This is a genomic window from Rhodoferax sp. GW822-FHT02A01 (genome assembly GCF_038784515.1).
Lineage (GTDB): Bacteria > Pseudomonadota > Gammaproteobacteria > Burkholderiales > Burkholderiaceae_C > Allorhodoferax.
Genome location: NZ_CP152376.1, coordinates 115343 through 230685, shown reverse-complemented (window position 1 = coordinate 230685; position 115343 = coordinate 115343). Strand labels below are relative to the sequence as shown.

The 115343-nt window shown below is 58.9% G+C and carries 94 protein-coding genes, 1 tRNA gene and 1 pseudogene (1 of these 96 cut by a window edge); 61 read left to right on the top strand and 35 right to left on the bottom strand.

Going from position 1 to position 115343, the window contains the following annotated elements:
- Nucleotides 1-102 precede the first annotated feature (102 nt).
- The 3 genes from prsT (AAGF34_RS00980) to AAGF34_RS00970 form a co-directional block, all read right to left on the bottom strand.
- Entirely contained in the window at nucleotides 103-2934 is a 2832-nt protein-coding gene (gene prsT, locus AAGF34_RS00980) for an XrtA/PEP-CTERM system TPR-repeat protein PrsT (RefSeq protein WP_342618773.1), read from the bottom strand.
- A gap of 113 nt (nucleotides 2935-3047) precedes the next feature.
- Nucleotides 3048-4610 (bottom strand): FAD-binding protein, encoded by a 1563-nt coding sequence (locus AAGF34_RS00975; RefSeq protein ID WP_342618772.1) that lies wholly within the window; start codon nucleotides 4608-4610, stop codon nucleotides 3048-3050.
- A gap of 123 nt (nucleotides 4611-4733) precedes the next feature.
- Nucleotides 4734-5468: a PEP-CTERM sorting domain-containing protein gene (locus AAGF34_RS00970; protein WP_342618771.1), complete on the bottom strand. Its 735-nt coding sequence runs from the start codon at nucleotides 5466-5468 to the stop codon at nucleotides 4734-4736.
- Between the two features lie 203 nt (nucleotides 5469-5671).
- Here AAGF34_RS00970 and AAGF34_RS00965 point away from each other — a divergent pair, with 203 nt between their 5' ends.
- Entirely contained in the window at nucleotides 5672-6646 is a 975-nt protein-coding gene (locus tag AAGF34_RS00965) for an NAD-dependent epimerase (RefSeq protein WP_342618770.1), read from the top strand.
- Here AAGF34_RS00965 and AAGF34_RS00960 read toward each other — a convergent pair.
- On the bottom strand, nucleotides 6634-7098 hold the full coding sequence (locus AAGF34_RS00960; RefSeq protein ID WP_342618769.1) for a low molecular weight protein-tyrosine-phosphatase: 465 nt from the start codon (nucleotides 7096-7098) through the stop codon (nucleotides 6634-6636). The genes AAGF34_RS00965 and AAGF34_RS00960 overlap by 13 nt on opposite strands.
- A 179-nt stretch (nucleotides 7099-7277) precedes the next feature.
- Between AAGF34_RS00960 and AAGF34_RS00955 the strand changes: the two genes are divergently transcribed.
- The 22 genes from AAGF34_RS00955 (at nucleotide 7278) to AAGF34_RS00850 (ending at nucleotide 34792) form a co-directional block, all read left to right on the top strand.
- A complete protein-coding gene (locus AAGF34_RS00955) occupies nucleotides 7278-7847 on the top strand; it encodes an XrtA/PEP-CTERM system exopolysaccharide export protein (protein ID WP_342621196.1) in 570 nt (189 codons plus the stop codon).
- A 124-nt stretch (nucleotides 7848-7971) separates the two neighbouring features.
- Complete coding sequence (locus tag AAGF34_RS00950; protein ID WP_342618768.1) at nucleotides 7972-9492, top strand: XrtA system polysaccharide chain length determinant; 1521 nt, start codon at nucleotides 7972-7974, stop codon at nucleotides 9490-9492.
- A gap of 6 nt (nucleotides 9493-9498) precedes the next feature.
- Nucleotides 9499-10434, top strand: a complete 936-nt coding sequence (locus tag AAGF34_RS00945; protein WP_342618767.1) for an XrtA-associated tyrosine autokinase — start codon at nucleotides 9499-9501, stop codon at nucleotides 10432-10434.
- Nucleotides 10382-11956: a TIGR03016 family PEP-CTERM system-associated outer membrane protein gene (locus AAGF34_RS00940; protein WP_342618766.1), complete on the top strand. Its 1575-nt coding sequence runs from the start codon at nucleotides 10382-10384 to the stop codon at nucleotides 11954-11956. The genes AAGF34_RS00945 and AAGF34_RS00940 overlap by 53 nt, the downstream gene beginning before the upstream one ends.
- Before the next feature lie 3 nt (nucleotides 11957-11959).
- The gene (locus tag AAGF34_RS00935; RefSeq protein WP_342618765.1) at nucleotides 11960-13063 is read left to right on the top strand and encodes an XrtA/PEP-CTERM system-associated ATPase; all 1104 of its coding nucleotides are present in this window, start codon (nucleotides 11960-11962) and stop codon (nucleotides 13061-13063) included.
- Complete coding sequence (locus AAGF34_RS00930) at nucleotides 13060-13911, top strand: XrtA system polysaccharide deacetylase (RefSeq protein ID WP_342618764.1); 852 nt, start codon at nucleotides 13060-13062, stop codon at nucleotides 13909-13911. Before AAGF34_RS00935 ends, AAGF34_RS00930 begins: the two co-directional genes overlap by 4 nt.
- A complete protein-coding gene (locus tag AAGF34_RS00925; protein WP_342618763.1) occupies nucleotides 13895-14956 on the top strand; it encodes a FemAB family XrtA/PEP-CTERM system-associated protein in 1062 nt (353 codons plus the stop codon). The genes AAGF34_RS00930 and AAGF34_RS00925 overlap by 17 nt, the downstream gene beginning before the upstream one ends.
- A gap of 7 nt (nucleotides 14957-14963) precedes the next feature.
- Nucleotides 14964-16190: a TIGR03087 family PEP-CTERM/XrtA system glycosyltransferase gene (locus AAGF34_RS00920; RefSeq protein ID WP_342618762.1), complete on the top strand. Its 1227-nt coding sequence runs from the start codon at nucleotides 14964-14966 to the stop codon at nucleotides 16188-16190.
- A 7-nt stretch (nucleotides 16191-16197) separates the two neighbouring features.
- Nucleotides 16198-17772, top strand: a complete 1575-nt coding sequence (xrtA, locus tag AAGF34_RS00915) for an exosortase A (protein ID WP_342618761.1) — start codon at nucleotides 16198-16200, stop codon at nucleotides 17770-17772.
- 6 nt (nucleotides 17773-17778) lie between these two features.
- Nucleotides 17779-19686, top strand: coding sequence for an XrtA/PEP-CTERM system amidotransferase (locus AAGF34_RS00910; RefSeq protein WP_342618760.1), 1908 nt, complete (start codon nucleotides 17779-17781; stop codon nucleotides 19684-19686).
- Nucleotides 19687-19796: 110 nt separating this feature from the next.
- A complete protein-coding gene (locus tag AAGF34_RS00905) occupies nucleotides 19797-21902 on the top strand; it encodes an NAD-dependent epimerase/dehydratase family protein (RefSeq protein ID WP_342618759.1) in 2106 nt (701 codons plus the stop codon).
- A 24-nt stretch (nucleotides 21903-21926) separates the two neighbouring features.
- Nucleotides 21927-23066, top strand: coding sequence for a glycosyltransferase family 4 protein (locus AAGF34_RS00900; RefSeq protein WP_342618758.1), 1140 nt, complete (start codon nucleotides 21927-21929; stop codon nucleotides 23064-23066).
- 79 nt (nucleotides 23067-23145) lie between these two features.
- Nucleotides 23146-25110 carry a hypothetical protein gene (locus AAGF34_RS00895; protein ID WP_342618757.1) on the top strand — a complete coding sequence of 655 codons (1965 nt, stop codon included), beginning with the start codon at nucleotides 23146-23148 and terminating at the stop codon, nucleotides 25108-25110.
- Nucleotides 25111-25303: 193 nt separating this feature from the next.
- A complete protein-coding gene (locus AAGF34_RS00890) occupies nucleotides 25304-26395 on the top strand; it encodes an acyltransferase (protein WP_342618756.1) in 1092 nt (363 codons plus the stop codon).
- A 79-nt stretch (nucleotides 26396-26474) separates the two neighbouring features.
- Nucleotides 26475-28028 (top strand): glycosyltransferase family 39 protein, encoded by a 1554-nt coding sequence (locus AAGF34_RS00885; protein ID WP_342618755.1) that lies wholly within the window; start codon nucleotides 26475-26477, stop codon nucleotides 28026-28028.
- A gap of 57 nt (nucleotides 28029-28085) precedes the next feature.
- Nucleotides 28086-29036: a glycosyltransferase family 2 protein gene (locus AAGF34_RS00880; RefSeq protein ID WP_342618754.1), complete on the top strand. Its 951-nt coding sequence runs from the start codon at nucleotides 28086-28088 to the stop codon at nucleotides 29034-29036.
- A 36-nt stretch (nucleotides 29037-29072) separates the two neighbouring features.
- Nucleotides 29073-29462: a GtrA family protein gene (locus AAGF34_RS00875; RefSeq protein ID WP_342618753.1), complete on the top strand. Its 390-nt coding sequence runs from the start codon at nucleotides 29073-29075 to the stop codon at nucleotides 29460-29462.
- 60 nt (nucleotides 29463-29522) lie between these two features.
- Nucleotides 29523-30839, top strand: a complete 1317-nt coding sequence (locus tag AAGF34_RS00870; protein WP_342618752.1) for a nucleotide sugar dehydrogenase — start codon at nucleotides 29523-29525, stop codon at nucleotides 30837-30839.
- Nucleotides 30836-32077, top strand: a complete 1242-nt coding sequence (locus tag AAGF34_RS00865) for a glycosyltransferase (RefSeq protein ID WP_342618751.1) — start codon at nucleotides 30836-30838, stop codon at nucleotides 32075-32077. The genes AAGF34_RS00870 and AAGF34_RS00865 overlap by 4 nt, the downstream gene beginning before the upstream one ends.
- 6 nt (nucleotides 32078-32083) lie before the next feature.
- The gene (locus AAGF34_RS00860; protein WP_342618750.1) at nucleotides 32084-33301 is read left to right on the top strand and encodes a glycosyltransferase family 4 protein; all 1218 of its coding nucleotides are present in this window, start codon (nucleotides 32084-32086) and stop codon (nucleotides 33299-33301) included.
- The gene (locus AAGF34_RS00855) at nucleotides 33298-33483 is read left to right on the top strand and encodes a hypothetical protein (protein ID WP_342618749.1); all 186 of its coding nucleotides are present in this window, start codon (nucleotides 33298-33300) and stop codon (nucleotides 33481-33483) included. Before AAGF34_RS00860 ends, AAGF34_RS00855 begins: the two co-directional genes overlap by 4 nt.
- A complete protein-coding gene (locus AAGF34_RS00850; protein ID WP_342618748.1) occupies nucleotides 33476-34792 on the top strand; it encodes a putative O-glycosylation ligase, exosortase A system-associated in 1317 nt (438 codons plus the stop codon). The genes AAGF34_RS00855 and AAGF34_RS00850 overlap by 8 nt, the downstream gene beginning before the upstream one ends.
- A 12-nt stretch (nucleotides 34793-34804) precedes the next feature.
- Here the strand turns inward: AAGF34_RS00850 and AAGF34_RS00845 are convergent, their stop codons facing one another.
- Nucleotides 34805-36190: a hypothetical protein gene (locus AAGF34_RS00845; RefSeq protein ID WP_342618747.1), complete on the bottom strand. Its 1386-nt coding sequence runs from the start codon at nucleotides 36188-36190 to the stop codon at nucleotides 34805-34807.
- Between the two features lie 299 nt (nucleotides 36191-36489).
- Between AAGF34_RS00845 and AAGF34_RS00840 the strand changes: the two genes are divergently transcribed.
- A complete protein-coding gene (locus AAGF34_RS00840; RefSeq protein ID WP_342618746.1) occupies nucleotides 36490-37452 on the top strand; it encodes a polysaccharide deacetylase family protein in 963 nt (320 codons plus the stop codon).
- Nucleotides 37453-37505: 53 nt separating this feature from the next.
- Here the strand turns inward: AAGF34_RS00840 and AAGF34_RS00835 are convergent, their stop codons facing one another.
- From AAGF34_RS00835 to AAGF34_RS00820, 4 genes are all read right to left on the bottom strand, one after another.
- Nucleotides 37506-38648 carry a glycoside hydrolase family 88 protein gene (locus AAGF34_RS00835; RefSeq protein WP_342618745.1) on the bottom strand — a complete coding sequence of 381 codons (1143 nt, stop codon included), beginning with the start codon at nucleotides 38646-38648 and terminating at the stop codon, nucleotides 37506-37508.
- Nucleotides 38645-42334: an oligosaccharide flippase family protein gene (locus AAGF34_RS00830; protein WP_342618744.1), complete on the bottom strand. Its 3690-nt coding sequence runs from the start codon at nucleotides 42332-42334 to the stop codon at nucleotides 38645-38647. Before AAGF34_RS00830 ends, AAGF34_RS00835 begins: the two co-directional genes overlap by 4 nt.
- Before the next feature lie 108 nt (nucleotides 42335-42442).
- Nucleotides 42443-43963 carry a hypothetical protein gene (locus AAGF34_RS00825; protein ID WP_342618743.1) on the bottom strand — a complete coding sequence of 507 codons (1521 nt, stop codon included), beginning with the start codon at nucleotides 43961-43963 and terminating at the stop codon, nucleotides 42443-42445.
- Nucleotides 43960-45081, bottom strand: coding sequence for a GNAT family N-acetyltransferase (locus AAGF34_RS00820; protein ID WP_342618742.1), 1122 nt, complete (start codon nucleotides 45079-45081; stop codon nucleotides 43960-43962). Before AAGF34_RS00820 ends, AAGF34_RS00825 begins: the two co-directional genes overlap by 4 nt.
- 189 nt (nucleotides 45082-45270) lie before the next feature.
- On the opposite strand from AAGF34_RS00820, the gene AAGF34_RS00815 reads away from it, so the two are divergent.
- From AAGF34_RS00815 to AAGF34_RS00730, 18 genes are all read left to right on the top strand, one after another.
- Nucleotides 45271-45528 (top strand): phosphopantetheine-binding protein, encoded by a 258-nt coding sequence (locus AAGF34_RS00815; protein ID WP_342618741.1) that lies wholly within the window; start codon nucleotides 45271-45273, stop codon nucleotides 45526-45528.
- Nucleotides 45461-46357: a hydrolase 2, exosortase A system-associated gene (locus tag AAGF34_RS00810; RefSeq protein ID WP_342618740.1), complete on the top strand. Its 897-nt coding sequence runs from the start codon at nucleotides 45461-45463 to the stop codon at nucleotides 46355-46357. Before AAGF34_RS00815 ends, AAGF34_RS00810 begins: the two co-directional genes overlap by 68 nt.
- A gap of 4 nt (nucleotides 46358-46361) precedes the next feature.
- Complete coding sequence (locus AAGF34_RS00805; protein WP_342618739.1) at nucleotides 46362-47213, top strand: hydrolase 1, exosortase A system-associated; 852 nt, start codon at nucleotides 46362-46364, stop codon at nucleotides 47211-47213.
- Nucleotides 47210-48868 (top strand): acyl-CoA ligase (AMP-forming), exosortase A system-associated, encoded by a 1659-nt coding sequence (locus AAGF34_RS00800; RefSeq protein WP_342618738.1) that lies wholly within the window; start codon nucleotides 47210-47212, stop codon nucleotides 48866-48868. The genes AAGF34_RS00805 and AAGF34_RS00800 overlap by 4 nt, the downstream gene beginning before the upstream one ends.
- A gap of 59 nt (nucleotides 48869-48927) precedes the next feature.
- On the top strand, nucleotides 48928-50133 hold the full coding sequence (locus tag AAGF34_RS00795; RefSeq protein ID WP_342621195.1) for a pyridoxal-dependent decarboxylase, exosortase A system-associated: 1206 nt from the start codon (nucleotides 48928-48930) through the stop codon (nucleotides 50131-50133).
- A gap of 66 nt (nucleotides 50134-50199) precedes the next feature.
- Nucleotides 50200-52035: a hypothetical protein gene (locus AAGF34_RS00790; protein ID WP_342618737.1), complete on the top strand. Its 1836-nt coding sequence runs from the start codon at nucleotides 50200-50202 to the stop codon at nucleotides 52033-52035.
- 98 nt (nucleotides 52036-52133) lie between these two features.
- Nucleotides 52134-53504: a TIGR03013 family XrtA/PEP-CTERM system glycosyltransferase gene (locus AAGF34_RS00785; protein WP_342618736.1), complete on the top strand. Its 1371-nt coding sequence runs from the start codon at nucleotides 52134-52136 to the stop codon at nucleotides 53502-53504.
- The gene (gene prsK, locus AAGF34_RS00780) at nucleotides 53505-55586 is read left to right on the top strand and encodes an XrtA/PEP-CTERM system histidine kinase PrsK (protein WP_342618735.1); all 2082 of its coding nucleotides are present in this window, start codon (nucleotides 53505-53507) and stop codon (nucleotides 55584-55586) included.
- 11 nt (nucleotides 55587-55597) lie between these two features.
- The gene (gene prsR, locus AAGF34_RS00775; RefSeq protein WP_342618734.1) at nucleotides 55598-56962 is read left to right on the top strand and encodes a PEP-CTERM-box response regulator transcription factor; all 1365 of its coding nucleotides are present in this window, start codon (nucleotides 55598-55600) and stop codon (nucleotides 56960-56962) included.
- 35 nt (nucleotides 56963-56997) lie between these two features.
- Nucleotides 56998-59769 carry an XrtA/PEP-CTERM system TPR-repeat protein PrsT gene (prsT, locus tag AAGF34_RS00770; RefSeq protein ID WP_342618733.1) on the top strand — a complete coding sequence of 924 codons (2772 nt, stop codon included), beginning with the start codon at nucleotides 56998-57000 and terminating at the stop codon, nucleotides 59767-59769.
- Between the two features lie 189 nt (nucleotides 59770-59958).
- Nucleotides 59959-60570, top strand: coding sequence for a hypothetical protein (locus tag AAGF34_RS00765; protein ID WP_342618732.1), 612 nt, complete (start codon nucleotides 59959-59961; stop codon nucleotides 60568-60570).
- 63 nt (nucleotides 60571-60633) lie between these two features.
- Complete coding sequence (locus AAGF34_RS00760; protein WP_342618731.1) at nucleotides 60634-60882, top strand: HPr-rel-A system PqqD family peptide chaperone; 249 nt, start codon at nucleotides 60634-60636, stop codon at nucleotides 60880-60882.
- Nucleotides 60879-61796: an HprK-related kinase A gene (locus AAGF34_RS00755; RefSeq protein WP_342618730.1), complete on the top strand. Its 918-nt coding sequence runs from the start codon at nucleotides 60879-60881 to the stop codon at nucleotides 61794-61796. The genes AAGF34_RS00760 and AAGF34_RS00755 overlap by 4 nt, the downstream gene beginning before the upstream one ends.
- Entirely contained in the window at nucleotides 61793-62872 is a 1080-nt protein-coding gene (locus tag AAGF34_RS00750) for a nucleotidyltransferase family protein (protein WP_342618729.1), read from the top strand. The genes AAGF34_RS00755 and AAGF34_RS00750 overlap by 4 nt, the downstream gene beginning before the upstream one ends.
- The gene (locus AAGF34_RS00745; protein ID WP_342618728.1) at nucleotides 62869-63678 is read left to right on the top strand and encodes a serine protease; all 810 of its coding nucleotides are present in this window, start codon (nucleotides 62869-62871) and stop codon (nucleotides 63676-63678) included. The genes AAGF34_RS00750 and AAGF34_RS00745 overlap by 4 nt, the downstream gene beginning before the upstream one ends.
- 117 nt (nucleotides 63679-63795) lie before the next feature.
- Entirely contained in the window at nucleotides 63796-65598 is a 1803-nt protein-coding gene (locus AAGF34_RS00740) for a cyclic nucleotide-binding and patatin-like phospholipase domain-containing protein (RefSeq protein WP_342618727.1), read from the top strand.
- Nucleotides 65586-69410: an amino acid adenylation domain-containing protein gene (locus tag AAGF34_RS00735; RefSeq protein WP_342618726.1), complete on the top strand. Its 3825-nt coding sequence runs from the start codon at nucleotides 65586-65588 to the stop codon at nucleotides 69408-69410. The genes AAGF34_RS00740 and AAGF34_RS00735 overlap by 13 nt, the downstream gene beginning before the upstream one ends.
- A 4-nt stretch (nucleotides 69411-69414) precedes the next feature.
- On the top strand, nucleotides 69415-70095 hold the full coding sequence (locus tag AAGF34_RS00730) for a VTT domain-containing protein (protein WP_342618725.1): 681 nt from the start codon (nucleotides 69415-69417) through the stop codon (nucleotides 70093-70095).
- 4 nt (nucleotides 70096-70099) lie between these two features.
- Here the strand turns inward: AAGF34_RS00730 and AAGF34_RS00725 are convergent, their stop codons facing one another.
- Together AAGF34_RS00725 and AAGF34_RS00720 are read right to left on the bottom strand one after the other, a co-directional pair.
- A complete protein-coding gene (locus tag AAGF34_RS00725; RefSeq protein ID WP_342618724.1) occupies nucleotides 70100-73159 on the bottom strand; it encodes an efflux RND transporter permease subunit in 3060 nt (1019 codons plus the stop codon).
- On the bottom strand, nucleotides 73156-74205 hold the full coding sequence (locus tag AAGF34_RS00720) for an efflux RND transporter periplasmic adaptor subunit (protein WP_342618723.1): 1050 nt from the start codon (nucleotides 74203-74205) through the stop codon (nucleotides 73156-73158). The genes AAGF34_RS00725 and AAGF34_RS00720 overlap by 4 nt, the downstream gene beginning before the upstream one ends.
- Before the next feature lie 201 nt (nucleotides 74206-74406).
- Between AAGF34_RS00720 and galE the strand changes: the two genes are divergently transcribed.
- The gene (gene galE, locus AAGF34_RS00715; RefSeq protein WP_342618722.1) at nucleotides 74407-75438 is read left to right on the top strand and encodes a UDP-glucose 4-epimerase GalE; all 1032 of its coding nucleotides are present in this window, start codon (nucleotides 74407-74409) and stop codon (nucleotides 75436-75438) included.
- Nucleotides 75439-75538: 100 nt separating this feature from the next.
- Nucleotides 75539-76630 (top strand): NDP-sugar synthase, encoded by a 1092-nt coding sequence (locus AAGF34_RS00710; protein WP_342621194.1) that lies wholly within the window; start codon nucleotides 75539-75541, stop codon nucleotides 76628-76630.
- 80 nt (nucleotides 76631-76710) lie between these two features.
- Here the strand turns inward: AAGF34_RS00710 and AAGF34_RS00705 are convergent, their stop codons facing one another.
- Nucleotides 76711-77022, bottom strand: a complete 312-nt coding sequence (locus AAGF34_RS00705; RefSeq protein WP_342618721.1) for a hypothetical protein — start codon at nucleotides 77020-77022, stop codon at nucleotides 76711-76713.
- 16 nt (nucleotides 77023-77038) lie between these two features.
- Nucleotides 77039-77353: a hypothetical protein gene (locus AAGF34_RS00700; RefSeq protein WP_342618720.1), complete on the bottom strand. Its 315-nt coding sequence runs from the start codon at nucleotides 77351-77353 to the stop codon at nucleotides 77039-77041.
- Nucleotides 77354-77384: 31 nt separating this feature from the next.
- Here AAGF34_RS00700 and AAGF34_RS00695 point away from each other — a divergent pair, with 31 nt between their 5' ends.
- From AAGF34_RS00695 to AAGF34_RS00675, 5 genes are all read left to right on the top strand, one after another.
- Complete coding sequence (locus AAGF34_RS00695) at nucleotides 77385-78311, top strand: M23 family metallopeptidase (protein WP_342618719.1); 927 nt, start codon at nucleotides 77385-77387, stop codon at nucleotides 78309-78311.
- Between the two features lie 142 nt (nucleotides 78312-78453).
- Nucleotides 78454-81240 carry a preprotein translocase subunit SecA gene (gene secA, locus AAGF34_RS00690; RefSeq protein ID WP_342618718.1) on the top strand — a complete coding sequence of 929 codons (2787 nt, stop codon included), beginning with the start codon at nucleotides 78454-78456 and terminating at the stop codon, nucleotides 81238-81240.
- 9 nt (nucleotides 81241-81249) lie between these two features.
- The gene (gene argJ, locus AAGF34_RS00685; protein ID WP_342618717.1) at nucleotides 81250-82479 is read left to right on the top strand and encodes a bifunctional glutamate N-acetyltransferase/amino-acid acetyltransferase ArgJ; all 1230 of its coding nucleotides are present in this window, start codon (nucleotides 81250-81252) and stop codon (nucleotides 82477-82479) included.
- A gap of 132 nt (nucleotides 82480-82611) precedes the next feature.
- Entirely contained in the window at nucleotides 82612-83490 is an 879-nt protein-coding gene (locus AAGF34_RS00680; RefSeq protein WP_342618716.1) for an ATP-binding protein, read from the top strand.
- Complete coding sequence (locus AAGF34_RS00675; protein ID WP_342618715.1) at nucleotides 83487-83972, top strand: NUDIX domain-containing protein; 486 nt, start codon at nucleotides 83487-83489, stop codon at nucleotides 83970-83972. Before AAGF34_RS00680 ends, AAGF34_RS00675 begins: the two co-directional genes overlap by 4 nt.
- On the opposite strand, the gene AAGF34_RS00670 is transcribed toward AAGF34_RS00675, so the two are convergent.
- The 12 genes from AAGF34_RS00670 to AAGF34_RS00615 form a co-directional block, all read right to left on the bottom strand.
- Nucleotides 83948-84151, bottom strand: coding sequence for a DNA gyrase inhibitor YacG (locus AAGF34_RS00670; protein WP_342618714.1), 204 nt, complete (start codon nucleotides 84149-84151; stop codon nucleotides 83948-83950). The genes AAGF34_RS00675 and AAGF34_RS00670 overlap by 25 nt on opposite strands.
- Nucleotides 84152-84167: 16 nt before the next feature.
- Nucleotides 84168-84923, bottom strand: a complete 756-nt coding sequence (gene zapD, locus AAGF34_RS00665; protein ID WP_342618713.1) for a cell division protein ZapD — start codon at nucleotides 84921-84923, stop codon at nucleotides 84168-84170.
- 22 nt (nucleotides 84924-84945) lie between these two features.
- A complete protein-coding gene (gene coaE / locus AAGF34_RS00660; protein ID WP_342618712.1) occupies nucleotides 84946-85554 on the bottom strand; it encodes a dephospho-CoA kinase in 609 nt (202 codons plus the stop codon).
- A gap of 2 nt (nucleotides 85555-85556) precedes the next feature.
- Nucleotides 85557-86402: an A24 family peptidase gene (locus tag AAGF34_RS00655; protein ID WP_342618711.1), complete on the bottom strand. Its 846-nt coding sequence runs from the start codon at nucleotides 86400-86402 to the stop codon at nucleotides 85557-85559.
- Nucleotides 86402-87625, bottom strand: a complete 1224-nt coding sequence (locus AAGF34_RS00650; RefSeq protein ID WP_342618710.1) for a type II secretion system F family protein — start codon at nucleotides 87623-87625, stop codon at nucleotides 86402-86404. The genes AAGF34_RS00655 and AAGF34_RS00650 overlap by 1 nt, the downstream gene beginning before the upstream one ends.
- 19 nt (nucleotides 87626-87644) lie before the next feature.
- Nucleotides 87645-89378, bottom strand: a complete 1734-nt coding sequence (gene pilB / locus AAGF34_RS00645) for a type IV-A pilus assembly ATPase PilB (RefSeq protein ID WP_342618709.1) — start codon at nucleotides 89376-89378, stop codon at nucleotides 87645-87647.
- Nucleotides 89379-89489: 111 nt separating this feature from the next.
- Nucleotides 89490-90032, bottom strand: a complete 543-nt coding sequence (gene rfbC / locus AAGF34_RS00640; protein WP_342618708.1) for a dTDP-4-dehydrorhamnose 3,5-epimerase — start codon at nucleotides 90030-90032, stop codon at nucleotides 89490-89492.
- Nucleotides 90032-90943 (bottom strand): glucose-1-phosphate thymidylyltransferase RfbA, encoded by a 912-nt coding sequence (gene rfbA / locus AAGF34_RS00635; RefSeq protein ID WP_342618707.1) that lies wholly within the window; start codon nucleotides 90941-90943, stop codon nucleotides 90032-90034. Before rfbA ends, rfbC begins: the two co-directional genes overlap by 1 nt.
- Before the next feature lie 10 nt (nucleotides 90944-90953).
- A complete protein-coding gene (rfbD, locus tag AAGF34_RS00630) occupies nucleotides 90954-91862 on the bottom strand; it encodes a dTDP-4-dehydrorhamnose reductase (RefSeq protein WP_342618706.1) in 909 nt (302 codons plus the stop codon).
- Entirely contained in the window at nucleotides 91859-92944 is a 1086-nt protein-coding gene (gene rfbB, locus AAGF34_RS00625; RefSeq protein ID WP_342618705.1) for a dTDP-glucose 4,6-dehydratase, read from the bottom strand. Before rfbB ends, rfbD begins: the two co-directional genes overlap by 4 nt.
- Nucleotides 92945-93019: 75 nt before the next feature.
- Nucleotides 93020-93096, bottom strand: a tRNA-Pro gene (locus AAGF34_RS00620).
- A 27-nt stretch (nucleotides 93097-93123) separates the two neighbouring features.
- Entirely contained in the window at nucleotides 93124-94152 is a 1029-nt protein-coding gene (locus tag AAGF34_RS00615; RefSeq protein WP_342618704.1) for a polyprenyl synthetase family protein, read from the bottom strand.
- A 105-nt stretch (nucleotides 94153-94257) separates the two neighbouring features.
- Here AAGF34_RS00615 and rplU point away from each other — a divergent pair, with 105 nt between their 5' ends.
- From rplU to proB, 4 genes are all read left to right on the top strand, one after another.
- Nucleotides 94258-94569: a 50S ribosomal protein L21 gene (rplU, locus tag AAGF34_RS00610; RefSeq protein WP_342618703.1), complete on the top strand. Its 312-nt coding sequence runs from the start codon at nucleotides 94258-94260 to the stop codon at nucleotides 94567-94569.
- A gap of 12 nt (nucleotides 94570-94581) precedes the next feature.
- Nucleotides 94582-94839 (top strand): 50S ribosomal protein L27, encoded by a 258-nt coding sequence (gene rpmA / locus AAGF34_RS00605; RefSeq protein WP_342618702.1) that lies wholly within the window; start codon nucleotides 94582-94584, stop codon nucleotides 94837-94839.
- Between the two features lie 141 nt (nucleotides 94840-94980).
- Nucleotides 94981-96063, top strand: a complete 1083-nt coding sequence (cgtA, locus tag AAGF34_RS00600) for an Obg family GTPase CgtA (RefSeq protein ID WP_342618701.1) — start codon at nucleotides 94981-94983, stop codon at nucleotides 96061-96063.
- Nucleotides 96064-96124: 61 nt separating this feature from the next.
- On the top strand, nucleotides 96125-97261 hold the full coding sequence (gene proB, locus AAGF34_RS00595) for a glutamate 5-kinase (protein WP_342618700.1): 1137 nt from the start codon (nucleotides 96125-96127) through the stop codon (nucleotides 97259-97261).
- An 11-nt stretch (nucleotides 97262-97272) separates the two neighbouring features.
- On the opposite strand, the gene AAGF34_RS00590 is transcribed toward proB, so the two are convergent.
- Together AAGF34_RS00590 and AAGF34_RS00585 are read right to left on the bottom strand one after the other, a co-directional pair.
- Nucleotides 97273-97800 (bottom strand): CNP1-like family protein, encoded by a 528-nt coding sequence (locus tag AAGF34_RS00590; RefSeq protein ID WP_342618699.1) that lies wholly within the window; start codon nucleotides 97798-97800, stop codon nucleotides 97273-97275.
- A 103-nt stretch (nucleotides 97801-97903) separates the two neighbouring features.
- A pseudogene (locus AAGF34_RS00585) lies at nucleotides 97904-98422 on the bottom strand (RNA pyrophosphohydrolase); the annotation flags it as partial.
- Between the two features lie 103 nt (nucleotides 98423-98525).
- Here AAGF34_RS00585 and AAGF34_RS00580 point away from each other — a divergent pair.
- On the top strand, nucleotides 98526-100268 hold the full coding sequence (locus tag AAGF34_RS00580) for a proline--tRNA ligase (protein WP_342618698.1): 1743 nt from the start codon (nucleotides 98526-98528) through the stop codon (nucleotides 100266-100268).
- The gene (locus AAGF34_RS00575) at nucleotides 100265-100912 is read left to right on the top strand and encodes a transglycosylase SLT domain-containing protein (protein WP_342618697.1); all 648 of its coding nucleotides are present in this window, start codon (nucleotides 100265-100267) and stop codon (nucleotides 100910-100912) included. Before AAGF34_RS00580 ends, AAGF34_RS00575 begins: the two co-directional genes overlap by 4 nt.
- A gap of 4 nt (nucleotides 100913-100916) precedes the next feature.
- Here the strand turns inward: AAGF34_RS00575 and grxD are convergent, their stop codons facing one another.
- Entirely contained in the window at nucleotides 100917-101243 is a 327-nt protein-coding gene (grxD, locus tag AAGF34_RS00570) for a Grx4 family monothiol glutaredoxin (protein ID WP_342618696.1), read from the bottom strand.
- A gap of 130 nt (nucleotides 101244-101373) precedes the next feature.
- Here grxD and AAGF34_RS00565 point away from each other — a divergent pair, with 130 nt between their 5' ends.
- From AAGF34_RS00565 to AAGF34_RS00545, 5 genes are all read left to right on the top strand, one after another.
- On the top strand, nucleotides 101374-101850 hold the full coding sequence (locus AAGF34_RS00565) for a peptidylprolyl isomerase (RefSeq protein ID WP_342618695.1): 477 nt from the start codon (nucleotides 101374-101376) through the stop codon (nucleotides 101848-101850).
- 119 nt (nucleotides 101851-101969) lie between these two features.
- A complete protein-coding gene (locus tag AAGF34_RS00560; protein WP_342618694.1) occupies nucleotides 101970-102425 on the top strand; it encodes a molybdopterin-dependent oxidoreductase in 456 nt (151 codons plus the stop codon).
- A gap of 67 nt (nucleotides 102426-102492) precedes the next feature.
- Nucleotides 102493-104319, top strand: a complete 1827-nt coding sequence (locus tag AAGF34_RS00555; RefSeq protein ID WP_342618693.1) for a response regulator — start codon at nucleotides 102493-102495, stop codon at nucleotides 104317-104319.
- A 139-nt stretch (nucleotides 104320-104458) separates the two neighbouring features.
- Nucleotides 104459-106183: a 2-isopropylmalate synthase gene (gene leuA / locus AAGF34_RS00550; protein ID WP_342618692.1), complete on the top strand. Its 1725-nt coding sequence runs from the start codon at nucleotides 104459-104461 to the stop codon at nucleotides 106181-106183.
- Nucleotides 106180-106581, top strand: coding sequence for a VOC family protein (locus tag AAGF34_RS00545; RefSeq protein ID WP_342618691.1), 402 nt, complete (start codon nucleotides 106180-106182; stop codon nucleotides 106579-106581). Before leuA ends, AAGF34_RS00545 begins: the two co-directional genes overlap by 4 nt.
- Before the next feature lie 28 nt (nucleotides 106582-106609).
- Here the strand turns inward: AAGF34_RS00545 and AAGF34_RS00540 are convergent, their stop codons facing one another.
- The 4 genes from AAGF34_RS00540 to hemA all read right to left on the bottom strand — a co-directional run bounded on the left by AAGF34_RS00540 (nucleotide 106610) and on the right by hemA (nucleotide 110364).
- A complete protein-coding gene (locus AAGF34_RS00540; RefSeq protein WP_342618690.1) occupies nucleotides 106610-107062 on the bottom strand; it encodes a GNAT family N-acetyltransferase in 453 nt (150 codons plus the stop codon).
- A 19-nt stretch (nucleotides 107063-107081) separates the two neighbouring features.
- Complete coding sequence (gene prmC / locus AAGF34_RS00535) at nucleotides 107082-107918, bottom strand: peptide chain release factor N(5)-glutamine methyltransferase (protein ID WP_342618689.1); 837 nt, start codon at nucleotides 107916-107918, stop codon at nucleotides 107082-107084.
- On the bottom strand, nucleotides 107915-109033 hold the full coding sequence (gene prfA / locus AAGF34_RS00530; protein WP_342618688.1) for a peptide chain release factor 1: 1119 nt from the start codon (nucleotides 109031-109033) through the stop codon (nucleotides 107915-107917). The genes prmC and prfA overlap by 4 nt, the downstream gene beginning before the upstream one ends.
- 71 nt (nucleotides 109034-109104) lie before the next feature.
- Complete coding sequence (hemA, locus tag AAGF34_RS00525) at nucleotides 109105-110364, bottom strand: glutamyl-tRNA reductase (protein ID WP_342618687.1); 1260 nt, start codon at nucleotides 110362-110364, stop codon at nucleotides 109105-109107.
- A gap of 77 nt (nucleotides 110365-110441) precedes the next feature.
- Between hemA and AAGF34_RS00520 the strand changes: the two genes are divergently transcribed.
- Nucleotides 110442-110720 (top strand): hypothetical protein, encoded by a 279-nt coding sequence (locus AAGF34_RS00520; RefSeq protein ID WP_342618686.1) that lies wholly within the window; start codon nucleotides 110442-110444, stop codon nucleotides 110718-110720.
- Between the two features lie 9 nt (nucleotides 110721-110729).
- Here the strand turns inward: AAGF34_RS00520 and AAGF34_RS00515 are convergent, their stop codons facing one another.
- The 3 genes in view from AAGF34_RS00515 to AAGF34_RS00505 are tightly spaced (at most 47 nt apart) and all read right to left on the bottom strand, a layout consistent with a single transcriptional unit that may run on beyond the window.
- A complete protein-coding gene (locus tag AAGF34_RS00515) occupies nucleotides 110730-112316 on the bottom strand; it encodes a SpoVR family protein (protein ID WP_342621193.1) in 1587 nt (528 codons plus the stop codon).
- 47 nt (nucleotides 112317-112363) lie between these two features.
- Nucleotides 112364-113635 (bottom strand): YeaH/YhbH family protein, encoded by a 1272-nt coding sequence (locus AAGF34_RS00510; protein WP_342618685.1) that lies wholly within the window; start codon nucleotides 113633-113635, stop codon nucleotides 112364-112366.
- Between the two features lie 24 nt (nucleotides 113636-113659).
- A protein-coding gene (locus AAGF34_RS00505; RefSeq protein ID WP_342618684.1) for a PrkA family serine protein kinase crosses the window boundary here: on the bottom strand, nucleotides 113660-115343 show its 3' portion. It continues 239 nt past the right edge of the window; 1684 of the gene's 1923 nt are visible here — the last part of the coding sequence; its start codon lies beyond the right edge, outside the window — the gene reads right to left on this strand; its stop codon occupies nucleotides 113660-113662.

Below are 115343 nucleotides of genomic sequence, written 5' to 3'. Positions count from 1 at the left end.
CGAGCCAACAATTAAAATCATTTAAAATCAATAAGTTACGATTTGTCAAAGTGGAATCTTTGATGAAATGTAAAAACCACCGACATCACTTTGTCGAAATTATCAATTCAATGATTTGAGCAGCGTCTTCGCCTGGTCCGCTCCGTCAAACGAACTACCCGACCTGAGTGCCGATTCCAGCTCCGCCTTTGCCTCCGCTTTGCGTCCAGCTTGCGCCAATGCTGCCGCCAAATGGTAAGCGATTTCCGGATTTCCGGGTTGCCTCAAGCGCGCATCGCGGAGGAGCTGCAAAGCCCTGTCCGGCTGGCCATTCTTGAACAAGATCCAACCCAGGGTATCTATCGTTCCAGCATTACCAGGATTTTTCGCCACAGCCTGTTCCGCGATCTTGATGGCTCCAGAGTCATTGAGCAACAAGAGAATATTGGCCAGATTGTTAAGTGCCTCTGCGTCGTCTGGATCCAATTTCAATACCCTTTCGTAGGCCAGACGGGCCTGCGGCAGGTTACCGGATCGGGCGTAACCATCGGCCAGTGCCTTCTGGGAAATGATGTCCTTGGGGTGTGTCTTGGTCCATTGCTCCGCCAGTTGGGCTGCTGCCTTGCCGCCATCCTGATCCCCCATGGCGCGCGACAGTCGCAGCAAGGTTTCTGTGGAGGGTTCAAGTTGGTGGGCCTTGCGGTAGTTGTCCAGTGCAGCCGCTTTTTGCCCGCGCGCCATCGATATGTCGCCCAGCAGGCTGTAGCCAACGGCTCGTTTGGGCTGGGATGCAATGATTTCGCGGGCGCGCTTCTCCGCCTTGGCCTGGTCTCCTTGGCGCAAATCGACTTCTGCCATAAGCGCTTGGGCGGGCAAAAAATCCGCCTGACCGGAAAGCGCCTTATCCAAACTGTAAGAGGCTCCTGGAAGGTTGTTGGCGGCGAGCTGAAGCATGGCTATTTGGACTTGCTTCGCCGGATCGTAATCCGCCAATTTGGTGGCTGTCATGAGCAGGTTCTTGGCTGCGGCGATATCACCGACTGCCAATTGGGCCTTTGCGTAAGCCATCAGAACGGAGAGTTCTTCGGGACCCTTTGCAGATGCACTCTTCGCAGCATCCAGGGCGGCTGAGGCATTGGCATTGCGTAAATGAAAGTCAGAAAGTGCCAGGTTCCAACGCTGTTCCTTGGGCCCCGATACATCGACCGCCTTCTCCAGCCAGCGTTGTGCTTCGGGAAGCTTTCCTGTGCGTTCCGAAATAATCGCCATCTCTGCCATGGCTTCGGCATTGCGCGGGTCCACTTTCAGAACGTCATTGAGCCGCTTTGTAGCCGCATCGTAGGCTTTGGTCGCAATGTCAAGACGTGCCAGATTCAGGCTTGGGGGAATATAGGTGCTGACAAGCTTCAGCGATTGCTCGAAGGCAGTACGGGCAGCCGGATAGTTTCTGGACTGCCCGCGGGCCATGCCCAGCAAATTGAAGAATTCCGCGTTGGTGGGCTGTTGCTTGACAAGATCTTCGGCAACGGCAATCGCTTTGGCGGTCTGGCCCGCCTTCAAGTACATGTTAAGCAATGCGGTAGCCGCTCCGGTTTGTTTGGGGTTCTTCTTGTAGGCTGATTCAAGTTCACTGATGCCACTGCCGGATTGGCCACTGCGGATCAGACTCATGCCCAGCACCGTGCGCAGTCCCGGTGCGTCTTGCGTCTGCAAAGCCTTTTTCATGAGCGTAGTGGCGCGCGCGTTTTGTCCCTTCACCATCAACGCAGAACCCAGCATGGTCATGGCTTGGCTGTCGGTGGGTTGCGCCTTCAAATAGGTTTCCAACACCTCAATGGCACGATCGATATTGGGCTCGGACAAATAGATCTGCGCCAAGATCTTGGTCGCTGCGCTGTTGCCCTGGACTTTTTGAAATGCTTCCAGATACTGTTTGGCCTTTTCTCTTTCGTTCAGACCATAGTGCGCCAGTCCGTTGAGCATCAGCAACTGCGGGCGGTAGCGCAGATAGTCAGGTGGAACCGGGTCAATCAGGTTGACCACTTCCTTCAACGCAGTTCGTGCGTCCACAGGCCGGTTGTCCTGCTCTGCCAGCAATGCCTGCAAGTAGGCAACACGGGGCTCGCCAGGCAGGAGCCCCACCAACTGCGTCACTTCGCTTGTGGCTTCTTTCTTCTGTCCCAGGTCCACGTAAATTCCGACCCTTGCAACCCGCACATCCACCCGATCAGCGTCGATGGACAGTGCCTTGCTGTAGGAAGCAACTGCACCAGTCAAGTCTCCTGTACTGTGCTGTACGGAGCCCTTCTGGTACCAGGCTTCAGCAGAGTCCGGAGCCAATGCCATTCCCCGGTCAGCGGCTGCAGCAGCCTCCTTGAATTGCAGCGCGCGAATGCGAATGGGCACTTCCGCCAACCAGGATGAGGCTGATTTTGGATCTATCGCTCGTGCTTCTTCAATGTTCTTAAGGGCGTTGCGCGTATCACCCAGATCCGAGTTGGCGGCGGCACGCAGCAACAATACCTGGATCTGCACAGCAGGTGGCAGGCCTGCAGGATTGAACTGCTGCTGTTGCAGCAATGGAACCAGCTTGCCCTGTGCCATATAGGCCTGTCCCAAGGGGATGACCACTTCGGCGCGGTTGACGCCCAGACGCAATGCCTCATTGAAGGCGACTTCTGCGGCCACTACGTCTCCACTCTGCAGCAGCGCCTTGCCCAATAGCATCTGGACCGGCAGCATGTTCTTGTCGATCTGCAGCGCATTCTTGAGCTGGATGATGGCACCTTCCAGATCTTTCTTCTCATATCGAACCAAGGCATCCTCATAGTACTTTGAGGCCTTTGCATCGGTTGCAAGCGCAGCATGTGGTGTCAACAGGTTCAATGAGCAAAGCAGGGCAAGCGCAATATGGCGAAGCATGCGTTCGCTGAGCTGTGCTGTTGTATGGGGCATGGTGTGTTTGGACAGACGTCGAGAAAATTGGGGGGGTGATGGGGAAGGTTCCGGGGCACAATTGCAGATCCGTGCAGGACGCTTGAGGGCGCCCTGAGTCTGCAGGCTAACGCTTAATCTGCCAAGTTGTACCGGCCTGGAGCAATGATGTTGTCCGGGTCCAGCTCGCTTTTCAGTCCTCTGACGATCTCCCAATAGGCGGGGTCACGGGAGACGATATCCGGCATGGCGTCCGATCGTGCGCGATACACCGAGAGCTTTTGTTCATGGATGTGCAGCAACAAGGCATCGGCGCACTCATGTGCTACCTTCACCGACTCAGGTTTGCTACGGTCAAATAGGATATTGATAACCGCCACAAGTGACATGGATGTTTCGATGTTCACGGTCATATACAGCACGTGACCGAATTTGGCAGCAACGGCATTCATACCGGTCAACAGTTTGGCAACTACCTTTCCATTGGAGGGGAGGGCCGGTGATATGAACATCAGGCCGCAATTGGTTTCGTCCAGCTTTTCGGTGCCCCAGTCGCTGTGGCCGTACTTCCACAAGAGGTTGTCAATCGCCACATTGGTTGGTACGCCCACCGAGAGGTTGTGCAACGGTCGCAGCGCGGAGATGGACGCTGCCAACGCACGCGCCTGTGGAATGAAGCGCAAGGTATTCATCACTGCATACCCCAGATCCAGTAAGCCGTTGCTGACTACGGTGACCCGGGCAAGTTTGCCCATGCGGGACTTGATTTCACGAAGTGCTGCAGTGACCTGGCCCTTGTTGCCTGTGACCGCGCCCAGGCTGGCCCATTCATTGGGAGCCACCAGACTGATGGCCTTCTCTGCCGCTGCGTAGGCCTCGGCCGGAGGAAGGTGGCATTCCTTCTCCAGATAAGTACACATGCCGTACATCATGGATGAGTGCGTGCGCGCGCGATTGGCTATATGGGTTACAGAAACCAACAGACCCTCGCGCTTGAGGTGTGCCAACTCATCAATGAATTCACCCAGTCGCGCACTGTCATAAAGTGCCAAGGAAACAGCGACCTCTTTGGGACGGCGGGGAGTCAGCCGGAAGCAGGCACTGGTGACAATGCCGTAATTGCCCTGAAAGAACAAACCGTCGAGCATGGGGCCCAGGCCGAAGGGGTGGCTGTGGGCCAGAGGTGAATCTTCACCGAGGCGCCGAAAACCGGTCTTCAACAACTTGCCGGAACCACAAACCACTTCCAGGCCAAATACGTCTTCCTTGCGTGGTCCGAAATAACCTACACCGCGGTCTAGCGCATTGCCCAGAATGCTTGTGTCGCGTGCGGAGCCGGAGACATTGAAGGTCAATTCCGGGCAATGCTTTTGCAGGAAATCATAAAGCTGCCCCTGTGTGACGCCCGGCTCCAGAACGGCAACAGGATTGGATAGGGAAATTTCATCGGCATTCAATATGCGGTTCATTCCACTCAGGTCGACCAGATCACAGTCCGCCTTTGCAGGAGCGCGAGATCCGTAACCCCAATTGAAGCCAGTCGACACCGGGTACAAGGCACGTTTCGCAACACGGGACTGATTGACCAGAGCAATGACTTCCTGGGTAGTAGTGGGTCTATGAATTGCACCTGCCGGAAAATCCCGTCCGGTTACATTGGTGGTTTGAATGGCGCCCGTGGAATGCGATGAATTCATATTCTGTCACCCTGGTATTGGAAGGAATCATTGTAGTGAGACCGCTGATATCTCACCTATTATTTCCAAATACAAAAAAGGGGCCCGAAGGCCCCTTTTTGATTCAAAGAATTGCTTCTTGAATTACTTGGCTGCTTTGCGGCGACGCGATGCAACCAGAGCCACCAGACCCAGACCCATCAGGGCCAGGCTTTCTGGCTCAGGGATTTCCAAGTAGAACTGACCTGCACTGTTGCCAGTTATGGTGGCGCCGATAACCTGACCATCAATAATGGGGGTCACAGTAGGACTTGAGAAGTCGGTATGGGAAAGTGCAAATACAGGCTTTCCAGTCTCGAAGGAGGAAAAGTCAGCACCTTTCACACCGCCAACATCCTGGAAAAAATAACCCGAGGTAATGGTTGACTGATTTGCGTCCACAACAATCGAGGTAAGCGCCTTAGGAGTCAAATCGGCAAGCAGACCACCGCCACCCGTGATGGCATAGGTAGCCAGCGTGGCTGTTTGTGCAACATTCAAAAATGTTACGGTTCCAGCGGTATAGGTGAAAGATCCGTTTTGTGTACCAACGCCCGATCCCACAACGTCAAGCCATCCAACCAAAGTGTGATTGTAAGAGACGCCTACGAGCCCAGTCTGGCTAAAGGTAAAGTTGCCGCCCCCAGAGAATATGTCTGTCACTGTTACTGGGTCGCTACCAAGCGTAAAGCCAGTGCTACCAACAACCTTAATAGCAGCTGCAGCACCCGCGCCATCCGGATCAAACCAGAAAGAAGAATATGCAGCTTGAGCGCCGGAGCTAATCAAGGCCAGGCCTAGCGCAGCGGCAGCGAAGAGTGAACGTTTTACCTTGATCATGTTGATCCCCTTTAAATGAGTTGCAAAAAAACTTGTTGCGCAATCAATAAAGCAAAGGGTGTGCCAAGTTTTTTAGTTCTTTTAAAATCAATGGCTTACGACGTTTAGCCGACTTCTTTGAGGATGGCGTGTAAACAATACCGACATCTTTCTGGGTTGCCGAACGGGTCAATGGCTCCCCAACCACATGCCAGAATAGCGCCATGAAAATACTTGTAACTGGCGTGGCTGGCTTTATTGGGGCGGCTACTGCCCTTCGTCTTCTTGCCCGGGGCGACACTGTCGTCGGGATAGACAACCTCAATGACTATTATGACCCAAGCCTGAAACTGAGTCGCCTGGCGCTGCTGGACCGACACCCGGGTTTTCGCTTCATGAAGATGGACCTCGCCGACAGGGAAGAAATCGCGGGGCTTTTCGCGAAGGAAAAGTTCGAACGCGTCGTGCATCTTGGCGGGCAGGCCGGAGTACGCTATTCGTTGCAAAACCCCCATGCCTACGTAGACAGCAACCTCGTGGGGTTTGTGAATGTGCTGGAGGCCTGTCGCAACAACGCCATCGAACACCTTGTGTACGCTTCCAGCTCCAGTGTGTATGGCGGCAATACCAAGATGCCGTTCTCGGAAGCGGACAATGTGGACCATCCGGTCAGTTTGTACGCCGCCACCAAGAAGGCCAACGAGTTGATGGCCCATACCTATAGCCATCTGTTTGGAGTGCCGACGACGGGGTTGCGGTTTTTCACCGTATATGGACCCTGGAGCAGGCCGGATATGGCATCCATCCTGTTTACCAAGGCCATTTTGGCCGGCGACCCTATCAAAGTCTTCAATTACGGAGACATGCGGCGCGATTTCACGTACATAGATGACATTGTTGAAGGGGTTGTCCGGGTATTGGACAAGGTGGCAACGTCTTCGGAAAGCACGGCTCCCTATCGCGTCTTCAATATTGGCAACCACCAACCAGTGCCGCTGCTGGACTTTATTGCATGCCTAGAGTCGGCTCTCGGCTTGCAGGCCAACAAGGAATTGCTGCCCATGCAGGATGGCGATGTTCCGGCTACATATGCCGATACCCAGGCGTTGAATGACTGGGTGGGCTTTGCTCCCGCGACCCCGATCGACAAAGGTGTGCGAAGCTTTGTGGATTGGTATCGCAGCTATTACAAAGTGTAGTGCCGCAGCAATGCGCCGATAGCTGCCTCGCAGAGGTCAAGCACCAGATCAAAGGCCTGTGCATTGCTGTGATAGGGGTCGGGTACTTCGGTTCGATCGCATTCGGAGGCAAAGCTCAAAAGCAACCGTAGCTTGTGCGCGTGCTCGGCCGGGCAGATTTTCTGGAGGGCTGCCATGTTCTGGTTGTCCATGGCCAGCACCAGATCGGCATCGGTGAAGTGACTGCTCGCAATGCGGCTGGAGCGCTGGCGTTTGGCGCTGTAGCCGCGGCGCTCCAGCGCCGCAATGGCGCGCGGGTCGGTGCGCTGCGCGGGCGAGGGTGCGTGGGTGCCGGCCGAATCGATTTGCAACTTTCTGCCAACGCCCAGATCACGTGCCATCTTCTGCGCAACGACGAGTGCCATTGGGGATCTGCATATGTTGGCCGTGCAAACGAACAATAGTTTTGTCATTGGCCGGGATTTTAGTTGCTCGCTCAAACTAACCCATCTTGCACTTCCGGTAAATGCGCTATATTCCACAACTGCACGTACATGCAGTCTTTTTGCCTTTAGGGGAGGTCGCCTTGAAATTTCTAAACGCCACACTGGTCACTTGTTTTCGCTGGGTAGCGCTGGTACTTTTCACAGGCTTGGTTACTGCGTGTGCCAGCAATAGCGTCAGCCTTAACGAGGCACCAGTTACAGCCTCTTCGCAGGACTACAACTACCTCGTAGGTCCGGGCGATACTCTTAATATTATTGTGTGGCGCAATCCGGAGCTCTCGCTTTCCGTGCCTGTGCGTCCTGATGGCAAAGTGTCCACCCCACTGGTTGACGAATTGGTTGCTCAAGGCAAGACCTCCATTGAAATTGCGCGTGAAGTCGAAACCGAATTGGGTAAATTCGTGCGGGACCCTGTTGTCACCGTCATCGTCACCAGTTTCGTCGGTCCGTACAGTGAACAGATTCGCGTCATTGGCGAGGCCGCCAAGCCACAGGCCCTTCCTTACAAGCAAAAGATGACAGTGCTGGATGTCATGATTGCTGTGGGTGGTTTGACCGATTTTGCAGACGGCAATGCGGCTTCCATCACCCGTGCCTCGGAAGGTGGCAAGCGCTATTCCGTGCGTCTGAAGGATCTGCTCAAGCGTGGTGACATTTCTGCAAATGTTGAAATGCGTCCGGGCGATATTCTGACCATTCCGCAAGGTTGGTTCTGATTCCAGTCGGGTCTCGGCAGCAAGGCGGTATTCGCCTTGGCCGCTGGATACTGATTCTTACGATCAAAGAGAAACACCCCCTATGGAAGAGGTAATCGGCCATGTTCTATCTGTTGCTCGCGGCATGTGGAGACACAGGTGGGCGGCGTTGGCGGTCGCCTGGATCGTGGCGATCCTTGGCGCAGGTGCAGTAGTTGCTGTTCCCGACAAATATGAGGCGACAGCGCGCATATTTGTAGATACCCAGTCCATTCTCAAACCACTGATGTCCGGCCTGGCGGTGCAGCCCAATGTGGAACAGCAAGTCACGATGCTGAGCCGCACATTGATCAGCCGCCCCAATGTGGAAAAGCTCATCCGCATGGCGGACCTGGATCTGGGAACCAAGTCCAAGGAGGCGCAGGAAGCGCTGATTGACGAACTCACCAAGGCGCTTGAAATCAAGTCGGTGGGGCGAGACAACCTCTACGCTCTGTCCTACAGAGACTCCAGTCCGGACAAGGCCAAACGGGTTGTCCAGTCACTGGTGTCCATCTTTGTGGAGTCGAGCCTTGGCGATAGTCGCAAGGATTCCGAGGTCGCCAAGAAGTTCATCGATGAGCAGATCAAGGCTTATGAGACCAAGCTGGAAGAGGCCGAGACCCGTCTGAAAGAGTTCAAGCTTCGCAACATCGATATGCAGACTGGCGATGGCAAGGGTGTGGTCGAGCAGATCGGCGCCATCGGAGATCAGCTGAGCCAGGCGCGTCTGGAGCTGCGCGAGGCTGAGAACGCCAGGGATTCGGCCAAACGCCAGTTGGAGCAGGAGCGTGCTTCGTATTCACGCAGCCTGTCGCAAGACACTTCGCCCACGGTTGCGACTCCCGAGATTGATGCCCGTATAGATGCCCAGAAACGCAATCTGGATGCCTTGCTGCAAAAGTACACCGACAAGCACCCCGACGTCACCGGCGCGCGCCGCATGATCCAGGAACTTGAAGAAATGAAGCGCAAGGAAGTTGCCGAATTGCGCAAGGCGGCTTTGGCCAACCCAGGTTCACCCGCCGCCGCCAGCCCGGCGCAGCAGGAAATGAGCCGCCTTTTGGCCAATGCCGAAGTGCAGGTCGCGTCGCTTCGCGCCCGCGTTGGCGAATATTCCGCAAGGTATGAGCGTGCCCGCCAATTGATGAAGAGTGCTCCGCAGATTGAGGCCGAGTTTGCACAGCTCAACCGCGACTACGACATCAACAAGAAGAACTACAACGACATGGTGGCACGCCGCGAGTCGGCGGCGCTTTCCGGCGACTTGGACAATGCGGCCGGGGTGGCTGATTTCCGCCTCATCGATCCGCCGCGCACTTCGCCCAAGCCGGTTGCTCCCAACCGCCTGATCCTGTTGCCCATGGCGCTGGCAGCCGCCATTGCGGCGGGCCTTGGAGTCGCCTTCTTGCTGAGTCAGATACGGGCGGTGTTCTTTGATCCGCGCTCTCTGACTGAAATGACCGGACTGCCGCTGCTGGGAACGGTATCGCTCAATCTGGATGAAGCCGGCCTGGCAAAGAGGAAGGCGGACCTCAAGAAGTTTGCAGGTGCGTTTGGTGTGCTGTTGCTCGTATATGCCATTGGCATGGCCTTAATAATCTTTTTGTCTGGGCGGGCGGGATGAAACAAAATGAGTAGCCTGATCGAAAAAGCCGCACAGCGCCTGGAACAACTCAAGCGTGCAGGCGCAGAGGTTCCAGCAGCATCTCCCGCAGCGGTTGCTGCTGCCGTCGCTGCCGGAGCGGTGCCGCCGCCTGTGGCAACAACACAGCCGGCTGCAGAAGCCGCGACAGCGCCTGTCAGTTATTCGCGCAGTGTGGAGATTGACCTGGACACGCTGGCAGCGGCGGGCATCGTCAGTCCGCATGCGCCCAGGTCGTTGATAGCGGACCAATTCCGGGTCATCAAGCGTCCTCTGCTTGCCAATGCGGTAGGCAAGGGGGCCACACCGATTGCCAATGGAAACCTGATCATGGTGACCAGCGCCCTGCCGGGCGAAGGTAAGAGTTTTACCGCCATCAATCTGGCGATGAGCATTGCCACCGAGCTGGATTACACAGTGATGCTGGTGGATGCAGACGTAGCCAGACCGTCGGTGTTGAACCGATTGGGGCTGGAGCCCAGTCCCGGCTTGCTGGACCTTGTCGTGAACGGTTCGTTTGATCTGTCCAGTGTGCTGCTCAAGACCAATATCGAGAAGCTCACCCTGCTGCCCAGCGGTACGCCTCATCCCAGGGCGACTGAACTGCTGGCCAGCGACTCCATGACGCGCCTGCTGGAAGATATTGGCAGCCGCTATTCAGACCGCATCATCATTTTTGACTCACCTCCTTTGCTGTTGACAACGGAGTCACGGGTGCTGGCCACCCACATGGGACAGATCGTGATGGTCGTCAAGGCCGATTCCACCTTGCGCTCGGATGTACGCAGCGCGCTGAGCACCATAGAAGATTGCCCGGTGAAGTTCGTGCTCCTGAACCAGGCGACAACCCCGTTCAAAGACGGCTATGGATATGGCTACGGGTATGGGTATGGGTATGGGTATGGTCAGCAAACCGGCACCTAAAGCACATGTGCTGCGCGTATTGCTGCCATGGGGGCTCGCCTGCCTGTCGCCTCTCGCTTCGGCACAGGTAACGGACGACGCGGCAACACCCGGCCCCAAACCCGCTGTGAGCATGGTGCCCCGTGTTTCGGTGACAGAAACCTGGACCGATAATGTAAGCCTGAGCAGCGCCAAGAAGGCGGATCAGGTCACCGAAATCAGTCCCGGACTACGTGTCGATGTGAACAAGGCCCGACTCAAGGGCTTTCTTGATTACACACTGACTGGAGCGACCTACGCGCAGTCCAGTTCCCCCAGTCGCACCACCAACGCTCTGGCGTCCAACATGACGCTGGAGGCCGTGGACAACACGTTCTTCATCGATGCCAGCGGCTCCATCAGCCAGCAGGCAATCTCGGCATTTGGCACGCAGTCGACCAGCACCAGCTCGGTCAACTCCAACAGCACCGAAGTTTCCACCTACCGTGTATCACCTTATGTGCAGGGCAGCTTCGCGGGCGCGGTCAATTATCTGGGCCGCTACAGCCGCACCGTCACCAGCGGCGGTTCCTCGGGCGATGTCGCCACCAATGATGCGTCATTTGGATTGAAGGGTGGGAATGGTCAGAGGTACCTGGGCTGGTCTGCCGATGTCACGCACCAAGATGTCAGCTACAGCGCGGGCAGGTCGACCGACAACGACACTGCCGTCCTGGGCCTCAACTATGCCATCACGCCGCAGGTCAATGTCTCGGTCGAGGCAGGTTCTGAATCCAACAACTTCACCAGCCTGGACAGACAAACCAATTCACTGACAGGATTCGGTTTCTCCTGGACACCGTCCGAGGTGACCAAGTTGTCCGCCAGTGCGCGTCATCACGCCTATGGCGATACCTACCAGGTGAGTTTTGACCGCCGCACCAGCCGCACCATCTGGCATTTTTCCGATACCAAGGACATTACCCAGACTCCCAATCAGAACGGTACCGTCTCCGTGGGCACGGCGTATGACCTGTATTACGCGCAGTTTGCCACCGTCGTGCCGGATCCTGTGGCTCGTGCGCAGTTTGTTACTGCCTTCTTGCAGTCCTACGGTATTCCTCTGGGGGCAACGGTTGGCATGGGCTTTACCGCTTCGTCGCTCACCATGCAGCATCGTCAGGAGGCCTCTTTTGCACTGCTGGGTGTGCGCGACACCATTACATTTGTCGCAACACAGTCAGAGAGCAACCGTTTTGATGCGCTCACGACGGCCGTTGATGATTTTTCCACCGCAACGCTGGTACGTCAGACTGGTCTGAGCGTAAATCTTGCCCATCGGCTTACACCGGATTACTCCCTGGCACTTCTGCTTTCGCAGGTGGCCACCACCGGATCGGTGAGCTCCCAGTCCAACACGTTGCGTTCAGTGAACCTGAGTCTGACCGGCAAGGTCGGCCTTCGGTCCAACGTGACACTGGGCTTTCGTCATTCGGAGTCAGACAGCAGTCTGATTCCATATTCAGAAACCGCTGTCACTGGCACCTTCAAACTGCAGTTCTAATTCATGTATGAAGAGTATTACGGGTTAAGCGGCAAGCCATTTCAGCTCAATCCTGATCCGGCCTTTTATTTCGCCAGCAAGCAGCACCGTCGCGCAAGCGCCTATCTCAAGTATGGCGTGCAGCGCAACGAGGGCTTCATCGTCATCACGGGAGACGTGGGTGCGGGCAAGACGACCATCGTGCGCGGCCTGTTGGCCACGCTGGAGGAGGGCAACGTGCTCGCCGCCAATCTGGTCACCACGCAGCTGGATGCCGACGATACCTTGCGCATGGTGGGTGCTGCATTTGGCGTACGCGTCAAGGACGTTTCCAAGGCGGACCTGCTCATGTCGCTGGAGGCGTTCTTCGTCAACCAGGTCACCGAAGGTAAGCGCTGCCTGTTGATCGTGGACGAGGCGCAGAACCTCACGCCCAAGGCGGTGGAGGAGTTGCGCATGCTCTCCAACTTCCAGTTCGGCCAGCAGGCTCTGCTGCAGACCTTCCTGGTGGGCCAGCCCGAGTTCCGCACCATCTTGCGCAGCCCTTCCATGCAGCAGCTGCGTCAACGCGTGACGGCTACCTGTCACCTCGGGCCCATGGACCTCGAAGAGACCCAGGGCTATATCGAGCATCGCCTGCATTGCGTGGGTGCCAAGGATCGCCCCAGCTTTGATGCAGAGGCCTACAAAGGCATCTTTGAAGCGTCCGGCGGCATTCCCCGGCGCATCAATCAGATCTGCGACCGTCTGCTGCTGTCGGGATATCTGGCCAGCAAGGATGCCTTTGGCATAGCCGAGGTCAACGAAGTGGTGGGCGAGCTGCAGGAAGAATATGCAGCCCCCTTCGTCGCCGGCGCAACCGACAGGAACGATGGTGATTCGATTCTGCCGGTGGAGAGCGGGCAGAGCGCGGTGGACATCGACATCGGCAAATTGCAACTCAAGCCGGCACTGGGCGAGGAGCTCTCGCGCCGGATCGGTGGCCTGGGCGGAGAGCAACTGGACGCGCGCATGCGCAGGCTGGAGCGCAGCGTGCTGCATCTGGAGCGTATCAATCTGGAAGTGCTGGTGCTATTGCAGAAACTCGTAACAGCGCTGGCCAAACCCAAGGAGCCTGGCGAGCCATGATCACCAACGCGCTGACCATCGATGTGGAAGACTATTTCCAGGTCTCGGCGTTTGCGCCGCACATTGACCGGGCAACGTGGGACAACTGCGAATGTCGTGTGGAGCGCAATGTGCACCGCATTCTTGCGCTGCTGGAGCAGCACAACACCAAGGCGACCTTTTTTACACTGGGTTGGGTGGCGCAGCGCTACCCCCAACTGGTCCGGCAGATCGTGGAAGGTGGTCACGAACTGGCCAGCCATGGCTATGGCCACGAACGCGCCAGTGATCTGACGCAAGCTGCCTTTCTGGAAGATATACGCTCGGCCAAGGCGATTTTGGAAGACATATCCGGAAGCGCCGTCGTGGGCTACCGCGCGCCCAGCTTCTCCATTGGCAAGAGCAATCTGTGGGCCTTTGATTGCCTGGCAGAAACCGGTCATCGCTACAGCTCCAGCATCTACCCGATAGCGCATGACCATTACGGCATGCCCGACTCCCCCCGCTTTGTGCACGAAGTGCGCCCGGGTTTGATCGAGGTCCCCATCACTACCCTGCGCGCTTTCGGTCGCAACTTTCCTTCCAGCGGTGGCGGCTATTTCCGCTTGCTGCCCTATGCGCTGACGCGCTGGATGCTGCAACGCGTGAACGCCGACGACGGGCAGGCCGGCATCTTCTACTTCCACCCGTGGGAAATCGATACGCAGCAACCGCGCATTGAAGGCATCAGTGCCAAGACGCGCTTCCGGCACTACGTCAATATTGACCGGGTAGAGGCGCGGCTGAACCAGTTGCTGACCGACTTCCGCTGGGGCCGCATGGATCACATATTTCTGGATAAACCATTGCCGCATGCCCACGCCCACTGAGTCCGCATCACTTACCGTCAAGCGCCTGGGTGCCGATGATTCCTCGAACGTTGCGCGTTGGGAAGCCTTCGTCATGGCCTGCCCGCAGGCCACGTTTTTTCATCGTGCCGGTTGGCAGAACATCATCGCCAAGGTATTCCGGCACGACACCTACTTCCTGTATGCCGAGCGCAACGGCGCCATAGAAGGCGTGCTGCCTCTGGGGCATGTGAACAGCTGGCTGTTTGGCAACTCCCTCACGGGTTTGCCGTTTACCGTGTATGGCGGTGTAGCCGCATCCTCGGAGCAGGCCGCGGATGCGCTGGAGCAGGAGGCGCAGCGCATTGCGGTGCAGTTGGGCGTGGACCATCTGGAGTTGCGCAACGTGGAGTCCCGTCACCCGGAGTGGCCCACACAGGACCTCTACGTCACCTTTCGCAAGGAAATATTGCCCACGGAAGACGAGAACATGCTCGCCATTCCCCGCAAGCAGCGCGCCATGGTGCGCAAGGGCATCAAGAATGAACTGGTGAGCCACATAGACCCGACTGTGGACCGCTTCTTCAAACTGTTTGCCGACAATGTGCATCGCCATGGCACGCCTGCCATGCCGAAGAAATATTTTCAAGCGCTGCAAAAGGAGTTTGGTGCGGACTGTGAGGTCCTCACGGTCACCACCAGCGACGGCAAACCCTTGAGCTCGGTACTCAGTTTTTACTTTCGCGACGAAGTACTCCCTTACTACGCGGGCGATGACGAGGCGGCCAGGGACCTGGCGGCCAACGACTTCAAATACTGGGAGCTCATGCGCCGCGCCTGCGCCAGAGGGCTCAAGGTGTTTGACTACGGACGCAGCAAGCAGGGCACCGGCCCTTATGCGTTCAAGAAGAACTGGGGCTTCGAGCCCAAGCCGCTGCACTATGCGTTCTGCCTGTACAAGCGCGACGCCATTCCACAGAACAACCCCAACAACGCCAAATACAAGCTGATGATCAGCGCCTGGCGGCGCATGCCCATCGCGATGGCCAACTGGCTGGGGCCGTTCATCGTCCGTAACCTGGGCTGACGGGGTTATGGGCAACCTTCTGTATCTGGCGCACCGGTTGCCCTACCCCCCGAACAAAGGGGACAAGGTACGCTCCTACCACCTGCTCAAGCATCTGAGCGCCAGCAACCAGGTGTACCTGGGCACCTTTGTGGACGACCCGGATGACTGGCAGCATGTGGACACGGTGCGGGCACTGTGTACGCAACTGCATGTGGCTGGCTTGAATCCGCGCTGGGCCAAGCTGCGTAGCCTTATCGGCCTGTTGCATCACCAGGCGCTGGGCTTGCGCTATTACCGCAATGCCGGTTTGCAGGTGTGGGTGAATCAGGTGTTGGCCGAGAACCAGATCGACGCCATCGTCATCTTCTCGTCGGTGATGGCGCAATACATTCCAGTGAATTCACAGAAGTCGGTTCCCATGCTGGTGGACTTTGTAGATGTGGACTCTGCCAAGTGGAGCCAATACGCGGCCAACCACAGCTGGCCGCTATCCTGGCTGTATCGACGCGAAGGCGAGCGCCTGCTGGCGTTTGAGCGAGAGGTTGCCGCACGCGCACGCCGCAGCTTCCTGGTCACAGAAAACGAAGTGGCGCTCTTTCAACGGCTGGCGCCCGAGTGTGCCCAGAAGGTGGACGCACTCTGCAACGGAGTCGATGCCGAGTACTTTGCACCGGACCCGCAACGCGCCTCTCCCTTTGCCGTTGGCTCAACAGGTGACGGGGCAGTGTCGCTGGTGTTTACCGGTGCGATGGACTATTGGCCCAACATTGATGCGGTAGCCTGGTTTGTCAGCGATGTCTTGCCCCAGCTGTTGACGCGTTGGCCGGGGCTGCGCTTTTACATTGTCGGCCGCAATCCACCGCCCACCGTGCAGAACTTGGCGTCGCCTTCCGTCGTGGTCACCGGTACGGTGGCTGACGTGCGACCCTATCTGCAGCACGCTACCTTGGTGGTGGCGCCACTGCGTGTGGCGCGTGGTATTCAGAACAAGATTCTGGAGGCCATGGCCATGGCGCGACCGGTGATTGCATCGCGCGAGTGTGCGGGTGCGGTCTCGGCAGTCGAGGGCAAGGAACTCCTGTCTGCTGGCACCGCATCGGAATTTGTGGACCAGATCCAGGCGCTGCTGAATGCACCGGAACGCGCGGTCGCGGTGGGGCACGCCGGTCGCGAATGCGTGGTGCAGCATTACAGCTGGACTGCCCATCTGGGCGGCATTGACCGTTACCTTTCTTCCACGCCCGTATCCTGAGCATGCCATGACCAAAACCTTGACCAGTAACTCAGCCGTGTGGAGACAGGCGCTGACGGCATTTGTCGTGGTGGCTCTCGCATTTGTTCTGCTGTATCTGGACACGGGTGCATCCATAGTCGGCATTTGGTCACGCTCAGACACCTTTGCGCACGGCTTCCTGGTGCTGCCCATCGTGTTGTGGCTGGTCTGGCGCAGGCGGCATGTGTTGGCGGGCATTGCACCCGTGCCCAGCCTGTGGGCGGGCGTGTTGCTGGCGTTGGCAGGGCTGGCATGGTTGCTGGGCGAGCTGGCTGCGGTCAATGCGCTGAGCCAGTTTGCCATGGTCTCCATGCTGGTGCTGCTGGTGCCCACGTTGCTGGGGTATGGTGTCGCCGCCTCTATTGCATTCCCCTTGGCATTCCTGTTTTTCGGCGTGCCCTTTGGTGAATTCGCCATGCCGCAGCTCATGCAGTGGACGGCGGATTTCACGGTGCTGGCCCTGCGCGCCAGTGGCGTGCCGGTATACCGCGAAGGATTGCAGTTCATCATCCCAAGCGGTGCCTGGTCGGTGATCGAAGCCTGCAGCGGCATTCGTTACATCATCGCATCGCTGGCCGTGGGCACCCTGTTTGCCTACCTCAATTACCAGACCTTGCGACGCCGGGTTCTGTTCATGGTGGTTTCATTGCTGGTGCCCGTACTGGCCAACTGGATTCGTGCCTACATGATCGTCATGCTGGGCCACCTGTCGGGCAACAAGCTGGCTACCGGTGTGGACCACATCATCTACGGGTGGGTGTTCTTCGGGGTGGTGATCATGCTGATGTTCTGGATCGGTGCACGCTGGTCCGAGCCGGAACCGGACTTGCAGCCCTCCGCAGCCAATCCAGCCAATGCGGTCAGCGGCAGCGCACCGCGCCCACAGCGCTGGGTGCTTGCCAGTGTGATTGTCTTGATGGTGGTGGCTCTGCCGCCTCTTGGCCGCTGGCAGATACACCGTGCTGTGGCCGGCCTGCCGCAACCCAATCTGGCGGCTCCTGCCGAGCTGTCACCCGGGTGGACCGCTACGCCTGAACCGGCCCCCAAGTGGCAGCCTGTTTTCAATAACCCGTCTTCGCAGCTGACCACCAGCTATGGCAGTGGCGAGCGTGCAGTGAAGTTGTACATGGCGTACTACCGCAACCAGAATGCGGATCGCAAGATGGTCAGCTCCGACAATGTGCTGGTCAAGAGCCAGGTCACCGATTGGGCTCAGGTGGCCAGCGGTGTTCGCACCCTGCAGCTTGCCAACGGTTCGCTCAAGGTCCGCACTGCGGAGCTGCGCGGCTCGCCCATACCTGGCGTCGTCGGCGCCGAACGACTCACGGTGTGGCAGTACTATTGGGTCAACGGCACGCTCACTTCCAGTGACATGCTGGCCAAGATATACACGGCGCTCTATAGCTTGATGGGTCAGGGTGATGACTCGGCGGTAGTGATCGTGTATGCCCCCAAAGGGGAATCCGGGCAGGGCGAACTTGCGCTGGAAGCATTCATGCAGGCCAACGCCTCGGCCATTGGCACCTGGCTGCAATCCATTCGGCACTCAACTTACCAGTAACGCATCATGTGTGGCATAGCCGGACTTTTTGACACCCGTGGCAAACAGAACTTTGCCACCGAGCTGATCGCTCGCATCAACAACGTCCAGGCCCATCGCGGGCCGGATGAGCTGGGCCTGCATCAGGAACCCGGCGTAGCGTTCGGCCACCGCCGCCTGTCGGTGATTGATCTGGCCACCGGTCAGCAGCCGCTGTTCAATGAAGACCAGTCCGTGGTCATTCTGTTCAACGGTGAGATCTACAACTACCAGGAACTGGTGCCCGAGCTCAAGGCGCTGGGCCATGTGTTCCATACCCGCAGTGATACGGAAGTCATCATCCACGCCTGGGAGGCCTGGGGTGAGGCCTGTGTGCAGCGCCTGCGCGGCATGTTTGCCTTCGCAATTTGGGACCGCAACCAGCAGACCCTGTTCATGGCACGCGACCGCCTGGGCGTCAAGCCCATGCACTACGCGCTGCTGGACGATGGCACCTTTATCTTCGGCTCCGAGCTCAAGGTCATTACCGCGCACCCCGGCTTCAACCGGGCCATAGACCCGCTGGCGGTGGAGGAGTACTTCGCCCTGGGCTATGTTGCGGACCCCCGCTGCATCTACCGCGGTGCGCACAAGCTCACGCCAGGGCATACGCTCACCTTGCGCCACGGGCAACCCGTGCCGCCGTCCAAGCCCTATTGGGATGTGCACTTCAGCCTGGACAACGCCATCAGCAGCCGTGACGCCCAAGCCGAGTTGATGCAACGGCTGCAGGAGTCCGTGCGGCTACGCATGATTGCCGACGTGCCCCTGGGCGCATTCTTGTCGGGCGGCGTGGACAGCAGTGCCGTGGTAGCCACCATGGCGGGACTTACCAGCACACCCATTCGCACCTGCGCCATCGGGTTTGATGACCCGAACTTCAACGAGTCGGCGTTTGCACAGATGGTGGCTGACCGCTACCACACCGACCACCGGCTGGAAGTGGTGAAGAGTGATGACTTCGATCTGATCGATACCCTGGCCTGGCATTACGACGAGCCGTATGCGGACAGCTCCGCCATACCAACCTACCGCGTATGCCAGATGGCCCGCAAGCACGTTACCGTGGCCCTGTCTGGCGATGGCGGGGACGAGAGCTTTGGCGGCTATCGCCGCTATCGGCTGCATATGGCCGAAGAGAAGGCGCGAGGCATGCTGCCCATGGGCTTGCGTCGGCCGCTGTTTGGTGTGCTGGGCCGGTTGTACCCCAAGGCCGACTGGGCACCGCGCATGTTCCGCGCCAAGACCACCTTTCAGGCACTGGCCATGGACGCCGCAGAGGCTTACCAGCACAGCATGTCGGTGATGCGCAGCGATGAACGCGCGGCGCTCTATTCCGACGGATTCAAGGCACAGCTGGGCGGCTACGGTGCGGTGCAGATCTTTCGCGAGCACGCAGCGCGCTCCGGCACCGACGATCCGCTGGCCATGATCCAGTACCTGGACTACAAGACCTGGCTGGTGGGGGACATCAACACCAAGGTAGACCGAGCTGCCATGGCGCACTCGCTGGAGGTGCGCGAACCACTCATGGACCACCAGCTCATCGAATGGCTGGCCACGCTGCCCAACAGCCACAAGATTCAGGGCCAGGAAGGCAAGTACCTGCTGAAGAAGGCCTTTGAGTCCAAGCTGCCCCACGAAGTGCTGTACCGGCCCAAGATGGGCTTCTCGGTGCCGTTGGCCAAGTGGCTGCGCGGCCCGCTGGCACAGCGCACGCGCGATTCCGTGCTGGGCCCGCGCATGCTCGACAGCGGCTACTTCAACCCGGCCACACTCAAGTCCATGGTGACGCAACACCAGAGCGGCCAGCGCGATTTCTCGGTGCCGCTGTGGTCGCTGCTGATGTTTGATGCCTTTCTGCGTCAGGCCGGCGACGGTCGGGCACCGCAGTAAGGTGGATTTCCGGGCTGCAGCAACGCACGCGAAACGCGGTCTTTCACCCTCGTCGCGTATGCTTATGATCGTGCCGTACAGGCTCTAAAACACATTTGTTGGGAGTTATTTTGAACAAGAGAAAAGTCGTTTTGGTTGGTGCGGGAAATATCGCCAAAACCCATGCTTCTGCATTGAGGGAAGTCGCCGGAACGGAATTGTTTGGCGTATTCGACATCAATCCCAAGGTTGCCGAGAGTTTCGCAAAGGAGTTTGGAGCCGCAAACGTATTCACCACGCTCGAGAGTGCGGCGGCCTCTGCCGCGGATGCGGTGCATGTCCTGACGCCGCCAGACCTGCATTTGTCCACCGCCATGCCTTTTGTTGAGGCCGGCAAAGCCGTGCTGGTGGAAAAACCTGTGGGTGTGAGTACAGCGGAGTGCGACGCACTTGCAGCAGCCGCGCAACGCTCTGGTGCGGTAATCGGTGTGAACCAGAATCTGGTCTTCAACCCAGCCTACGTGCAACTACGGGAAGCCATCACCTCGGGCCGATTGGGGCGTCCGCGTTACATCAATTACGTGTACGAGGCTCCATTGCGCCAGCTCACGGGCAAGCAGTTCGGTCACTGGATGTTTCGCCAACCGCTGAACATCCTGTTGGAGCAGGCTGTGCATCCCATGTCGCAGATCGTGGATCTGGCCGGCAAGGTCAAAGAGCTGGTCACGCTGGCCGAAACGCCTGTAGAAATTTCCCCCGGAGTGGGGCTTCACAATGCATGTCAAGTGTCCATGCTGTGCGAGCGCATGCCTGCGAACCTGCGGTTCCACGTCGGCTCCAATTTCACGGTGTGTCGCATGACGGTGGTCTGCGATGACGGCGTGGCTGTTGCCGACATTTTCTCCAACCAGTTCCATACATTGGAACGCAGTGCCTACATGGAGCCTATCGATAACTGGCTCTCGGCACGTGCAACGGGCAAGCAGATCGCGTCACAGGGTTTCGCCGGACTGCGTGACTATGCGTTGGCCATGGTCAAGCTCAGGCCACGTAGCGATGCTTTCTATCTGGGTATGAAGGGCAGTCTGCAATCTTTCTATGCCGACTTGCAGGCACGTCAGCGACCCCGTATTGATTTGTCCTTTGGTGCCCATCTGGTCAATGTGTGCGAGCAGGTGGTTACCGCGTTCAAACCCTTGCCTCCTACAGCAGTCGACCATCCGTCTTCTGCCAAAGCGGCGCCACAGGGCAGCATCGTGGCCGTGCTGGGAGGCACTGGGTTCATCGGGGCGCACACGGTGGCAGCCTTGCTGCGCAAGGGATACCGCGTGCGTGCCATGGGGCGTGGCGCCGCAAACCTGCAGCCGGTGTTCTATGAACCGGGGGTGGAGATCGTCCGTGGCGATGTCAAACGCAAGGCAGATCTGGAGCGCGTGATGGCAGGTGCGGATTTTGTCGTCAATTTGGCCCATGGCGGAGGCGGAGCCAATTTCGAGGCAATTCGCGCGGCAATGGTGGATACGGCCGTGGCAGTTGCCGATGTTTGCCGCTCCAGCAACATCAAGCGGCTAGTGCACGTAGGCTCCATCTCAGGCCTATATCTGGGCGATGGTGGTGATGTCATCACCAGCGAAACCCCACCCGATCCGCGGCCCTATACCCGCAATGACTACTCCCATGCCAAGGCGTTGGCCGATGCCGAGATGCTCAAGGCGCACCGCCAGGGCCTGCCTGTGGTTCTGCTGCGCCCCGGGCTGGTGGTTGGCGCTGGCACCTCGCCTTTCCACGGCGGTCTGGGCTTCTTCAACAATGACCAGTATTGTGTGGGCTGGAATGATGGCGGCAATGCCTTGCCCTGGGTACTGGTCGAAGACTGTGCGGATGCAATAGTTTCCGCGCTGACCTCTCCCAGCGCGCCTGGCAAGGCCTACAACCTCGTGGGGGATGTGCGCCCCAGTGCGCGCCAATACCTGCAGGATCTGTCCAAGGTGCTGCAGCGTCCCCTGCATTTTGTGCCGTCCTCTCCCACTGGACTGTGGTTGACGGAAATGGGCAAGTGGGCGGTGAAGAAAGTCGCCGGTCAGAAGGTCAAGCGCCCGTACCGACGCGACATCCTGTCGCGCGGTCTCAAGGCAGGATTTGATTGCTCCGACGCCAAGCGCGATCTGGGGTGGACGCCAGCATCCGACCCGCATGTATTCCACCAGCGCGCGCTGGCCGTGCACGCAGAAAGTTGAGACTGGACAGAAAGGTCTGAGCTGATGGCGCGCGTTATATTGCACGGTTTTTCGACATTCAAGTTGGGCGGTCCGCAAGCCCGGTTCGTGCAATTGGCCAATGCGCTGGGACCGGACTACCACCACGTGGTGGCGGCCATGGACAACTGCTTCGAAGCCGGTGAACGCCTGGGGCCGCACGTGAGTTGGGAGCGCCTGCCGTTGCCGAACCGTCGCGGTGGTGGATTGGCAAACCGCTCCACATTGCGAGATGTCTTGCTTGCCCGAAAGCCCGATGTTCTGTTCAGCTACAACTGGGGTGCCATGGAGTGGGCTGCAGCCAATTTGCCCAAGCTGGTTCCTCAGGTCCATGTGGAGGACGGGTTTGGGCCGGAAGAGGCGCAAAGCCAACTGCCCCGTCGCGTGCTGATGCGCCGTGCGTTGCTGGGGTGGCGACCCCTTCCCGTGGTGGTGGCGTCGCGCAACCTGCAACGCATTGCGTTGGATGTCTGGAAGCTGCGTGCCCGCTACGTGCGTTTCATTCCCAATGGTGTGGTACTGCACGATGTGCCGCCCAGTGCGACCGCCAGCCCAGATCCGAGTGCACCGCTGGTGGTTGGCACGGTGGCGGGTCTTCGCCCCGAAAAGAACATTGCACGTTTGCTGCGTGCATTTGCCGCGCTGCGTGCGCGCCAGGCCGCACGCTTGGTCATCGTTGGCGATGGCGCCCTGCGGGCCGAATTGCAGCAGTTGGCCACCCAGTTGGGCGTGGCCGCTGACGTCGAGTTCGCTGGTTACCTAGCCGCACCGGGGACACGCCTTGCCCAGTTTGACCTGTTTGCTCTTTCCTCGGACACCGAGCAGCTTCCCATCGCCATGCTGGAAGCCATGGCCGCAGGTGTGCCCGTTGTTGCTACCCGGGTGGGCGACGTGCCGCACATATTGCCGGAGTCGGCAAGGGCGGGCTTGTCAGAACCGGATGATGCATCCTTCTGCGCAGCATTGTTGGGCGCGGTGGATGCACGCGCCGAGTGGCCGCGGTGGGTTGAAGCGGGCCTGAGCCAAGTGCGGCAGCATTATTCGGAGCAGGTCATGGTTGCCCAATGGCGGAAGCTGTTCGATGGTCGTCTTGACCTGGTGTTCGATGCACCCCATCTTGGCGTGTCGTCAGTGCAGAGGCATTAGCGTATCATCTGAACGCGTTACCCGCGTGCCGCGCCTTCCAGGCATCCGAATGATCTACCGAAAAGAAATGATCTTGTCCATGCGGTCCTGTCTACGATTGCTGGTGTGCTTTGTACTGCTGGCTTGCAGCGTCAGTGGCTCCACTGCCAGTCTGTCTCCCGTTGAACCCCCGTCGCCTCGCAGCGTGGTGGTCGATCCTGCCCAGTGTGCGGAAGCTGTGCCACCAAACCCGGCTTCTCCGGCTATCGTGTTCCAGTTGGTGGACGGCGAGTGTGTGCGTACGATGACCCTGCTAGGGGCACATGGCCCGAACCTGCCCAGCCAGCCAGCGGTGCAAAACGCCACTGTGCCGCAGGCTCCCACCGCAGGGGAATTTCTGGATTGGGCTCAGCGCAGCTACGCGTCCCTGTTTCCTGGCAACCCGGCCAGCCAGAAGACGCAGGGCTACATCTTCCGTTACTACTCTGGCACCCAGATGTTGCTTGGTGTATCGGGCAGTTCCGTATACGCCATGGGGCCGCTGACCAAGGGGGTGCTGGTCCGATTGGGTAACCTGGGAGACTGGTCGTGCGCCGTGGCGCCTTCCCATTGCGAACATCCGGTTACGGCAACCGAAGCGGATGAGTCCGCCAGAAAGGTTGATGGGTATTCGGCCGAAACGTCCTACAGCAACAGCTATTGCAGCGACAACACCTATCCCAGCCAATGGGAGTGGAATCCGGCCACCGTGGACCCACAGGTGGTTGGCGCCACCTCGGGCACACCCCTTATCAAGCACATACGCAACAACGTGGTCATCGCCACCTACAGCCGGCTTTCGGGCGGACGCAGCAGGCCCAACAATGTGGACGGCAAGGACAATTCGGTGGGGCCGTTCCGGCGCCAGCTGTATACGCAGTGGAAGGACGGTGACGTGTTCGAGGTATATCCGGCTGTGTACGAAGGTGAAGATCAGCAGATCTTCATCGGCCCCAACGCCGAGAACGATGCTGCCTACTACGCCAAGCAGTTCGTGGTGCCCAGGAACATCACCGTGCGGGGTGTCACCGTCAACGGCGTGCGGCCCGTCATCAAGCTGCCGGCAAGCGGGGTCAGCAACAACACCCTGGGCCAGGGAATTATCTACATCGGCCAGTCGGAGAACATCACGCTTGAGAACCTCGACGTCGTCTCCAGCGACCGCAACGTACTGGTTGGCAAGGCGGGTATCTATGTCAATGGCGTACACAATCTGACGCTGAAGAATATCCGCGTCAGTGGCTTTCACAGGCAATCGGCCAACGGCATATTCGGCACGAACGCAAACAACGGGCTGCTGTTGCTGCAGAACGTGGAGCTTGCTGACAACGGCGGGGGCGGTGGGCCCGAGCACAACATCTATATCAATGCCAGCCTGCGTGATCCCAATTTCACGGTCAAGATGACGGGCTCCTGGTCACACAATTCCTACTACGGCCATCTATTCAAATCGCGTGCCCAGATCAATCTGCTGGAAGGCAACTACTTTCAGGGCTCACGGTCTGCGCAGGGAGAGATGCGTGAGTCGTGGTTGGTGGACATCCCTGAAGGGGGAGACCTGGTTTTGCGCAACAATATTTTTGCCAAGAACTATTCCGGTGACTCTACCAATGGTGCTGCCGTTACCTACGGGGTGGAAAAAGGCGCGGGAACCTTTGACATGTCCCGTCCCTGGGCGCTGACCATCGAGCACAACACTTTTGTCACATTCTCGCGTTATTACGACAGCCTGAAGCACGAGACGTATCCTTTCTTCCTCAATAGCAAGGCGCCTGTGGCGCCAGAAAACCTGCACATCCGCAACAACGTATTTGTTGGCTATTGCCAGACCCCTTCACCGAACTGGAAGGCTGGCACTTATTTCGGCACCGGTTATTCCATTGTCAATTTCAATGGCATAGACCAGTCGTTCCGCCTTCGCAATCCGATTCAGGTGAATTCCAGCACAGTGGTGGGTACGCCGGGATATCAGCATCAGCAGTTTGTTAGCCCTCGACGTACCAACACTGTTGGTGCCGTGGACTAGGGGGGAGCACGCAGCCGTCCGGCCAAGTGCCTGCGGCCATGGCTTCGAGGCGTGACTACGGTAGAATCAACATCTTTCGCACGAATAATTCGCCCATTCTTTTGCAGCAGGAAAGTGCCCAGACTTTCTGGCTGTCCGCCAACGGGAAGCTGGCTTGGCCCACCCAAACCGCAGAGCAAACGGGTAACTGTCTATGGTTGAATTGCGCGCGTTGACGTCCTTGCGTGGTCTGGCAGCGTTTTACGTGGTGCTGCTACATTTTTCGACTGCCTTCGAGCACCACGCCGTAGCCACCATCCCGTCACTGGCGCCGCGAGGGTACCTTGCCGTTGATTTTTTCTTTGTACTCAGCGGCTTCATCATGACGTACTCCTATGCGGCGGACTTCCGACAATACGGATTTGTGCGTGCCGCTCCATCCTTCATGATCAAGCGCGTTGCCCGTCTGATTCCGCTGCACTGGTTTATCACATTTGCACTATTGACCTATACATTGGCTGTATCGCCAGGGTTCACTGGTTCGGTCAAGCCAGCGTTTGAATCCGCGAACCCGGTGCGAGATGTGATTTTCAATCTTTTGCTACTGCAAGGTCTGGGACTTGCTCCCAACATGAATGGTCCGTCCTGGTCAATCAGTGTTGAATTTTTCGCCTATCTGGCGTTCCCCTTGTTCCTGAAACTCGTTTTTCACACAAGTTCTTGGATTCGAGGTCTGTTGGCAGTCGGGGCTGTACTTGCACTTGCAGCAACTGCCATGCATGGGCATCGGCTGAGTCTGGAAACGCAAACGGTATCGTGGACTTTGGTCCGCTGTTTTTCAGAATTTGTGCTGGGCATGGTGGTGTATCACAGCTATTCCATGGATCCCCGCGCAAAGCGCTTTGGCACAGATGTCGTCCTTTCCATCATGTTGTTGATTGCGGCCACCATGATGTTGCTGCGCCTGTGGGACCTTGTGGCGGTTTTGACGTTTCCGTTCATCATCCTGGGCGTTGCATACAACAGCAGTTGGGTGACCAGGGTGCTGGACCATCGCTTCATGTACTTCATGGGGGTGATTTCTTTTTCCCTATACATGATTCACTACCCTATTGCGTACCTGGAGCTCAGTCTGGTCAAGCAACTGCATTCCCAAGCGCTTGGTCAGACGGCGGCCCTGGCCGTTGCGTTTGCCGGCTCACTTACGACCATCCCGATCGCTTGGTGCACCTATCGCTGGATAGAATACCCGGGTCGCGACATCATCCGTTCATTGGCAAGGCGATTTGCTGTAGCCCGTGAATGAAGTCGCTTCAAACAACAAGGGCGTAGCGCTCTATCGAAGGGGGAGTGATCTGGCACATTCATCTGGCACGAAAAGCTCGATGCACACCGATGCAGGTGGAGGTATTTGGAGCTGGGTAGCGGCGCTGCTGACGCTCACGTATGTGCTGCTGTTGGTCCGTTATGCTTGGATTGGCTTTTCCGAGAGTGATGACGTTTTTTATGCCACGGCGGCTCAGCAGTGGGTAGGGCACTTTCACTTGGCAGCAAACCACTGGGGACTGCGTCACGCCATTGTCCTGCCTATGGCTCTGGGGTTTGCGGTGTTTGGCCGCAACGAGATGACACTCGTATTTCCCTCGCTGCTGTACTTCGTGCTGCTTCTCGGTTTGAGCTTTGTCTGTGTGCGCAGGATAGCGGGCTATTACGGCGGCCTTCTCGCCGTAGCGCTGGTGGCCTCCACGCCGGTGATCGTCTCCGGCGCTTCCTGGGTAACGACCGACCTGCCGGAGACCTTTTTCCTGTTAGCTTCCGTTTGGCTGTTTCTATATGCTCTGGAGACGGGAGGCCGCGTCTGGCAGTTCGTCTTGTGCGGCATCTTTGCTGGCTTGGGACTGATCACACGGGAGACCAGTGTGGTTCTTGCCGTGTTCTACGGCATTCTGATGATGCGGAACTATGGCGGGCGGCGTGACATCTACCTCTGGATAGGTGTTGGCGTGGCGCTCGTCCTGGCCATTGACACCGCGTACCTGGCGGGCAGTAGCGGCGACTTGTTGTACAGACTGCATATAAGCCAACAGGGTGTGAAAGGTGACAATCCTGACATGGTGGGCCAATTCCAGACCCAGCAAGGGCTTGACCGGTTTGGCTCGTTGACTGCACCCCGCTGGTTGCAGGCCTGGATTGTGTTGTTCTTCAACCAGAATTTTGGCATCTTGCCGTGGTTGGGTCTGGCGGCAACGGTCTATCTTTCCGTCAAGGCTGTGGCCCGCATCAGAACTATTAGCCGCATGGTTCTATTGCTGGCGGCGGTATGGTTTCTGGTGATGTCGTTCGTGTTCACGTTCTTATGGCTCGTGCCACGTTACCAGATTCTCACGGCCGCCGCCCTGGCCATGCCGCTTGCAATCTACCTTGCGGACACGATTCGCAAAGGGCGCATGGTGGTGGCAGTGGGTGTTGTCTGTGCGGCCGCGGGGTTTGCTTTGCTTGCCATTGGTGTATCGGACCGCAATCCTCTCTTTGGGGAAAAGGCGCTGGCACACATTGCAGCACAGGGCACCGCTTCCAGGATAAATACGGACCCTGGCACTTTGCGAGGTGCGGCATGGCTGCTGGATGCAAACGAAAGTGCACAACGTGTTGTCGCTGAGCCGCCGCGTCCGGGCGATCTGTATTTCTTCTACGACCGGCCAAGACGCGGTCTGCCGAAAGACTGGCCCGTTCAACGTCCGGGTTCCGACTGGATTGAGGTTGCGCAAATGCAGGAGCCGCCACGTCCCATGATCGCACTGATATTCGGCATGGGCCTGGAACATGTGTTGCCGGATGCCGTGGCACGCAAGCTCAATTTCCAGCCGCGCCACGCCGTTTTGTTCCGCTTGCCCGCGCCACCGTTGCCAGCAGGTGGGCAAGATTCCACCAGCCGCTGAATCGGTGCCCCGCCTGCTCCACGACCTGGTCCCACATTGAATAGATAGAATGAAACTATGGCAAACACGAGCTTCCGAAATCTGAAAGTCGCTGTCCTGGTGCCTTGCTACAACGAGGGTCAGACCGTTGCCAGCGTGGTGCGAGACTTTCGAAAAGCACTTCCTGAGGCCGTCATCTATGTGTACGACAACAATTCCAAGGATGACACGGTAGCCCGTGCAAAGGAAGCGGGCGCCGTCGTTCGTGGCGAGCGGTCCCAGGGCAAAGGCAATGTGATTCGTCGAATGTTTGCGGACATCGATGCCGACCTGTACGTCATGGTGGATGGAGACGACACCTATGACGCCTCCTGTGTGCCCTCTTTCTTAGAGTACATGCTGGCAAACAACCTGGACATGGTGAATGGTGAGCGCATCCATGAAAGTGAACAGGCTTACCGTTTCGGGCATCAGTTTGGCAATCGCCTGTTGACGGGGCTGGTGGGCACTTTTTTCCGCAAGGAATTCAATGACATGTTGTCGGGCCTGAAGATATTCTCGCGCCGCTTCGTCAAATCCTTTCCTGCGCTCACGCGTGGCTTCGATATTGAAACCGAGTTGACCGTGCATGCGCTGGAAATGCGTATGGCTGTGGGCGAAATGACGGTGGCGTACCGAGAGCGTCCGGAAGGGTCGATCAGCAAGCTGAGCACGTACCGTGACGGTTGGCGGATCCTCACAACCATTGCGCGCTTCCTGAAGGAAGAGCGTCCCATGCAGTTCTTCGGTGCCTGCGGAGCCGTGCTGGCCATTCTGAGTCTGGGTCTCTCCGTGCCGCTGATCATGACTTTCCTGGAAACTGGCCTGGTGCCCCGTCTGCCTACGGCAGTTCTGGTGGTTGGCTTGATGTTGACGGCTGTTCTCAGCGTGACGGCAGGCCTGATCCTCGATACCGTCACCCGTGGCCGCCAGGAGATGAAGCGACTGCTGTATCTCTCGGTTCCTGCCACCCAGGGGGAACGTGTGTGAGCCACGGCGTGCCGCGCGTTCCCGATGCCACAACCCATGCGTGATTTTGCGCGCTTCGTGGTGGTGGGGGGAGTCGGCTTTGGGGTCGATGCTGGCGTGATGATGGGCCTGCTGCGATTGGGTGCACCCCTGCTAGCGGCACGTCTGGCATCCTTCGGCTTGGCCGTCACCGTCACATGGACCCTGAACAGGGCCTGGACGTTTTCACACCCGCAGCCGCGCAGGGCGCGCCGCGCCTACATTGAGTACCTTGCTGGTCAGACTATGGGTGCCGGCATTAATTTTTCGGTTTTTTTTCTCGCCCTGGCATGCTGGACTGACCTGAAGCAGTACCCGCTGGTTCCCTTGGCCTTAGCCTCGGGTGTTGCCATGGTTTTCAATTTTCTGGTGGCCAGGCATCTCGTGTTCAAGCCGGGACGCGGCTAGCTGTGTAGTTCCAAGTAGCATTCGTTTTTGCCACTTCGGAGGCGTTTTGAAAGGGTAGGCATGAAGATTTCCGTTTTTGGTTTGGGGTATGTGGGTGCCGTGTCCTGTGGCTGCCTTCCCGAACTGGGTCACGACGTGATTGGTGTGGATACCAATCCGCTCAAGGTCAAAATGATCAACGATGGCCAGTCACCGGTGGTGGAAGAGGGCATCAATGAGCTGATTGCGTCTGCCGTCCAGGCAGGCAAGCTCCAAGCCACTCCTGACGTGGAGTATGCGGTGCTCAATACCGACGTTTCGCTGATTTCGGTGGCCACGCCCTCCAATCCCGATTATTCGCCCAATCTCACGGCGGTAGACGCCGTCATTCGATCCATTGGTCAGGTGTTGCGCAAGAAGAGCACGCCGCACGTCGTGGTATTGCGCAGCACTGTCCCGCCTGGCACCACCGAAGGCCGCATATTGCCCATTCTGGAAGAAAGTTCCGGGCGCAAGGTGGGACAGAACCTGTCGCTGGTGTTCAACCCCGAATTCCTGCGGGAAGGCTCTTCCGTCAAAGACTTTCACAACCCGCCGCAGACCGTCATCGGCAGCCTGGATGAAGCGGGGTACCTGGCTCTGGAGCAGATGTACGAAGGCCTGCCCGGTCAGTTCGTGCGCACCAGCAACGCCGTGGCCGAGTCGGTCAAGTACCTGTGCAATGTGTTCCACGCAATGAAGATCGTGTTTGCCAATGAAGCCGGGTCGGTGCTCAAGGCCACCGGCCTGGATGGTCGCGAGGTCATGAAGATATTCTGCAACGACGCGCAACTCAATATCTCTCCAGCGTATCTGCGCCCGGGATTCGCCTTCGGCGGCTCATGCCTGCCCAAGGAGGTCAAAGGCTTCCTGACACTGGCTCGTGGCCTCAACGTTCCCATTCCCGTGCTGGGGGGCCTCCTGGATAGCAACGAAGCGCACATCAAGCGCGCATACGATCTGATCGCCCGTGACGGACGGCGCAAGGTGGCGCTCTTCGGTCTGGCATTCAAGCCCGGCACGGACGACATGCGTGACTCGCCGCTGGTGGCGCTGGCAGAGCGGTTGCTGGGCAAGGGCTTTGACCTGTGCATTTATGACGGTTTTGTCAAACTCAGCCGGCTGCTGGGCAAGAACAAGGAATTCATTGAGCGAGAAATTCCGCACCTGGACAGGCTTTTGCGCGAATCGCCAGAAGCTGCGCTCCACGACGCCGAAGTGCTTGTCATCGGCCATGCCGAGCCGCAGGTGCGACAGCTGATTGTTTCCCGGGCAAAGGGACGGCGCATTGTTGATTTGTCGGGCTATGCGGAGCTGCGCAACCTGGACGGCGTTGAGTACGAGGGCATTTGCTGGTGACGCCACGCAAGCCTCGGCTGGTCTTCGTTTCGCCGGTCTTTCTTTTCCCCAACGATGCGGGCGGAAAGATACGCACCACCAATATTTTGCGTGGGCTGAAAGGTGGCGCCTTTGACATCACGCTGGTCAGTGTGGCTGATGAGGCCCAACAGCGGCGTTGGGCTGCAGAGATTGCCGGCGTGTGCGACCGCTTCGTTGCGTGGCAACCGGCACCAGAGCGGCCCAAATGGTTGCGTGCACTGGACTTGTTGCGCGAGCTGCCCGTCAACGTAGTGGCTGACCGCACAGAGGCTGGCGCCAACGCTGTGCGGCAACTGGCGCAGGCGCCGGGTGATCTCATCGTGTTTGATTTCGTGCACAGCGCGGTACTCATGCCTGAGCAACTGCGGCAAGCCAGCGTGTGTTTCACCCATAACGTGGAGGCCGAGATCTTTGCGCGTCACGCCAGCAAGGCGAAAGATGGGGCGCGACGATGGATGTGGTCCTCCCAGTACCGCAAGATGGCCCGCTTCGAACGCGACGCGTTGGAGCGCTTCACCACCGTCATTGCCGTCTCGGAGCGCGACGCGCAGTTCTTCCGGAATTCCTATGCCATAGCAGACTGCCACGCCATTCCCACTGGCGTGGATCTGGATTTCTTTTCCTGGCAGGTTCCGCCGCCCGTGGATGGGGTGCACCCCCCCACAGTGGTGTTTACCGGTTCCATGGATTGGACGGCCAACATCGATGGAGTGCAGTACTTCTTGAATGAAGTCTGGCCTCTCATTCTGCGGCGGCAACCCAATGCGCGCTTCGTGGTCGTGGGGCGGAACCCTCCGAATATGCTGAAGGCACTGGGACAATCCGCCCGTAACGTGGAGTTCACTGGATTTGTGGACGACGTCCGACCCTATGTGCATGCGGCCCATGCCTTTGTCATACCGCTGCTGGTGGGTGGAGGCACACGCATCAAGGCCTTCGAGGCCATGGCGATGGGTTGTCCCATCGTCTCCACGTCACTGGGCACGGAAGGTCTCGGCGCTGAGCCGGAGCGTCACTTTCTTGAGCGCGATGGTGCGCAGCCCATGGCCGATGCCGTGTTGGCACTCTTGGAGGATGCGGCGTTGCGGCAGCGCATATCAAGCGAGGCTCGCGCAGTTGTGGACCAACGCTTTGGCCACAAGGTTGCGGCTGAAGTGTTCGAGAAGATCTGCCTGGGTGCCTTGGAACGCCACCGCACCCATGCTGTCACCCGCTGAACCCGTATGACTGCCCGCCCCATCCGAATCCTGCTTTTTTCCACGCTGTATCCGAATTCGGTGCGCCCCATCCACGGCATATTTGTGGAAACCCGGTTGCGCGAACTGCTCAAGTCAGGCCAAGTGCAGGCGAAAGTCGTAGCGCCGGTCCCTTGGTTTCCCTTCACACATGCGCGATTTGGTGAGTACGCCCTGCACGCCCGTGCACCTCGCTTCGAAGTGCGCAACGGCATCGAGGTTTACCATCCACGCTACTTTCTGCCCCCCAAAGTCGGCATGAACCTCGCGCCTTCACTGCTGTGGCGCGGCGCATTGCCAACCATTCGCAAGCTGATTGCCGAAGGATTCGATTTCGACCTCATCGATGCGCACTACTACTACCCCGACGGTGTAGCCGCCAGTTACCTTGCCAAGGCATTGGGCAAGCCCTTCACAGTGACGGCACGCGGCACCGATCTCAACCAGATACCCGAATTTGCGCGCCCGCGCCGCCTGATACTGGAGACTGCCGCCCAGGCAGGTGGCTCGATCGGCGTTGCCAAGGCGCTGATGGTGCGACTGGCCGAATTGGGGGCCGACCCGGCCAAACTGCATGTGATGCGCAATGGTGTGGATCTGGAGCGGTTTTCTCCCCTGCCTCGGGAAGTCGCCCGCCAGCAACTGGGCCTGCAACTCCAGGTCCGTTACCTGCTGTCTGTCGGGCATCTGATCGAGCGCAAAGGGCATGACATCGCCATCTCTGCGCTCCCCCTGCTTCCTCCCGATGTGCAGCTGTTGATCGTTGGCGCGGGCGCAGAGCGTCACAATCTGGAGGCGCTTGCCCAGCGCCTAGGTGTCAAGGAACGTGTGCGCTTTGCCGGCGTGGTGCCCCAGACCGACTTGAAGTGGTGGTACAGCGCTGTCGACGCGCTGGTGCTGTGTTCCAGCCGGGAGGGGTGGGCCAATGTGCTTCTGGAATCCATGGCCTGCGGCACGCCGGTCATTGCCAGCAATATCTGGGGCACGCCGGAAGTGGTCGGTTCCCCCGACGCCGGCGTGCTGATGCCCGAGCGCACGCCAGCGGGATTGGTGCAAGGCTTCGAGGCCCTGTATGCGCACTATCCGGAGCGCGATGCGACGCGCCACCATGCGGAGTCCTTTTCCTGGGACGCTACCACCCAAGCGCAGCTGCAGTTGTTTTCCGACATTCTTGGCAGAATGAACAGGGGAGGTATCACAAGTTGATTGAAGCAGGACTCCTGGCGCTCGCCCTGTTCGGCATGATGCTGTTGATCTGGAATGTCTATCGCTCCAGCAAGCGGGGCGCGCGCAAGACGTTGGGCATTTTTTCGTACGCTGAGTTGCTGGAAAAGCCAGTTAAACCCGCAAAGCCCGGGGCTGCCAAGAAGGTAAATCCGCATGCGTGACCTGATGTTGTTTGGCGCCATGCTGGTGTTTTTTGCACTCGCAGTGGGCAATACCTTCATTGCCTATATGCTGTGGGGCTGGGCGGGTTTGGCTGCCGTCAATTACTACGTCTTCGGCTTCATGCAAACGCAGCCGATCGTGCAGGTATTTGCCATCATCACCCTGGTCCTGATAGTGATGGGCAAGGATGATGAGCGACAGCCTTTTGCCCTCAACCGTACATCCAGCATATATCTGGTCTACACCGCTCAAGCGCTTGTATGCGCAACGCTGGCTTACCCAGATCTGGCGCGAAATTGGGAATTGGCCGTCAACCTCATCAAGACTCTTTTGTACTGTGTGCTGATGCCCATGGTGCTGACCAGTCGTTACCGCATTCACGCCTTTGTCGTCATGCTCGCCATAGCCACTGGTCTGCACGGGCTGCTGGATGGGCTGAAGTTCATAGCCAATGCCGGCAGGCACGTCGCCATGGGCATAGGCAAGTTCGGGGACAACAACCATTTTGCGCTGGTGCTCGTGATGTCGCTTCCCTTGTTGATTTATATCTCGCGCTTCGTCAGCAGCAGGCTGATCAAACTCGGCTTTATGGGTGTCACCGTACTTACCGTGCTGGCAGTTGTGGCCACCCATTCGCGTGGAGGCCTGGCCTGCATGGTCGCAGTGGCCTTGTGGTTCATTGCCACTAGCAAGCGCAAAATGGCGGGATTGCTTCTGGTGTCCGTATCTGCCGTTCTGGTGGTCGCCATGGCGCCTGCAGATTGGACCGAACGCATGAACACCATGCGCGATGCGGGGGCTGACAACTCCTTCATGCAGCGTGTCTCTGCGTGGAAAGTCAGCAGCGCCATCGCCCTGGAAAATCCTGTATTCGGTGGTGGTTTCCACGCGGTGCAGGCTCGCCCGGTGTGGGAGCGATTCCAGAATGCCCCCAGCCTGTTGCCCACCATGCAAGGCATGGACTTCAACATCGCGAGAGCTGCGCACAGCATTTATTTTGAAGTCATGGGAGATGGTGGCTTTCTGGGGCTGATCATTTTCCTGACTGTCTTCCTTAACGCAATTTTCACGGCGCGTACGGTGATCCGAGAAGCGATAGCGCTAGGCCCGGAATTTGAGTGGGCCAGGAACCTTGCAGAAATGCTGCTGTTGACCATCATTGCCTACTTGGCCGGCGGCGCCTTGTTATCTGCGGCCTATTTTGAGATGCCCTACATCGTCTGTATGCTGCTGGAAGTGCTAAAGCTCCACCTTCGCCGCGAACGACGTCTCACAGACTCCAACGGCGCCCGCAAAGCGGTCGCATAGTGGGCGCTGCGTTCAAGCCCGCAGCAAGTTGCGGCCACTGAGGTCCGCTTCGTCCACTTGCAGCATGCCCAGAAGTGTGGGCGCAATATCAAGGATGGAAACCTTCTGCGGGTGTTGCGTATGCCGTCCGGACTTGACCCAGAAGCATCCATCCGGATGGTGGCGCCCACTCTTGATTTCCTCAATGCGATAAAAAACACCAAAGAACGGTGTCGCAGATTGCCCCACTCCCAGATTCAACTGGGCATCCGATGCAATTTTCTGGTTCAACTTGCAGCCGAAATACAGACTGGTCTCTGTATTGGTCGGTTCAATACGAAACACTTCCACGCCGTCCACGGTCACCGCTCGCAGGCGCTGCTCTGCGACGTTGCGCATGGCCGCATTGGCGAAATGCATCACGTACTGGTGGGTCATTACGGGGGCAAGCTCGGTCCATGCCAGGCCCAGTGATTTCAGCAGATCCTCAACCCGTCGTGGCCGGTAAAAATGCTGTCCTCCGGTGGCCTCATATTTCAGAAACGGCTGTTGACTGAGGGCTGTGGCGAAAACGAGGGTCGCACCACACTCTTCCTCCAGCTGGAAGAAATCACCCAGAAGCCGGTCCATTTCCTGGTAACCGAACAACACCGCGTCACCATGCTTTCGAATGTCTTCGCCACCGGGCTTTACAGTGAAGGCATCGGGATCCATGCAACGCCAATAGCTGTGTTGCAGATGCGCCGTGCTATTGGCAAAGAAGGTCGAAAAATCCGGCCGGCGCGTTAGCTGGTAATGACGGAATACATCAAAAAGCAATTTGTCCAGGATGGTGGCACGTCTCCACGCAGATTCACCACCATTGCGCCGCTCCGATAGGAGCTGGCGCAATATAGCCATGACAGTCTTGGCCCTGAGCCCGTGACCCACCATAAAGCCCAGAAAGCGCAGGACGTCGCCCAATTGGAGTCCCCTGTCGGCGTTGCTGTACTCTTGTACTTGGCTGGCTACGAATCGATGGAAGTCCTTCAGCTCGGCAGGGAAGGGTGTCTCACTGGTACACCATGGGTCAGGAAGGAACACGCTTCGTTCGTGGGCAAGTCCCTTGGTATTCATGCTCGAGCAGTTCCATACCACTTTGTTCTTGTCCAGCAGGCGCTGCCAGATATCGCGCTGGGTGGCACGGGGGCCGTCGGTCAGGTGGAAGACCTGATGGTCTCGGAAGGGAACTCCCGTGTGCAGCGAATACCACTGAATCCAGGGCTCCAGATTAGGAGCCTCCTTCTCATCGGCTTCCGTGACAAAGACATCCGAATTCTCGTGAAATTTCTTGAAGTTGGGGAGCTTCCCTTCGGCCATCCAACGGTCCAGAAGGGATGGGCACAATTCGTTGAATTCAATCAGGATGACAGGGTTCATCTTACGGTTCTCCAATTGTGAAAACGAGACGTGATGCCCTGGCGAGAATCCAGTGTGCATAGCGAATTCCCCCCTTGGGAACCGGGTGAACTCTACACGACTAGTAGAAAACCGAAAAGGCCCGCAGATGCGAGCCCTCTGACGACGTTTTCACCACTGACGGCCTGATCAGCCACATGAACTAGAATTTTGTACAAACTAAATAGAGGCTAGAGGCGCAAAGTGCAATTAACTTCCTGGCCATTCACGGGCAAGAGACACAGATATGCCGGCACATGGTTGAGGAGGACTCGCCCCTAATGCACCCTACAAAATTGCTTCCGCTGCGTTACCTTGCGAGCAAGAAACTGTCGGTCTTCCTATTCCACAAGGTGCCGGGCCAGGTTGACCCGTTGATGCCGTACGACCTGGACTTGTGCTCTTTTGAGCAATTGCTGGACTCCGTTGTGTCTGCTTTCAATGTCATTCCCTTGGACGAGGCGGTTGCGGGTTTGCTAGGCGGCAATTTGCCCTTGCGCGCAGCTTGCATCACCTTCGATGACGGTTACGACACCTGGTTGCCGGGCGTCATACCGGCGCTGGAGCGCCGCAATATGCACGCGACCTTCTATATCACCACCGGGCAATTCGAGGGACGGCCCTTGTGGCACGAGCGCATTGCCAATGTGGTGCGTTGTGCGCCTGGCCCGCTGCTGGACATCGTGCATCCGGCGTGCGCCCCGCTGCCCGTTGGGACACTGGAAGAGCGCTCTGCCGCCGTGGTGCAGCTAGAGCGGTTCTTGAAGTACTTCGCAGTGGAAGCGCGAGACGAATTGCTGCACCGTATGGAGTGCGCCGTGGGAACCGGGCCCGAGCACGTGACACGTATGTCCACGCAAGATCTGCGGACCATCCACAACCGTGGCTTTGGCATCGGTGCCCACACCGACAACCACCCCATATTGGTGTACTGCGACCAAGCCGCCGCCATGCGGGAAATCGGCGCGGTCAGGGAAACACTGGCGGGATACGTAGGGGGGCCGGTACGGTCATTCGCGTATCCGAACGGAAGGCCCTACGCGGACTTTTCGGCACAGCACGTGGATATGGTGAAGAAAGCCGGTTTCACGAGTGCAGTCACCACCCAGCGCGGGATTGGATTGGGCGGTGCCGACTGGGTGTACCAGATTCCACGCTTCACACCGTGGGGACGAAGCTCCCTGAGCATTGCCCTGCAGTTGGCCAGAAATCTGCTGACTCCCGCCAGGTTCGTCGATGACTAATGTCTCGGATTGCGCAAGTGCATGACAGCGATCGCCGACGATTGCGTTAGTTGTCAGAGCCGTGCGCTTAACGTTCCTGGTATCTCCATATGTGCTGAAGTGGTCAGCGATATGGCGTCCAACGCCACTGTAGGCGCCAAAGACCATAGATGGCATCCAAATTGGCGACTGTAACTGCCAACACCTGCGGCCTCGCCAGAGCTGTCATCAACCAGTCCCGTTTCAGTGGTGCTGCTGTCCAATGCGGTGCGGCCCCGTTTTAACAACGGCAGAAATTCGACGAAAGGACTTGAAGCATCGCCTTCTTGGCTAAGCAAGCGTCCCAGGCCATAGCACAGCAAAGCAGTGACAGAGCTGTCGCTTTGTTGCGTGGTGTCGGTCAACTGCCAAGGCCAGTGACCATTGGCGAGTTGTACGTTCGCCAGCTTGATCAAGAGTGCTTTGCAAGCGCGTTCAAGGGGCTCACGCATTGTTGGATCGTCGATCTCCATCAGCGTGTCGGTCAACCCCAGCAATTGCCAGCCTATGCCACGTCCCCAGCCGGGTGGGCCCAGTGGCGTCAGGGTCTTTGCGTCGAAACCGTGCGTCACCCAACCCGTCTCGGCATTTTCAGCAAACCGCATGAAACTGTTTAACTGGGCCAAAGCGGTTTCGAGGTAGCGCGAGTCATCGGTGAGGCGACTCAATCGTGCGAGAAATGGGCACAGCATGGCCAAAGTGTCCACCAGCACTTCACTGCGGTGTTCTGCATAGGTGATAAGACCGGCACCTGCGCCCGTGCGGGACAGGTAGCGTTCACCCATGCTTCGCGCTTGCTCCAGATAGCCGCGCTGGAAGCCGTAACCGGATTCCAGCGCCAACGCCGCGTAACCCAGACCGCCCATGTCAATGTGCAGCCGCGATTGCGCTTGGTCCGCGAGCGAAATTTGCGAAAGCCCGTGATCAACCCAGCGTGCTTGCGCGGTCAGTTTGGTTGGCTCGCCATTGAGCAATAGATAGGATAATCCCAGTGGCCAACTGAGCGTGGCCTTAGGTCTTCCCGCTAGCTGGTAAGCGACGCGAGACAATCGCCAGCCAGTGCTGTCAATGATGACACGCAATGGTGCGGAGCGTTTTCCAAGCCACCAAGAGTAGCGATTACCCAAGGCCTGTAAGGCGTTCCAGCGGGCAAATGCCCGGCGATGCATGTTGGTCATGCGCTCTCTCTTGGCGGCCTGATCCAGGGGAACACCTGTGCGACCATCGCCATACTCAAATATCCCAGTGACTGCAGACGACGACGGCCCATAAGAAAGGACCACAGGAATTCGTGTCTGGCTATTGCAATGTCACCTTTCCAGAAATGCATGTAGCCATGATCAAAATGGACTTGCCCCAGCCGCCTGCGAAAGTCCCGTTGCGAAAGATGCGTGTGGTCAGGATTGCTGGTCCCCCAACGTTGCTCCACCATGCACAGAAGCTGAAGCATATGATTGGTCGGTGTGACGCGCGCCATGGTGCTGGCACCATGCGCCCGATAGAGCGACACTACCGCATCCAGTGCGTGCATCTCGGTGACCCTGGATGCGCGGAACCAGAATTCATAGTCCTCGCCGATGCGCATGCCTTCGTTGAATGGGCCAATTTGTCTGCAAACGGATTTGCGCACGACGGCCGCGCTCATGCCTACCAGCATGCCCATCAGCATGCGGTTGTAGCCCCAACCGGAGCGATGGAGATCGGCGGACACCACGTCCCTGCAATCCGGTGCCATGCTGGCTGCAACGGGAAATCGCCTTTCCGGGCCAGCGGACCATCTCAGATAGCGGCCAAAGACGAATCCGACGTCAGGGTGCGCGTCGAAATACCGCACCTGCGCTTCCAACTTGCCGGGAAACCAGTAGTCGTCGGCGTCAAGGAAGGCAATGAATTCACCCCGTGCGTGAGCGATGCCATTGTTGCGGGCCCGAGAAACACCGCCAGCCTGCTGCCGAATGACGCGTATCCGCTTGTCCTTGGCTTCCAGCAAACGGTAGTCCATGTCATCGGAGGCATCGTCGATGATCAGTAGTTCAAAGCTGGAATAGCTCTGTGCCAGCGCACTGTCCACAGCCTCATCGATGAAATCCTTGCCGTTGCGCACTGGCATGATGATGGAGACGCGGGGCAGTCCATCGGCACCGGATTCGGTCTTGCGCAAGGCCGACACTGGAGGCGAAGGACGTAGACCCAGCATTGCTGCATTGACTTCGGAAACAAAGCGCTGAGATTCTTGCTCATATCGCTGTCGTGCAGCATGGATAGTGGCGCGGAGCTCTCTCTCCTGCGCCAATGCCTCCAGCACCGCGGCCACGAAACGATCCTTGCCAAAGGGGGAAGACGGGATGCAGTACTGCGGTAGACCGATCAGGCTAAAAAACCCCGCATGCTTCGTGTCGTAGGCGAGCGCCACACAGGGTGTGCCGGTGCTCGCTGCCAGGATGCAGGAATGCAACATTCCGCCCAAATGAAGGTTCATCCCGGAATAGCCTGCGCAAAGCACGTCCGGGTTGCCGCTGACGACTTCCAGCTCGATTCCGGATGCCATGATCATCTTCGCGATTACGTGTTCGGTGTCGAAATGCACCATGTAACGGAAGCTGCAATGCGTGGCCTGCTGAATTTGCCTGAGCATGGCCACGCACTCTGGCAGATCCTGCCTGATGCGCTGTGCAACTTCCTGGAAATGAAAGGGTAGGTTTATTCCAATGACAGGCCGCACATTACTTTGCATACCTGTCACTTGAGTGAGGTGTCGCCCTTCCTTCGCGTACAGAAATGCCGGATCTCCGACAAGCAGTACCGGTTTATCTGTGTACTGTGCCAGGACACGTTGTGAATCGGCGTCACGCACACTGATGTGGGCACAGCGCTGCAAAAGGCGTCGTACTACTGCCTCATCGGCCGCGGATGTGAAGGGTTGGTCCTTCATGCCCGGCTCAAGGTGGCGGTTTATGCCGATACCGTAGAGCACCACGGGTGCTGCAATCGTTTCCAGTACCTCTAAATCGGCTATCACGCGACGTGCCAACTGGCCATCGTGTTCGAAAGCAATATACCCGCTTCCACATATGCAAATCAGCCGGTTACCTGCTGGCGTGTCAATGAAATTCTCGCGATCTCCCCAGTTGCTGCGCAGGGCACGGCGACCCGGCTGATTTGCGAGAAGCGCTTCAAGCGACGCCAGCACGATGGCTTCGTCTCCGCGGTTGTAAGAAGCAGAGGTGACGTAGTCGCGATAATCCAGCCGAGCCAGCGATCCTCGCTTCCAGCGCAGCGTATCGCGCGCAGCCTTGATTGCGAACTTCGCTTCACTGCGCAAATGGGCGAAAAAGCCCATGGGTGGCGGCGGTGCTGCAACAGCGCCGTACAAGACCACCTCGTCGACTACTGGGGTCACAGGTTCGTTGTTTCCCCGTCCCTTCACCATCAGTCCCTTGACCATTTCGAGGGCCTTGTGGAACTCATGCCTCAACGGATGCCGGAACAGATGTAGTGCCAGTAGCCAGACTGTGAGAAACAGGAAGGCAACTGCACACAGACGCAAAAATGGCGAACCCAGTCCGTCCACAAGATGGTAGAACAGCAGAACAGTGCCGAGTACTGTTAGTGCCACGCCAGCGCTGTTAGCCAGCGATCGTCTCCATTCCAACGCGCCCATGGCCAGGTGCCATCGCCCCAGCAAAAGATAGGCCGGTATGCCGAGGCACTCAGCCAGCGCAACTGCACGGGCGAATGAAATCAGGGACCCGTCATACAGGCTGAGCGCCAACATTGCCTTGGCGCCCATGGTGCACCCAAGCGGTAGGGCGCTAAGGTACGGTCGACCCATGGCGGTCATGGCCGGTTGCACGATGGCAAAGCTTACCTGGACGCCAACTGCCAAGCACAACCACGGCACCACAGAGGCGCTTTCACTCCATGTTGCGCCGTAAAGGAAAGCAATGAGATCGTTGGCAATGACTGCGGTGGCGGCCAGTGCGGGCCAAACGATACCCGTCAGCAAGGCGATAGTAGGGACCAGCCTGGTGCTGAGTCTCTCACCTCCATGGTGAACCTTGGCCAGATAAGGTAGCGCAAAGTACTCGATGGTTGGCGCGGTCACCGTGTTCAAGATGTTGACTGTGGAATTTGCACGGCTGTAGATACCAACCACGTGCGGTCCGGTCAATTTGCCCAGAATGATGTCCGGCAACGCGGTGTCCAGCGCTTTGATGGACGATGTCAGTATTGCTCCTGCGCCAAACTGCACCACGTTCTTCCAGCCCGTAAATGAAGGTAGTAGCAACCGGTGTTTAGGCATGAGCATGGTGGCCAGCAGGCCGCTGACGACGATGCTGGCCAAGTTGGCCCACGCCATGCTCATGTAGCTGAACTTGAGGGATGCCAACGTAATACAGGTGGCGATATAGGTCACTGTTGCCGCGGCGGTGACCGCGGCTGTCTTCTGTACTTGCAGTTCACGCGAGAGAACAGCCAGTGGGATAGCACCGAACGGGATAAATACAAAGCCCAGCGCGAGCACGGGCATGATTTCACGAATGCCGGGCTGCTGGAAGAAATTTGCAAGCACGCCGGAGAGTAGGTACAGCAATACAGCAAAGGTCCAGGAAGAAGTCAACAAGACTCCCATGGCCGCACGCTGGGCCTGCGGCGTCAGCACCTTTTGGCGTTTGATGAATGCCACCACACCGAAGTCTCGAAAGACATGGGTAAACCCGACAAACACCGCGGCGATGGAGAAGATGCCGACTTCGCTGGGCGACAGCAGCCGCGCCAGCACCACCGTAAGGGCGAAGTGCGCGGCGAAAGAGCCATTGGAAACAATGAACTGAAGGCCTATCTTGCTACGGATGGAGTTCAATGTTCAGCTCCAGATTAGGTTGGTGGGTAGCATGGATCGTCTGTCGTTCAGTTCTGTCGCGGATGGTGGTTGATTTTATAGACCGGAGCGCGATAGGGGTTCCCTTATTCATGGAGTTCCTGTGGGGCAGGGCGTCGTGTCTGCCAACGCTCCCGGCAGGGTGCCGTCGGCACGCGTATGACCGCAGAAATCGTGTGGGACGGCCAGGATCGAGGGGATTCGATCAGGCGTCTTTTTCCAGTTCAAGGACAGCCTGTCTGCATCCTCGAAGGTCGCAGGCATGGTGACCAGCTCGTTCATTTCCAGCTTCCAGGGTCCGGCGTCGCGGTTGCGCAGGCCGCCCTCCAGCAGGTTGCCATAGACGCGTGCCGAAGCCGGGCCGCGGCGCATGGCCACACCGGCGGTATTGATCAGGGTGTTGTGTGCCACCAGGGCACCGACGGAGCGGTTGATGTCCACACCCTCGTCCATGCAGTCCAGCACGATGTTGTTGGCTATCAGGCCGTCCTTGTGCTCGAACACGCACTGCTTGTCACGGCACACGGCGGCCGGGAATGTGCCCCCGCCACCGAAAGACAGGCCGATGCGGGCACCCGGTTGTGCGACATCGCTAGGTGTACAGATCACCAGATTGCGCTCTATCCTGCCGCCGTGACCGGCCCCCTTCATGAAGGCGCCGTAGGAGATCTGGTTGCCGTCCGCCTTGACGAAATTGCTGATCAGGTTGTCGGCATAGACCCAGCGATCGGCGCCCACCAGGTCAATGGGCGTCATCGGTCTGCCTTCGGTTTCGCGTGCGGTGCTGTTGGTGAGGGTGTTGAACTGCACCAGTCCGCCGTCCGGCCATTTGTCATCCAGGCCGTTGACCTTGATATGGGCGTTGAACTCCTCCACAAGGTTGTTGCGTATCACGATGTTGCGGGCGTCACCGACCACGTGAAAGGCATGTTCGCAGTTTTTTTGCCTGGCGCAGACGCCGCGGATGGTGAGGTTCTCGAAAATCCAGAATGGGTGGTAGACGACAAAGCCTTCTTCGGTATCAAACTCCAAGGTCACCTGATCGGGAGCGGCAGCCCGGACCGTGATGGGCTGTTCGCGGCTACCGCCCGAGCGGGTGTTGAGCTTTTGCCGGATCGTGTAGTGCCCCGGCGCAAGCAACAGCGTTTGACCTGCCACGGCGCCGCTGATGGCGCGTGCAAGCTCCTCTGCACTCTGCACCAGCACCGCCCTGTTGGACGGCAGGGTGTCGGGTGCGGCGGCAGCGGTTTCCTCCAGGGGCTGGCCCACCTGGGAATAGCGTACCGGTGCCAACGGGTAGCGCCGTTGGCCTTTGCCCAGGTCGGGCAGGCCGGGGGCATTGGCCGACCGCACGATTCGGTCCTGCAAGCTGTTGAGCGGTCCGAGCGCCAAGGCTTCCAAGTTGGTATGTCCCTGCATGCGGTGCTTGGCATAGCGAATTAGTTCTGCAGGCGAGCGGTTGGCGGACTCGGCCAACCTGTTCACGATGGCTACGGCGTTCAGCAGAACCACGACCAGGCCGAGCGCACCTATGCCGACGCCGAGGGCTGGCCATGTCCACTTGCTGCGTCCGCGTTTCTGCCCTTTTTCTTGTCCGCTTGGATTCTTCACGTGTGTCTCCAGTGCCTGAATTGCCTAGCTAGCCAATGCCGGCCAGCCTGGGCCAAGCCCCGCAAACTGCGCGGCTCAAACGCCACGATGCCCCAGCGCTCGCGTCGTTGCGACATCCAGTCTTGCTTGTAACCATCGTCGCCGGTCAAGTAGTCCACTTCCAGCACGCGGTCGATATTGAACACGTGCTCCATCATGGCCTTTGTCAGCAAGGAGCCCGCCGAATAGCGCTCGAACCCCTGTTTATAGGCCAGTTTGTAGATGTTGGCCTTGCCGTCCTTGATAAGCCACAGCTGGGCCGCAATGGGGTCGCCGTTCAGCGACAGCACGCCCAGACGCAACCAGCCTTGCGCAGCGGCCATGCGAGCCATCTGCGGTATGAAGTCTGGCAAAGGCTCGGGCTGCTTCCAGCTGTGGTTGTAGACCTGCACGAAATCGGCAATCGCCTGCTCCAGCGACGCGGGCTGCGCACATTGGATGCGCAGGTTCCACGGGCCGGCCCGCGTGAGGCGGCGCTGTCCGCGGTCCATGCTGTGGCGCAGGGCAGAAGGCAGGGCGGCCAGATAGGCTGCGAATGTCTGCCCGCGCACAGGAAAGTACCAGTTGCCAAAACAGTAGAAGGTGTCCACCCAGTAGCCCGCGGCGCGCAGCGCATCCTGAAGCGCCTGAAACTGCCGGTCGTCCTTGTCCAGCGGTGACAAGGTGAGCATGGTCGGACGCTGGCGTGCCGCGCGCAACGAGGCACATAGCGCCCGCAGGCAATAACCACTGTCAGCAGATTCTGGGGCTTGTGCGCATTCGGAATCCCTGTCAGGCGAAGGCCAGCACAGGGGCGAAAAAAGACTGCTGTAATAGTTGCTCAGGCTGGTCCAATTGGATCCGTGTGCCAGCAGTGGCAAGCACACGGCCAGGTGCTTGTCAGAGCCCGTCAGCAGCAACCGGCAATCGGCGGCAGTGGTTGGAAACGGCAAGCCATGGGCAGCAAGGTTTTCCAGCCAAGGCAGGGTGCAGAACACATCTGCCGACTCCGGTGCCGCCTGCGGACACAGTCCGCGTGCGCGCAACGCCACCCGCAGCTCTTCGAACGAATGCAATACATCGACACCGGGTTCAACCATATGCAACGCCTACAGCGCTGGATCGGATCGGTGGGGCGGCCTGGGTACTGCACAGTTCAGCGGCGTCTTGGGCAGGCGCGACCAATCCCACGTATCCTTCGCCTACCACTGAGATTTTCATTAGCTGCTCCCGTGCTACATATTGCCGTGGGTATCATACCCAGAGAGGTTTCAATATAAGGAATGCCCGTGGCATTGGAAAAAGAAGTAATGGAGGTATTGGAGGCAGCGTTGAGCTTGCGCGGACGCTCTGCGTCCTTTGGACGATCGACGGTATTGCTGGGGGCGCTGCCTGAACTGGACTCCATGGGCGTGCTGAATGTGATCACGATGCTAGAGGAGCGCTTTGGCATCACCATCCACGACGACGCGATAGACGGTGCGGCCTTTTCCACCGTGGGCACGCTGGCCGACTGGCTTGCGGTCCAAGTCGGCCCAACGCTGTAGCCAGGCTGTGGTGGACGCGTTTTTCCTGCCAACACCCCAAGGAGAGCGGTTTTGTCTGCTGCATGTGCCGCCTGCCGGTCAACCGTGCAGGGGCGCCGTTTTGTATATCCACCCCCTGGCCGAAGAGCTGAACCGTTGCCGACGCATGGCCAGTTTGCAGGCCCGTGCACTGGCCCGCTGCGGCTTTGCCGTCCTGCAGATGGACCTGCTTGGATGTGGGGACAGTTTCGGTGACTTTTCCGATGCGACATGGGATGCTTGGCTCAGCGACGTAGGCGCGGGGCGTCAGTGGCTGGCCCAGCGTTATGACGCACCACTGTGGCTGTGGGGCGTGCGTGCCGGCTGTCTGTTGGCGGCCGCGAGTACCAGGCAACAGCCAGATGTGCCTGCGCGTTTGTTGATGTGGCAACCGGTCGTGGCCGGGCGTCAGCATCTGCAGCAATTCTTGCGGCTGCGGCAAATGGCGGAAGTGGTGCAGGGTGGCGGCAAGGTAGGTACCGACGCACTGCTCAAGCAACTGGAACAAGGGCAAGCCGTGGAGGTGGCCGGCTATGCACTGGCGCCGGGACTGGCCCAGGGATTGGCGGAGGCCACCCTGGATGCTTTGGTGAACGTCCGCCAAGTGGTATGCCTTGAGGTTGTGGCGCCAGGCCAGGCACAGGGCTATACAGCTTCGCCAGCCTTGGCGGCGCAAATCCAGCGCTGGACCAGCGCCGGCATTGCTGCCCAGACCACGGCGGTAGAAGGTGAGGCCTTCTGGCAATTGCCCGAGGCCCAACTCTGCACCGCGCTGGTGGACGCCACCGTGGCTGCCCTGGTGGATGCATGAGCCTATGCAGTTCACCGAACATGCCCTGTTGATACCCTGCCAAGGCGACGCAATGGTTGGCGTGCTCTCCCGTCCGGGCACGCCGTCCACTCTGGGCCTGGTGGTGGTGGTTGGTGGGCCGCAATACCGGGTGGGCAGTCACCGGCAGTTCGTCCTGTTGGCGCGTCGCCTGGCCAGTGCGGGTTATCCGGTCTTGCGTTTTGATTACCGGGGCATGGGCGACAGCGAGGGCGAGGCCAGAGGTTTCGAGTCCATCGACCAGGACATTGCAGCGGCCATCGATGCGCTGAAGCAGGCCTGCCCCTCGGTAGGCGGCGTGGTGCTCTGGGGCCTGTGTGATGGTGCGGCCGCGGCCCTGCTGTATTGCGGTGCCACGCGCGATGCGCGGGTGGCGGGCCTGTGTCTGCTCAATCCGTGGGTTCGTTCGGAGGCGACGCTGGCACGTACCCACCTCAAACACCACTACAGCGCGCGCCTGTTGCAGGTGGATTTCTGGAAGAAAGTGTTTTCAGGCAAATTCCGTGTGCTGCAGTCCCTCAGGGAGTTGTGGGGTAACTTCCAAGTTTCGCGCAGCGGCGCATTGCACCAAGGCGCCGAATCGCCCTTCCAAGTGCGCATGGCGCAGGCATTGCGCCAATATTCTGGACGGGTGCTGCTACTGCTGAGCGCAAACGACTACACCGCCAAGGAGTTTCTGGAAACCGCCAGCACCGACCCGCTCTGGAGCGGCCTGCTGCACAGGCCGGGTCTGGAGCGTGTGGACGTGGATGGTGCTGACCACACGTTTTCCAGACAGCAGTGGCGCGCGTCTGCCGAACAAGCCGTATTGCAATGGATGGGAACCTTCAAACCATGAGCAGTTTGCACAATACAGGAGGCCTCCTGCACGAACTGGTCGCCGCTTCGGCCCGGCGCACGCCGGAGGCCACCGCACTGGTTCACGGCGAGCAATCCTTGAGCTATCTGGAGCTGAACACCGCGGTCGGGCAGTTCGCCTCGGGCCTGCTGGCATTGGGGGTGCAGCGCAACGAACGCGTCGCCGTCTATCTGGAAAAACGCATGGAAACGGTGGTGAGCAGCTTTGGCGCCAGCGCTGCCGGTGCGGTGCATGTGCCGGTCAATCCGCTGCTGAAGGCCGAGCAAGTTGCCTATGTGCTGCGGGACTGCAACGTGCGGGTTCTGGTGACATCGGTCGAGCGCCTGGCATTGCTGCGTGAAGTGTTGGGCCATTGCCCCGACTTGCAACATGTGGTGCTGGTGACCTCGCCCCAAGGCGGGGAGGGCGCCTCCAAAGCCAGCACCGGAGCGCCCGTGATTGCCGGATGGGACGAACTTCTGTCGGCGCCTGCAAGCGCCGGCCACCGGGTGATTGATACCGACATGGCGGCCATTCTGTACACATCTGGCAGCACCGGCAGCCCCAAAGGCGTGGTGCTGTCGCACCGGAACATGGTGGTGGGTGCCCATAGCGTGAACGCCTACCTGGAGAACACCGCGCAGGACACCCTGCTTGCAGTGCTGCCGCTGTCGTTTGATGCGGGCTTCAGCCAGCTGACAACGGCCTTTGCGGTGGGGGCACGCGTCGCGTTGCTGAACTACCTGATGCCGCGCGACGTGCTCAAGGCCATGCAACAGCATCGTGTGACGGGGCTGACCGCGGTGCCGCCCCTGTACATGCAGCTGGCCCAGCTGAGCTGGCCTGACGGCGTGACGGGCACGCTGCGTTACTTTGCCAACACCGGCGGGCGCATGCCGCAGGAGACATTGCGGGTCTTGCGTGAGCGTGCCCCGCAGGTCAAGCCATTTCTCATGTACGGCCTGACCGAAGCGTTCCGCTCAACCTATCTGCATCCCGACCAGGTGGATCTGCGTCCGGACTCGATAGGAAAAGCCATTCCCAATGCCGAGGTGCTGGTGTTGCGCGCTGACGGTTCTGAATGCGCGGCCGATGAACCGGGCGAGCTGGTTCATCGCGGCCCCCTGGTGAGCCTGGGGTACTGGAACAACCCGGAGCAGACTGCTGAGCGATTCAAGCCGCTGACGGGCTCCACGCCATGGCATCCAGCTGGCCTGCAGTTGCCCGAATACGCGGTGTTTTCCGGCGACACCGTGCGCAGGGATGCGCAAGGGTATCTGTACTTCGTGGGCCGCAAGGACGAAATGATCAAGACTTCGGGATACCGCGTGAGCCCGACCGAAGTGGAAGAGGCCATCCACGCAACCGGGCGGGTTATCGAGTGCGTAGCCTTTGGCGTGGATCATCCGGTGCTGGGCCAGGTGATCCAGGTGCTGGTGTATTGCACCCCTGATACCATGCAAAGCGATGTCCAGAGTGAACTCCTGGACGCCTGCAGGGCCGGTTTGCCGGCCTACATGGTCCCCGCAGGCGTGCAGGTGGTGGGCCAGCCCTTGCCGCGCAACATGAACGGCAAAATCGATCGCAAGGGCTTGCGTGCGGCCTGGATAACAGACCATCAAGGCACTACGGAAGCAAAGCACACACTGCCATGAACGCACCCCACACCGCATCTGAAACCCCAGCCCGGACGGCTACGCCCGTCCACGTCGCCATGGACCAGTTTGCGCATGCGCAGGGGGAACTGCTCATTGGTGGCCAACGTCTGTCGCAACTGGTGGCACGCGTAGGCCAGACGCCGTTTTATGCCTATGACCGCGGACTGATTGCGCAGCGCATTGGCGAGTTGCGTGCCCTGTTACCAACGCAAGTCAGGTTGCACTACGCCATGAAGGCCAACCCCATGCCCGCCCTGGTGGGCTGGATGCGCAGTCTGGTGGATGGCGTGGACCTGGCCTCCGCCGGGGAACTCAAGGTGGCACTGGATGCCGGCGTCGATCCGCGTCACATCAGTTTCGCCGGCCCTGGCAAGCGCGATGTGGAGCTGCGACAAGCCGTGGCTGCAGGGGTTCTGGTGAATGTGGAGTCCGCTCGCGAGCTGGTGGTGTTGCAAGCGGCGTCGCAGGAGCTGGGACTGCCGGCCCGTGTGGCCGTGCGGGTGAATCCGGAGTTCGAGCTCAAGAGTTCGGGCATGAAGATGGGCGGTGGAGCCAAACCGTTTGGTGTCGATGAAGCGCAGGTTCCCGGGCTGCTTGCAGACATCGGTCGTGCCGGTCTGGCATTTGAAGGCTTCCATGTGTACGCAGGCTCCCAGAATCTGCAGGCAGCTTCCATCTGCGAAGCGCAGCAAAAGACGCTGGAACTGGTCGTGCGGCTGGCCGCGCATGCCCCCTCTGCGGTGAAGACGCTGAATCTGGGCGGCGGTTTCGGGGTTCCCTATTTCCCGGGTGAGCGTCGCCTGGAACTGGGCCCCGTCTGCAGCAGTCTGGCCGACTTGGTGGTGCAGGCGCAGTCCGCGCTGCCACAAGCCACCCTGGTGCTGGAACTGGGGCGCTATCTGGTGGCAGAGGCTGGCGTATACGTGGCCCAGGTGTTGGACCGCAAGGTGTCCCATGGGCAGGTATTCCTGGTCACCGATGGGGGCATGCACCACCATCTTGCGGCATCGGGCAACTTCGGTCAGGTTCTGCGCAAGAACTACCCGGTCGCCATTGGCAACCGGGTGGATGAATCCGCTACCGAAGTGGCGTCAGTTGTTGGCCCTTTGTGCACTCCGCTGGACCTGTTGGCAGACCGTATGCAACTGCCCGTTGCTCAGGCAGGGGATTGGGTGGTGGTGTACCAATCGGGAGCCTATGGCGCCAGTGCCAGTCCCCAGGCCTTCTTGGGTCATCCCCCTTGTACGGAAGTGTTGGTGTAAGGCTTGTCCGCGAGGTCGTTCCTTTGTGCGCTGATAGCGGCGGCCTCCGGTTTGGCAGGTTGCGCCATGGCGTTGAACCACCCACTCTGGCCCATGGGCATGCTCGTGCTGCAGTCCTGTGTGCTGGTGCTCGAGGTGGCCTACCCCGGAGCGTGGCTGTTCCTGGTGCCTGCCAGCCTGCCTTTCCTGAACTTTTCTCCGTGGACGGGTTGGGTCGCTTTTGAGGAACTGGATCTGATGCTGCTGGCAGTTCTGGCTGGTGGCTACATACGGTTGGTAGTGGGGTATGCCAGTGAACCAGTGGTCGCTGGTTCACGGCGCAATGGGTTGTTCGCTCTGCTGCTGTTTGCATTGGCCGTGACGGGTGCCGTGTCCTTTGTACGTGGCGTCACGGATGCGGGGGGCTGGGCGTTCGACTGGTTTGGAACGTATACGCATGCCGTCAATACCGTGCGTGTGTCCAAGAGTCTGGTGTATGCACTGTTGCTGTGGCCGCTGATGGACCGGCAGCTGCGTTGCAATCCACAGCGGTCTCAACGCCTGTTCGCTCTGGGGATGATGGTGGGACTGGCCTGGGTCAGTCTGGCGGTTCTTTGGGATCGCCACAATTTTGTCGGCATCTTCGACACGGATGCCAACTACCGTACCGTGGCAACCTTCTGGGAAATGCATGTGGGCGGAGCTGCCATCGATGCCTATCTGGCGATGGCCACGCCCTTTGCGTTTCTGGCGCTGGCCAGTGCCAGGCGGCCTGTTGCTTGGGGTATGGCATCGGTCCTGACCCTGCTTGCGGCCTATGCCAGTCTGACCACCTTTTCCAGAGGGGTCTATCTGGCGGTGGGGTTACAGCTTCTGTTTGCAATATATGAGTGGTGCAAGTACTCCACGCTGGTAAAGCAGCTGTGGGCACGCTGGCGCATTTGGGGTACCTTTGTCGTGGCGGTCCTGGTTGTGATGGAGATATATGCCGTGCTTGGCGGCGACTCCTACATGAACAAGCGTCTTGCCAGTTCCGGGCAGGACATGACCCGTAGACTGGCGCACTGGTGGTCCGGTGTGGGTCTGCTGAAGAGTCCCGCAGATTGGTTGGCTGGCAAGGGCCTGGGCCGACTGCCCGCAAACTACTCCGCCCAGGTCCCCGGAGAAAACTTCTCTGGAAGTGTTGCCCTACGCAGCGAAACCCTGTCGGACGGAAATACCCGACGCTACGCCGTTCTGAGCGTCCCGGACAATCTGGAGGACTTGACTGGAAACTTTGCTCTCACGCAGCGCGTGGACCTGTCGGGCAGCAATGTGAATATTGTTCAAATGCGCGTGCGGGTGGACAAGCCGGTCGCATTGACGGTGGTCCTGTGCCAGCGGTACCTTCTGTATGACCGCGATTGCCAGGGGGCTAGCACCCAGGTGGAGCCGGGCCTGGGCGAATGGCAGGCGGTGCAATTGCCCTTGTCGGGTCCACCTTTGGTCTGGGGCTCCATACCCATCACTTTTGCTGTGTCCTTGGACACGCCGGGCGCGTCAGCCGACATCACCCAGTTGCAGGTAACTGGTGATGCGGGCCAGGAGCTGCTGCTCAACGGGGACTTCAGCGAACGCATGGCGCATTGGTTGCCGTCGGCACAGAGTTATTACGTGCCCTGGCATATTGACAATCTGTATCTGGAGGTGCTGATCGAACGGGGCGTGTTGGGCGTGTTGGGCCTGGCGGGCCTCATCCTCTGGGCAATGGCCAGCTTCCTGCTCTCACCCCAGGTGCGCGGATCTGCGCTTACTGCCACGGCTGCCGGATTGTGTGGCGCATTGGTAGTTGGACTGGTCAGCAGCATCATGGATGTGCCCCGGGTGGCGCTGCTTTTCTATTTACTTCCCATGTTATTGATAGGAAAGAGTAACCAGAGGTAAAAAAGCGCGAAAAAAAGGCAAAATGACAGCGCGCTGGGGCCCCTTGATAGACTTATGCGGTTGGGCCGCCATTACGCCAGGGGTATAGGGGGAAACAATTGATAAAGATTTTCGGTCATTACTTCAATCGTCGAACGCTGTTGCAGGTCAGCTTTGACTTGTTTCTGGTAAGCGGCGTGATGCTGTACGTTTTGCTGGTTCACGACCTAGAGCCCTCCAACAGCCGCAATCTGGCTTTTGTACAAGCATTCACCATGGCATTTGGCGTGTTACTGATCAATGCCGGATTGGGTTTCTATCTGCGGGTGCACAACCGCACCGTCGGACAAACCTACGCTCGTGCCATACTGGCTTTGTGTGCTTCGGCTGTGCTGGCCGGATTCATCAAACTGCTGTCGCCCCCATCTGAATTGCTGGTAGTCGCATTGGTTTGTGTGCTGGTGCTGATGCTGATCACGCGCATCTACCTCACCTATATGACGCCGCGCGAATACATGCGTCAGCGTGTGCTTATTTATGGCACAGGCAAGCCCGCCAAAATGGTCGGAGGCAGTCTGAAGGCATCGGACCCTTCGGTGGACGTGGTTGGCTATTACGCCAGCCCCAATGAGGTCAAGCCGGAAGTGTCAGCTTGGGGCGTTTTGGAGGTAACCAAATCGATATCCCAAGTGGCGGACGAACTCAAGGTGGATGAAATCGTCGTTGCACTTACCGAGCGTCGTGGCGGCAGCATGCCGCTGCGCGAACTGCTGGACTGCAAGCTACGTGGCATCCGCGTGGTCGACATTTCCACCCACTTCGAGAAGACGCTGGGACAGATCCGGCTGGATTCGGTATCTGCAGGCTGGCTGATCTTCGGTGAAGGCTTTGTGCACGGATGGGTCAAGTCCTGGGTCAAGCGGATTTTTGACATTGTGTGCGCCAGCATCCTGATTGTCCTGACGCTGCCCATCATGGTCATCACCGGCATCCTGATTGTGCTGGAGAGTCCGGGCAGCATGCTGTACTCGCAGGAGCGCGTGGGGCTCAACGGGCGGGTGTTCAACGTGGTGAAATTTCGCAGCATGCGCAGCGACGCTGAGAAGGACGGCAAGCCCCGGTGGGCGACGGCTGGCGATTCCCGGGTGACACGCGTAGGCCGAATCATCCGCAAGCTGCGTATCGACGAGTTGCCTCAGTTGTTCGTGGTGCTGGGCGGGTCCATGAGTATGGTGGGGCCGCGTCCGGAACGTCCCTATTTTGTGGACCAGCTGACCCAGCAGATCCCCTTCTTCGCGGTACGCCAGAGCGTCAAGCCTGGCGTGACGGGTTGGGCCCAGGTGCGTTACCAGTACGGTGCCTCGGTGGAGGATGCGGCCGAGAAGTTGCAGTACGACTTGTTTTACGTGAAGAATCATTCGCTGTTTCTGGATATCGTGATTCTGTTTGAAACCGTAGGTGTGGTGCTGCTGGGCAAGGGAGCGCAGTAAATGAACCTTGCGGCCTGGGGACAGGCCCTGGTAGGCCTGGCCTACTCCCTGTTTGCCATCCGGCTGATTCAGGTCAAGAGCCAACGGGCGGATGCTGCCACGGCCAATGCGCTGGTCATTTTTGCCATTCTGGCCAGTGCCTTGTGGGGCTGGCTGGGTCTGGTGTCCAGCATTACCGGTGATGCCCGTTGGCTGTTGCTGAGCCGCTGGATGGACTCGCTGCGTTACGCGGGTTGGTATGCATTTCTGCTGGTTCTGATCGGCAGGGGCCACTCCAAGCTGGCGGCCATCAACATCACCACGCTTGCCGTCATTGCGGTGGTGGTGATCGTGTTGGGATTGCCATTTGACCTGCAAGCCTATGTACCCGATGGATTGAGGGCCAGCCTATTGCGCTGGACACGTCTGGTGTGGATGGTCACGCCGCTGTTTGCACTGGTGCTGTTGGAGCAGGTGTTTCGCAACGTCACGGCGGACTCACGCTGGAATATCAAGCCTTTGTGTATCGGCCTGTCGGGCGCATTCCTGTTTGACATGTACATTTTTTCCGAAGCTGTCATGTTCAACCGGGCGGACGCGGACGCCTTCAACATCCGCGACACGGTGCATGCACTGGTGACGCCTTTTCTGTTCCTGGCAATGACGCGCCGCAGTGACTGGGTGTCAAAGATCAGCATTTCACCCAAGGCGGCATTCCACTCCGCCACGCTGCTGATTGCGGGCGTGTATTTGATCTTCATTTCCGCCGTGGGTTACTACGTGCGCTACTTCGGTGGCGAGTGGGGGCGGGCACTGCAGGTGGGGCTGGTGTTTTTCGGCCTGATCCTGATGATCACACTGGCCATGTCCGGTTCGCTGCGGGCCAGTCTGAAGGTGTTTCTGGGAAAGCACTTCTTTCGCTACCGCTACGACTACCGCGAGGAGTGGCTGAAGTTCACTTACACCTTGTCCCAAAGAAACTCGCCACGGGAAATGGGGGAGCAAGTCATTCGCGGCTTGGCCGACATGCTGGAGAGTCCGGCGGGCGCCTTGTGGATGCGGGGGCAGGGAAAGGATGTGCTCACCCAAACGGCCTTCTGGAACATGAGCCCGTCGCAGGAGAGCGAGTCTGCCGATTCGGAGCTTTGCCGCTTTCTGGAGACCAGTGGCTGGGCAGTCAATCTGGAGGAATACCGCTCGTATCCGGGCCGCTACGGGCAGATGAAGCTGCCGCGGTGGCTGTCGGAAATGTCGCAGGCCTGGCTGGTCGTTCCCTTGCTGGTAGGGACGACACTGATCGGCTTTGTGGTCCTTGCCAGTGCGCGCACGCGCATGGACGTGAATTGGGAAGTGAACGACTTGCTCAAGACGGCGGGTCTGCAGGCTGCCAGCTTCCTGGCCCAGATGCAGGCCACGGAAGCATTGCTGGAGGCACGCAAGTTCGATGCATTCAATCGGATGTCGGCATTTGTGGTGCACGACCTCAAGAACATCGTGACCCAGCTGTCACTGATGATGAAGAATGCACGGCGCTTGAGCGGCAACCCCGAGTTTCAGGAAGACATGCTCAAGACCGTGGAAAACTCGCTGGACCGTATGCGTCAGATGATGCTGCAGCTGCGGGAGGGGGCAACTCCTTCCGGGTCGACCTTTGGTGTGGACCTGGCTGGAATTGTGGATAGCCTGGTGGCCATGGCAAAAGGGCGCGACCGTGTTCTGGAAGTGGAGCGCAAGGATCCGGTTGCCACACGGGGCCACGCGGATCGATTGGAGCGCGTCATTGGCCATATTGTGCAGAATGCGTTCGATGCGACCGACAAGTCGGGCCGGGTCTGGTTGCGCCTGGATCGTGCGGCAGGTCAGGCCCGGATCGTTGTCGGCGATACTGGGCAAGGCATGTCGCAGGAATTCATACGGGAAAAGCTGTTCAAGCCTTTTCAAACGACCAAGCAAGCCGGCATGGGGATTGGAGTCTATGAAAGCTTCCATTATCTGCAGGAGATCGGCGGAAAAATAGACGTCCAAAGTGAGGTGGGCGTGGGAACGGTGGTCACTGTGCTGCTGCCGCTGTTTGAGCCTCACAATCAATCTGACCTTCCTTAATTAGAGGACTCATGAGCACCGAAAAAACACGCGGATTGCTGATCGTCGAAGACGATCTGGCACTGCAAAAGCAAATCAAATGGTCGCTGGATCGTTTTGATTCAGTCACCGCACATGACCGCGAAAGTGCGCTCGTGCAGTTGCGCAAGCACGCACCGGCCGTTGTCACCATGGATCTGGGATTGCCACCGGACCCCGATTCGGTATCCGAGGGCTTCAAGCTGCTGGAACAGATCATGGCCACGGCCCCCCATACCCGGGTCATTGTCCTGACGGGACAGAATGACCAGTCCAACGCCTTGCGCGCCATTGCCATGGGAGCATGCGATTTCCTCGCCAAGCCGTTCGAGCCCGAGATTTTGGACGTGATCGTCGAGCGTACCTTCCGGATCTCCCAGCTGCAGGCGGAAAACGAACGTTTGCGCAGTTTCCACCATCCCGACGCCTTGAGCGGGCTGATTACGCGTGACCCGGAAATGCTGCGCATTTGCCGCACCATTGAAAAGGTAGCCAACACCAATGCGACCGTCATGCTGTTGGGGGAAAGCGGTACCGGCAAGGAAGTGCTGGCGCGGGGTTTGCACGATGCCTCGTCGCGCAAGAACGGAAAGTTCGTCGCCATCAACTGTGCGGCCATTCCGGAGAACCTGCTGGAAAGCGAGCTGTTCGGGTTTGAAAAAGGCGCGTTTACTGGCGCATCCAAACAGACGCTGGGCAAGATCGAGACGGCCAACGGCGGCACCCTGATGCTGGACGAAATTGGCGACTTGCCATTTTCCCTGCAGGCCAAGCTATTGCGCTTCTTGCAGGAACGCAAGATCGAGAGGTTGGGCGGGCGTCAGGAGATAGCCGTGGACGTGCGCATTGTTTGTGCGACCCACCAGGACCTGCATGCGCTGAGCAAGGAGAACCGGTTCCGGGAAGACTTGTATTACCGGCTTGCAGAGATTGTGGTGAACATCCCGCCCTTGCGCTCACGCGTGGGAGATGCCGCGCTCTTGGCCCATGCCTTTGTCCGGCGTTTTGCGCAGGAACAGAACCGGGCCTCCATGTCCTTGAACGAAGGGGCCCTCAAGGCGATCGAGGCCTACCCCTGGCCGGGCAATATCCGCGAGCTGGAAAACCGCATTAAGCGAGCGGTGATCATGGCGGATTCCAACCAGATCACCCTGGAAGATGTGGGGCTGGCCAGCCCGGCACAAGACAGTGCGGAAGATAATTCCTTGGACTTGCGCCTTATTCGCGACAATGCCGAACGCGGTGCCGTGATAGCGGCCTTGGGTCGTGTCAACGGGAATATGGTCAAGGCCTCCGAACTTCTGGGTGTCAGTCGTCCCACGCTTTACGACTTGATGCACCGGCTCGGCATCAAGTAGTTTTTTCTGCTTTTCAATATTCTGTGAGAACAACAATGCGCTCTACAAAAATGGTTCGTGGTGCTCGTCTATCTGCCTTGGTGTTGGCACTGGTTCTTGCTGGGTGCGGACAGAAGCCCGAGGCCATGCTGTCGTCTGCCAAGGATTTCCTGGCGAAAAATGACACCAAGTCAGCGGTCATTCAGATCAAGAACGCACTGCAGGCCAATCCGGATCTGCCAGAAGCGCGCCTCCTCTTGGGCAAGGCATTGCTTGAAGCAGGAGACGCAGTGGGTGCAGAAACCGAACTGCGCAAGGCATTGAATCTCAAGGCGCCAGAAGACCAGGTGGTGCCCCTGCTGGCAACCGCCCTGCTGGCCCAGGGAAAAGCCCAGAAAGTGGTAGATGAATTTGGCCAAACTGCGCTTACGCAAGCCACAGCCAACGCAGACTTGCAGACCACACTGTCCTTGGCCTATGGTTCTTTGAGCAAAGTCGACAAGTCTCAAGCTGCCTTGGGCGAGGCGTTGAAGGCAGACGCCAACTTTGAGCCTGCGCGCTTGTTGCAGGCGCGCCTACGCGCACGCAATGACATGGATGGCGCGCTGGGTGATGTTGACGCAATCCTTGCCAAATCTCCACAAAACTACCAGGGCTGGAAGCTCAAGGGTGACCTGCTGATGTTCGGCAAGAACAAGCCGGACGAGGCACTGGAAGCCTATCGCAAGAGTATCAGCGCTCGGCCCGATTTTGTTGTCGGGCACGTAGATGCGGTCCGCGTGCTGTTCCAGCAGAACAAGCTCGATGAAGTGGAGAAGCAACTGGCCGGTTTGAAGGCGGTAGCGCCCAACCATCCCATGACCAAGACGTTGGAAGCCCAATTGGCGTTTCAACGCAAGGATTTCAAATCGGCGCGCACTCTGTCGCAGCAGGCGCTCAAGGCAGCACCTGAATATCCAATGGCCCTTCAAGTGGCCGGTGCGACAGAACTGCAATTCAACTCGGTACTGCAGGCAGAGAGTTTTCTGAGCAAGGCAGTGCAGTTGGCGCCTGAGTTGACATCGGCAAGAAGGTTTTTGGCAGCTACCTATGCCCGGTCTGGCAATACTGCCAAGGCAATCGCCACGCTGGAGCCTGCCTTGGCAACCGAGCCGGTCGATCCGGACGTGCTGTCCCTGGCAGGGCAGATATATCTGCAGGGTGGAGACGCCAAGAAGGCCGAGGAGTATTTGGCCAGAGCCATCAAGCAGGATCCGCAGAGTGCGCGCAAGCGCACCGCATTGGCAGTGACGCGTTTGGCCGAGGGCAAGGTCGATTCCGGCATTGCCGAACTGGAACAAATTGCCGGATCCGACAGCAGTACGGTGGCTGACATGGCATTGATCAGTGCCCATTTGAATCGCCAACAATACGACAAGGCGCTGAAGGCCATTGATGCGCTGGAAAAGAAGGATCCTGGAAAGGCAGGCACTGCCATACTGCAAGGCCGCGTCTACTTGGCCAAGAAGGATCTGGCCAGCGCACGCAAGAGCTTCGAGAGAGCCATGGGCCTGGACCCCAGTTCTTTCACGCCAGTTGCCAGCCTCGCGGGTTTGGATTTTGCCGACAAGAAGCCGGAAGATGCCAAGAAGCGCTTTGAGGCTTTCCTGGACAAGAACCCCAAGAGTGGCCAGGCCCTGCTGGCCTTGGCTGAACTGGCCGCCAACACCGGCGCCAGCAAGGACGTGGTCGGGACCTTGATCACCAAAGCCGTCACGGCCAATCCCACGGATGTGGCTCCACGGCTGCTCCTGATCGAATTTCATCTTCGCAACAAGGACCTGAAGCAGGCGCTTTCCGTGGCGCAGGATGCCCAGACTGCGCTCCCCGACAGCCCGGAAGCGTTGGAGGCATTGGGACGCGCGCAGCAGGCCAATGGTGATTTGAATCAGGCCATCACGAGCTACAACAAGATGGCGGCCCTGCAGCCCATGTCGCCGCAGCCTTATTTGCGTCTGGCGGAGGCCTATATGGCAGCCAAGGACAAGACTGCCGCCGCGCAAAGTCTGCGCAAGGCGCTGGAGATCAAGCCGGATCTGAAGCAGGCGCAAACAGGCAGCATTGTTTTGGATATGGACGCCAAGAATTACCAGGGCGCTGTGGCAACGGCGCGTACCATGCAGTCGCAGGCACCGGCGGATTCTTCGGGGTACGTTCTGGAAGGCGACATCAATGCAATCCTGAAGAAGTGGGACGCGGCAACCACCGCCTACCGCAATGGCCTGAAGCAGGCGCCATCTACCGAACTGGCAATCAAACTGCTCACCGCCCTGCAGGCCTCAGGCAAGTCTGCTGACGCCGACAAGTTCTCTGCCACATGGCAAAAAGACCATCCGCAAGACCTTGCATTCCAGATGTATCTGGCCGATGGAGCGATCGCCCGCAAGGACTACCAGCAAGGTGAGCGTTCGTATCTTGCATTGCTCAAACAGCAGCCCAAGAATGCCATGATTTACAACAATCTGGCGTGGATAACGGCGAAGTTGCACAAGGATGGCGCGATTGCCTATGCCGAAAAGGCGGTATCCCTTGCGCCCAACCAGCCGGCATTTATGGACACCCTGTCGGGCCTGTTGGCAGAAAAGGGTGAGTACGACAAGGCCATTGAAATCCAGAAGAAAGTGGTGGAACTGAGCCGTTCCGCGCCTGGTTTCCAGTTGAACCTGGCGAAGATCCAGCTCAAGGCGGGGCACAAGGCAGAAGCCAAGGTTATTCTGTCCGAGCTGAGTAAATTGGGCGACAAGTTTCCTGGTCAGGCTGAAGTGGCCAGCTTGTTGAAGGACTTGTGACCAACCGCTGTCGGGAAAATTTACAACTCTCTTGCGAGCGTCGTATTTTTCCCGGTTGTCTGTGGCTTTGCAGAGATAAGTTGTTGAATTTAAATGACTAATTAGCGAAGCTTTGAGTTGGCCTGAAAATTGCATTCATGCCGCAAAAGGCTGATAATTGCCAAAGTCTGTACTTAACGGGAAGTTTCTATGTCCGAAGAACTCAATACATCACCGTCCAAGCCGTCGCTCGACACCGGGGCCATGGCAGTTGATGCGCTGGCCCGCAGGCGCGTGTTGTTGAGTGGTCTGGGCAAGGGTTCCGTGGTGCTGGCGGCGGCTTCGGTTCCCATGCATACCCTGGCAAGCACTTCCACCCGTTGCAAGACCGATGGTCACACCGGGCAGGTGGTGTGGGCCACCGTGTCGGGATGCCACTCTGCAGTGGGTTCGCGCATTCCTGCAGATACGCCTGTCAGCCAAGGCTATCACTGCTCGCATTACACCCAGAAGTCCTGCTGGCCAGGTTACAACCGCGATCCGCGCAAGGACACTTCTTGCGTGAACAAAAAGTTCAATGATATTTTCCCTGGAACCTCAGACAACAGAACCTGTTATGACATCGTGAAAAACGACAGCTCCAGCAGTAGTTGCCGCTGGGTGACTGCGTTTTTGAATGCGCAGACCTGTGTCTCGAAGAACTACCCTTACAATTCCAGTGAAATCGTGACCCACTACCGGCAGGCCGGCTCCAACGGCTATCCCAGCCGTCAGGATTGCGAGAGCTTCTTCGGTACCCACATGGAGTCTTGCTACTCCTGATCGTTGCCTCAGGTACCTGTGGCAAATTTGACTGGAGCGTTCAGGCTGAATCCGGTTGCCCAATTGCATTGGGTCAGCTGGGACGATGAGTACGTAGTTTTTGAAGAGAGTTCGGGGCAGACACATCAGCTGGATGCCTTCCGGGCCTTTGTCCTGAACTCGGCACTTGAAGGGGAAATCCAGGTCAGCGACCTGTTGGCGGACATGGTGAGTGCCATGACCGTTCAAAGCCCGGAAGCGGCGACCCAACTGCTCCACAGCGTCATCGAAGAATTTGAAACAGTCGGCTTGTTGGAAAGAACATCTGTGTGAACCTGGGTAGCCTGTCGTATGCAGAGATTCGCAAGAAACTCAAAGACCCTGGGCTTGCCATTCACGTAGGACCTTTCACCTTTCGTATCGTTTCCAATATAGAGTCGATCGCGGACGGCTTGATCACGCTGTATCCGGACTACCCGGAGGCTGCTGAAGATCAGTTCGTGGACTACACGGTGCACATCGCCGGCGGCGGTGGATTGCGGCGCTGGATGCATCCGCAGGCAATTTTCCGGTTTGACGGGATTGAGCCGTTTACCCCACTTCCAGAAAACCATGCCTTTCCTCTGCTGGAATGGGCCATGAACTGGTGCGTGTCCACACAGGCGCATCAGTATCTGATACTGCACTCGTCAGTGATTGAACGCGAAGGCTGCGCGGTGATCATGCCTGCACCTCCCGGTTCGGGGAAGAGCACGCTGTGCGCCGCCTTGATCAACAGGGGCTGGCGTCTGCTGTCCGATGAGCTTGCATTGATTTCACTGACCGACGCCAGCATCACCCCGGTGGGGCGACCAATCAGCCTCAAGAACCAGTCCATCGACTTGATTCGGCAGTATGTGCCCGGCGCTGTGTTCAACAGCATCACGCCCGACACCACCAAAGGCAGTGTCACCCATCTGAAAGTGCCGACGGAGCAACTGTTGCGCATCCACGAAAAGGCGCGACCACGGTGGGTGATATTCCCGAAGTACGTGGGCGGATCCGCTCCCGAGCTCCAGCGCCGATCCAAGGCCAGCAGCATGCTGGAGCTGGGGCGCAATTCATTCAATTACATGGTCCTGGGACGCACCGGATTTGAAACGCTCTCGGCGGTAGTGGATGCCAGTGATTGCTACGATTTCAGATACAGCCAGCTGGACGATGCGCTGGCGGTATTCAACCAACTGGTGGAGGGGAGAAACGCGTGACCCCTTCCATGCTGGAGTCGTTCTGGGCTCACCCGGACAAGCAACCACAGTGGACCGGCGCTGAATGGGAAACTGTGCTGGGGCAGGCGCGTCAATCCCGACTGCTGGGTCGATTGGCGGCCCATTTTGTCGACAGAGGCTGGATGCCGCAGGTGCGCGTGGGACCTTTTTTGCATCTGGAAAGCGGCCTGCGGCTCACGGAACGCCAGCAGCACGAAGTCCGCTGGGAAGTCAATCGCATTGCACATGCGCTGCGCGACAAGAACGTCGCCGTGGTGCTTTTGAAAGGCGCCGCTTACCTGATGGCGGAGTTGCCCGCAGCGCGAGGGCGCCTGTTCTCCGATATCGATCTGCTGGTGCCGCGCGACAAGGTGGACATGGTCGAGAGTTCCATGTTTGCCGCGGGTTGGATTTCGGATGAGCGCGATGCTTACAACCAGCGCTACTACCGGCAGTGGATGCACGAGATCCCACCACTGCGGCATGTGCAGCGCAACACATACATCGATATCCACCATACGATCACTCCGCCGGTTTCGCGATTCAACGTCGATGGGGCGCATTTGCTGCAGCGTATAGGGCCCATACCCGGCTACCAGAATATTTATGTGCTGGCCCCCGAGGACATGGTGCTGCACAGCGCAGTGCATCTGTTCACCGAAGGCGAGTTCTACGCCGGGTTGCGCGACTTGCTGGATCTGAATGATCTGGTGAAGCACTTTGCGCAGAGAGCCACCTTCTGGAATGTATTGCTGGATCGCGCCATTCAGCTGGGTCTGCAGATACCTCTTTTTCATGCCCTGCACCATCTGGAACGGCTATTTGGAACGGTGCCTCCTGCGGCATTGGTCCCCAGAGTTCAGAAGATGGGGCCCTCTGGTGGGGCGAAGGTGTTCATGGAATGGACTCTGGGTCTGGCACTGAGGCCTGCCCACCCCAGCAGTGACATGCGCCTGACCGGCCTGGCGCGGTGGCTGCTCTATGTACGTTCCCATGCGTTGCGCATGCCACTGCAGCTGGTAGTTCCCCATCTGGTTCGTAAGGCCTGGAAGCGGCGGTTCACGGAAGAAACATGAAACACCCGATACGTTGGAACCCCTTGCTCCTGGCAACCAGGTGTTTCCTTCTTGTCGCTTTGTTTCTGGGGATTGCCCATGCGGATACGGTTGAGACCATTTCCAAAGTCAAACCCTCTGTCGTCATCGTCGGAACGTATTCCCCTATCAAGACGCCACGATTCGTTCTGCGCGGCACGGGCTTTGTCGCGGGCAAGGGAAACTGGGCCATAACGAATGCGCACGTCATTCCGGAAGGCACCGATCTGGAGCCCGATTCCAAATTGGTGGTCCAGGTGAGAACCAATCCCAAAGGGCTGACCGGCCAGGACGATCTCAGCATGCGGCTGGCGACTGTCGTGGACGTGGACAAGTTGCATGACCTCGCGCTGCTGCAATTTGACGGCGCACCGGCTCCGGCCTTGGCATTGAGAAACTCGGATACGGTTCGAGAAGGGCAGTCGGTGGCATTCATGGGTTTCCCCATCGGAGGCGTTCTGGGCTTTTCTGCGGTGACGCACCGTGGCATCGTGTCGTCCATCACGCCAATCGCACTTCCTTCGGGCAATGCCCAGCAACTGAACGCGCGCACGATAGCCAGTCTGCGCAGCGGCACCTTCAATATCTTTCAGCTGGACGCAACGGCCTACCCGGGCAACAGCGGCGGCCCGCTCTTTGATTCCGAATCAGGCGAGGTGGTGGGCGTAATCAACATGGTATTTGTCAAGGCAACCAAGGAATCGCTGCTGAGTCAACCATCAGGCATCAGTTATGCCATTCCATCCAACTTTGTGACGCAAATACTGCAAAAGCAAGGTTCGAATTGATTAGACTTGAACACGGTCAGGGCGGAGGTAGGCGCATATAACGCATAAGAACCATTTGATGTCTGGGTGGACGGGAAGACAATCAGGCAAATTCAAAATAAACGTAGGGCAGTGGAAATGAAAATCGACGAAACGCTTCGTGCTCGGGTGGTCGACGTCCTGAGAGCCAGCAATGTCTTTGGATCACTCGATGATTTCGTCATAGCAGATCTTGCCAACGATCTGAAGATTCAAACAGCACGCGGCGGTGAAACCGTCTTGCGCGAAGGCGACCCTTCGAACAGCATGATGTTTGTCATTGCGGGAGGACTGAGAGTTTCCCGCAAGGACAGTACCGGCAAGTTGCTGCTGTTCAATGAAGTCCGACCGGGCGAGAGCGTAGGTGAGGCCGGCCTGATTCTTCAACAGCCACGCTCGGCCGACGTGGTGGCTGTGCGGGATTCGACCCTTGCGGTACTGCACAAGGACGAATACGAGGCACTGCTAGCCAAGCACCCGTTGGCGCTCAATCGCGTATTTGTTCAGGCTATCTACAACTACCTGCGTCACAACAACCTGACCAAGAAGCGGCACGCCGAATCCATTGTGGTCGTGCCTCTGCACAACGACGCGGACGCTCTGGAGGTCTCCACGGGGCTTGCGCAGGCCTTTGCAAAGATGGGGTCCACACACCGCTATACCTTGGCGGACAACAGCAAGTTTGCCCAGATTGCGGGCAATCAGGATGTAGAAGAAATCAGGCGCCAGGAATCACTGGAGTCTGATGTCGGGTTTCTGGTCTATGAAGCCGGTATGGACGCAACCGCCTGGACCCAGCGCGCCTTCAGACAGGCGGACCAGATTGTCTTTGTGGGAACGGCGGGCGCATCGCAGGACATCTCCGCACTGGAGAGCCAGCTCATGAAAGAGCCTGGCTACGCCATGAAGCGCAGGCACCTGGTGGTCCTGCATTCGCCCGGCTCCTTGTACCCGTCCGAACGGGGGCATTGGCATCGCGGCCGGGACGTTGAACGCTACTACCCTACACGTCGCGGCCACTCCGGCGATTACGACCGCCTGGCGCGCTTCGTCACCGGGAGCGCAGTGGGCATTGTCCTTGGCGGCGGTGGCGCACGGGGCTTTGCCCACTTGGGCGTGCTGAAGGCGTTGCATGAGTCGGGCGTGCCCATCGACCTGATTGGCGGCAACAGCATGGGCGCCTTGATCGGGGCGCAGTACGCCTGCGATATCCCTCTGGACGAGATCCGCGAACGTACGCAGAAGTTTGCTGCGGGCGGAGAGTTTCCCACCCTGCCGCTGATTTCACTGGTGTCCGGTAACCGGGTCCGACGGGATCTGATCCGCATGTTTGGCGACTTGCAGGTGGATGGCCTGTGGCGTCCGTATTTTTCTGCAGCCTGCAATCTCACCAAGGGCTGCACCACCGTTCAGGACAGCGGGCCACTGTGGCGGGCGGTTCTGGCGAGCAATTCGCCAGCCGGATTGTTCCCTCCGGTACTGGTCAATGGAGAGTTGTTGGTGGACGGGGCCATTCTGGAAAACGTACCCGTAGCCGCCATGCGTATGCGCCTGGGGACCGCACAGGAGCGGCGGCGCGGAAACGGGACCATCATTGCAGTGGATGTCGATGTGCAGGATGAATTGAGCGCGCCTCCCGACTTGCTCAAGTTGTCCGTATGGAAGACGGTAAAAAATTCGCTTCTTCCCAATTCATCCAAGACGCCGACCATCGCCCAAATCATGTACCGCGCCGGACATATCGGTGGTCTCAACCAGCGCGGTCAGACGATTGCACAGGCAGATATCTATCTGGAACCACCGGTCAGCAGCTATTCCATGATGGGATACCGCAGTGCTGCTGAAATAGCTGAAGTCGGCTATCGACACACAATGGAGCGCGTGAGCAAGTGGAAGAGGTAACCGCTAACAATTTGGGCAGCAACGTGTTGCCGCTCTCCCTGAGCCAGCGCGAAGTGTGGCTGGACCAAAGGGCTTGGCCTGGCAGCACGCACCTCATCATCGGTGGGGTGGCATATCTTGAAGGCCATCTTCAGGTGGAGACGCTTGCCGCAGCGCTGAAAATTCTCGTGGCAGAAAGTGACGCAATGCGCCTCGTACCCAATGAGGATGGTACGCAAGTGTTGCTGCAGGACATGGACATTCCACTGGACATCACCACGGCTGCGGTTGGTCAGGATATCCATGAGGCTGCGCAGTCCTGGTGGAAGCAGCATCTGCAGAGCACCTTCTCCTGGAGTGGCCGTCCTCCTTGGCAATTCGGGCTGATCCAGGGGGAAGCAAATCGCAACGCGCTGGTCATGCAATACCACCATCTGATGATCGACGGGTGGGGAACTGCCCGATTGATCCAGCGCTGGAGTGAAATCTACAACCTGCTGCATCAGGGCAAGGCTGTCGAACCGGATGCCTCTGCGAGCTACAGCAGCTTTGTGGATGACTCCAACAAATACATGAAGTCCGCCACATTTGAAAGCGACGGGACCTACTGGCTGGAACAGATGCCAACACTGCCGCCGGTTCTCATCGACCGGCGGCATTCAAACGAAAGCGACTCCGCCGCATTGGCCGACGCATGGTTGAGCGATATTTCGCTCCCGTTGGCAGACTACGAAAAACTCCGCTCCTCCGCAGCGGAGAGTGGCAGCACCGTATTCAACTACTTCCTGGCCGCGATGGCGGTGTACTTCGCACGCATTACCAACCGCCAATCGGTTGCTATCGGAGTGCCCAATCTGAATCGCGCCGGAAAGAAGTTCCGCAATACGCTGGGCATGTTTGTGGGCGTGTTCCCAGTGAATGTCACGTTGACGCCCGGCATGACGGTGAAGGAACTGCTGGCCTCCATCGGCTCCACCATGCGCGGGGCGCTGCGGCATTCGCGCTATCCGCTGAGCGAGATGGGGCGAGCGCTGGAGGTCATGCGACTGGGACGGGACGGAATATTCGATGTGCTGCTGTCCTTTGAGAGGCAGGATTACGACGTGGCCTTTGGTGACGCCGTCATGGCTGAATCGCGCCAATTGTTCAATGGGAAAGCGCGCTATCCGCTGGGCGTGACGATCTGCGAATTTCAGACCACCCAGCATCCCGAGATGGTGCTGGAGGGAAGTTCCGCCTGTTTCTCCGAGCAGGAAGTGGCACAGATTGGCCAGCGTATCTGGAGCCTGGTGTTGCGCATGAGTGCGACGCCCGACGCGCCCCTCGACTCACTTCCACTGTTGTCCGATTCGCAGCATCTGCAGGTGCGCGCGCTGCACCCCAGCACGCAGTGGAACGAGGGCTCCACACCCTACGTTACGCAGTTTGCGGCGCAGGCCCATGCCAACCCCAGCGCCGTTGCGCTGGTATGGGACGGCGGCACCATGAGTTACGCGGAGTTGGATCAGCGGTCCAATCTGCTGGCGCGACGCCTGCGCGCTCTTGGCGCCACGACGGATGCGGTGGTGGCATTGGCCTTGCCCAGGTCGGCAGAACTGGTGGTTGCGGTGCTGGCTGTGTCCAAGGCAGGTGCCGCATTTTTGCCTCTGGACCCCGACGCACCGACAGCGCGGCTGGCAGACATCGTGCAGGAAAGCGGTGCCCTGGCCCTGGTCATCCAGGCTCAGGGGCCGGAGCGACTGGCCTCCTTGCATGCCAAGACGCTGGTTGTTTCACTAAGCGATCCGTTGGACGAAGATGCCGTGGTGCCACTGGCGGTGGAAGTGACTCCCGAATCGCTGGCCTATGTGCTGTTCACCTCGGGCTCCACAGGGCGACCCAAGGGCGTGATGATGTCCCATTCGGCTTTGGCGCATCGGCTCAAATGGCTGACCAAGGCCTACCAAGTCACCCCCAGGGACCGGTCCGCACTCAGTACCCAGATCACCTTCGATCCGTCGTTGATCGAGTTGTGTCTGCCCTTGATCAACGGGGCCAGCGTGGCATTGCCGCCGCCCGGCCGGTTGCTGCCGGAGACGCTTGCCGAATTTGCCATCCGCCACGGTGCCACGTTCATCGCGTTTGTGCCCTCCACCCTGACCCGGTTTCTGGACAAGGCGGGCGGCCATCCCAACCTGAAACTGCGGGTGGCATGTTGCGGTGGCGAAGTGCTTCCTGCCGAGCTGGTCAACCGCTATCTGTCCTCCACCAAAGCCAGGCTGTTCAATGTGTATGGGCCAACCGAGGCTTGCATTTTTGCCACGGCCTGGGAGTGCGTGAGCGGGCCCGCATCCAACGTGCTGCCCATTGGCTATCCGGTGGACGATACGTCCATCTATGTGCTGGATTCCAAGCTGCACCAACTCCCGCTGGGAATGCATGGGCAAATATTCATTGGCGGTGCGGCCGTTGCGCGCGGCTACCTGAACCGCCCCGACCTGGATGCACAGGCCTTCTACCCCGACCCCTTCAGGCCGGGTGGACGTATGTACCGCACCGGTGACACGGGCTGGTTCGGCGAAGATGGCAATCTGCATTTTGTCGGGCGGCTGGATCGACAAATCAAGTTGCGCGGCTACCGCATTGAGCTCGGCGAGATTGAAGCCGGGCTGCTTCGTGTGGATGGTGTGACTGAGGCGGCGGTGAAGGTGGTGCAAAGAGGCGACAAGCCTGTGCTGCATGCGTGGGTCTCCACGTCGACCAAGCTGGGGTCCGATGAATTGCAGCAAGCTCTGCGTTTGCGTGTGCCCGACTACATGATTCCAGCAGGCATCACCATACTGCCGGAGCTGCCCATGGGGGACACCGGCAAGATTGACTATGCAGCATTGCCCGAACCCTCGGATCTTTTTGTTCCGCAGGCTGCGCGTCCGCCCAAGAACGAAATGGAGCAGAAGCTGCTCGCCATGTGGGAGGACGTTCTGGATGTCCGCCCCTTGAGCGTGTACGACAACTTCTTTGAAGTGGGAGGGGACTCGCTGGACGCCGTCACCATCCTGGCCGGTCTCGAAAAAATGGTGGGCCATTCCGTGCCCTTGTTCCTGCTGACCGAGAACCCAACCGTTGAGGCACTGGCGCAAATGCTGCGCAAGCCCATTGAGGCTCCCAGTTCCATCGTGAGTTTCAATGCGAACTCCAACAAGGCGCCGTTCTACATAGCCGCTTCCGGTCATGGCGACTTGATTCGTTTTCAGGCGCTGGCGCAGGAGTTGCAGGATATCTACGACGTCAGAATGCTGCAGCCCCCGTTGGGCCAGCCTATCTCCGGTGTTTCGCAGCTGGCGGAGCTGTATGCGGACATTGTCGAATCGCAGGATGCGCTGCCAGGATTCATCTCCGGCTTCTCTGTCGGTGGTATCACCGCTCTGGAGACCGCATGTGTGCTGCAGAAGCGTGGGTATCCCTTGCGCGGTCTGATCCTGTTGGACACCTTGTATCCACGCGCGATCTGGGGCGGTACCATTTTCTGGCACCTGTTTGTCTGGCTGGTGAGGAACTTCCGCCTGGGTGACCTGATGATGAACGGCCGAAAGATCAGCGCGATGATCAACGACGCCGCCTTGGTGGGCCAGGTACTGGCCATGGCGGGATACCGTGCGCATCGATTCGAAGGACGTACGCTGCTGGTGAAGACGTCCGGACTTTCACGCTGGGACTGGTTGTTCTTTGCGCCCTGGCGAACATTGCAAAAGGGCAGGCTGACCGAGAGTTTGATTCAGGGACTGCATGGCTCCATCTTCGAAGCCGACCAGATAGCCGGACTGGCCAGGGTCCTTCGGGGCGCAGATCAATAAGCCTATGTCTGCCCGGCATATACGCCACAAGCTGGTGTTGGCGGTGGCTGTGGTTCTGCTTGTGGTGGTTTGCGCGCTTGCGTGGTCGTTTTCACCCTTGCGTGAAGCGCTGGATGTTCCTCGTGTCGTGACGTCGCTACGGCAGATCGCGCAACATTTCGGACTGGTGGCGGCGGTGCTGGCCTTTGCCCTGGCGCTGATCGTTGCCGTTCCATTGACCTTTCTGACCGTGGTTTTCATTGTGGCACTGGGATCGCTGAATGGGTTCCTGTGCGTGATGCTGGGCGCGCAGCTTGGCGCCTTGTGCAGTTACGGCCTGGGCGCTGCGCTGGGCAGGGACATCCTGCGAAAGCTGGGTGGCGAGCGCGCCAATCGACTGAGTCAAAAGCTGGGTGAGCGCGGCTTGTTGGCCATCATTGCCGTGCGCATGGTTCCGGTGGCGCCTTTTGCCGTCATCAACATGGTTGCCGGGGCATCCCATATCCGCCTGGCAGACCTCTTGTTGGGCACTTTTCTCGGAATGGCTCCTGGCACCCTGGCAATTGCGCTGTTCATAGAGAAGGTGCTGGATGCCATTCAGAACCCCGGCCGTACCAGCTGGCTGGTGGTGGTTGTCTTGTTGCTTGCCATCGGTGCGGGCGTATGGGCCATACGCGCATGGTGGCGGCGCGCCTTGCGCCACTGAACTGTCAGGCCTTCACTTCCCGTTTGAACCATATGGCGTAGAGTGCCGGGACAAACAGCAGCGTGATGACCGTCCCCACGGCCACACCGCCTATCAGCACATAGGCCAATGCGCCCCACAAGCTGTCGTGCGTCAATGGAATGAAGGCGAATACCGCAGCAAAAGCGGTCAGGATCACCGGTCTGGCGCGCTGCACAGCCGCTTCCACAACGCCTTCGAAGGGCGCCGTGCCGGCTGCGTCATTGTCGGAAATCTGCTGGGTCAGAATCAGCGTGTTGCGCATGAGAATGCCGGCCAGCCCTATAAGGCCCAGCAGCGCCACGAAGCCAAAGGGTTGGCGAAACAGCAGCAGAGCCAATACCGCACCCATCAGTCCGAGAGGGGCCGTTGCCACGACCACGAAGGTGCCCTTAAAGGAGCGCATCTGAATCATGATGAAGATCATCATGAACGCCGCCATGGCCGGCTGCAGCTTCTGGATGGACAGATCGGCCTTGCCGGACTGCTCCACGGAGCCTGCAACGTCAATCCGGTAGCCCGCGGGCAATTGACTGCGCACATCAGCCAGGGCAAGCCATACCGCATCGGTCACGTCGTTGGGTTCGGCATCCTGGATGTCGGCAAAGACCGCCAGAAATCCCTCACGGTTGTAGCGCTTGATGACGGGGTCCTCATAACGCACCTCGATGCGCCCCAACTGTGCCAGCGGCACCTTGCGGCCATCGTGGGTGATCAGTTCCTCTGCACCCAGGCGCTCGGCTGTCAACCCCGATTCGCTGCGAATGCCGCGCGCCACCAGATCGACGGAGCGCAGGTCCTGCCGCAGCTGTGTCACCGTTGCCCCGTCCAGCAAGAACTGCAACTGCTGCGACACTTCCATGGGCGTCATCCCGAGCAGGCTCAGTCGTTCTGCATCGGTACTCAAGTGCAGCGTGGGTGCCCGCTCGTCCCACTCCAGGTGGGGATCCACCAGGTGCGGGTTCTTGGTCATCACATCGCGGACCTGGTGGGCGATCTTGCGCAGCACCACAGGGTCCGGGCCGACAACCCTCAAGGTCACGGGCCATACGACGGGCGGGCCGTACAGTAGCCGGTAGGGGCGCACCCGTGCCTCGGAATATTCGCCGGCGGCAATGTGCTGCTTTACCAGCGCGATGATTTTGTCGCGCGCTGCAGTGTCCCGGGCAACAGCAATGATCTTTCCGAAAGCCGGATCCGGTGGTTCCGGTGTGGCAGAAATGAAGAAGCGGGGGGCACCGGCGCCCACATAGGAAGACAGGGACTTCACCTCGGGCATGGGCGCCAGCAAGGTTTCGATCTTGCGGATGGTCTTGTCGGTGGCAGCGATTCCACTGCCCTGTGGCTGGTAGACGCTGATCAGAACCTCGGTGCGATCCGAGTTGGGGAAGAACTGTTTGTGCACCAGTACTGCCATGCCAATGACGGACAACACCAGCAGTGCAACCGTCATGGCCACCACGCTTTTGCGCCAGACCACGCACCAGGTGATCAGGCGACGCAGGCGCTGGTAGAGCGGGGAATGGTAAGCACCGTGGTGCGCCTGGGCCTGCGCGTCGGTGAGCGCTGGCAACAGCTTCACCCCGAGGTAGGGAACAAAGGTGACCGCGACAAACCACGAAACCACCAGCGTGATGGCAAGCACCCAGAAAATATTGCCGGCGTATTCGCCTACGGCAGATTTGGCAAAGCCGATCGGAAAGAAGCCTGCAACGGTCACCAGTGTGCCCAGCAGCATGGGGGCGGCGGTAACGGTCCAGGCGTGGGCCGCGGCACGCACGCGATCCCAGCCCTCGGCCATCTTCACCAACATCATCTCGACGGAGATGATGGCGTCGTCCACCAGCAGACCCAGGGCGATGATCAGTGCGCCCAAGGTGATGCGGTCCAGATTGATATCCAACAGCATCATGATCAGAAAGCTGATGCCCAAGGTGAAAGGCACGGCGATGCCGACGATAAGTCCCGCGCGCAACCCCAATGCCAGGACACTGACGCCAATCACCACAATGACCGCCACTAGAAACTTGATCTGGAAGAGGTCCACCGCGTGATCAATCGCTTCGGCCTGGTTGGTCAGCACCTCCAGCGTCATGCCCAGTGGCATGCGGCTGCGTTCTGTTTCGATGAACTTGTCCAGGCGCTTTCCAAGTGCCTGGCCGTTCTCGCCCTTTGCCATGACCGTGCCCAGCAGCATGGCATCCTGGCCCCGCGATCGCACCAGATAGCTGGGCGGGTCTTCATAGCCGCGCCGCACCAGGGCGACGTCCGAGAGCCGGATCAGTTTGGTTCCCACCCGGATCGGCAGAGACTCGATCTGCTTGGGGTCCGATAGGTCGGCATCCAGCCGCAGATAGGCGCGCGGGCCCTGCGTTTCAATCTTGCCGGAAGGCACCAAGCGGTTGCTGGCGTCGATCGCCTCAAACACGGCCTGTGGCGAAAGCCCCAGGTTGACCAGCTTTTCCTGGTTGAACTCGACAAACATGCGCTCGGTACGCTCGCCCAGTATCAGGGCCTTTTGCACACCCTCCACATGCTGCAATCGGTCACGCATGGACTCCATGACATGGGTGAGTTCGCGCATGGGCATGCCAGGTGCGGTCACGGATACCAGTGTGAAGTACACATCGGAGAAATCATCGTTGACGATAGGCCCGATCACGCCAGGGGGCAGGGTGTGGGACTCGTCCTCCATGCGCTTGCGCACCTGATAGAACAGGTCGGGTATGCGCGAGTTGGGTGCATAGTCTTCAAATTCAATCTGCAGGCTGGCCTGTCCGGAACGGATGGTGCTCTCCATGCGATAGAGGTACGGAACTTCCTGCACCCGCTTCTCCAGCCGATCCACCACCTGGGATTGGAGCTCCTGCGGCGTCGCGCCGGGCCAGACTACGGTGACCACCATCGCCCGAACGGTGAACGCGGGGTCTTCAGCACGCCCGAGTGCCAGGAAAGAGAACACTCCGGCAATGCCGGCAATCAGCAGAAAGAACAGGGTGACCGAGCGCTCGCGGACCGCGAGCGCAGACAGATTGGGGAAGCTCACTGAGCCAACTCCCGTACCGGCATGCCGTCCGTCAGGAGATGCGTGCCCATGGCAACCACCTTGGCTCCGGTGGGCAACTCTGCCTGGATGTGTGCAGTCTGCCCATCGATGGCAACCAGCTTGACGGGCAGGGCGCGCACATGCCCCTCCTTGTAGATCCAGACCCTGGGGCCTTGGCCGCGCTCATCCACGGCAGCCAGTGGAACCGCCTTGGTGGGGACGGCGCCAGCACCTTCCGGAAACGACGTTTTCACGACACTGCCGAGCACCAGCGCCTGCGCGTTCTCCATGACCGTGTAGCGGGCGCGCAGGGTGCGACTCAAGGGGTCCACGCTTCCGGCAACTTCCCGCAATTTCAGTGGCAGGACGCCTTGGGCATATTGCAGCTTGCCTTCGGTCGGAGGCGGCACGCCATCGGGGAAGTTCACTTCCACCTCGCGCTCGCCTGCCTGTGCCAGCACTGCGATACTTTGGCCGGCCGATATTACCTGGCCTTGCTCGCCCACGACATCCAACATGACGCCGGCAGCCGGCGCGCGCACCAGGCCGTAGTCCAGGCCATTGCGGCTTTGCGCCTGGCGCGATGCCGCTGCGGCCAGCCGGGTGTGTGCTTCGCGGGCAGCCAGTTGTGCCATATCGGTGGCTTGCGTGCTGATGAAGCCTTGGTCTTTGAGCTGTTTGGTACGGGCCAGGTCCGCATCTGCCGTGGCTTTGGCTGCCTCGGCAGCGGCCACATCGGCTTGCGCCGACTGCAAGGCCAGCTCCAGGTCACGTCTATCCAGCGCAAACAGGACCTGGCCGGCTTTGACTTCTTGTCCTGCGTCAACCATTCGTTTGGCGATCCGGCCATTGACCTGGAACGCTATGGGCGACTCCACCCGGGCTCGAATGGTGCCGGATAATCCAAGATCTTGTTTGGCGCTCTGGGTCGGGGAAATTGTTTTGACAAAAGGCGCGCTCGGTGCCTGGGCAACCGGTTTGGCCTCTTCACCGCATGCAGCCAGGAAAAGACATACCAAAGTCAGGTGCAATGTATGTTTTTGCATGTTGCAGACGCGGGTGAATTTATATAGTCAATAGTGTATTTGGAATGCATTCTTTTCGGGAAGGAAAAATGGGCGTGTTTTATTGGGCAAATCAGGCCAATGCATCGGTAAATACAAAATAATCCACTACGATCAGGTTTCCTGACCCCGGGTCATGGAGCTGCCATATACCCAAGGCCATACTACTGAATGCACACAAATATGAAAATACTGGTTACCGGCGGTGCCGGTTACATTGGCTCTCACACCTGTTTGGAACTGCTGAAGGCCGGGTACAGCGTCACCTCGCTGGATAACTACTGCAACAGCAGTCCCGAGTCTCTGAATCGTGTTGAGAAAATTACCGGCAAATCCATTGCGCGGGTGCAGGCCGATATACGGGATGGCGCTGCAATGGAGCGGGCCTTGCGCGAGAGTGGGGCGCAGGCGGTCATCCACTTTGCCGGCCTCAAGGCGGTGGGGGAATCCGTGCAGCAGCCGCTGCGCTATTACGACAACAATGTTGTGGGGACGCTGCGTCTTCTGGAGGCCATGAATGCCTGCGGAGTGAAGACGCTGGTATTCAGCTCCTCGGCCACGGTCTATGGTGATCCGCAACGCCTGCCCCTGACAGAGGACCATCCGCTCTCGGCGACCAATCCTTATGGACGGACCAAGCTGGTCATTGAAGACATGCTGCGCGATGCGTTCGCAGGGGATTCCAGCTGGAGTTTTGGCATCTTGCGTTACTTCAACCCGGTTGGGGCACACGAGAGTGGTCTGATTGGCGAAGACCCACAGGGCACCCCGAACAATCTCCTGCCTTTTGTGGCCCAGGTTGCCGTGGGGCGCAGGGAGTTCCTGAACGTATGGGGTAACGACTATGCCACGCCCGATGGCACCGGGGTGCGCGACTACATCCATGTGGTGGACTTGGCCATGGGGCATTTGTGTGCCTTGGAGGCACTGAGCAAGCCGGCAGCCGTCCCGGGCGTGGGGCAATGCGTGGCCATCAATCTGGGCACTGGGGTTGGCTACAGCGTTCTGGAAATGGTCAAGGCCTTTGAGGCTGCCAGCGGCAAGCCCGTACCCTATCAAATACAGGCGCGCAGGCCGGGCGATATCGCGGCCTGTTACGCTGAGCCAACCTTGGCCAAGGAGCTGCTGGCTTGGCAGGCCACGCGCGATTTGAAGACCATGTGCGCAGACGCCTGGCGCTGGCAAAAAAACAACCCCACCGGGTACGCAAGCTAGAGGGTAGGGGCATTCTGTAACGTAACCGGTTTACAGTGCCCTGCTGCTATGTGTCTTCGATGGACTAGAAACAAGGGGATTGAGAAAAATGGCTAAAGGAATGATTCTGGCTGCAGGCCAAGGAACGCGTGTACGGCCTCTGACCAAGGACCTGCCCAAACCCATGGTGCCGATTCTTGGCAAGCCTTTGATGGAATACCTGATTGAGCATTTGGCGCGCCACGGCATCAAGCAGATCATGGTCAACGTGGCTTACCACCACCAGAAAATCGAGCGCTATTTTGGCGACGGGCATCGCTGGGGTGTGGAGCTGGGTTATTCCTACGAAGGCGTTTTGGACCACGGAGACATATTGCCCCGTCCCATGGGATCTGCCGGGGGTATGCGCAAGATTCAGGATTTCAGCGGCTTTTTTGACGAAACCACGCTGGTCTTGTGCGGCGATGCATTGATTGACCTGGATATTGGCGCGGCCTTGAGCGAACACAAATTCAAAGGCGCAATGGCCAGTGTGGTAACACTGGACGTGCCGCGGGAAGATGTCAGCAATTACGGCATTGTTGTCTCGGGTGAAGACGGGCAGATCAAATCCTTCCAGGAAAAACCCAGCCCGGCAGAAGCCAAGTCCACCATGGCCAGTACGGGCATTTACATATTTGAGCCCTCCATATTGGATTTGGTGCCTTCCGGCACCGTGTACGACATTGGCTCCCAATTGTTTCCGCAATTGGTGGAACGCCAATTGCCCTTTTATGCACAAAAGCGCTTCTTCAACTGGATAGATATTGGGCGGGTGAGCGATTACTGGTCCGTGCTGCAACGCGTGTTGCGCGGAGGCGTGGCTGAAATGAATATGCCCGGTGTCGAAGTGCGTCCGGGTGTGTGGGTGGGTTTGAACGTCTGTATCCCCTGGGACCAGGTCAATATCCAGGGGCCGGTTTATTTTGGCTCCAGCGTCAAGGTGGAGCCCGGCGCCACCATTATTGGCCCGGCCTGGATTGGTCACGGTTGCCACGTCAAGGCCGGTGCAGTCATCGAGCGCAGTGTTTTGTTTGAATATACGCGCATCCCCAATGGGACGGCCATTCGGGAAATGATTGTTTCACCGGAGTATTGTGTGGATCGTGCCGGTCGCACCATTTACCGGGGTGACGATTCTTCCGAGTTGCGCTGGGGTGACGCACGGGCGTAATTCTCAATCCATTCAATTTAGCGGCAAACCGGGAATTAGTTTGCCCATTATTTAATCGGACTGAGGACGCATCTGCGCCGTCAGGAATCACTCGGTGAGGGTTTGTCGACGGGCATGCGTGCCAGCAGTTTTCTTATTTCGGCCGCGCTTTCGAACGCACCACAAGACATACCCCAATACAGGGAATCTTCCAGGCTGTCGATTTCTTCCCGCTTCTTCTTGTAGTCCTTTTCCAGGGCATCGCAAAGTTGTGCCGCCTCTTCCAGCGCCTCCCTGCGTCCTGCCTCATACGCAGCCAGAACATCCGCCGAATTGAACCCCGAGAGCTGGACCTTGTTACCTTTGACGACAACACTGTGCTTGGTCTTCTGAGGCAGAGTCCATTTGGTCATGTCTTGTGCTCCTCGATTAACGCGGGGTGGCCGACGTTTGAACCTTTAGCCGAATTGCGCTAACCTCCCAGCCCTTGGTCCGCAAATGGGCTTGCAGCGCGGGCAAAAGTTGTTTGACCTTGGCAGCCACCGCATTGTTGTCAAGGAGCAGGCACCAGACGGAGCCGTCAATGGGCCCGGGGCGCACGCAGGCGCGCAGAGGCCCCGGCAACAGTGGCTCTATCGATTTCAGCCGTTGTGCCGACTCTTCAGCCAGATCGCACAGGCGGCTCAGAGTTTCGGACTCCTGGGTCGCCTGTAGCAGGGAGATGGCGTGGTTGCGGCGGATCATGGCCCGGTGGGATGTTGGGGAAAGGATGGCAATGCAGTTGATTATCACGGATGCACGGTTCAGGAGCCGCACCATTCAGCTCAGCGGGGCGCGGCTGATTGCGTTTGTGCTGGCCGTTTCCCTGTGCCTGATGCTGGTGTCAGCCGGTTTGTACCATTGGGTGTTTCTGAAGGGCGCGCGCGAGGGCTGGCCTGTCATCAGCCAGTTGGTGAAGCTGGTGGTGAAGGACGAAGTGGCGCAGCGCGAGCGCTTCATGCGCGAAAACATCGATGTCATGGCCAGGCGCGTGGGCGAGATGCAGGCCAAGGTGCTGCAACTGGAGTCCCTGGGCGAGCGGGTTTCGGGCCTTGCGGGCATCAACCCTGCCGATATACGGGCCAGACCGGGGCAGGGCGGTGTGCAGGTGGCGGCCCACCCGCTCTCCATGCAGGAATTGCAGGCGGCCTTGTCCGACCTGGACCAGTTGACCAACCAGCACACCGATGTCATGACCGTGATCGAATCGCGCCTGTTTGAACAAAAGATAAAGAAGCTGATGGTGCCCACAGAGCAGCCGGTCAAGGACGTTGCGCTGGGCTCCACCTTCGGTTGGCGCATTGATCCGTTTACCGGACATTCGGCCCTGCACACCGGGCTGGACTTCCCGGCGGACGTGGGCACGCCGATCTACGCCGCTGCGGGTGGGGTGGTGGTGGCACAGGAGTTTCACCCCCAATACGGCAACATGATCGAGGTCAGCCATGGCAACGACCTGATTACCCGCTATGCGCACTCATCCAAGGTGTTCGTCAAGCTGGGGGACCTGATCAAACGGGGCCAGAAGATTGCCGAAGTGGGCAATACCGGTCGCTCTACCGGCGCCCATTTGCACTTTGAGGTGCTGGTTCAGGGTGTGCCGCAGGACCCACAGAAGTTTCTGAATGCCGGCAGTAACCTGGCGGTCTTGGGCAAACGCTAAAATCGTCGTTTTCGCAGGCTGTGTAAGTAGCAAGCGCCCCGTGGCGCTTGTTTTTTGCCGGAATGCCCTCATTTCACCTTGACTAAAAAAGGACTGCGCTGTTCTGTGCGCCCGTGGTGGGCAACAGGCCAGTCTTGCTTGCATGGCCATCAACATTCTTACCAAAATATTCGGAAGTCGTAACGACCGTCTGCTCAAGCAATACCGCTCCGTGGTGTCCCGCATCAATGCGCTGGAGCCGCAGTTCGAGAAGCTCACCGATGAAGCTCTGAAGGCCAAGACCGAAGAGTTCAAGACCCGGGTAGCCAATGGCGAGTCACTGGACTCCATCCTGCCCGAGGCCTTCGCGGTCGTACGCGAGGGCTCCAAGCGCGTCATGAAGATGCGCCACTTCGATGTGCAGATGCTGGGTGGCATGTCGCTGCACTACGGCAAGATTTCCGAAATGGGCACGGGCGAAGGCAAGACGCTTACCTCCACTCTGCCGGTGTACCTGAATGCGCTGACCGGCAAGGGTGTGCATGTGGTGACGGTGAATGATTACCTGGCCAGTCGCGACGCGCAGTGGATGGGGCGCCTCTACAACTTCCTAGGCCTGACCGTTGGCATCAACCTGCCGCAGGCGCCGCGTGAAGACAAGCAGGCCGCGTACCGTGCCGACATCACCTACGGTACCAACAACGAATATGGCTTTGACTACCTGCGTGACAACATGGTGTACGAGGTGGCCGACCGGGTGCAACGCGGCCTGAACTACGCCATCGTCGACGAGGTGGACTCCATCCTGATCGATGAAGCGCGTACGCCTTTGATCATCAGCGGCCAGGCCGAAGACCATACCGACCTCTACATCGCCATCAACAAGATCGTGCCGCTCATGGTGCGCCAGGAAGGCGAGGCCGATCCGCACACCGGTGAGGGCGTCACCAAGCCCGGTGACTTCACCGTCGATGAAAAGGCCCACCAGGTCTATCTGACCGAAGCCGGTCACGAGAATGCCGAGCGCATTCTGGCCGGCCTGGGGCTGATTGCCGAGGGCGCTTCCCTCTACGACCCGGCCAACATCACGCTGATGCACCACCTGTATGCAGCGCTGCGTGCCAACCACCTGTACCACCGCGACCAGCACTACGTGGTGCAGCAGGGTGAGATCGTCATCGTCGACGAGTTCACCGGCCGCCTGATGACCGGTCGCCGCTGGAGCGATGGCTTGCATCAGGCCGTGGAAGCCAAGGAAGGCGTGGAAATCCAGGCCGAGAACCAGACGCTGGCCTCCATCACCTTCCAGAACTACTTCCGCCTGTACGGCAAGCTGGCCGGCATGACCGGTACTGCCGATACCGAGGCCTACGAGTTCCAGGAAATCTATGGCCTGGAGACGGTGGTCATCCCGCCCAACCGCGCCAGTCGCCGCGAAGACCAGCTGGACCGCGTCTACAAGACCACCAAGGAAAAGTACGACGCCGCCATCAAGGACATCCGCGAATGCTATGAGCGCGGCCAGCCGGTGCTGGTGGGCACTACGTCCATCGAAAACTCCGAAATCATTTCGACCCTGCTTGAAAAGGAAAAGCTGCCGCACCAGGTGCTCAACGCCAAGCAGCATGCCCGTGAAGCTGAGATCGTGGCCCAAGCCGGTCGCGCCAAGATGATCACCATCGCCACCAACATGGCCGGCCGGGGAACCGACATCGTTTTGGGTGGCAGCATCCAGAAGGCCATAGAGGCGGTGGAAGCCGATGAGGCGCTGGACGAAGCAGCCAAGCAGGTGCGCATCACCGAGATCCGGACCGAATGGCAGCGCGACCACGAAGCCATCAAGGCGCTGGGTGGCCTGCGCATCATTGCCACCGAGCGCCACGAGTCGCGCCGTATCGACAACCAGCTGCGTGGCCGCTCCGGTCGTCAGGGTGACCCGGGCTCTTCGCGCTTTTACCTGAGCCTGGACGATTCACTGATGCGGATCTTCGCCGGTGACCGCGTCAAGTCCATCATGGAGCGCCTGAAGATGCCCGAAGGCGAGGCTATCGAGGCCGGCATCGTCACCCGCAGCATCGAGAGTGCGCAACGCAAGGTGGAAGCCCGCAACTTCGACATGCGTAAGCAATTGCTGGAGTACGACGACGTTTCCAACGACCAGCGCAAGGTGATCTACCAGCAGCGCAATGCGATTCTGGACGCGCAGGACCTCAACGCACAGATTGCCTCGTTGCGCGAAGGCTGCTTCCACGACCTGGTGCGCCAGTTTGTGCCGCAGGAGTCGGTGGAAGAGCAGTGGGACATCACCGGTTTGCAGAAGGTGTTGACCGAAGACTGGCAGATCGAGCTGGACCTCAAGAAGCAGGTCGCCGAGGCCAGTGCCATCACCGACGAAGATTTACTGCAAACCGTGGCTACGGCGGCAGACAAGGCCTTCCAGGCCAAGGTCGATCAGGTCGGTGAGGCCAACTTCACCCAGTTTGAACGCATGGTGCTGCTGCAGAGCATTGACAGCCACTGGCGTGACCACCTGAGTGCGCTGGACTATCTGCGCCAGGGCATCCACCTGCGTGGCTACGCCCAGAAACAACCCAAGCAGGAATACAAGCGCGAAGCCTTTGAGTTGTTTGGCCAGCTGCTGGACTCGGTGAAGAACGAAGTCACCAAGACGCTGATGACGGTCAAGATCCAGTCTGCCGAGCAGGCCGATGAAGCGGCCCAGCAAATGGAAGCGCGCGCAGAGTCCATCTCCAACGTGACTTACAGCGCCCCCACGGAAACTGGCGAAGTGCAGACCACTGTCGATGCGGAGACGCTGGGGCAGGCCAGGAGCGCTACCGCAACAGCGGCTGCCGCAGCCGTGGCTGCCATGGGGCGCGTTGGTCGCAACGACCCCTGCCCATGCGGCAGCGGCAAGAAGTACAAGCACTGCCACGGCAAACTCGTTTAAAGGAAGACCATGCCCGTCAATTTGCCCTTGCCCGACTTGGCCACGCTGCACCCCATTGCGGGCGTGCGCATCGGCGTGACCGAAGCAGGTATCCGCAAAGCCAACCGCAAGGACCTTACCGTGGTCCTGATCGACGAAGGCGCCAGCGTTTCGGGCGTGTTCACGTCCAACCGCTTTTGTGCCGCTCCGGTCCAGCTCTGCCGTGAGCACTTGCTCACTCAAAAGGCCATCCGTGCCATGGTCATCAATACCGGCAATGCCAACGCCGGTACCGGTGCCGATGGTTTGAGTCGCGCACGCAGCACCTGCGCGGCTGTGGCCAAACGCCTTGGTGTGGATGCCGATCAGGTGTTGCCGTTTTCCACTGGCGTCATCATGGAAACGCTGCCGATCGACCGCATCGAGGCCGGACTGGACGCCGCCATCGCTGACGCCAAGGCGGATAACTGGCTCAAGGCGGCCGAGGGCATCATGACCACGGACACCCAACCCAAGGCCTTTGGTGTGCATGGGCTTGTGGGCGGCAAGCAGGTCAGCGTGTCGGGCATCAGCAAGGGTGCCGGCATGATCCGTCCCAACATGGCGACCATGCTAGGCTTCATTGCCACCGACGCAAATGTAGACCAGAGTGTGATGAAACAACTGGCGCTTGAACTGGCAGAAGGCTCGTTCAACCGCGTCACGGTGGATGGCGACACCTCCACCAACGACTCGCTGGTGGTGATCGCCAGCAACAAGGCTGGCAATACACCCGTCACCTCGCTGGATTCCGCAGACGGCCAGGCGCTCAAGGCGCTGATGCTGGAAGTTGCACGCAAACTGGCCCAAGCGATTGTGCGTGACGGAGAGGGCGCCACCAAGTTCATTAGCGTCGTGGTCGAAGGCGGACGCAATGCTGAGGAGTGTCGCAAGGTAGCGTACGCGATTGCGCACTCGCCGTTGGTGAAGACCGCTTTCTATGCCAGCGACCCGAATCTGGGGCGCATTCTGGCGGCAGTGGGATACGCCGGCATTGATGATCTGGACCAGTCGCAGATCGAGCTGTTCCTGGACGATGTGCATGTGGCAACCCAAGGCGGGCGCAATCCGGCATATCGCGAGGAAGACGGTCAGCGCGTCATGAAACAAAGCGAAATCACCGTCCGCGTGGGGCTGGGTCGGGGAGACGCCACCGATACGGTGTGGACCTGTGATTTCAGCCACGAGTACGTGACCATCAACGCTGACTACAGATCGTGAACACCCCCCGGCTTGCTCGCTGCGCGTAGCCGCTTTCCCCCTTGCAGGGGGCAACACCGGTGGACCGGCTGAGCCGGATCCACGGTGTTCTTGAATTTGAATACCTTCTGCTCCGGAGAACGTATGGTTGATATGAACGACAAATTTGCTGCCTTTCTGGAGCGTGCCGAATTGTTTATGGCGCGGGTGGAAGCGTCATTGCCGCATGGGCTGACGGAGCCGGACTGGGGGGCGTCGATTGCGTTCCGCTATCGCCGTCGCTCCAGCGGGCAAGGGGTGATATCGGCCGTGCACCACGTGGGCGCGATGAAGTTGGTGGACCTCAAGGAGATCGACCAGCAGAAGGAAAAGATCCAGCGCAACACGGCGCAGTTCGTGCGCGGTGCCACGGCCAACAATGTGTTGCTGACGGGTGCACGAGGGACCGGCAAGTCGTCCCTGATTCGTGCCTGCCTGCATGCTTATGCAGACCAGGGCTTGCGCCTGATCGAGGTGGACAAGGCCGACCTGGTGGATTTGCCCGACATCGTGGAGCTGGTGGCCAAGCGGCCTGAGAAGTTCATTGTGTTCTGCGATGACCTGAGCTTTGACGAAGGTGAGCCGGGATACAAGGCGCTCAAGTCGGTGCTGGATGGCTCCGTGGCCGCCGCCACGCCCAATGTGCTGGTGTATGCCACCAGCAACCGCCGCCATTTGTTGCCGGAGTACATGTCCGAAAACCTGACCTACACCCATACGCCAGAGGGCGAGGTGCACCCGGGTGAAGTCGTGGAAGAAAAGATTTCGCTCTCTGAGCGCTTTGGCCTGTGGGTGAGTTTCTACCCCTTCTCGCAGGACGAATACTTGCACATCGCAGCCCAGTGGCTGGCGGTGTTGGGTGTTGCGCAAAGTGAAATTGAAGCAGCGCGACCCGAGGCCTTGCTCTGGGCGCTGGAGCGTGGCTCTCGTAGCGGCCGCGTGGCTTGGCAGTTTGCGCAGGACTATGCCGGCCGCAAGTCGGTGTCTGCATGAGCAACAAGCCGCTGGTTGCCGATGGGCACGCCGAGCGCGTGGGCGGTCCGGACCGACCGGTGACCGAAGTGGCCGTGGGTGTGCTGGTGCGCGCCGACGGGGCCTTTCTTCTGACCTCGCGCCCAGTGGGCAAGCCCTATGCCGGTTACTGGGAATTTCCAGGCGGCAAGCTCGAGGCGGGCGAGTCGGTGGAACAGGCGCTGCGCCGCGAATTGCACGAAGAGCTGGGCATCGATATCGGCGCCGTAACGCCTTGGCGCGTGGAGATGGTGGATTACCCGCATGCGCTGGTGCGCCTGAACTTCTGCAAGGTCTTCGAATGGCAGGGCGAGCTGCAGATGCGGGAGGCTCAGAACTTTTCCTGGGAGCAGCTGCCGGTGCAGGTGCAGCCGGTGCTGCCAGGTACGGTGCCGGTGCTGGGTTGGTTTGCAGAGGAGCGCGGCTTTACGGCCGCAACTTATTGCAGCTTGGGATCGCCGTAGAACTCGTCTTCCGGGGGCGCTTCGGTTGGCACGCGGAAGGCCTCGCTAGCCCAGGCGCCAAAGTCCAGGTTCTTGCAGCGTTCGCTGCAGAACGGCCGATACGGATTGCTCACCGCATACACGCTGTCGCCGCCGCAAGCGGGGCAACGCACGATCTTTCTGGGATTTGCCGCTTCCATTACCACTACCTACCGTTCAGGCGCACAGGGCCAATTCGAACGCGCCGTCTTCGCCCGCTGGGTGCAGCTTTTCGTCGGCATCCAGGCGCATCAAGCGGATGGACACCATCAGCCGGTTTCCACTGATTTCGGGAATCAGCTGCAGCGCCGGATCGAGTGCCAGCCGCAGCAACTGGAAGGTGCGGCCCTGTGGCAGGTTCTGCTGAAATTGGCCACCTGCAGCAATCACCTTTTGTGGAGCGCCGGAGTCTCGCAGCATCTTGAGCAGCAAGTGAATGGAGTCTGCCAGTGGCGCTAGCGTGGCGGCCCAGCGATGCAAATCCTTGACGCGCACTTCGGGGCTGCGGTGTTGCCAGGCAAAGTAGGCCGGCAAGTCAAATTCGCAGGTACCACCGGGAATGCCGACGCGGCTGCGGATGCTCATCAGCCAGTCGTTTTCAGTGAGTGACTGTCCTGCCTTGCCGGCAGTGGCGTTGAGCGCCTCAAAGCAGCCTTCCACTTGGGATACGGCTTGCTCCAAAGCGGCTTCCGAAATGGCGGGGTTGCCGCGGTAACTGCCAAGCACCTGCTTTTGTTTGTCCAGATCCTTGAGCACATCCGATTTGAGATCGGCGCGCGCGCCCACGTCCATGACTTCAAAGATGGTGGTCAGGGCAAAATGGTGGTCCAGCGGAGCTTGTCGGGAGACCAGCGTGGCCAACCGCAAAAACAGATGTTCGAGCCGCAGGTAAGTGCGAATGCGCTCGTTAAATGGGTATTCGTAGAGAATCACGCTGTACTTTCGTGTGGCCGCATCATAGCCCGAACTGCGGACTGAGTTCAGCCACTTGCGCGGCCAATTCATCCAATGAAATACCGTCGTTGCAGAGCACCACGTCTGCCGCTGCCAGGCGTTGTAAGCGGCTCACCTGGGCAGCGATGATTTTCTGCACTTCAGAGGCAGGCAAGGCGCTGCGGGCGCAGACGCGCTGCACTTGCGTCTGTTCACTGCAGTCCACCACCAGCACGCGGTCCAGGGTTTTGCGCCAATGCCCGGACTCCACCAGCAACGGGATGTCGAACACCAGGCATTTCTTGCCGGCTTGCGCGAGTTGGCGCTGCTGTTCGGCAATGGCCTGGCCGACCAGGGGATGGATGATGGCCTCCAGTGCCTGCTTGGCCTGCGGGTTGTCAAATATGTGCTGGCGCATGCGCTCTCGCAGGAGCGCACCATCCGGGCCTATGAATTCCTCGCCAAACGCCGCACGAATCAACGGTATGGCAGCACCCTGACTGGCTGTGGTGGCGCGTGAGATGGCATCGGCATCGATCACACTGGCGCCGTGCTGTGCCAGCAGGCCCGCAACCGTACTCTTGCCACTACCAATTCCACCGGTCAGGCCAAGTTTCAGTGGGCCGGGCATCTCTACAGACCGACGGCGTGCCGCAAAGCGGCCGGCCCGAGAAAGAGTGCGCACAAACCGGCACCCGCCAGAAACGGACCAAAGGGCACGTAGCCGCCCTCGCGCAGGCTGGCATTGAGCTTCATGGCGATTCCCACGATCGCGCCAATGATGGAGGCAATCAGGATCATGGGTATCAGCGTCTGCCATCCGAACCAGGCGCCCAGAGCTGCAAACAGCTTGAAGTCGCCATAGCCCATGCCGTCCTTGCCAGTCACCAGCTTGAAGGCCCAGTAGACCGTCCACAACGACATGTAGCCACCAACGGCACCCCACAGCGAGGCATTGAGTGTGACCGGTATCCATTGCAATGCCGCGGCTATCAGCCCCAGCCAGACCAGAGGCAGGGTAAGGTCGTCCGGCAGCAGGGTGGTGTCCCAGTCGATCAGTGCCAGGGCGACCAGAACGGTTGCGAACACACTCCACGCAAGACCGGAGGCATTGGCACCGTAGGTCCAGGAGCAATAGAAGAACAGTGCTGCTACAGTGGCTTCAACCAGCGGATAGCGTGCGCTGATGGGGCTCTTGCAGGCCGAACATTTGCCACCCAGTGCGAGGTAGCTCAGAACCGGGATGTTTTCATACCAGGCAATTGCATGGCCGCAATGTGGACAACGCGAGCGGGGCACCACCAGGTTGAAGGCTTCCTGCTTGGCGAGCTCCTGGCCCGCCATTTCGGCAGCTTCCAGCTGCCATTGGCGCTCCATCATTTTGGGCAGGCGGTATACGACGACGTTCAGAAAACTGCCGATCAACAGGCCAAGCAGGCCCATCAGGCTGGCGTCCAGCCATTGAACTCCGGAAAGCATCAAACCACTTGACCCAGCTTGAAGATGGGCAGGTACATGGCCACCACAATGCCACCGATGATGGTACCCAGCACCACGATGATGATGGGTTCCATCAGGCTGGAAATGCCGGCCACCATGTCGTCCACTTCGGCTTCATAGAAGTCGGCGCACTTGCCCAGCATGTGGTCGATCGAGCCGGATTCCTCTCCGATGGCGCACATCTGCAGCACCATGGACGGAAACAGGTTGGCGTTGGTCATGGCCGCAGTCAACGCAGTACCCGTGGAGACTTCCTGCTGGATCTTCTGGGTTGCATGCTGGTATACGATGTTGCCGGCAGCTCCTCCCACCGAGTCCAGTGCTTCCACCAGCGGGACACCGGCGGCAAACATGGTGGAGAGCGTGCGTGTCCAGCGCGCGATACAGGACTTGTCGACCAGAACACCAAAGATGGGAAGCTTGCGCATCAGCCTGTCCATGAATTCCTGGACCTTTTCATTGCGCTTCCAGGACTCGAGGAAAAAGTAGATTCCGCCCCCCAGGCCACCGAAGATCAGGTACCAGTACTTGACGAAATACTCACTCATGGCAATCACGACCAGGGTTGGTCCAGGCAGCTCGCCACCGAAGGAGGTAAACACCTGCTTGAACGAGGGCACCACGAAAATCATGATCACAGCGACCACCACAAACGCTACGATCAGAACCGAGATGGGATACATCAGGGCCGACTTGATCTTGGACTTGATGGCTTCGGTCTTTTCCATGTAGACCGCCAGACGATCCAGCAACTGGTCCAGGATACCGGCCGCTTCACCGGCCTCGACCAGATTGCAGTACAGGTTGTCGAAGTAGATCGGGTATTTGCGGAATGCAACGCTTAGCGATGTGCCAGTCTCCACGTCGTTGCGGATGTCGTTGAGCAGCTTGGTGACACTGGGGTTGGGGTTGCCGCGACCCACGATATCGAAAGCCTGTAGCAAGGGAACGCCCGCCTTCATCATGGTGGCCAGCTGACGCGTGAAGATGGCCAGATCCTTGGGCTTGATGGACTTGCCGGAGCGGGTGCGCCGCATCTTTATCTTGGTGGGAGTGACACCCTGGCGACGCAAGGCGGACTTGACCTGGTTTTCGCCGCCGGCACGAATCTCACCGCGTACCTGCTTGCCATTCTTGTCCTTGCCTTCCCATTCGTAGACTGCTTCATTGTTGTTGGCAGTTTTAGCTGGATTCGTAGCCATAGCGTCCCTTGGGTAAGCCTTATTCGTTGGTCACAGCCAGAACCTCTTCAAGCGAGGTATGGCCAGTCTGCACTTTCCTCAGGCCCGATTGTCTCAGGGATCGCACCCCTTCCCGCTCGGCCTGCTTCGCAATGTCGAGGGAACTGCCATCCGCGAGAATGATGCGCTGAATTTCCTCCGATACCGGCATCACCTGGTAAATGCCCACGCGGCCTTTGTAACCCATGTTGCAGCTTGAGCAGCCAACTGGCTTGTAGGGCTTCCAGGAACCGTCGAGCATGTCTTCGGTAAAGCCGGCGTCCAGCAGGGCCTGCTTGGGAATGTCGGCTGGCTTGCGGCAGGTGGGGCACAGTTTGCGGGCCAGACGCTGGGCGGTGATCAGGATCACGCTGGAGGCAATATTGAACGGGGCAATGCCCATATTGCGCATACGTGTGAGCGTGGTCGGTGCGTCGTTGGTGTGCAGGGTGGACAGGACCAGGTGGCCGGTTTGCGCCGCCTTGATGGAGATGTCTGCCGTTTCCAGGTCCCGGATTTCACCCACCATGATGATGTCCGGATCCTGGCGCAGAAAGGACTTCAGGGCTGCGGCAAACGTCAGTCCGGCTTTTTCATTCACATTGACCTGGTTGACACCAGGCAAGTTGATTTCGGAGGGGTCTTCCGCCGTGGCGATATTGACACCCGGTTGATTCAGCAGGTTCAGGCAGGTGTACAAGGACACGGTCTTGCCTGAGCCAGTGGGGCCGGTGACCAGTATCATCCCGTATGGTCTGCTGATGGCCTTGAGCAGGCGTTCTTTTTCCTCGGGCTCATAGCCCAGGGCGTCAATACCCAGTTTGGCGCTGGAGGGGTCCAGGATACGGATCACGATCTTCTCGCCAAACAGCGTGGGCAGGGTGCTGACACGGAAATCGATGACCCGGTCGGGGCCGACCTTGAGTTTCATGCGTCCGTCCTGCGGTACACGCTTCTCGGAGATATCCATGCGGGAAATCACCTTGATACGGGAGGCAAGCTTGTCCTTGATGGCGATGGGGGGGCTGGCAATTTCTCGCAGCTGGCCGTCGATACGGAATCGCACCCGGTAACTGTGTTCGTACGGTTCGAAGTGCAAGTCCGAGGCCCGCATGCTGAAGGCGTCCAGCAGCATTTTCTGCAAGAAGCGCACCACGGGCGCATCTTCCACCTCGGCTGTGACTTGCGACTGTTCCACCGCGGTATCGACGGCGTTTTCGTCGAATTCGAAGTCGCCGCCAATGATGTCTTCCACGGCCTCGGTAGCACTGACCGAATTGGCCTCCACCATTTTCGAAAGCTTGTCGTATTCGGCGATGATCCAGTCCACCCCCATCTGGGTGGAAAACTTGATTTTTTCCGCCGCACGCTGGTCAGACGGGTCGGCTGTAGCTACCAGGAGGCGGTTGTTGCGCTTGCTCAGGACCACCAGGCGATAGTCCTGGCAGGTCTTGTTGTCCAGCAGACCCTTTGGCAAACGCTGGGGGTCTAGCGCGTCCAGATTGATCAGAGGGGCGGCAAATGCCTGGGACAGCGTATGCGCCAGGTCCGAGGCCGATACGGCGCCCGACCCCACCAGCTCGGAGATGAAGCTGGTCTTGTTGGAAATCGACTTACGGTAAATGTCCTCGGCGGCTTTTTGTTCAAGCTTTCCGGCGGCCACCATGGCACGCCCCAGGCCGGGCAGCGCTATTGCGCTCGAATCTTGCAGGAATGAATCTACGGGTGCGGCCATTATTTACAGCATAAACAGTGCGTGACAGATTTGACAATCATCGTTGATCGGGTAACCAATGTAAATGTGGCCCATTGTTGCAGGATTGCACTATCGCAGGCAGATTGGACACTACAAAGCTGCGTCGGCAAAGCTTGCACCGTGCAAGTCCTTTTGCGAGAGCAATGGCGTCAGCCCATTGAGCCGCCAGTCGATGGCCAGTGTCGGGTCGTTCCAGATGATGCAGCGCTCTTGCTCCGGCGCATAGTAGTCGGTGGTCTTGTAGAGGAACTCGGCGGTGTCTGAGAGCACCACAAAGCCGTGGGCCAAACCGGCCGGAATCCACAGCTGACGCTTGTTGTCCGCACTCAGTGTTTCTCCAACCCATTGACCATAGGTGGGCGAGTCCTTGCGGATGTCCACTGCCACATCAAACACTTCTCCTTGCGTTACCCGCACCAGCTTGCCTTGCGGGTTTTTGACCTGGTAATGCAGACCCCGTAACACGCCCTTGGCCGACTTGGAGTGGTTGTCCTGCACAAACTGCGTCTTCACCCCGGTAGCCTCTTCAAACATCCGGTGGTTGAAGCTCTCGAAGAAGAATCCCCGTGCGTCCCCGAACACCTTGGGTTCAAGCAGCAGTACATCGGCAATTGCCGTTTTCGTTACCTTCATCAATACACCTTTTCCGTGAGCAGTCGCAGCAGGTATTGACCATAGCCCGTCTTGGTTAGCGGTGCGGCGAGTTTTTCCAGCTGGGCATTGTCAATCCAGCCATGGCGCCACACCACCTCTTCCGGGGCTGCGACCTTCAGCCCCTGGCGGTTTTCAATGGTGTAGATGAACTGGCTGGCCTCCAGCATGGATTCGTGGGTGCCCGTGTCCAGCCAGGCATAGCCCCGCCCCATGGTCTGCACATCGAGCTGGCCCTGGTCCAAGTACATCCGGTTCAGATCAGTGATCTCCAGCTCACCGCGCGCGCTGGGTTTGACCTGTTTGGCCAGACTGACCACCTGCTCGTCATAGAAGTACAGGCCCGTGACCGCGTAGCGGCTCTTGGGCGCTTGGGGTTTCTCCTCCAGGCTGATGGCACGCCCCTGCGGGCTGAATTCCACCACGCCATAGCGCTCCGGGTCATTGACCGCATAGGCAAACACGGTGGCGCCGGTGGTTTTCTGGTTCGCGCCCTTGAGCAGGGACGCAAGGTCGTGGCCGTAAAAGATGTTGTCTCCCAGCACCAGGGCGCTGGGTGCCCCGGCCAGGAACTGTTCGCCGATCAGAAAGGCCTGGGCTAGTCCGTCGGGCGAGGGCTGCACCGCGTACTGGATCTTGATGCCCCACTGGCTGCCGTCCCCCAAGAGCTGCTCAAAGCGCGGTGTGTCCTGCGGGGTGGAGATCACCAACACTTCGCGAATGCCCGCCAGCAGCAGCGTGGTCAGCGGGTAGTAGATCATGGGCTTGTCGTAGATGGGCAGCAACTGCTTGCTCACCACCTGGGTGGCTGGATACAGCCGTGTGCCCGAGCCACCGGCCAGGATGATGCCTTTGCGGGCTTTGGACTGGGCTGGTGTTGTCGTGTTGGTCATGTTCTTGTTCCTACTTCCCTGATATCTCTGTGAGCATGCGCCCCACCCCCGCCTGCCAATGGGGCAGGGTGAGATTGAAGGCGTCCTGCAGCTTGGCTGTGTTCAGGCGCGAATTCCGTGGCCGTTTGGCCGGTGTGGGATAGTTTTGTGTGCTGGTCGGGGCAACTTGTTCGGGGCTCGCCTTGAGCACGGTGCCCAAGGCCTGTGCCGTTTGCAGCACAAAGCGGGCATAGCCATGCCAGGTGGTCTCTCCGCTGGCTACGCAGTGGTACAAACCCGCCAGCTCAGGCCTACTTTGCAGGTTGCGAGTGGCATGCGCTGTCACGTCAGCCAGCAGCTCGGCCGATGTGGGAGCCCCAAACTGGTCGTCGATGACGGTCAGCGTCTCGCGCTCAGAGGCCAGGCGCAGCATGGTCTTGGCAAAGTTGCCACCGCGAGCTCCGTACACCCAGCTGGTGCGCAGGATCAGGTGTTTGGGATTGTTGGCCGCAACAAGCTGCTCACCTTCCAACTTGGTTGCACCATACACACTCAATGGACCCGTTGCATCGGTCTCCGTCCAGGGCGTCGTGCCACTGCCGTCGAATACGTAGTCGGTGGAGTAGTGGATCAGCCAGGCACCCAGCTTGTGTGCTTCGGCAGCCAGCACGCCGGGAGCCAGGGCGTTGATGGTACGTGCCAGCTCTGGTTCGGACTCAGCCTTGTCCACTGCGGTGTGGGCCGCGGCATTGACGATCACATCCGGGCGCACTGTCTGTACTGTTTGTGCAAGACCGTCAAGATCGGTCAAATTGCCGCTCAGGCCTTGCAGGTTCTTCTTTGCATCCGAGCCCAGGACAACGACTTCGCCCAACACCGAGAGGCTTCGCTGCAGCTCCCATCCCACCTGGCCGTTACAGCCCAAGAGCAGGATTCTCATAGAGCGGCCGCAGCTTGGTCACTGTTGCCGTATTGGAGGCTCACCCAGTCACGGTAGCCGCCGCTTTGCACATTGGCAACCCACTCGGGGTTGGCCAAGTACCACTGCACGGTCTTACGAATGCCCGACTCAAAGGTCTCGGCTGGCTTCCAACCCAGCTCGCGCTCGATCTTGCCAGCATCGATGGCGTAGCGCCGATCGTGCCCGGGGCGGTCGGTGACAAAGGTGATTTGCTCGCTATAAGGCTTGCCGTCTGCTCTGGGGCGCAGTTCATCCAGGAGCGCGCACACGGTGTGCACGATCTCCAAGTTGGGTTTCTCGTTCCAGCCGCCTACGTTGTAGGTCTCACCGGGCACGCCCGCTTCGAGCACGCGGCGGATGGCGCTGCAGTGGTCTTTCACGTACAGCCAATCCCTGATCTGCTGGCCGTCACCGTACACGGGCAGCGCCTTGCCGGCCTGGGCGTTGACGATGATGAGGGGAATGAGCTTCTCGGGGAAGTGGAAGGGCCCATAGTTGTTGGAGCAGTTGGTGGTGAGCACCGGCAGCCCGTAGGTGTGGTGGTAGGCGCGCACCAGATGGTCACTGGCAGCCTTGGATGCCGAATATGGGCTGTTGGGCTCGTAGCGGTTGGTCTCTGAGAAAGCCGGATCGGTCTTGGACAAGGAGCCATAGACCTCGTCGGTGGAGACGTGCAGGAAGCGAAAGACTGTCTTGGCTGCTGCCTCCAAGCCGCTCCAGTAGGCGCGCACGGCTTCCAGCAGGTTGAAAGTGCCCACGATGTTGGTCTGGATGAATTCGCCTGGGCCCAGGATGGAGCGATCCACATGGCTCTCGGCGGCAAAGTTCAGTACGGCGCGGGGCTTGTAGTGCGCCAGCAGCTCATTCATCAAGGATGCATCGCCTATGTCGCCTTGCACGAAGATATGGGCGGGGTTGGAGGACACAGACGCCAGATTCTGCAGGTTGCCCGCATACGTGAGCTTGTCCAGGTTGACAACTGGCTCGCCCCCCTGGCCCAACCAGTCCAGCACAAAATTACTGCCAATGAAGCCGGCTCCGCCGGTTACCAGTATGGTCATGTCTTTTTCCCAGAATATCGCGGCATTGTCGCCTAAGCTGCCGAGCAATTTTTATTGGGAAATGACCAAACACCGTGGTCGGGGTGAGAGGATTCGAACCTCCGGTCTCTACGTCCCGAACGTAGCGCTTTACCAGACTAAGCTACACCCCGCGGTTTGAAGACAGTGGGAGACGAATCTCAGTGATCGCGCTCCAACAATTGGGTCGCCAATTGTATCAAACAGTCGGTGTGCGGGGCCTGGGGCAGGCGCTTGGCGGCCGAAATGGCGCGTAATGCCTCTTGACGTGCCGCGTTGCGGGCAACGTCCAAGGCGCCTGTCCTTTTGACGATGGAGACAATCAGTTCGAGCATGGAAAGGTCGCCGGTCTCGATGGCCTTCTTGATGGTTGCCGATTCCTCTGGAGTGCCACGCTGCATGGCGGCTATCAGTGGCAGGGTTGCCTTGCCTTCGCGTAAGTCGTCTCCCACGCTTTTGCCCATTACCGACGCATCTCCCGCATAGTCGAGCACGTCGTCAATGACTTGGAAGGCTGTGCCCAATGCTTGCCCATATTCTGCACATGCCTCTTCAAGCGCTGACTCAGCGCCCGCCAGAATTGCGCCAACGCGCGCACTGGCTTCAAACAGCTTGGCAGTCTTGGAGCGAATGACATGCAAATACCCCGCTTCGTCCAGTTCTGCGTTGTGCATGTTCATCAGCTGCATGACCTCGCCTTCGGCAATCACGTTGGTGGCATCCGCCAGTACTTGCATGATGCGCATGCTTTGGGCGTCCACCATCATTTGAAAAGCACGGGAGTACAGAAAGTCGCCGACCAGGACGCTTGCCGGATTGCCAAACGTGGCGTTCGCAGTGGCACGTCCACGACGTAGCGCCGAGTCGTCCACGACATCGTCGTGCAGGAGGGTTGCCGTATGGATGAACTCGACGACGGCTGCCATGTTGAATCGCTGTTCGCTGTCACAGCCCAGCGCGCCGCAGCACAGCAACAGAAGCGAGGGTCTCAGGCGCTTGCCTCCCGCTGTGATGATGTATTGCGAAACACTACCTACAAGGGGAACTCCAGAGTTGAGCCGCTGGGCGATGACGGCGTCCACCTGACGCATGTCGCCCTCAATGATGGAGAGTCCAGATGATGTGCTGCTTGGATTGACTTGCAAGACGATAGGCCGGTTGGTTGTGCGGCGATTATAGAAACTTGCCATGCTTCGAATCTGACATGACAGGCAAATTTGGAGAAAGTTGGCTTTAGGGCTATAATCTATGGCTCTGCGAAAATCCGTTCTCAGAGTCTAGATAAAGAGGTCAACATGTACGCGGTCATAAAAACCGGTGGCAAGCAATATCGGGTTGCTGCTGGCGAAAAAATTAAAGTAGAACAGATTGCTGCGGACGTAGGCCAAGAGATTGTTATTGACCAGGTTCTGGCTGTCGGAAACGGCACCGAGCTGAAGGTTGGTACGCCCTTGGTGTCCGGCGCAACGGTTACTGTCACTGTAGTGGCACACGGCAAGCACGACAAAGTGCGCATTTTCAAGATGCGTCGTCGTAAGCACTATCAGAAACGTCAAGGGCACCGCCAGCAGTTCACAGAGCTGCAAATCGGCGCGATTGCAGCATAAGGAGCAAGGGTCATGGCACAGAAAAAAGGCGGCGGCTCTACGCGAAACGGGCGCGATTCCAAGCCCAAGATGCTCGGTGTGAAGTCCTACGGTGGTGAAGTGATCAGCGCTGGCGCGATCATTGTTCGTCAACGTGGTACCAAGTTCCATCCCGGCACCAATGTCGGTATCGGCAAGGATCACACCTTGTTTGCACTGGTAGACGGCACTGTGTCGTTTGCGGTCAAGGGTGCTTTGAACAAGCACACAGTGAGCGTCACTGCTGCTTAATCTGCAGCAAGCTCACCCCAAAAACCCTGCGCTTTCCAAGCGCGGGGTTTTTGTTTTCAGCCCGCCCTGTTTAACTCCGTTGCGCGAAGTTAAGCTCCTACGCAATCCGCAAGCGGGTTGCAATTTGGGAAAATAGCCACCATGAAGTTCGTTGACGAAGCCTATATCGATATCTCTGCTGGAGACGGCGGAGCGGGGTGCGTCTCGTTCCGGCATGAGAAGTACAAGGAATTTGGCGGCCCTAACGGTGGGGACGGTGGTCGTGGCGGCCACGTCTTCGCAGTTGCCGATCCCAATCTCAACACCTTGGTGGACTACCGCTTTGCGCGCCGATATGACGCCAAGCGCGGAGAACATGGCATGGGCTCCGATATGTTCGGCGCTGCAGGCGAGGACATCACCCTCAAAATGCCCGTTGGAACCATCATCAGCGATGCCGAAACCGGAGAAGTGCTGTTTGAGCTGCTGGTTCCCGGCGAGGTCATCACTATTGCGAAGGGTGGTGATGGTGGCTTTGGCAATCTGCGCTTTAAGAGTGCCATCAACCGCGCACCACGTCAGAAGACCCCAGGTTGGCCAGGGGAAAAGCGCAATCTCAAGCTGGAACTGAAGGTTTTGGCAGATGTCGGCCTGCTGGGCATGCCCAATGCGGGCAAGTCCACTTTCATCACAGCGGTTTCGAACGCGCGCCCGCGCATCGCGGATTACCCGTTTACGACCTTGCATCCCAATCTAGGCGTTGTACGGGTGGGGCCCGAGCAGAGCTTTGTCGTGGCCGACTTGCCCGGACTGATTGAAGGTGCGGCAGAGGGCGCCGGTCTGGGTCATCAGTTCCTACGGCATTTGCAGCGCACCCGTTTGCTCTTGCACATTGTGGACATTGCGCCGTTTGATGAGGGTGTGGATACCGTCAAACAGGCCAAAGCCATCGTCAATGAGCTAAAGAAGTACGACGAAAACCTGTACAAGAAACCGCGCTGGCTGGTACTCAACAAGGTGGACATGCTGCCAGCCGAAGAGCGAGAGGCCCGCGTCAAGGATTTCATCAAGCGCTTCAAGTTCAAGGGGCCGGTGTTTGAGATCTCTGCGCTCACACGCGAAGGCTGTGAGCCACTGATCAAGGAAATTTACAAACACGTCAAAGCCCAGCAGGTGGCCGAGCAGCCGCATGTAGAAGTAGATCCCCGATTTACGGACGTTCAGGCCGATCCTGCCAAGTCTTAAATCCAGCCAGGCGTGCGCGCCTGAGACTTTCTGAAGCCCACGTCCCAGCCAGCACAGAAAAATGACAAAGAAATCGCAATCTTCCGTACTGCGTAAAGCCAGGCGCGTGGTGGTCAAAGTGGGCTCCAGCCTGGTGACCAACGATGGTCAGGGCCTGGATGAACAGGCCATAGGCGAGTGGTGCCGTCAGATCGCGCATCTGATCCGTGACAAGCGTGAGGTGATCATGGTGTCCAGCGGCGCCATCGCCGAGGGCATGAAGCGGTTGGGGTGGAGTACCCGTCCCAAGGCTGTGCAGGAACTTCAGGCGGCCGCAGCGGTTGGTCAAATGGGCCTGGCGCAAATGTACGAAACCAAGTTGCGCCTCAACGAACTGGGCAGCGCCCAAGTGCTGCTCACGCATGCGGATCTGGCGGATCGCGAGCGCTACCTCAATGCGCGCTCCACGTTGTTGACCTTGCTGAAGCTGGGTGTGGTGCCGGTGATCAATGAAAACGACACCGTAGTCAACGATGAAATCAAGTTTGGCGACAACGATACGCTGGGCGCACTGGTTGCCAATCTGGTGGAAGCTGACGCGCTGATCATCCTGACGGACCAAAAGGGCTTGTATACCGCGGATCCTCGCAAAGACGCCAACGCCCGCTTTGTCCACGAGGCCAAGGCAGGAGACGCTGAGCTGGAACGGATGGCTGGTGGTGCCGGTTCCAGCATTGGACGCGGCGGCATGATTACCAAGATTCTGGCCGCCAAGCGTGCAGCCGGCTCAGGGGCTTCTACCGTCATCGCCTGGGGCCGTGAACCAGATGCATTGATACGGTTGACCGCTGGCGAGGCCATCGGTACCTTGTTGGTTGCGCAAACGCAGAAGACCCAGGCACGCAAGCAATGGATTGCAGATCACCTGCAATTGCGCGGTGCGGTTGTGGTGGATGCAGGTGCCGTCGTCAAGCTGCGTGATGAGGGCAAGAGCCTGTTGCCCATCGGCATGGTACAGGTGGAGGGCGATTTTTCGCGCGGCGACGTCATCGCGGTGCGTGACGACGCAGGCTTGGAAATCGCGCGCGGCCTGGCGAACTATTCCAGTGCAGAAGCCCGCATCATTTGCCGAAAACCCTCTTCACAGATTGAAAAGCTGCTGGGTTATGCGGCAGAGGCCGAAATGCTGCACCGGGACAATCTGGTGATCACCAAGTAATTTGGTCGGCCTTACTGGCCACGCATTGAAGGCCCAACTCGGACACGCGCTGTAAGAGCGGCAATGATTTCGCTTTTTGAAGTGGCAAGCCTGTTCAGGCAGCCGCCCTGGCGCGCAAAAGCCAGCGAGATTCCAGAGGGCAAATTGTCACTCACGGGCTTCCAGGTTGGGGACGCAAGAGTAGTCCACGTTCCCGATGAGCCCAGCCGTGCATACATCTTTACCTCGTCGGTTGTACAGCGAATTCCTTCGTACAAAGCACTGGTGGTGCCGGTCGTATTGGTGATGACCAACACATAGCGAACGACACCGTCAGTTCCCACAACAATGCTGTTGGGATCTGCTCCCACCTTGACGGTCATATGCAATGGCAAGTCAATTGGTATCAAATGTTCTTTTGAAAATGCTGGCGGTGGAGGCGCTTGTTCTTCCACCCATTCATCTTCTTCGGTCACCTTGGTAGTCTGAGCCAGGCTGTTAGTGCTGAGCAATGTGAACGAAAACATCAACGTCCAGGTTGCAAGGACCTTAAGTTTCATGCGAGTCCGATACAGGGTTTCCGGTCCCGCCTTGGGTGTCACCCATGGAGCCGGTTGAATTGTTGGAGATTGGCAGCGCATTGCCCTGTGCGGGCAATTCCTGCTCCCTGGGTCTATGCCCATGGCGTAAATAGCGATTGCGGGCGTCATGGCGCGGCAAAAACCGGGCGAGCTCGGTCAACGCCATTTCGTAGACACCACGCTTGAATTCGACCACGGCCTCCAGCGGAACCCAGTAGTCATTCCAGCGCCACGCGTCAAACTCCGGATGGTCGGTCGCGCGCAGGTTCAAATCCCAGTCGTGGCCGGTGAGTTGCAGCAAATACCAGATCTGCTTTTGGCCCTTGTAGTGGCCACGTGCATCGCGTCGTATGTACCTGTCTGGCACCTCATAGCGCAACCAATCTCGGGTACGGGCAACTATCGCAACATGCTCCGGATGGAGTCCGACTTCTTCGTGCAATTCACGGAACATGGCCTGCTCGGGGGTTTCGCCCCGGTCAATGCCACCCTGCGGAAACTGCCACGAGTGGGTTCGTATGCGCTTGCCCCAAAATACCTGATTTTTATGGTTGAGCAGGATGATGCCGACGTTGGGGCGAAAGCCGTCCCGGTCAAGCATAATCAAACCCCAATTCTTAAACTTCGTTCATTATGCACAGCAAGCGGCGTGCATCAAGTGACGAAGTGCCCTAGCAGCCTTTGAAGTTGATCGAGTAGTTGTCATGAAAGCCTCCCAGTTCCTCATTTCCACCCTGAAAGAAGCGCCAGCCGATGCTGAGGTCGTCAGTCACAAGCTGATGACGCGGGCTGGGTTGATCAAGAAGCTGGGCGCAGGCATTTACAACTACATGCCCATGGGCCTGCGGGTGATACGCAAGGTGGAGGCCATCGTGCGCGAGGAAATGAACCGTGCCGGTGCCGTCGAACTGACCATGCCCGTGGTGCAACCCGCGGAGCTTTGGCAGGAGACCGGGCGATTTGAAGCCATGGGCCCGGAACTATTGCGTATCAAGGACCGGCACGAACGCGATTACGTGGTGCAGCCGACCAGTGAAGAAGTGGTTACCGATATTGCGCGTCAGGAAATCAAGAGCTACAAGCAGCTGCCCAAGAACCTGTACCAAATCCAGACCAAGTTCCGCGATGAGCGGCGTCCACGCTTTGGGTTGATGCGCGGGCGCGAATTTATCATGAAGGACGCGTACAGCTTCGACCGCGACCAAGACGCGGCCAAGGTGAGCTACCAGATTATGGCCAAGGCCTACCGCAGGATCTTTGACCGCTTTGGTTTGGTCTATCGTGCAGTAGCGGCCGATAGTGGCGCCATTGGTGGTGATCTGTCCGAAGAGTTCCAGGTGATTGCCGCCACCGGGGAAGATGCCATCGTCTACTGCCCGCAAAGCGAATACGCCGCCAATATGGAAAAGGCTGAAGCCTTGGCTCCCGCGGGGCCGCGCCCGGCGCCCGCCCAGACATTGGCAAAAGTGGCCACGCCTGGCATGAGCACTTGCGTTGATGTGGCAAATTACTTGAAGTTGCCGATCGAAAACTCCCTGAAGTCTCTGGTGGTTGCAACAGACACCCGTGATGAAAAGGGTGAAATCGTCAAATCCCAGGTCTGGTTGCTGCTGATTCGCGGCGATCGCAGCATGAATGAGATCAAGGTGGGCAAGGTGCCTGGACTGGCAGGTTTCCGTTTTGCAACTTTGGCCGAAATCGATGAGCATTTTGGCTGCGAACCGGGGTATTTGGGACCGGTTGGCTTGAAGAAGCCTTTGCGCGTCGTGGCAGACCGGGAAGTCGCGTTGATGTCGGACTGGATCTGCGGTGCCAATGAGGTGGACTACCACTTGAGCGGCGTGAATTGGGGGCGTGATCTGCCCGAACCGGATGTGGTGGTCGACCTGCGCAATGTGGTCGAAGGGGATCTGTCGCCGGATGGCAAGGGCACCTTAGCCATCGAGCGCGGCATTGAAGTGGGCCACGTCTTCTATTTGGGAACCAAATACAGCCGTGCCATGAACGCCACGTTCCTGGACGTCAACGGCAAGCCGCAGTTCATGGAAATGGGTTGCTATGGCATCGGCATCACCCGTTTGCCGGCAGCAGCCATCGAGCAGAACCACGACGAGCGCGGCATCATCTGGCCGGATGCCATTGCGCCTTTCACGGTCGTTTTGTGCCCCATCAGCCCGGATCGCTTCCCTGACGTCAAGGCAGCGGCTGACACGCTTTATGAGGAATTGCTGGCGGCCGGTGTGGACGTGATTCTGGATGACCGCAACGAGCGCCCTGGCGCCATGTTTGCCGATTGGGAGCTGATCGGTGTGCCCCATCGGGTGACGCTGGGTGATCGTGGTCTGAAAGAGGGTGTGGTGGAGTACCAGCACCGCCGAGACAAGGCTGCAACCAATGTCGCCGTCGCTGAAATCGTGGAGTTGATCCGGTCACGTTTGAAGGCATGAAGCCAGACGCACAGGCGCTCGGCCTGGGTCGTCGCCGATTGCTGCAATATTTGGCCGCGCCGGGTTTAGCCGGTCTTGGACGGGTGGCGCACGCGGGTGGGCAAATCGAAGAACCCTTGGCAGACGCGGTTCGCAATGCACTGAGTGCAGCAGTTGCCAGCGGCGAGCCGCCTGAGCCGCCGTTTTCCAGCACCGAGGCCAAGATGCATTACCTGCGCTGGAAGCTAGAGATGAATGAACGCCTGGTGGCGCGTCGGTCCGACCTCAGGACCCTGCAGCAGCGAACGGAGTTTTTGCAGACCCTGTGGTACGACTGCAAACGTGCCCGCCTGGATATAGCCCTGGTGTTGGGGCTGATTCAGGTGGAGAGCAACTTTCGCCAGTACGCGGTCAGTAGCGTGGGTGCGCGGGGATACATGCAGGTGATGCCATTCTGGACGCGCAGCATTGGAGATGGCGACGCCAACAGCCTTTTCATGATGAAGGTGAACCTGCGCTTTGGCTGTGTGATCTTGCGTCACTACCTTGACCTGGAGCGCGAAGACCACTTCATGGCGCTGGGGCGCTATAACGGCTCGCGCGGCAAGGCAGCGTATCCGGATGCGGTGCTGGGAGCCAAGCGGCGCTGGGAGTTTGCCGCCTGAATCCTCAGGCCGGTTTGGACGCCAGAGTCTGGGCCAGTTCGCCAGACTCGTACATCTCCATCATGATGTCGGAGCCGCCAATGAACTCGCCCTTGATGTAGAGCTGCGGAATGGTGGGCCACTGGCTGTATTCCTTGATGCCCTGACGGATTTCATCGTCTTCGAGCACGTTGACGGTCTTGATGGACTTGGGGTCCACGCCACAGGCTTTGAGAATCTGGATTGCGCGACCGGAGAAGCCACATTGCGGGAAACTGGCCGTGCCCTTCATGAACAGCAGGACTTCGTTGGATTTAACCAGTTCATCAATACGGTGTTGTGCGTCACTCATGTCAAAAACCTCAAATGGATACAGAAGCGAATTATCCACCTTCGCACATTGGGAGGGATGCCGTCGGCGCATGCTGCCTAGTTCAAGAGGGTTTTTGTCGATAATGCCCCATCCACTCACCCCCAATCTTATGAAAATCGAAAAAAACTCGGCAGTTACCCTGCGCTATACGGTTTCCGAAATCACCGGCAAGCTGCTGGAAGAAAGCAAAGAGCCCATGTCTTACCTGCATGGCGGCTATGGCAACACCTTCGCCAAGATCGAAGAGGCATTGGAAGGCAAAGAAGCGGGGTATCAAGCGACGATTGAGCTTCAACCGGAAGATGCCTTTGGCGCCCGCAATGAAGCGCTCCTGCAGACCATTCCAAAGAAGCAGTTCCCGCCCGGCGTCAAGATCGGCGGTCAGCTGGAAGGCCGTGACGAAAGCGGTCACACCATCGTGTTTACCGTCCTGAAGATCAAAGGTGATACGGTCTACTTGGACGGAAACCATCCTCTGGCTGGTAAGCCACTGCGCTTTGGACTGAAGGTTCTGGAAGTACGGCCCGCCACAGAGGAAGAAGTGGCCCACGGACACGTGCATGGAGCCCACGGTCACCACCACTGACGTTATGTAAGCTTTCCGGTGTAGAGTTTGGCCTTTCCGATTTTATCAAAAAGGCCGTTTTTATGATTTCAATGCTTTTTCGCATTTTTGTCCTTTGTGGCATCAGTGTGGTTCTAAGCATGGCACTTCCTGCGGCCGCGTTGCAGCCTGCCAAAAGCAAAGTCGTATTGACGCTTTCCGGCAATGTCGGCGAAAAGAACGCGCCCAATGCAGCGGTGTTTGACATGGAGATGGTGGAGAAGCTGCCGCAGCGCACGTTTACCACCATGACGCCGTGGGATAAGCAGCCTATCGCGTTCACCGGACCTTTGTTGCGCGATGTGCTGGCGGCCGCCAAGGCCTCCGGCACCCTTTTGAAGGCAGTTGCACTGAATGATTACCAGACATCCGTGCCGTTCGAGGACGCGCAGAAGTTCGATGTGATTCTGGCCCACAAGATGAATGGCAAGAGCATTCCGGTCAAGACCAAAGGCCCCTTGTTCATCGTCTATCCCTACGACTCTAATCCAGAGCTTCGCTCTGCCATCTATTACGAACGCTCGGCCTGGCAGCTCAAGTCACTGACGATCGAATAGACCGGCGATGTATGGCGGCAGAAATAACCGGGGCTTTTTGCTCTGGCTTGCGTTGGGGACGGCCGCCATGGCACTGGCCATGGCGGCGTTGCTGGTATCCGAGATTGCGCAAATGCGCGCCATCGATAAGAGCAACGCCCTGCGCTCGGATTCACTGACTGCGCTGGTTTTCCAGTTTGAGCGGGAATTTCTGCGTACCAGGCAGGCATTGGGCGAAGCGCTGGTCAGCCGTACGGAGAACGACGCCGACGCCCTGTCGCTGCGCTATGACATCTTTCTCAGTCGCCTGACCCTGCTGCGTGACAGCCCCAGTGTTGCGCTGTTGACGGGACGCGAGGAGTACCGCAAGGTCTTTGCAGGCCTGGAGCCTTTGTTGGTGGAGATGGACGCGGCGCTGTCCGACAGACCTATCCGATTTGCCGGGCTTGCCAACGCTCAGAAAAGACTCAACACGCTTGGGCCCGATGTGCAGGCACTGACTCTTGCAGCAGATTCCGAGGTCGCGTTGCTGCTGGAGCACCAATCGGACGCCATGGGCAGGCAAAACGGCCTCATTGTCTGGCTGACTATTGCACAACTGGCTTTGCTGACGATCGCCTCGGGCGCCCTTGTCATGCGCCACAGGCGCCTGGAGGCCGAGCGGAGGGCCATGGAGCAACTCACCCAGGAATTGCGCGAAGCTCGCTTTCGTGCCGAGTCGGCAAGTCGGGGCAAAAGCCAATTTCTGGCGAATATGAGTCATGAACTCCGCACCCCGTTCAACGGGCTCATCGGCATGCTGGACCTGCTGCAAAGCACGCCCATGAACGCCGAGCAAACCGACTATGTCCAGATGGCACGCACATCTGCCGGCCATCTGCTGACGTTGTTGAACGATGTGCTGGACTTGTCCGCGCTAGAGTCCGGCAAACTTTCACTGAAATCCACCTATGTGGCAGTTCCGCACGTGCTGGCGGACGTGGCAGCCCTGATGCAGCCGCTGGCCAAAAGCAAGGGCCTGGAATTTCACATCGATCTGCCGCAGGCTGTGCTGCCTCTGGTCTTCGTGGATGAGACGCGTCTCAAGCAAATCCTGTTCAATCTGTTGAACAACGCCATCAAGTTCACCGAAATCGGTCATGTGCACCTGAAGGTTTTCGAGGCCATGCGCATGGAGCAGACCATTGCCCTGGAATTTGAAATCACAGATACCGGCATTGGTATGGATTCCCAGACACTTTCGCGGTTGTTCCAACGCTTCTCTCAGGGGGATGACAGCCGTACACGCAAGTTTGGTGGTGCTGGCCTGGGGCTGGAAATATCGCAGTCCCTGGCACGCATGATGGATGGTGAGATCACGGTGCGAAGCGTGGTGGGGACCGGGTCGACCTTCACGGTCAAAGTGCGGGTGCCATTTCATCCAGGGCTGAGTGCTGCGGCAGCCAACTCACCATTGGTTCAGCCGAATCCTGTGACTCAGGAGCCGACTGTGACGGGCGAAGGCGCTACAGCAGACGTGGTCACACAGGATATGCGGGTGCTGGTGGTGGAAGACCACCCGATCAACCAAAAGCTGGTTGCGGTCCTGTTGCGTCGCATGGGCTGTGAGGCTACGTTCTGTGAAAACGGGGAACAGGCACTGGACTGGGTTCAACGCAAACCCTTTGACATGGTGCTGATGGATGTGAACATGCCGGTCATGGACGGTCTGACCGCGACCCGCGCCATTCGTGCTCTGCAAGGTGCAGCTTCCAAACTGCCGATTGTGGTGCTTACCGCTGACGTCATGAACGACGCCAATGGCCAGGCTCTGGCTGCAGGCGCCAATGACTTTCTCAGCAAACCGGTAAATGCAGATCGACTGCGTGCACTGGTCGGTAAGTATGCTGGCGAGAAAACGTTCGAATTATCATAAATAATGCTTAATTTTATTAAAAATTGGTAGTTGTTGCCAAATAAATTTGATTTAAAGCATGCATTGGCAATAATCTGCGCACTGCAATGGCATAACATGCTTCTTATACCCGTTCGTAAGTCTTATAAGGAGTTTGCCCGTGTTAGCCAATCCCGCTTCCAAGTACCGACCTTTCCAGGGCGTCCAGCTTGCTGACCGCCAATGGCCTTCCAAAACACTGACCGCGGCGCCCATCTGGATGAGCAGCGACTTGCGTGACGGCAACCAGTCTCTGTTTGAACCCATGAACGGCGAACGCAAGATGCGCATGTTCCGCAAGCTGTGTGAAGTGGGCTTCAAGGAAATCGAGGTGGCCTTTCCCAGCGCGTCCCAGACCGACTTCGATTTCGTACGCAACCTGATCGAGGGCGGTCACATTCCGGCGGATGTGACCATTGAAGTCCTGACCCAGTCACGCGAGCATCTGATCCGTCGTACTTTCGAGTCCCTCCAAGGGGCACGCCGCGCCATCGTGCACGTCTACAACGCCACTGCCCCCGTGTTCCGTGAGGTGGTCTTTGGCATGCAGAAGGCCGAGGTCGTGGAAATGGCCGTGCAGTCGGTGCGCCTCATCAAGGAGCTGGCGGCCCAGCAGCCGGGCACGGAGTTCCAGTTGGAATACAGCCCTGAGGTCTTTAGCAGTACCGAGCCCGAATTCGCACTCGAAATCTGCAATGCAGTAACGGCGGAATGGGGCGCAACACCTTCCAACAAGGTCATCCTCAACCTGCCCGCCACCGTGGAAGGCGCAACCCCCAATGTCTACGCAGACCAGATCGAGTGGATGCATCGCCATCTGGCACGGCGTGACAGCATTGTCCTGAGCCTGCACCCGCACAATGACCGGGGTACTGCGGTTGCTGCCGCCGAGTTGGGTTTGCTGGCTGGCGCCGACCGGGTGGAGGGTTGCCTGTTCGGCAATGGCGAGCGTACCGGTAATGTGGATATCGTGACGTTGGCGCTCAATCTGTACACGCAGGGCGTGGCGCCTGGCCTGGACTTTTCCGACATCAATGCAGTGGCGCGCACGGTGGAATACTGCAACCAGCTTCCCATCCATCCCCGTCACCCTTATGTGGGCGATCTGGTCTTCACGGCCTTTAGCGGTTCGCACCAGGATGCCATCAAGAAGGGGCTTGCCGCGCAGAAGAAGGACACGATCTGGGATGTGCCTTACATGCCGATCGATCCAGCAGACCTGGGGCGCAGCTACGACTCGGTCATCCGCGTCAACAGCCAGAGTGGCAAAGGCGGCGTGGCCTATCTCATGGAGGTGGAATACGGCGTGGTCATGCCGCGCCGCCTGCAAGTGGAGTTCTCCAGTGAAGTGCAGAGCTACACCGATACCCACGGCGGTGAGATGACGGCACAGGACATCTGGAGCCTGTTCGATGCCACCTATTTGGACGCCGACAACGCCAGCGTGCGTTACCTGGGCCACCACCTGTTTGAAGTCGCCGGGCATGGCAAGACACCGGCGCAAGGCATCGAGTTGCAACTGAGCATGGAAGGGCGTTCCGTGCAGCTCAGAGGTGTGGGCAATGGCCCCATTGACGCAGCCGTGCATGCGCTGCAAAGCGCGGGTCTGGAAGTGCAGGTGCGCAGCTTTGAAGAGCGCTCCACCAAAGCCAGCCAGCATGCCGGCGATGCGCAGGCCTGTGCTTTCATCGAGTTGGCGGCCGTTGGTGCCCGCTCGGAGCGCTATGGTGTCGGACTCGACAGCAACATCGTCACGGCCTCGCTCAAGGCATTGGTCAGCGGCGTGAATCGGCTGGGCTTGCAGATCGAGAGCACGCGCGACAAGGTGGAGGAGGCTGTAGCGTGATCTCCCACACGCACATCGGCATTACCGACTTCGACCGGGCCTTTGCCTTCTACGACCGGGTGCTGTCTGCGTTGGGTTGGGTGTTGAAGTTCAGTGAGCCCGAAAAAGCGTGGGCTGGCTGGATGGTGCCCCACCAGGCGCGACCACTGTTTCTGATTGGCAGACCTTTCGACGGGCAGCCCCATGTGGCTGGCAACGGCCAGATGGTGGCTCTGCTGGCGCCCACCAGGGCCGTGGTAGACCAAACCTATACCACCGCCTTAGCCCAAGGAGTCCACAGCGAAGGGGCGCCGGGCCTGAGGCCGCAGTACCACGCCAACTACTATGGCGCTTACTTCCGCGACTTGGACGGCAACAAGCTCTGTGTGTGCTGCCATGCCGAAGAAGCGGTGCCCTGATGGGCGTGCGTAGCAGCTGAAGGCAGGTTCAAAGGTTCAGGTTGTAGGCCAGGAAGACTTCGTCGAGCTGCCAGCCCAAGGATGCGTACAGCGCTTGCGCCGGCAGATTGTTACGCGCCGTGGTGAGGTCCATGCGGGCAGCGCCCTGTTGCCTCGCATACTGTGCCGCAAACTGCAGCAGCGCTTTGCCCATGCCGGACTTGCGTTCCCCCGGGGCCACATACAAGTCATACAGCACATAAATCGGGGCTGCAATCACCGAGCAGAAGCTTGGGTAGAGCTGGCTGAAACCCCGTGCAGTGCCCATGGCGTCCTCGGCGATCAGGATGGTGGACTGCCCTTTGGCCATGCGCTCGCCAATGAACCGTCTGGCCAGCGCCAGATCATCCGGCTGTTCGTAGAACTGCCGGTAGCCATTGAACAGAAGAGCTACGGTATCCAGATCAGCTGGCGTTGCCAGCCGGACACTGATGGTCTGCATAGGGTTGTGTGCTTTCTGTTCAAGCCTGCCATTGGCCGCCGCTGCAGCGCTCAATGCCTGGCAGGTCTCGGCGGGATTGGACGTTGTGAAAGCCGGCATTTTGCAACAGGGTGCGTACGGCAGGGGCCTGGTCATAGCCATGCTCCAGCAACAGCCATCCGCCTGGCAGCAAACGCGTGGGCGATTGCGCAACGATGGTACGGATTGCATCCAGTCCGTCCTCTCCACTGACCAACGCCTGCAGGGGTTCATGCGTCAGCGCAGCCAGATGCGCATCCTGTGCCGCGATATACGGCGGGTTGGAGACAATCAGCGAAAAGCGTTCTTGCACGTTCTGCAGCCAGGAACCCTTGTGGAAGTGAACGGCAAGCTGCAGTCGCGCTGCATTGCCCTCTGCCACCGCCAGGGCGTCCATGCTGAAGTCCAGCGCGTGGATCTGCCATTGGGGGCGATGGTGCTTCAGCGCCAGCGCAATGGCGCCGCTGCCGGTGCCCAAGTCGATGGCGCTGGGCATTTCAGCACCAGCCGGGCGCCCGGCGTCCATCACCTCCAAAGCCCAATCCACCAAGGTTTCGGTATCTGCGCGCGGGTCCAGCACGCGCGCGTCCACGCGTAGATCCAGGCCGTAGAACTCCTTGTGCCCGGTGATATAGGCCATGGGCTCCCCGCTTGCGCGGCGTTGCGCCAGGGTGTGCACGCGGTCTTGCGTCTGCGCACTGAGCTCGTCACTGCCATGCGCCAGCAGCCAGGCCCGGTCGCTGGTGGGGCGCTGCAGGGCATGCAGCACCAACATCTGCGCTTCCAGCCGCTCGATGCCCAGGGACTGGCCATGCAGCACGGCCTGCGTCAGGTTCACGCGTTGAGCTCCAGGGCTGCCATTTGCTGTGCGGCTTCATAGGCCTGCAGGGCTTCAATCACGTCGCCCAGATCGCCTTCCATGATGGACAGCAGCTTGTACAGCGTGAGGTTGATGCGGTGGTCGGTGAGGCGGCCTTGCGGGAAGTTGTAGGTGCGGATGCGGTCGCTGCGGTCGCCGCTGCCCACCAGGCTCTTGCGCTCAGCCGCATCCTTTGCGGCGCGTTCGGAACGCTCTTTCTCATGGATGCGGGCAGTCAGCACCTTGAGGGCCTGCGCCTTGTTGCTGTGCTGGCTGCGCCCGTCCTGGCACTCGGCCACGATGCCGGTGGGAATGTGGGTGATGCGCACGGCCGAGTCGGTCTTGTTGATGTGCTGACCACCGGCACCGCTGGCGCGGAAGGTGTCAATGCGCAAATCCGACGGATTGATCTTGATGGCCTCAGCCTCGTCTTGCTCGGCCAGCACGGCCACCGTGCAGGCACTGGTGTGGATGCGGCCCTGGGTTTCGGTGGCGGGCACACGTTGTACGCGGTGGCCGCCCGACTCAAACTTGAGCAGCCCATAGGCGCCACAGGCGCCGGTACTGGTCATCACCGTGCCCTCCACCCGCAGCACCACTTCCTTGTAGCCACCCAGTTCGCTCTCCGACGAGCTCATGATTTCCGTCTTGAGGCCCTGGGCATCGCAATAGCGGGTGTACATGCGGGCCAGGTCCGCCGCAAACAGGGCGGATTCATCGCCACCAGTGCCGGCGCGGATTTCCACAAAGGCAGGGCGCTGGTCGTCCGGGTCCTTGGGCAACAGCATGCGCTGCAACTCTTGGTCCAACTGGGCTAGCTCGGCGGTGGCGCTGTCTACCTCTTCTTGCGCCATGGCCAGCATCTCCTCGTCGTCGGCAGAGGCCTTCAACATCTCTTGCCCGGCTGCCAGATCGGCCTCGCGCTGCTGGTAACGCGCCCAGCGGCTGGCCACTGCGCCCACTTCGGTGTGTTCCCGTGAGAGCGCCAGGAATTGCTTCATGTCCTGCATGATGTCTTCGCGTGAGAGCAGGAATTCGAGCTCTCCCAGACGGTCAGCGTAGCGGGCTAGTTGTTGGCGCAGAAAGGGTTTCATGGTGTTGCAAAGGACAAAGAACAAAGAACTGCCCCAATGAAGCGGGCAGAGGCGACGGCAGGGCAGGGCCGCTAACGTTCTTTGCGCAGGAAAAAGCGTTGGATGGCGGTGCTGGCACGCTCGCGCGCAGTCACGTCGCCCGCATGCAGTTCGGCCATGGCGCCGTGCAGCATCTTTTGCGTGAGACCCTTGGCCAGTGCTTCCAGGGCTGCGTCCACATCGCCGTCACGCGCCAGCAGCTTGCGGGCGCGCGCCAGTTCGGTGGCACGCCACTGCTCGGCCTGGGAGTTGAGTTGCTGAATCAGCGGCACCGAGTTGCGCTGTTCGATCCAGTGCATGAAGCTCTGCACCCCGGCATCCACGATGGCCTCGGCCTGTGCCACCGCTGCCTGGCGGTTGGCCTGGGCGGTCTGCACCACGCTGGCCAGATCGTCCACGGTGTAGAGATACACATCGCCCAGCGCCTTGACCTCAGGCTCAATGTCGCGCGGCACGGCCAGGTCCACCATGAACATAGGGCGGTGGCGGCGCTTCTTGAGCGCACGCTCCACGGCACCCAAGCCGATGATGGGCAGGGAGCTGGCGGTGCAGCTGATCACCGCGTCAAACTCGTGCAGGCGCTCAGGCAGGTCGGCCAGACGCATGACTTCAGCACCAAAGCGCACGGCCAGCTTTTCGCCGCGTTCCAGGGTGCGGTTGGCAATGGCGATGGATTGGGGATTCTTGGCCGCAAAGTGTGTGGCGCATAGCTCGATCATCTCGCCAGCGCCCACAAACAGCACTTTGACCTTGGCCAGGTCTTCGAACAATTGCGACGACAGGCGCACGGCCGCTGCAGCCATGCTGATCGAATGCGCGCCGATTTCGGTGGAGGTGCGAACCTCCTTGGCGACAGCAAACGAGCGCTGGAACATCTGTGACAGCGTGGTGCCCAGCGCGCCAGCCGCATCGGCAGCACGCACCGCATCCTTGATTTGACCCAGGATCTGGGGCTCGCCCAGCACCATCGAGTCCAGCCCGCTGGCTACGCGAAAGGCATGGCGGGCGGCCTGATCGCCCTCCAGGTGGTAGGTGTGAGAGCGCAGCTCATGGGGAGAAACACCGCCCGACTGGGCCAGCCAGTTCAGCGTTTGTTCCAGTGCAGCTTCGTCACCTGCGCAATAGATCTCGGTGCGATTGCAGGTGGAAACAATGGCGGCCTCCGGGTTGCGGGCCAGGCTTTCCCGCAGGGCTACCAGATGGGGTTCCACCGAGTCCATGGCGAACGCAAACCGGCCGCGCAGGTCCAGCGGCGCGGTGGTGTGGTTGATTCCTAATGCCCAGACTGCCATACGTTTATCGGTGGATTATAAAATCCCGGCCATTGCTATACCAAAGTTGAGCCGTTTTACGGACTCCGCCCCTTCCCATGAGTCTGTTTGGCTTGATCGATCACCTGCTGAATTTTCTGCTGCCAGCGCTCACCGTCGGGCTACTGGTCGCTGTGTTGGCGCCGCTGGTGATCAAGAAGGCGCGCACCCATCATAGCTGGCTCAAGCAGGGCGCTATCAATTCTATAGCATGTTTTATTGCCCTGCTTGGTGGGCTTTGGTTTTTCGGTCACGACGGCAAGATGGCCAGTTACGCCGCCATGGTATTGGCCTGCGCAAGCTGCCAATGGTTGATGGCTGGTGCCTGGCGCAGCTGAAGCTCGCCCTTAAACCGGTGGGGCGGGAACGCTCCACTGCTTGGTGACGTCACCGTTGGCATTGACACTCTCCAGCTTCACGCCGAATCCCCAAAGGCGCGCCGTATGCTTCAGCACTTCCTGCGTGCTGTCTCCCAAAGGCCGGTCCTGGTAGGGGAAATGGCGCAGTATCAGCGTGCGGTCCCCGCGCAGATTGACGTTCCAGACCTGAATGTTGGGCTCGCGCGTACCCAGGTCGTACTGCTGCGACAGGGCCTGGCGTAGTTCGGCGTAGCCCGCCTCGTCGTGGATGGCGCCCACCTCCAGTTCGACCTTGCGCTCGTCGTCATGAATGGCAAATAGCCGGAAGTCGCGCATCAGCTTGGGACTGAGAAACTGGCCGATAAAGCTCTCGTCCTTGTAGTTGCGCATGGCATGGTCCAGCGTGGGCAGCCACGGCGCTCCGGCCATGTCGGGAAACCAGCGCCGGTCTTCCTCGGTCGGGTGTTCGCAAATGCGCTGGATGTCGGTGTACATGGCAAAGCCCAGCGCGTAGGGGTTGATTCCGCTGTAGGCGCGGTGCCCAACCGGCGGCTGGTAGATCACATTGGTATGCGAACTCAGCCATTCCATCATCACGCCGTCGCTCAATTGACCGTCGTCGTACATGGTGTTTAGCAATTTGTGGTGCCAGAAGGTGGCCCAGCCTTCGTTCATGACCTGCGTCTGCCGCTGCGGGTAGAAGTATTGGGCGATCTTGCGCACCAAGCGCACTACTTCGCGTTGCCAGGGCTCCAGCAGCGGAGAGTTCTTTTCAATGAAGTACAGCAGGTTTTCTTGGGGCTCGCTGGGAAAGCGCTGCGCTGCCGGCGCATCTTCCGCCTTGTCCAGGCGCTGGGGCAGGGTGCGCCAGAGATCATTGACCTGGAGCTGGGCATGGGCCTCACGTGCACGTCGCTCCGCCAGCTCCACCGCCAGACTTTTCTTGCTGGGGCGGCGATAGCGGTCCACGCCGAAATTAGCCAAGGCATGGCAGGAGTCGAGCACGGATTCCACCGCGTCCAGCCCGTAGCGTTCCTCGCATTCGGCGATGTAGCTGCGCGCAAAGACCAGGTAATCGATGATGGACGAGGCATCCGTCCACATGCGAAAGAGGTAATTGCCCTTGAAGAAGCTGTTGTGGCCGTAGGCCGCATGGGCAATCACCAGGGCCTGCATGGCGGTGGTGTTCTCTTCCATCAGGTAGCTGATGCAGGGGTTGGAGTTGATGACGATTTCATAGGCCAGTCCCATGTTGCCGCGGCGGTAGCGCTTGTCGGTGGCAATGAACTCCTTGCCATAGCTCCAATGGCGGTAATTGATGGGCATGCCCACACTGGCATAGGCGTCCATCATCTGTTCAGCGGTGATGATTTCCAGCTGGTTGGGATAGGTGTCCAGGCCAAAGCGCTGCGCCGTATCGCGAATCACGTCGTGGTACTGCTCGATGATGTCAAACGTCCAGTCACTGGTATCAGGCAACGGGTGGTGGGCTCGTGGAGGTGCTGGCAAGGGTTGCTGCAATGTGTGGCGCGCCCTGCGTTCCCCGGCCACAGGAATGCGTGCGACATCATCCATGTGCCGGTTTTCGGCCGTTCGACCACTGACGCTGGTGAGCGGCGTGTTCATGCGTTGGCCCCTTCCTTCTTGAACAGATCCCGGAAGATGGGGTAGATGTCGGTGGGTTCGATGACCTTGCGCATCGCAAAGTTGGCATGGTCAGCTCCGATTGCTGCGTATTCTTCCCAGAGGTTCTGTTCCTCCTCGGCAACCTGGATGTAAGCGTAATAACGGCACAGTGGCAGCAGCGTCTCGGCCAGCAGCTCGCGGCAGCGGCCGCTGTCGCTGCTGAAGTTGTCGCCATCGCTGGCCTGGGCACCGTAGATGTTCCATTCGCTGGGCGAATAGCGCTGAGAGATGATCTTCTGCATCAGGTCCAGCGCGCTGCTGACTACCGTGCCCCCGCTCTCCGTGGCGTGGAAGAAGGTGTCCTCATCCACTTCCTGCGCCTGGGTGTGATGGCGGATGAAGACGATGTCGATCTTTTCGTAATGGCGGGTCAGGAACAGGTACAGCAAGATGAAAAATTGCTTGGCCAGGTTCTTGCGCCCCTCGTCCATGGAGCCTGACACATCCATCAGGCAAAACATGACGGCCTTGACCATGGGCACTGGCGTCTTCACCACACCGCGAAAGCGCAGGTCCAGCGGGTCCAGAAATGGGATGCGCTTGAGCCGCAGTTCCAGGTCCTTGATCTCCTGACGCAGCGCCCGGATGGCAGCCTCATGCCCCAAGGGAAAGCGCTCCAGCTCCGCTAGAGCGGCAATCTTGTCTTTCAAATCCTGGCGTGCGCCCGCACCCAGTGACAGGCGTCGACCCAGCGCATGCCGCATGGACCGCACGATATGCAGGTTGCTGGGTGTGCCGTCCTTGGTGTAGCCGGCCCGGTGTGATTTCCACTCCGGCGTTTCGCCGATCTGGTTGCGAATCAGGTGCGGTAAAGCAAGCCCGTCAAAGAAGACTTGCATGAACTCCTCTTTGCTCAGGGTGAAGATGAAATCGTCTTCGCCTTCACCGGAGTCGCTGGCTTTGCCGCCCCCCTTGCCACCACCTCCGTCTTGCGGGCGCTTGATGCGGTCGCCACGCAAATGGTCGGTGTTGCCCGGATGCACCAAATCACGCACGCCTCCCGACCCATGGTGAAACACGGGTTCGCTGATGTCTTTCCTGGGAATGGTGACGTCTTCGGCCTGCTCCATGTCGCGGATGCTGCGTCCCGCAACGGCCTTGCGCACGGCCTCCCGAATCTGCTCCTGATGGCGGCGCAAGAACCGCTCCCTGTTGCCGATGGACTTGTTTTTGCCGGCAAGCCGGCGGTCAACAATGTGTAGGGCCATAGGGTGACTTCAGGTTGGGCGACCTCAGGAACTCTTGCGCACCCGCAAATACCACTCACACAGCAGCCGCACTTGCTTGGATGTGTAGCCCTTGGCCACCATGCGTGTCACGAAGTCCTCGTGCTTGCGCGCATCGTCGGCGCTGGCCTTGGCATTGAAGCTGATGACGGGCAACAGCTCTTCGGTATTCGAGAACATCTTCTTTTCGATGACCACCCGCAGCTTTTCGTAGCTGGTCCAGGATGGATTCTTGCCCTGGTTGTTGGCACGGGCACGCAGCACGAAGTTGACGATCTCGTTGCGGAAATCCTTGGGATTGGCAATGCCTGCAGGCTTTTCGATCTTCTCCAGCTCGGCGTTCAGGGCCACACGGTCAAACACCTCACCTGTGTCGGTGTCGCGGTATTCGTTGTCCTGAATCCAGTAGTCCGCGTAGGTGACGTAGCGATCAAAGATGTTCTGGCCGTATTCGCTGTAGCTCTCCAGATAGGCGGTCTGGATTTCCTTGCCAATGAACTCCGCGTAGCGGGGCGCCAACAGCTCCTTGATAAAGCCGGTGTACTTCTGTTCCAACTCGGGCGGAAGCTGTTCGCGCTCGATCTGTTGCTCCAGCACGTACATCAGGTGAACCGGATTGGCGGCCACTTCGGTGCTGTCAAAGTTGAACACCTTGGACAGGATCTTGAAAGCAAAGCGGGTGGACACGCCCGTCATCCCTTCATCCATGCCAGCATAGTCGCGGTATTCCAGATAGCTCTTGGCACGCGGGTCGGTGTCCTTGAGGCTTTCACCGTCATACACCGCCATCTTGCTGAACAGGCTGGAGTTCTCGGGCTCCTTGAGTCGGGTCAAGACTGCGAACTGACTCATCATCTTGAACGTACCCGGTGCACAGGTGGCGGAACCGAGTGACGACTCGCGGATCAGTTTTTCATAGATCTTGATCTCGTCGCTCACGCGCAGACAGTAGGGCACCTTAACGATGTAGATGCGATCCAGGAAGGCCTCGTTGTGCTTGTTGTTCCGAAAGGTCTTCCATTCACTCTCGTTGCTGTGCGCCAGCACCACCCCATCAAACGGAATGGCGCCGAAGCCTTCCGTTCCCTTGAAGTTGCCTTCCTGCGTTGCCGTGAGCAGTGGGTGCAGCACCTTGATGGGCGCCTTGAACATTTCCACGAATTCCAGCAGGCCCTGGTTGGCCTGGCACAGACCGCCAGAGAAACTGTAAGCGTCCGGATCATCCTGGGAGAAGGTTTCCAGCTTGCGGATATCCACCTTGCCGACCAGGGACGAAATGTCCTGGTTGTTTTCGTCACCCGGTTCGGTCTTGGAAATGGCGATCTGCTTGAGCACGTTGGGGTAGCGCTTGACCACCCGGAACTGGCGTATGTCTCCGCCGAACTCATCCAAACGCTTGACGGCCCAAGGTGACAGGATGCGCTGCAGATAGCGCGTTGGAATACCGTAGCTATCCTGCAATATCGGCCCGTCTTCAACCGCATCGAACAGGCCTAGTGGGCTTTCATTGACCGGGGATCCTTTGATGGCATAGAAGGGCACCTGTTGCATCAAGTGTTTGAGGCGCTCTGCGAGCGAACTCTTGCCACCACCAACCGGGCCTAGCAGATACAGAATCTGCTTGCGCTCTTCCAGGCCCTGCGCGGCGTGGCGGAAGTAGCTCACGACCTGTTCCACCACCTCTTCCATG

Bases quoted from the DNA above. Each gene is read 5' to 3' on its own strand.
- prsK (WP_342618735.1), top strand. From the start codon at position 53,505: ATGAACCTTGCGGCCTGGGGACAGGCCCTGGTAGGCCTGGCCTACTCC.
- proB (WP_342618700.1), top strand. From the start codon at position 96,125: ATGACAAAGAAATCGCAATCTTCCGTACTGCGTAAAGCCAGGCGCGTG.
- AAGF34_RS00575 (WP_342618697.1), top strand. From the start codon at position 100,265: ATGAAGCCAGACGCACAGGCGCTCGGCCTGGGTCGTCGCCGATTGCTG.
- AAGF34_RS00615 (WP_342618704.1), bottom strand. From the start codon at position 94,152: ATGGCAAGTTTCTATAATCGCCGCACAACCAACCGGCCTATCGTCTTG.
- AAGF34_RS00935 (WP_342618765.1), top strand. From the start codon at position 11,960: ATGTATGAAGAGTATTACGGGTTAAGCGGCAAGCCATTTCAGCTCAAT.
- AAGF34_RS00960 (WP_342618769.1), bottom strand. From the start codon at position 7,098: ATGACAAAACTATTGTTCGTTTGCACGGCCAACATATGCAGATCCCCA.
- AAGF34_RS00515 (WP_342621193.1), bottom strand. From the start codon at position 112,316: ATGGATGATGTCGCACGCATTCCTGTGGCCGGGGAACGCAGGGCGCGC.
- AAGF34_RS00670 (WP_342618714.1), bottom strand. From the start codon at position 84,151: ATGGAAGCGGCAAATCCCAGAAAGATCGTGCGTTGCCCCGCTTGCGGC.
- xrtA (WP_342618761.1), top strand. From the start codon at position 16,198: ATGACCAAAACCTTGACCAGTAACTCAGCCGTGTGGAGACAGGCGCTG.
- AAGF34_RS00590 (WP_342618699.1), bottom strand. From the start codon at position 97,800: ATGAAACTTAAGGTCCTTGCAACCTGGACGTTGATGTTTTCGTTCACA.
- rplU (WP_342618703.1), top strand. From the start codon at position 94,258: ATGTACGCGGTCATAAAAACCGGTGGCAAGCAATATCGGGTTGCTGCT.
- AAGF34_RS00765 (WP_342618732.1), top strand. From the start codon at position 59,959: ATGTCCGAAGAACTCAATACATCACCGTCCAAGCCGTCGCTCGACACC.
- hemA (WP_342618687.1), bottom strand. From the start codon at position 110,364: ATGGCAGTCTGGGCATTAGGAATCAACCACACCACCGCGCCGCTGGAC.
- AAGF34_RS00730 (WP_342618725.1), top strand. From the start codon at position 69,415: ATGTCTGCCCGGCATATACGCCACAAGCTGGTGTTGGCGGTGGCTGTG.
- AAGF34_RS00945 (WP_342618767.1), top strand. From the start codon at position 9,499: ATGAGTAGCCTGATCGAAAAAGCCGCACAGCGCCTGGAACAACTCAAG.
- AAGF34_RS00920 (WP_342618762.1), top strand. From the start codon at position 14,964: ATGGGCAACCTTCTGTATCTGGCGCACCGGTTGCCCTACCCCCCGAAC.
- AAGF34_RS00740 (WP_342618727.1), top strand. From the start codon at position 63,796: ATGAAAATCGACGAAACGCTTCGTGCTCGGGTGGTCGACGTCCTGAGA.
- AAGF34_RS00880 (WP_342618754.1), top strand. From the start codon at position 28,086: ATGGCAAACACGAGCTTCCGAAATCTGAAAGTCGCTGTCCTGGTGCCT.
- AAGF34_RS00555 (WP_342618693.1), top strand. From the start codon at position 102,493: ATGGCACTGGCCATGGCGGCGTTGCTGGTATCCGAGATTGCGCAAATG.
- AAGF34_RS00650 (WP_342618710.1), bottom strand. From the start codon at position 87,625: ATGGCTACGAATCCAGCTAAAACTGCCAACAACAATGAAGCAGTCTAC.
- AAGF34_RS00560 (WP_342618694.1), top strand. From the start codon at position 101,970: ATGGCACTTCCTGCGGCCGCGTTGCAGCCTGCCAAAAGCAAAGTCGTA.
- AAGF34_RS00655 (WP_342618711.1), bottom strand. From the start codon at position 86,402: ATGCTTTCCGGAGTTCAATGGCTGGACGCCAGCCTGATGGGCCTGCTT.
- AAGF34_RS00845 (WP_342618747.1), bottom strand. From the start codon at position 36,190: ATGAACCCTGTCATCCTGATTGAATTCAACGAATTGTGCCCATCCCTT.
- AAGF34_RS00875 (WP_342618753.1), top strand. From the start codon at position 29,073: ATGCGTGATTTTGCGCGCTTCGTGGTGGTGGGGGGAGTCGGCTTTGGG.
- AAGF34_RS00510 (WP_342618685.1), bottom strand. From the start codon at position 113,635: ATGGCCCTACACATTGTTGACCGCCGGCTTGCCGGCAAAAACAAGTCC.
- AAGF34_RS00540 (WP_342618690.1), bottom strand. From the start codon at position 107,062: ATGCAGACCATCAGTGTCCGGCTGGCAACGCCAGCTGATCTGGATACC.
- rpmA (WP_342618702.1), top strand. From the start codon at position 94,582: ATGGCACAGAAAAAAGGCGGCGGCTCTACGCGAAACGGGCGCGATTCC.
- AAGF34_RS00940 (WP_342618766.1), top strand. From the start codon at position 10,382: ATGGCTACGGGTATGGGTATGGGTATGGGTATGGTCAGCAAACCGGCA.
- AAGF34_RS00565 (WP_342618695.1), top strand. From the start codon at position 101,374: ATGAAAATCGAAAAAAACTCGGCAGTTACCCTGCGCTATACGGTTTCC.
- AAGF34_RS00745 (WP_342618728.1), top strand. From the start codon at position 62,869: ATGAAACACCCGATACGTTGGAACCCCTTGCTCCTGGCAACCAGGTGT.
- AAGF34_RS00675 (WP_342618715.1), top strand. From the start codon at position 83,487: ATGAGCAACAAGCCGCTGGTTGCCGATGGGCACGCCGAGCGCGTGGGC.
- AAGF34_RS00720 (WP_342618723.1), bottom strand. From the start codon at position 74,205: ATGCAAAAACATACATTGCACCTGACTTTGGTATGTCTTTTCCTGGCT.
- AAGF34_RS00700 (WP_342618720.1), bottom strand. From the start codon at position 77,353: ATGATCCGCCGCAACCACGCCATCTCCCTGCTACAGGCGACCCAGGAG.
- AAGF34_RS00800 (WP_342618738.1), top strand. From the start codon at position 47,210: ATGAGCAGTTTGCACAATACAGGAGGCCTCCTGCACGAACTGGTCGCC.
- AAGF34_RS00710 (WP_342621194.1), top strand. From the start codon at position 75,539: ATGATTCTGGCTGCAGGCCAAGGAACGCGTGTACGGCCTCTGACCAAG.
- AAGF34_RS00910 (WP_342618760.1), top strand. From the start codon at position 17,779: ATGTGTGGCATAGCCGGACTTTTTGACACCCGTGGCAAACAGAACTTT.
- AAGF34_RS00965 (WP_342618770.1), top strand. From the start codon at position 5,672: ATGAAAATACTTGTAACTGGCGTGGCTGGCTTTATTGGGGCGGCTACT.
- coaE (WP_342618712.1), bottom strand. From the start codon at position 85,554: ATGCCCGGCCCACTGAAACTTGGCCTGACCGGTGGAATTGGTAGTGGC.
- AAGF34_RS00895 (WP_342618757.1), top strand. From the start codon at position 23,146: ATGCGGTCCTGTCTACGATTGCTGGTGTGCTTTGTACTGCTGGCTTGC.
- AAGF34_RS00930 (WP_342618764.1), top strand. From the start codon at position 13,060: ATGATCACCAACGCGCTGACCATCGATGTGGAAGACTATTTCCAGGTC.
- grxD (WP_342618696.1), bottom strand. From the start codon at position 101,243: ATGAGTGACGCACAACACCGTATTGATGAACTGGTTAAATCCAACGAA.
- AAGF34_RS00975 (WP_342618772.1), bottom strand. From the start codon at position 4,610: ATGAATTCATCGCATTCCACGGGCGCCATTCAAACCACCAATGTAACC.
- AAGF34_RS00835 (WP_342618745.1), bottom strand. From the start codon at position 38,648: ATGACCAACATGCATCGCCGGGCATTTGCCCGCTGGAACGCCTTACAG.
- rfbD (WP_342618706.1), bottom strand. From the start codon at position 91,862: ATGAGAATCCTGCTCTTGGGCTGTAACGGCCAGGTGGGATGGGAGCTG.
- prfA (WP_342618688.1), bottom strand. From the start codon at position 109,033: ATGAAACCCTTTCTGCGCCAACAACTAGCCCGCTACGCTGACCGTCTG.
- AAGF34_RS00890 (WP_342618756.1), top strand. From the start codon at position 25,304: ATGGTTGAATTGCGCGCGTTGACGTCCTTGCGTGGTCTGGCAGCGTTT.
- prsT (WP_342618773.1), bottom strand. From the start codon at position 2,934: ATGCCCCATACAACAGCACAGCTCAGCGAACGCATGCTTCGCCATATT.
- AAGF34_RS00520 (WP_342618686.1), top strand. From the start codon at position 110,442: ATGAGTCTGTTTGGCTTGATCGATCACCTGCTGAATTTTCTGCTGCCA.
- AAGF34_RS00820 (WP_342618742.1), bottom strand. From the start codon at position 45,081: ATGGTTGAACCCGGTGTCGATGTATTGCATTCGTTCGAAGAGCTGCGG.
- AAGF34_RS00705 (WP_342618721.1), bottom strand. From the start codon at position 77,022: ATGACCAAATGGACTCTGCCTCAGAAGACCAAGCACAGTGTTGTCGTC.
- pilB (WP_342618709.1), bottom strand. From the start codon at position 89,378: ATGGCCGCACCCGTAGATTCATTCCTGCAAGATTCGAGCGCAATAGCG.
- AAGF34_RS00580 (WP_342618698.1), top strand. From the start codon at position 98,526: ATGAAAGCCTCCCAGTTCCTCATTTCCACCCTGAAAGAAGCGCCAGCC.
- AAGF34_RS00925 (WP_342618763.1), top strand. From the start codon at position 13,895: ATGCCCACGCCCACTGAGTCCGCATCACTTACCGTCAAGCGCCTGGGT.
- AAGF34_RS00790 (WP_342618737.1), top strand. From the start codon at position 50,200: ATGGCGTTGAACCACCCACTCTGGCCCATGGGCATGCTCGTGCTGCAG.
- galE (WP_342618722.1), top strand. From the start codon at position 74,407: ATGAAAATACTGGTTACCGGCGGTGCCGGTTACATTGGCTCTCACACC.
- AAGF34_RS00695 (WP_342618719.1), top strand. From the start codon at position 77,385: ATGCAGTTGATTATCACGGATGCACGGTTCAGGAGCCGCACCATTCAG.
- secA (WP_342618718.1), top strand. From the start codon at position 78,454: ATGGCCATCAACATTCTTACCAAAATATTCGGAAGTCGTAACGACCGT.
- argJ (WP_342618717.1), top strand. From the start codon at position 81,250: ATGCCCGTCAATTTGCCCTTGCCCGACTTGGCCACGCTGCACCCCATT.
- rfbB (WP_342618705.1), bottom strand. From the start codon at position 92,944: ATGACCATACTGGTAACCGGCGGAGCCGGCTTCATTGGCAGTAATTTT.
- AAGF34_RS00840 (WP_342618746.1), top strand. From the start codon at position 36,490: ATGCACCCTACAAAATTGCTTCCGCTGCGTTACCTTGCGAGCAAGAAA.
- AAGF34_RS00680 (WP_342618716.1), top strand. From the start codon at position 82,612: ATGAACGACAAATTTGCTGCCTTTCTGGAGCGTGCCGAATTGTTTATG.
- AAGF34_RS00900 (WP_342618758.1), top strand. From the start codon at position 21,927: ATGGCGCGCGTTATATTGCACGGTTTTTCGACATTCAAGTTGGGCGGT.
- prsR (WP_342618734.1), top strand. From the start codon at position 55,598: ATGAGCACCGAAAAAACACGCGGATTGCTGATCGTCGAAGACGATCTG.
- AAGF34_RS00850 (WP_342618748.1), top strand. From the start codon at position 33,476: ATGCGTGACCTGATGTTGTTTGGCGCCATGCTGGTGTTTTTTGCACTC.
- AAGF34_RS00805 (WP_342618739.1), top strand. From the start codon at position 46,362: ATGCAGTTCACCGAACATGCCCTGTTGATACCCTGCCAAGGCGACGCA.
- AAGF34_RS00870 (WP_342618752.1), top strand. From the start codon at position 29,523: ATGAAGATTTCCGTTTTTGGTTTGGGGTATGTGGGTGCCGTGTCCTGT.
- rfbC (WP_342618708.1), bottom strand. From the start codon at position 90,032: ATGAAGGTAACGAAAACGGCAATTGCCGATGTACTGCTGCTTGAACCC.
- AAGF34_RS00885 (WP_342618755.1), top strand. From the start codon at position 26,475: ATGCACACCGATGCAGGTGGAGGTATTTGGAGCTGGGTAGCGGCGCTG.
- AAGF34_RS00795 (WP_342621195.1), top strand. From the start codon at position 48,928: ATGGACCAGTTTGCGCATGCGCAGGGGGAACTGCTCATTGGTGGCCAA.
- cgtA (WP_342618701.1), top strand. From the start codon at position 94,981: ATGAAGTTCGTTGACGAAGCCTATATCGATATCTCTGCTGGAGACGGC.
- AAGF34_RS00950 (WP_342618768.1), top strand. From the start codon at position 7,972: ATGTGGAGACACAGGTGGGCGGCGTTGGCGGTCGCCTGGATCGTGGCG.
- AAGF34_RS00970 (WP_342618771.1), bottom strand. From the start codon at position 5,468: ATGATCAAGGTAAAACGTTCACTCTTCGCTGCCGCTGCGCTAGGCCTG.
- prsT (WP_342618733.1), top strand. From the start codon at position 56,998: ATGCGCTCTACAAAAATGGTTCGTGGTGCTCGTCTATCTGCCTTGGTG.
- rfbA (WP_342618707.1), bottom strand. From the start codon at position 90,943: ATGACCAACACGACAACACCAGCCCAGTCCAAAGCCCGCAAAGGCATC.
- AAGF34_RS00860 (WP_342618750.1), top strand. From the start codon at position 32,084: ATGACTGCCCGCCCCATCCGAATCCTGCTTTTTTCCACGCTGTATCCG.